Annotated in this window: 117 protein-coding genes, 1 tRNA gene and 1 pseudogene (1 of these 119 cut by a window edge); 65 read left to right on the top strand and 54 right to left on the bottom strand. The window is 62.2% G+C overall.

The window, feature by feature from the left end:
• Positions 1–122 carry the 3' portion of a DUF8015 family protein gene (locus KU306_RS01830; protein WP_258302697.1) on the top strand. It extends 97 nt beyond the left edge of the window, so 122 of the gene's 219 nt are visible here — the last part of the coding sequence; the start codon falls outside the window, past its left edge; its stop codon occupies positions 120–122.
• A gap of 64 nt (positions 123–186) precedes the next feature.
• Here KU306_RS01830 and KU306_RS01825 read toward each other — a convergent pair whose 3' ends face one another.
• The 3 genes and pseudogenes from KU306_RS01825 to KU306_RS01815 form a co-directional block, all read right to left on the bottom strand.
• Positions 187–909: a fumarylacetoacetate hydrolase family protein gene (locus tag KU306_RS01825; RefSeq protein WP_258302696.1), complete on the bottom strand. Its 723-nt coding sequence runs from the start codon at positions 907–909 to the stop codon at positions 187–189.
• Between the two features lie 111 nt (positions 910–1,020).
• The gene (locus tag KU306_RS01820; protein WP_007542565.1) at positions 1,021–1,233 is read right to left on the bottom strand and encodes a hypothetical protein; all 213 of its coding nucleotides are present in this window, start codon (positions 1,231–1,233) and stop codon (positions 1,021–1,023) included.
• 189 nt (positions 1,234–1,422) lie between these two features.
• Positions 1,423–2,264, bottom strand: a pseudogene (locus tag KU306_RS01815) (ion transporter).
• 366 nt (positions 2,265–2,630) lie between these two features.
• Between KU306_RS01815 and KU306_RS01810 the strand changes: the two are divergent.
• On the top strand, positions 2,631–5,039 hold the full coding sequence (locus tag KU306_RS01810; RefSeq protein ID WP_258302695.1) for a methyl-accepting chemotaxis protein: 2,409 nt from the start codon (positions 2,631–2,633) through the stop codon (positions 5,037–5,039).
• Positions 5,040–5,077: 38 nt separating this feature from the next.
• Here the strand turns inward: KU306_RS01810 and KU306_RS01805 are convergent, their stop codons facing one another.
• From KU306_RS01805 to KU306_RS01755, 11 genes are all read right to left on the bottom strand, one after another.
• Positions 5,078–5,908: a hypothetical protein gene (locus KU306_RS01805; protein WP_193788113.1), complete on the bottom strand. Its 831-nt coding sequence runs from the start codon at positions 5,906–5,908 to the stop codon at positions 5,078–5,080.
• Positions 5,909–6,147: 239 nt separating this feature from the next.
• A complete protein-coding gene (locus KU306_RS01800) occupies positions 6,148–6,711 on the bottom strand; it encodes a hypothetical protein (RefSeq protein WP_258302694.1) in 564 nt (187 codons plus the stop codon).
• Between the two features lie 629 nt (positions 6,712–7,340).
• Positions 7,341–8,006, bottom strand: coding sequence for an ABC transporter permease subunit (locus tag KU306_RS01795; RefSeq protein WP_258302693.1), 666 nt, complete (start codon positions 8,004–8,006; stop codon positions 7,341–7,343).
• A 944-nt stretch (positions 8,007–8,950) separates the two neighbouring features.
• Positions 8,951–10,051 carry a hypothetical protein gene (locus KU306_RS01790; RefSeq protein ID WP_258302692.1) on the bottom strand — a complete coding sequence of 367 codons (1,101 nt, stop codon included), beginning with the start codon at positions 10,049–10,051 and terminating at the stop codon, positions 8,951–8,953.
• A 132-nt stretch (positions 10,052–10,183) separates the two neighbouring features.
• The gene (locus KU306_RS01785; RefSeq protein WP_258302691.1) at positions 10,184–11,281 is read right to left on the bottom strand and encodes a deoxyhypusine synthase; all 1,098 of its coding nucleotides are present in this window, start codon (positions 11,279–11,281) and stop codon (positions 10,184–10,186) included.
• A 93-nt stretch (positions 11,282–11,374) separates the two neighbouring features.
• Positions 11,375–12,136 (bottom strand): Nif3-like dinuclear metal center hexameric protein, encoded by a 762-nt coding sequence (locus tag KU306_RS01780; RefSeq protein WP_258302690.1) that lies wholly within the window; start codon positions 12,134–12,136, stop codon positions 11,375–11,377.
• A 93-nt stretch (positions 12,137–12,229) separates the two neighbouring features.
• The gene (gene speB, locus KU306_RS01775) at positions 12,230–13,051 is read right to left on the bottom strand and encodes an agmatinase (RefSeq protein ID WP_258302689.1); all 822 of its coding nucleotides are present in this window, start codon (positions 13,049–13,051) and stop codon (positions 12,230–12,232) included.
• A gap of 15 nt (positions 13,052–13,066) precedes the next feature.
• Positions 13,067–13,441: a translation initiation factor IF-5A gene (locus tag KU306_RS01770; protein WP_007542595.1), complete on the bottom strand. Its 375-nt coding sequence runs from the start codon at positions 13,439–13,441 to the stop codon at positions 13,067–13,069.
• A gap of 143 nt (positions 13,442–13,584) precedes the next feature.
• Positions 13,585–14,016, bottom strand: coding sequence for a DUF5518 domain-containing protein (locus KU306_RS01765; RefSeq protein ID WP_007542597.1), 432 nt, complete (start codon positions 14,014–14,016; stop codon positions 13,585–13,587).
• 57 nt (positions 14,017–14,073) lie between these two features.
• Positions 14,074–15,750: an ABC1 kinase family protein gene (locus KU306_RS01760; RefSeq protein ID WP_258302688.1), complete on the bottom strand. Its 1,677-nt coding sequence runs from the start codon at positions 15,748–15,750 to the stop codon at positions 14,074–14,076.
• Positions 15,751–15,758: 8 nt separating this feature from the next.
• Complete coding sequence (locus tag KU306_RS01755) at positions 15,759–16,124, bottom strand: Hsp20/alpha crystallin family protein (protein ID WP_007542601.1); 366 nt, start codon at positions 16,122–16,124, stop codon at positions 15,759–15,761.
• Between the two features lie 133 nt (positions 16,125–16,257).
• Here KU306_RS01755 and KU306_RS01750 point away from each other — a divergent pair, with 133 nt between their 5' ends.
• The 4 genes from KU306_RS01750 to KU306_RS01735 all read left to right on the top strand — a co-directional run bounded on the left by KU306_RS01750 (position 16,258) and on the right by KU306_RS01735 (position 21,081).
• Positions 16,258–17,553, top strand: coding sequence for a molybdopterin molybdotransferase MoeA (locus KU306_RS01750; RefSeq protein ID WP_258302687.1), 1,296 nt, complete (start codon positions 16,258–16,260; stop codon positions 17,551–17,553).
• A complete protein-coding gene (locus KU306_RS01745; protein WP_258302686.1) occupies positions 17,550–19,439 on the top strand; it encodes a molybdopterin biosynthesis protein in 1,890 nt (629 codons plus the stop codon). Before KU306_RS01750 ends, KU306_RS01745 begins: the two co-directional genes overlap by 4 nt.
• Positions 19,440–19,540: 101 nt before the next feature.
• The gene (locus KU306_RS01740) at positions 19,541–20,293 is read left to right on the top strand and encodes a response regulator (protein WP_007542607.1); all 753 of its coding nucleotides are present in this window, start codon (positions 19,541–19,543) and stop codon (positions 20,291–20,293) included.
• Between the two features lie 122 nt (positions 20,294–20,415).
• Positions 20,416–21,081 carry a methyltransferase domain-containing protein gene (locus KU306_RS01735; protein WP_258302685.1) on the top strand — a complete coding sequence of 222 codons (666 nt, stop codon included), beginning with the start codon at positions 20,416–20,418 and terminating at the stop codon, positions 21,079–21,081.
• Here the strand turns inward: KU306_RS01735 and KU306_RS01730 are convergent.
• From KU306_RS01730 to KU306_RS01690, 9 genes are all read right to left on the bottom strand, one after another.
• Positions 21,039–21,707, bottom strand: a complete 669-nt coding sequence (locus tag KU306_RS01730; protein WP_007542611.1) for an HAD family hydrolase — start codon at positions 21,705–21,707, stop codon at positions 21,039–21,041. The two genes, KU306_RS01735 and KU306_RS01730, sit on opposite strands and share 43 nt — an antisense overlap.
• A 79-nt stretch (positions 21,708–21,786) precedes the next feature.
• Positions 21,787–22,161 (bottom strand): LWR-salt protein, encoded by a 375-nt coding sequence (lwrS, locus tag KU306_RS01725; protein WP_074794660.1) that lies wholly within the window; start codon positions 22,159–22,161, stop codon positions 21,787–21,789.
• Between the two features lie 10 nt (positions 22,162–22,171).
• A complete protein-coding gene (locus KU306_RS01720; protein WP_007542616.1) occupies positions 22,172–22,447 on the bottom strand; it encodes a 4a-hydroxytetrahydrobiopterin dehydratase in 276 nt (91 codons plus the stop codon).
• Between the two features lie 84 nt (positions 22,448–22,531).
• Positions 22,532–23,008: an E3 ubiquitin ligase family protein gene (locus KU306_RS01715; RefSeq protein ID WP_258302684.1), complete on the bottom strand. Its 477-nt coding sequence runs from the start codon at positions 23,006–23,008 to the stop codon at positions 22,532–22,534.
• 72 nt (positions 23,009–23,080) lie between these two features.
• Positions 23,081–24,478: a glutamyl-tRNA reductase gene (hemA, locus tag KU306_RS01710; RefSeq protein ID WP_258302683.1), complete on the bottom strand. Its 1,398-nt coding sequence runs from the start codon at positions 24,476–24,478 to the stop codon at positions 23,081–23,083.
• Positions 24,475–25,122: a precorrin-2 dehydrogenase/sirohydrochlorin ferrochelatase family protein gene (locus tag KU306_RS01705; protein ID WP_007542622.1), complete on the bottom strand. Its 648-nt coding sequence runs from the start codon at positions 25,120–25,122 to the stop codon at positions 24,475–24,477. Before KU306_RS01705 ends, hemA begins: the two co-directional genes overlap by 4 nt.
• Position 25,123: 1 nt before the next feature.
• Positions 25,124–26,185, bottom strand: a complete 1,062-nt coding sequence (gene ahbB, locus KU306_RS01700; RefSeq protein ID WP_258302682.1) for a siroheme decarboxylase subunit beta — start codon at positions 26,183–26,185, stop codon at positions 25,124–25,126.
• 93 nt (positions 26,186–26,278) lie between these two features.
• Positions 26,279–26,677 (bottom strand): DUF5778 family protein, encoded by a 399-nt coding sequence (locus KU306_RS01695; protein ID WP_007542626.1) that lies wholly within the window; start codon positions 26,675–26,677, stop codon positions 26,279–26,281.
• Between the two features lie 48 nt (positions 26,678–26,725).
• Entirely contained in the window at positions 26,726–27,664 is a 939-nt protein-coding gene (locus KU306_RS01690; RefSeq protein WP_258302681.1) for a response regulator, read from the bottom strand.
• Positions 27,665–27,766: 102 nt separating this feature from the next.
• On the opposite strand from KU306_RS01690, the gene uppS reads away from it, so the two are divergent.
• On the top strand, positions 27,767–28,711 hold the full coding sequence (uppS, locus tag KU306_RS01685; RefSeq protein WP_074794641.1) for a polyprenyl diphosphate synthase: 945 nt from the start codon (positions 27,767–27,769) through the stop codon (positions 28,709–28,711).
• A gap of 4 nt (positions 28,712–28,715) precedes the next feature.
• On the opposite strand, the gene KU306_RS01680 is transcribed toward uppS, so the two are convergent.
• Positions 28,716–30,074 (bottom strand): serpin family protein, encoded by a 1,359-nt coding sequence (locus tag KU306_RS01680; RefSeq protein WP_258302680.1) that lies wholly within the window; start codon positions 30,072–30,074, stop codon positions 28,716–28,718.
• Between the two features lie 634 nt (positions 30,075–30,708).
• Positions 30,709–31,317 carry an undecaprenyl diphosphate synthase family protein gene (locus KU306_RS01675; protein WP_258302679.1) on the bottom strand — a complete coding sequence of 203 codons (609 nt, stop codon included), beginning with the start codon at positions 31,315–31,317 and terminating at the stop codon, positions 30,709–30,711.
• Positions 31,318–31,428: 111 nt separating this feature from the next.
• On the opposite strand from KU306_RS01675, the gene KU306_RS01670 reads away from it, so the two are divergent.
• Together KU306_RS01670 and KU306_RS01665 are read left to right on the top strand one after the other, a co-directional pair.
• Positions 31,429–32,742: a DUF92 domain-containing protein gene (locus KU306_RS01670; RefSeq protein ID WP_258302678.1), complete on the top strand. Its 1,314-nt coding sequence runs from the start codon at positions 31,429–31,431 to the stop codon at positions 32,740–32,742.
• Between the two features lie 8 nt (positions 32,743–32,750).
• Positions 32,751–33,155: a GNAT family N-acetyltransferase gene (locus KU306_RS01665; protein WP_258302677.1), complete on the top strand. Its 405-nt coding sequence runs from the start codon at positions 32,751–32,753 to the stop codon at positions 33,153–33,155.
• A 6-nt stretch (positions 33,156–33,161) separates the two neighbouring features.
• Here the strand turns inward: KU306_RS01665 and dnaG are convergent, their stop codons facing one another.
• On the bottom strand, positions 33,162–34,589 hold the full coding sequence (dnaG, locus tag KU306_RS01660) for a DNA primase DnaG (protein ID WP_258302676.1): 1,428 nt from the start codon (positions 34,587–34,589) through the stop codon (positions 33,162–33,164).
• Positions 34,590–34,740: 151 nt separating this feature from the next.
• A complete protein-coding gene (locus tag KU306_RS01655; RefSeq protein ID WP_258302675.1) occupies positions 34,741–35,478 on the bottom strand; it encodes a sugar phosphate isomerase/epimerase family protein in 738 nt (245 codons plus the stop codon).
• Between the two features lie 157 nt (positions 35,479–35,635).
• Here KU306_RS01655 and KU306_RS01650 point away from each other — a divergent pair, with 157 nt between their 5' ends.
• The 11 genes from KU306_RS01650 to KU306_RS01600 all read left to right on the top strand — a co-directional run bounded on the left by KU306_RS01650 (position 35,636) and on the right by KU306_RS01600 (position 44,484).
• Positions 35,636–35,851, top strand: a complete 216-nt coding sequence (locus KU306_RS01650) for a DUF3311 domain-containing protein (protein ID WP_007542650.1) — start codon at positions 35,636–35,638, stop codon at positions 35,849–35,851.
• Positions 35,851–37,350 carry a sodium:solute symporter family protein gene (locus tag KU306_RS01645; RefSeq protein ID WP_258302674.1) on the top strand — a complete coding sequence of 500 codons (1,500 nt, stop codon included), beginning with the start codon at positions 35,851–35,853 and terminating at the stop codon, positions 37,348–37,350. The genes KU306_RS01650 and KU306_RS01645 overlap by 1 nt, the downstream gene beginning before the upstream one ends.
• Before the next feature lie 85 nt (positions 37,351–37,435).
• The gene (locus KU306_RS01640) at positions 37,436–37,720 is read left to right on the top strand and encodes an amphi-Trp domain-containing protein (RefSeq protein ID WP_007542654.1); all 285 of its coding nucleotides are present in this window, start codon (positions 37,436–37,438) and stop codon (positions 37,718–37,720) included.
• A 67-nt stretch (positions 37,721–37,787) separates the two neighbouring features.
• Positions 37,788–38,261 (top strand): GNAT family N-acetyltransferase, encoded by a 474-nt coding sequence (locus KU306_RS01635; protein ID WP_258302673.1) that lies wholly within the window; start codon positions 37,788–37,790, stop codon positions 38,259–38,261.
• An 88-nt stretch (positions 38,262–38,349) separates the two neighbouring features.
• Positions 38,350–39,147: a YqcI/YcgG family protein gene (locus KU306_RS01630; RefSeq protein ID WP_258302672.1), complete on the top strand. Its 798-nt coding sequence runs from the start codon at positions 38,350–38,352 to the stop codon at positions 39,145–39,147.
• Positions 39,147–39,737 carry a cysteine hydrolase family protein gene (locus KU306_RS01625; RefSeq protein WP_258302671.1) on the top strand — a complete coding sequence of 197 codons (591 nt, stop codon included), beginning with the start codon at positions 39,147–39,149 and terminating at the stop codon, positions 39,735–39,737. Before KU306_RS01630 ends, KU306_RS01625 begins: the two co-directional genes overlap by 1 nt.
• A gap of 64 nt (positions 39,738–39,801) precedes the next feature.
• Positions 39,802–40,188: a DUF7994 family protein gene (locus tag KU306_RS01620; protein ID WP_049918748.1), complete on the top strand. Its 387-nt coding sequence runs from the start codon at positions 39,802–39,804 to the stop codon at positions 40,186–40,188.
• 84 nt (positions 40,189–40,272) lie between these two features.
• Positions 40,273–41,397, top strand: coding sequence for a putative sulfate/molybdate transporter (locus KU306_RS01615; RefSeq protein ID WP_258302670.1), 1,125 nt, complete (start codon positions 40,273–40,275; stop codon positions 41,395–41,397).
• 171 nt (positions 41,398–41,568) lie between these two features.
• Positions 41,569–42,642: a DUF8203 domain-containing protein gene (locus KU306_RS01610; RefSeq protein WP_258302669.1), complete on the top strand. Its 1,074-nt coding sequence runs from the start codon at positions 41,569–41,571 to the stop codon at positions 42,640–42,642.
• A gap of 327 nt (positions 42,643–42,969) precedes the next feature.
• Positions 42,970–43,896 carry an HFX_2341 family transcriptional regulator gene (locus tag KU306_RS01605; RefSeq protein ID WP_007542667.1) on the top strand — a complete coding sequence of 309 codons (927 nt, stop codon included), beginning with the start codon at positions 42,970–42,972 and terminating at the stop codon, positions 43,894–43,896.
• Between the two features lie 165 nt (positions 43,897–44,061).
• On the top strand, positions 44,062–44,484 hold the full coding sequence (locus KU306_RS01600) for a DUF6789 family protein (RefSeq protein WP_007542668.1): 423 nt from the start codon (positions 44,062–44,064) through the stop codon (positions 44,482–44,484).
• A gap of 65 nt (positions 44,485–44,549) precedes the next feature.
• On the opposite strand, the gene KU306_RS01595 is transcribed toward KU306_RS01600, so the two are convergent.
• Positions 44,550–45,605: an enolase-like domain-containing protein gene (locus KU306_RS01595; protein WP_258302668.1), complete on the bottom strand. Its 1,056-nt coding sequence runs from the start codon at positions 45,603–45,605 to the stop codon at positions 44,550–44,552.
• Positions 45,606–45,739: 134 nt separating this feature from the next.
• Between KU306_RS01595 and KU306_RS01590 the strand changes: the two genes are divergently transcribed.
• Complete coding sequence (locus KU306_RS01590) at positions 45,740–46,417, top strand: IS6 family transposase (protein ID WP_258302667.1); 678 nt, start codon at positions 45,740–45,742, stop codon at positions 46,415–46,417.
• Here KU306_RS01590 and KU306_RS01585 read toward each other — a convergent pair.
• Positions 46,414–47,187: a DUF1405 domain-containing protein gene (locus KU306_RS01585; protein ID WP_258302666.1), complete on the bottom strand. Its 774-nt coding sequence runs from the start codon at positions 47,185–47,187 to the stop codon at positions 46,414–46,416. The genes KU306_RS01590 and KU306_RS01585 overlap by 4 nt on opposite strands.
• Positions 47,188–47,308: 121 nt before the next feature.
• On the opposite strand from KU306_RS01585, the gene pdxS reads away from it, so the two are divergent.
• Positions 47,309–48,217: a pyridoxal 5'-phosphate synthase lyase subunit PdxS gene (pdxS, locus tag KU306_RS01580; RefSeq protein WP_074794592.1), complete on the top strand. Its 909-nt coding sequence runs from the start codon at positions 47,309–47,311 to the stop codon at positions 48,215–48,217.
• A gap of 106 nt (positions 48,218–48,323) precedes the next feature.
• Here the strand turns inward: pdxS and KU306_RS01575 are convergent, their stop codons facing one another.
• From KU306_RS01575 to KU306_RS01565, 3 genes are all read right to left on the bottom strand, one after another.
• Complete coding sequence (locus KU306_RS01575; protein WP_007542674.1) at positions 48,324–48,815, bottom strand: universal stress protein; 492 nt, start codon at positions 48,813–48,815, stop codon at positions 48,324–48,326.
• A 133-nt stretch (positions 48,816–48,948) separates the two neighbouring features.
• Positions 48,949–49,830 carry a homoserine kinase gene (locus KU306_RS01570; RefSeq protein ID WP_007542677.1) on the bottom strand — a complete coding sequence of 294 codons (882 nt, stop codon included), beginning with the start codon at positions 49,828–49,830 and terminating at the stop codon, positions 48,949–48,951.
• Between the two features lie 61 nt (positions 49,831–49,891).
• On the bottom strand, positions 49,892–51,613 hold the full coding sequence (locus KU306_RS01565; RefSeq protein ID WP_258302665.1) for a sensor histidine kinase: 1,722 nt from the start codon (positions 51,611–51,613) through the stop codon (positions 49,892–49,894).
• A 98-nt stretch (positions 51,614–51,711) separates the two neighbouring features.
• Here KU306_RS01565 and KU306_RS01560 point away from each other — a divergent pair, with 98 nt between their 5' ends.
• The 3 genes from KU306_RS01560 to KU306_RS01550 all read left to right on the top strand — a co-directional run bounded on the left by KU306_RS01560 (position 51,712) and on the right by KU306_RS01550 (position 55,273).
• Positions 51,712–53,025 carry an NAD(P)/FAD-dependent oxidoreductase gene (locus KU306_RS01560; protein ID WP_258302664.1) on the top strand — a complete coding sequence of 438 codons (1,314 nt, stop codon included), beginning with the start codon at positions 51,712–51,714 and terminating at the stop codon, positions 53,023–53,025.
• A gap of 167 nt (positions 53,026–53,192) precedes the next feature.
• Complete coding sequence (locus tag KU306_RS01555) at positions 53,193–53,792, top strand: TetR/AcrR family transcriptional regulator (RefSeq protein WP_394327746.1); 600 nt, start codon at positions 53,193–53,195, stop codon at positions 53,790–53,792.
• Positions 53,789–55,273: an MATE family efflux transporter gene (locus tag KU306_RS01550; protein WP_258302663.1), complete on the top strand. Its 1,485-nt coding sequence runs from the start codon at positions 53,789–53,791 to the stop codon at positions 55,271–55,273. Before KU306_RS01555 ends, KU306_RS01550 begins: the two co-directional genes overlap by 4 nt.
• A gap of 15 nt (positions 55,274–55,288) precedes the next feature.
• Here the strand turns inward: KU306_RS01550 and KU306_RS01545 are convergent, their stop codons facing one another.
• Positions 55,289–55,891 (bottom strand): DUF6149 family protein, encoded by a 603-nt coding sequence (locus KU306_RS01545; protein ID WP_007542685.1) that lies wholly within the window; start codon positions 55,889–55,891, stop codon positions 55,289–55,291.
• 108 nt (positions 55,892–55,999) lie between these two features.
• On the opposite strand from KU306_RS01545, the gene KU306_RS01540 reads away from it, so the two are divergent.
• The 5 genes from KU306_RS01540 to KU306_RS01520 all read left to right on the top strand — a co-directional run bounded on the left by KU306_RS01540 (position 56,000) and on the right by KU306_RS01520 (position 59,748).
• Positions 56,000–56,908, top strand: a complete 909-nt coding sequence (locus KU306_RS01540; RefSeq protein WP_258302662.1) for a winged helix-turn-helix domain-containing protein — start codon at positions 56,000–56,002, stop codon at positions 56,906–56,908.
• 88 nt (positions 56,909–56,996) lie between these two features.
• Entirely contained in the window at positions 56,997–57,383 is a 387-nt protein-coding gene (locus KU306_RS01535; protein ID WP_258302661.1) for a hypothetical protein, read from the top strand.
• Positions 57,384–57,488: 105 nt separating this feature from the next.
• Positions 57,489–58,730 carry an NAD(P)/FAD-dependent oxidoreductase gene (locus KU306_RS01530; protein ID WP_007542688.1) on the top strand — a complete coding sequence of 414 codons (1,242 nt, stop codon included), beginning with the start codon at positions 57,489–57,491 and terminating at the stop codon, positions 58,728–58,730.
• Positions 58,731–58,962: 232 nt separating this feature from the next.
• A complete protein-coding gene (locus KU306_RS01525) occupies positions 58,963–59,202 on the top strand; it encodes a DUF7979 domain-containing protein (RefSeq protein ID WP_244509657.1) in 240 nt (79 codons plus the stop codon).
• 147 nt (positions 59,203–59,349) lie between these two features.
• Positions 59,350–59,748, top strand: a complete 399-nt coding sequence (locus KU306_RS01520) for a DUF7124 domain-containing protein (protein WP_193788120.1) — start codon at positions 59,350–59,352, stop codon at positions 59,746–59,748.
• Positions 59,749–59,848: 100 nt separating this feature from the next.
• Here KU306_RS01520 and KU306_RS01515 read toward each other — a convergent pair whose 3' ends face one another.
• Positions 59,849–60,175 carry a NifU family protein gene (locus KU306_RS01515; RefSeq protein WP_007542691.1) on the bottom strand — a complete coding sequence of 109 codons (327 nt, stop codon included), beginning with the start codon at positions 60,173–60,175 and terminating at the stop codon, positions 59,849–59,851.
• Between the two features lie 187 nt (positions 60,176–60,362).
• On the opposite strand from KU306_RS01515, the gene mptA reads away from it, so the two are divergent.
• On the top strand, positions 60,363–61,289 hold the full coding sequence (gene mptA, locus KU306_RS01510) for a GTP cyclohydrolase MptA (RefSeq protein WP_007542692.1): 927 nt from the start codon (positions 60,363–60,365) through the stop codon (positions 61,287–61,289).
• A 16-nt stretch (positions 61,290–61,305) separates the two neighbouring features.
• On the opposite strand, the gene KU306_RS01505 is transcribed toward mptA, so the two are convergent.
• Both KU306_RS01505 and KU306_RS01500 read right to left on the bottom strand, forming a co-directional pair.
• On the bottom strand, positions 61,306–62,109 hold the full coding sequence (locus KU306_RS01505; protein WP_007542693.1) for a TrmB family transcriptional regulator: 804 nt from the start codon (positions 62,107–62,109) through the stop codon (positions 61,306–61,308).
• Between the two features lie 74 nt (positions 62,110–62,183).
• Entirely contained in the window at positions 62,184–63,833 is a 1,650-nt protein-coding gene (locus tag KU306_RS01500; RefSeq protein ID WP_258302660.1) for a DUF255 domain-containing protein, read from the bottom strand.
• A 126-nt stretch (positions 63,834–63,959) separates the two neighbouring features.
• Here KU306_RS01500 and KU306_RS01495 point away from each other — a divergent pair, with 126 nt between their 5' ends.
• From KU306_RS01495 to KU306_RS01430, 14 genes are all read left to right on the top strand, one after another.
• Positions 63,960–64,457 (top strand): FxsA family protein, encoded by a 498-nt coding sequence (locus KU306_RS01495; RefSeq protein WP_193788114.1) that lies wholly within the window; start codon positions 63,960–63,962, stop codon positions 64,455–64,457.
• Between the two features lie 191 nt (positions 64,458–64,648).
• A tRNA-Ile gene (locus KU306_RS01490) sits at positions 64,649–64,722 on the top strand.
• Positions 64,723–64,893: 171 nt separating this feature from the next.
• Entirely contained in the window at positions 64,894–65,319 is a 426-nt protein-coding gene (locus KU306_RS01485) for a hypothetical protein (protein ID WP_258302659.1), read from the top strand.
• Positions 65,309–65,590, top strand: a complete 282-nt coding sequence (locus KU306_RS01480; protein ID WP_258302658.1) for an HNH endonuclease family protein — start codon at positions 65,309–65,311, stop codon at positions 65,588–65,590. Before KU306_RS01485 ends, KU306_RS01480 begins: the two co-directional genes overlap by 11 nt.
• Positions 65,583–67,508: a hypothetical protein gene (locus tag KU306_RS01475; protein WP_258302657.1), complete on the top strand. Its 1,926-nt coding sequence runs from the start codon at positions 65,583–65,585 to the stop codon at positions 67,506–67,508. Before KU306_RS01480 ends, KU306_RS01475 begins: the two co-directional genes overlap by 8 nt.
• 377 nt (positions 67,509–67,885) lie before the next feature.
• A complete protein-coding gene (locus KU306_RS01470; RefSeq protein WP_258302656.1) occupies positions 67,886–68,257 on the top strand; it encodes a hypothetical protein in 372 nt (123 codons plus the stop codon).
• On the top strand, positions 68,257–68,664 hold the full coding sequence (locus KU306_RS01465) for a DUF8023 family protein (protein WP_258302655.1): 408 nt from the start codon (positions 68,257–68,259) through the stop codon (positions 68,662–68,664). Before KU306_RS01470 ends, KU306_RS01465 begins: the two co-directional genes overlap by 1 nt.
• A gap of 111 nt (positions 68,665–68,775) precedes the next feature.
• A complete protein-coding gene (locus KU306_RS01460) occupies positions 68,776–70,269 on the top strand; it encodes an Env/VP5 family phage fusion protein (RefSeq protein ID WP_258302654.1) in 1,494 nt (497 codons plus the stop codon).
• A gap of 1 nt (position 70,270) precedes the next feature.
• A complete protein-coding gene (locus tag KU306_RS01455; protein WP_258302653.1) occupies positions 70,271–70,447 on the top strand; it encodes a hypothetical protein in 177 nt (58 codons plus the stop codon).
• Positions 70,448–70,475: 28 nt separating this feature from the next.
• Complete coding sequence (locus KU306_RS01450) at positions 70,476–71,033, top strand: DUF8063 family protein (RefSeq protein WP_258302652.1); 558 nt, start codon at positions 70,476–70,478, stop codon at positions 71,031–71,033.
• Positions 71,030–71,890, top strand: a complete 861-nt coding sequence (locus KU306_RS01445) for a DUF8125 domain-containing protein (RefSeq protein WP_258302651.1) — start codon at positions 71,030–71,032, stop codon at positions 71,888–71,890. Before KU306_RS01450 ends, KU306_RS01445 begins: the two co-directional genes overlap by 4 nt.
• Complete coding sequence (locus tag KU306_RS01440) at positions 71,887–72,090, top strand: hypothetical protein (protein WP_258302650.1); 204 nt, start codon at positions 71,887–71,889, stop codon at positions 72,088–72,090. The genes KU306_RS01445 and KU306_RS01440 overlap by 4 nt, the downstream gene beginning before the upstream one ends.
• The gene (locus KU306_RS01435) at positions 72,087–73,058 is read left to right on the top strand and encodes a hypothetical protein (RefSeq protein ID WP_258302649.1); all 972 of its coding nucleotides are present in this window, start codon (positions 72,087–72,089) and stop codon (positions 73,056–73,058) included. The genes KU306_RS01440 and KU306_RS01435 overlap by 4 nt, the downstream gene beginning before the upstream one ends.
• An 85-nt stretch (positions 73,059–73,143) precedes the next feature.
• Positions 73,144–74,049: a DUF4238 domain-containing protein gene (locus tag KU306_RS01430; protein WP_258302648.1), complete on the top strand. Its 906-nt coding sequence runs from the start codon at positions 73,144–73,146 to the stop codon at positions 74,047–74,049.
• A gap of 57 nt (positions 74,050–74,106) precedes the next feature.
• Here KU306_RS01430 and KU306_RS01425 read toward each other — a convergent pair whose 3' ends face one another.
• Positions 74,107–74,367: a MarR family transcriptional regulator gene (locus KU306_RS01425; RefSeq protein ID WP_258302647.1), complete on the bottom strand. Its 261-nt coding sequence runs from the start codon at positions 74,365–74,367 to the stop codon at positions 74,107–74,109.
• A 528-nt stretch (positions 74,368–74,895) separates the two neighbouring features.
• Between KU306_RS01425 and KU306_RS01420 the strand changes: the two genes are divergently transcribed.
• Complete coding sequence (locus KU306_RS01420; RefSeq protein ID WP_258302646.1) at positions 74,896–75,948, top strand: tyrosine-type recombinase/integrase; 1,053 nt, start codon at positions 74,896–74,898, stop codon at positions 75,946–75,948.
• Positions 75,949–76,265: 317 nt separating this feature from the next.
• Here the strand turns inward: KU306_RS01420 and KU306_RS01415 are convergent, their stop codons facing one another.
• Positions 76,266–77,216 (bottom strand): sensor histidine kinase, encoded by a 951-nt coding sequence (locus tag KU306_RS01415; RefSeq protein WP_258302645.1) that lies wholly within the window; start codon positions 77,214–77,216, stop codon positions 76,266–76,268.
• A gap of 418 nt (positions 77,217–77,634) precedes the next feature.
• On the opposite strand from KU306_RS01415, the gene KU306_RS01410 reads away from it, so the two are divergent.
• Positions 77,635–77,763, top strand: a complete 129-nt coding sequence (locus KU306_RS01410) for a hypothetical protein (protein ID WP_007542708.1) — start codon at positions 77,635–77,637, stop codon at positions 77,761–77,763.
• A gap of 182 nt (positions 77,764–77,945) precedes the next feature.
• Positions 77,946–79,631: a DUF3604 domain-containing protein gene (locus KU306_RS01405; protein ID WP_258302644.1), complete on the top strand. Its 1,686-nt coding sequence runs from the start codon at positions 77,946–77,948 to the stop codon at positions 79,629–79,631.
• Positions 79,632–79,692: 61 nt separating this feature from the next.
• On the opposite strand, the gene KU306_RS01400 is transcribed toward KU306_RS01405, so the two are convergent.
• A complete protein-coding gene (locus KU306_RS01400) occupies positions 79,693–80,715 on the bottom strand; it encodes a sodium:calcium antiporter (RefSeq protein ID WP_258302643.1) in 1,023 nt (340 codons plus the stop codon).
• A gap of 197 nt (positions 80,716–80,912) precedes the next feature.
• Here KU306_RS01400 and KU306_RS01395 point away from each other — a divergent pair, with 197 nt between their 5' ends.
• The 3 genes from KU306_RS01395 to KU306_RS01385 all read left to right on the top strand — a co-directional run bounded on the left by KU306_RS01395 (position 80,913) and on the right by KU306_RS01385 (position 82,103).
• Positions 80,913–81,143, top strand: a complete 231-nt coding sequence (locus tag KU306_RS01395) for a DUF7996 family protein (protein ID WP_007542714.1) — start codon at positions 80,913–80,915, stop codon at positions 81,141–81,143.
• Between the two features lie 106 nt (positions 81,144–81,249).
• Positions 81,250–81,501 carry a DUF8006 family protein gene (locus KU306_RS01390; protein ID WP_007542716.1) on the top strand — a complete coding sequence of 84 codons (252 nt, stop codon included), beginning with the start codon at positions 81,250–81,252 and terminating at the stop codon, positions 81,499–81,501.
• Positions 81,502–81,572: 71 nt separating this feature from the next.
• Positions 81,573–82,103, top strand: coding sequence for a DUF5815 family protein (locus KU306_RS01385; RefSeq protein ID WP_007542718.1), 531 nt, complete (start codon positions 81,573–81,575; stop codon positions 82,101–82,103).
• 27 nt (positions 82,104–82,130) lie between these two features.
• Here the strand turns inward: KU306_RS01385 and thiC are convergent, their stop codons facing one another.
• Together thiC and KU306_RS01375 are read right to left on the bottom strand one after the other, a co-directional pair.
• Entirely contained in the window at positions 82,131–83,528 is a 1,398-nt protein-coding gene (gene thiC / locus KU306_RS01380; protein WP_007542720.1) for a phosphomethylpyrimidine synthase ThiC, read from the bottom strand.
• Positions 83,529–83,717: 189 nt separating this feature from the next.
• Positions 83,718–84,740: a S66 family peptidase gene (locus tag KU306_RS01375; RefSeq protein ID WP_258302642.1), complete on the bottom strand. Its 1,023-nt coding sequence runs from the start codon at positions 84,738–84,740 to the stop codon at positions 83,718–83,720.
• Positions 84,741–84,884: 144 nt separating this feature from the next.
• Here KU306_RS01375 and carB point away from each other — a divergent pair, with 144 nt between their 5' ends.
• Positions 84,885–88,139: a carbamoyl-phosphate synthase large subunit gene (gene carB / locus KU306_RS01370; RefSeq protein ID WP_258302641.1), complete on the top strand. Its 3,255-nt coding sequence runs from the start codon at positions 84,885–84,887 to the stop codon at positions 88,137–88,139.
• A gap of 139 nt (positions 88,140–88,278) precedes the next feature.
• Positions 88,279–89,004: an SDR family oxidoreductase gene (locus tag KU306_RS01365; RefSeq protein WP_007542726.1), complete on the top strand. Its 726-nt coding sequence runs from the start codon at positions 88,279–88,281 to the stop codon at positions 89,002–89,004.
• A 75-nt stretch (positions 89,005–89,079) separates the two neighbouring features.
• Here KU306_RS01365 and KU306_RS01360 read toward each other — a convergent pair whose 3' ends face one another.
• Positions 89,080–89,901, bottom strand: a complete 822-nt coding sequence (locus tag KU306_RS01360) for an NAD(+)/NADH kinase (protein ID WP_258303413.1) — start codon at positions 89,899–89,901, stop codon at positions 89,080–89,082.
• Between the two features lie 141 nt (positions 89,902–90,042).
• Between KU306_RS01360 and KU306_RS01355 the strand changes: the two genes are divergently transcribed.
• The gene (locus tag KU306_RS01355; protein ID WP_258302640.1) at positions 90,043–91,299 is read left to right on the top strand and encodes a KaiC domain-containing protein; all 1,257 of its coding nucleotides are present in this window, start codon (positions 90,043–90,045) and stop codon (positions 91,297–91,299) included.
• Positions 91,300–91,337: 38 nt separating this feature from the next.
• Here the strand turns inward: KU306_RS01355 and KU306_RS01350 are convergent, their stop codons facing one another.
• Entirely contained in the window at positions 91,338–91,499 is a 162-nt protein-coding gene (locus KU306_RS01350) for a hypothetical protein (protein ID WP_160163438.1), read from the bottom strand.
• 58 nt (positions 91,500–91,557) lie between these two features.
• Positions 91,558–92,229, bottom strand: coding sequence for a nitroreductase family protein (locus KU306_RS01345; protein WP_007542733.1), 672 nt, complete (start codon positions 92,227–92,229; stop codon positions 91,558–91,560).
• 286 nt (positions 92,230–92,515) lie between these two features.
• Here KU306_RS01345 and KU306_RS01340 point away from each other — a divergent pair, with 286 nt between their 5' ends.
• Complete coding sequence (locus KU306_RS01340; RefSeq protein WP_258302639.1) at positions 92,516–94,054, top strand: pyridoxal phosphate-dependent decarboxylase family protein; 1,539 nt, start codon at positions 92,516–92,518, stop codon at positions 94,052–94,054.
• Positions 94,055–94,078: 24 nt separating this feature from the next.
• On the opposite strand, the gene KU306_RS01335 is transcribed toward KU306_RS01340, so the two are convergent.
• Together KU306_RS01335 and KU306_RS01330 are read right to left on the bottom strand one after the other, a co-directional pair.
• Complete coding sequence (locus KU306_RS01335; RefSeq protein ID WP_258302638.1) at positions 94,079–94,513, bottom strand: universal stress protein; 435 nt, start codon at positions 94,511–94,513, stop codon at positions 94,079–94,081.
• 83 nt (positions 94,514–94,596) lie between these two features.
• Positions 94,597–96,540 carry an ATP-binding protein gene (locus KU306_RS01330; protein ID WP_258302637.1) on the bottom strand — a complete coding sequence of 648 codons (1,944 nt, stop codon included), beginning with the start codon at positions 96,538–96,540 and terminating at the stop codon, positions 94,597–94,599.
• 134 nt (positions 96,541–96,674) lie between these two features.
• On the opposite strand from KU306_RS01330, the gene KU306_RS01325 reads away from it, so the two are divergent.
• The gene (locus KU306_RS01325; protein WP_007542737.1) at positions 96,675–97,025 is read left to right on the top strand and encodes a DUF7113 family protein; all 351 of its coding nucleotides are present in this window, start codon (positions 96,675–96,677) and stop codon (positions 97,023–97,025) included.
• On the opposite strand, the gene KU306_RS01320 is transcribed toward KU306_RS01325, so the two are convergent.
• Complete coding sequence (locus tag KU306_RS01320; protein WP_258302636.1) at positions 97,026–98,300, bottom strand: DNA double-strand break repair nuclease NurA; 1,275 nt, start codon at positions 98,298–98,300, stop codon at positions 97,026–97,028. It abuts the gene before it with no gap.
• A gap of 131 nt (positions 98,301–98,431) precedes the next feature.
• On the opposite strand from KU306_RS01320, the gene KU306_RS01315 reads away from it, so the two are divergent.
• On the top strand, positions 98,432–99,091 hold the full coding sequence (locus KU306_RS01315) for an HAD family hydrolase (RefSeq protein ID WP_007542739.1): 660 nt from the start codon (positions 98,432–98,434) through the stop codon (positions 99,089–99,091).
• 40 nt (positions 99,092–99,131) lie between these two features.
• On the opposite strand, the gene KU306_RS01310 is transcribed toward KU306_RS01315, so the two are convergent.
• The gene (locus KU306_RS01310) at positions 99,132–99,530 is read right to left on the bottom strand and encodes a DUF7993 family protein (protein ID WP_258302635.1); all 399 of its coding nucleotides are present in this window, start codon (positions 99,528–99,530) and stop codon (positions 99,132–99,134) included.
• Positions 99,531–99,596: 66 nt separating this feature from the next.
• Positions 99,597–100,043 carry a DUF2240 family protein gene (locus KU306_RS01305; RefSeq protein WP_007542741.1) on the bottom strand — a complete coding sequence of 149 codons (447 nt, stop codon included), beginning with the start codon at positions 100,041–100,043 and terminating at the stop codon, positions 99,597–99,599.
• A gap of 148 nt (positions 100,044–100,191) precedes the next feature.
• Here KU306_RS01305 and KU306_RS01300 point away from each other — a divergent pair, with 148 nt between their 5' ends.
• Positions 100,192–100,569, top strand: a complete 378-nt coding sequence (locus tag KU306_RS01300) for a 30S ribosomal protein S8e (protein ID WP_007542742.1) — start codon at positions 100,192–100,194, stop codon at positions 100,567–100,569.
• A gap of 180 nt (positions 100,570–100,749) precedes the next feature.
• On the opposite strand, the gene KU306_RS01295 is transcribed toward KU306_RS01300, so the two are convergent.
• On the bottom strand, positions 100,750–101,751 hold the full coding sequence (locus KU306_RS01295; protein WP_007542743.1) for a phosphate signaling complex PhoU family protein: 1,002 nt from the start codon (positions 101,749–101,751) through the stop codon (positions 100,750–100,752).
• A 344-nt stretch (positions 101,752–102,095) separates the two neighbouring features.
• On the opposite strand from KU306_RS01295, the gene KU306_RS01290 reads away from it, so the two are divergent.
• The 5 genes from KU306_RS01290 (at position 102,096) to phoU (ending at position 107,515) form a co-directional block, all read left to right on the top strand.
• Complete coding sequence (locus KU306_RS01290; protein WP_258302634.1) at positions 102,096–103,148, top strand: PstS family phosphate ABC transporter substrate-binding protein; 1,053 nt, start codon at positions 102,096–102,098, stop codon at positions 103,146–103,148.
• 62 nt (positions 103,149–103,210) lie between these two features.
• Positions 103,211–104,170: a phosphate ABC transporter permease subunit PstC gene (gene pstC, locus KU306_RS01285; protein ID WP_007542746.1), complete on the top strand. Its 960-nt coding sequence runs from the start codon at positions 103,211–103,213 to the stop codon at positions 104,168–104,170.
• Position 104,171: 1 nt separating this feature from the next.
• Positions 104,172–105,800, top strand: coding sequence for a phosphate ABC transporter permease PstA (pstA, locus tag KU306_RS01280; RefSeq protein WP_007542748.1), 1,629 nt, complete (start codon positions 104,172–104,174; stop codon positions 105,798–105,800).
• A 50-nt stretch (positions 105,801–105,850) separates the two neighbouring features.
• Entirely contained in the window at positions 105,851–106,699 is an 849-nt protein-coding gene (gene pstB, locus KU306_RS01275; protein ID WP_007542750.1) for a phosphate ABC transporter ATP-binding protein PstB, read from the top strand.
• Between the two features lie 135 nt (positions 106,700–106,834).
• Positions 106,835–107,515: a phosphate signaling complex protein PhoU gene (gene phoU, locus KU306_RS01270; protein ID WP_007542752.1), complete on the top strand. Its 681-nt coding sequence runs from the start codon at positions 106,835–106,837 to the stop codon at positions 107,513–107,515.
• A gap of 60 nt (positions 107,516–107,575) precedes the next feature.
• Here the strand turns inward: phoU and KU306_RS01265 are convergent, their stop codons facing one another.
• Positions 107,576–107,854, bottom strand: coding sequence for a hypothetical protein (locus KU306_RS01265; RefSeq protein ID WP_258302633.1), 279 nt, complete (start codon positions 107,852–107,854; stop codon positions 107,576–107,578).
• Between the two features lie 208 nt (positions 107,855–108,062).
• Here KU306_RS01265 and KU306_RS19020 point away from each other — a divergent pair, with 208 nt between their 5' ends.
• Together KU306_RS19020 and KU306_RS01260 are read left to right on the top strand one after the other, a co-directional pair.
• Positions 108,063–108,278, top strand: coding sequence for a DUF7534 family protein (locus KU306_RS19020; protein WP_425499531.1), 216 nt, complete (start codon positions 108,063–108,065; stop codon positions 108,276–108,278).
• A 248-nt stretch (positions 108,279–108,526) separates the two neighbouring features.
• Complete coding sequence (locus KU306_RS01260; protein WP_258302632.1) at positions 108,527–108,880, top strand: hypothetical protein; 354 nt, start codon at positions 108,527–108,529, stop codon at positions 108,878–108,880.
• A 149-nt stretch (positions 108,881–109,029) separates the two neighbouring features.
• Here KU306_RS01260 and KU306_RS01255 read toward each other — a convergent pair whose 3' ends face one another.
• The 3 genes from KU306_RS01255 to KU306_RS01245 form a co-directional block, all read right to left on the bottom strand.
• The gene (locus KU306_RS01255) at positions 109,030–110,124 is read right to left on the bottom strand and encodes a DUF418 domain-containing protein (protein WP_258302631.1); all 1,095 of its coding nucleotides are present in this window, start codon (positions 110,122–110,124) and stop codon (positions 109,030–109,032) included.
• A 252-nt stretch (positions 110,125–110,376) separates the two neighbouring features.
• Positions 110,377–110,904, bottom strand: a complete 528-nt coding sequence (locus KU306_RS01250) for a GNAT family N-acetyltransferase (RefSeq protein WP_258302629.1) — start codon at positions 110,902–110,904, stop codon at positions 110,377–110,379.
• A 283-nt stretch (positions 110,905–111,187) separates the two neighbouring features.
• Positions 111,188–111,394 carry a hypothetical protein gene (locus tag KU306_RS01245; RefSeq protein ID WP_152417760.1) on the bottom strand — a complete coding sequence of 69 codons (207 nt, stop codon included), beginning with the start codon at positions 111,392–111,394 and terminating at the stop codon, positions 111,188–111,190.
• Positions 111,395–111,425 lie beyond the last annotated feature (31 nt).

The following is a 111,425-nucleotide window of genomic DNA, read 5'->3' as shown; positions in this document are numbered from 1 at the left end:
CAACGGCGAGCATCGTCGGGTTTAGTTCCATCGCCGCCGTGTTGATGGGCCACGGCCTGTTTATCAACGGCCCCGTCGACGAACCGGCAGACCTCACAGACGAGGTCGAGACGCTCAACTGACGCTCGTTTCGCCGCTATTCTCTGGCGCAGTCGAATTCGCCACACCTCTGTGCAGTCGAATTCGCTACTTCTCCGATGCAACGACCGTATTCGTCAGCGTACCAACGCCCTCGTACCAGATTTCTACGTCGTCGCCGGGTTCGAGGAGCCCCGGGTTTGCCGGGCTTCCGAAGGAGACCACGTCGCCGGGGCGGAACGTGTAGCGCTCCGAGAGGAACGAGACGACTTCGGCGGGCGAAAAGAGCATCTGGTCGGTGTTCGCCTCCTGTCGCAACTCGCCGCTGACGTGGGTCGTCATGTCCATGTCGGACGGGTCGACGTCGGTCTCTATCCACGGCCCGAGCGGGCCGGACCCGTCGAAGGCCTTCCGAGCAGTTCGGCCGGGTTGGTCGAGTGCGTCGAGGTCGTTGAGGATCGTGTAGCCGCGAACCACGTCGGCAACCTCGGCTTCTGAGATATCGTGGCACTCGCGGTCGATGACGGCCGCCAACTCGCCTGCGTAGGTCAGTTCGTCTGTCCACGAGGGATACACGATGGATGCACCGGGGTTCAGAACCGACGCCGGTGGCTTGATGAACCAGTCCGGCTGGTCGGGAATCTCGTAGTCCATCTGGTCGACCGTGGCCGCATAGTTCCGCCCCACGCAGTAGACCGCCGATGGGTCACAGGGTGCGAGAAGGTCGGCGTCGACGCCGACTTCGAACTCGTCGCCATCGACTGTCACGAGACCATCCTGATAGTGCCCCGTCGCAACACCGTCGTCGGTTCGAATCCGTGCCAATCGCATCGCCCGCCACTGGGCGCGCCAGTCACTTGAAGCGATGTGTCGCCGCAAGGCGGGTACTTGAGCGAGAACGGGTGTGGAGACAGAACCGAACTGTGGTGATGGGTGGTTGACTCAGTCCATCCGCGGTAGCGACTGATTCTTCCGGTCGACGAGGTTGTGGAGTCGCTCGGTTCGGTTCGACTCGAACTGACGTTGACACTGTGCTATCCACGAGTCGGCGTCGGCAGTGTCGTTGGCGGCGGTGTCGGCGTCTGAAGTCGAGCGCGACGAGCGTCGGGTTGTTCGCAGTTGCGGTTCGTATGTCGGGCGTGTGTTTGTGCTCACGGTTGGGGTTCGGTTGTGGGTCGGTCGGACAGCGATACTGGGCGTCGAGGGAGTTACTGCTGTACGTGTACGACCGACATTGTGTACTCCGCTCTTCTGACCAATCTATAATAAATGTTCATGTTGTATACGTCCGGACTGTCTGATTCCCTCGATTTTAGCCGCGGGAGAAGGTCAATGGCCGACGTTTCACTCCCGTGAATCGTACTCCTGGTAGATGACGTGCCCGCAGGACTTGCAGTGGGAGGCGTCGCGGTCGTGGTACGCGAGTCCGCAGTTCTCGCAAACGACGTTGACCTGGTCTCTGTGGGCCCACTCTTTGACGATTTTACTCGCCTGCCACGGGATGAGGATGATACCCGCGAGAATCGCGGCGACGGTGACTGCTCGCCCCGCCTGCGTGACGGGGATGATATCACCGAATCCGACGGTCGTGAGTGCGACGACGACGAAGTAGAACGCGTCGGCGAACGTCGATACTTGCGGGTTCATCTCGTGTTCGAACGAGTAGAACATCCCCGCGGCGACGAAGAAAATCGTCAGCACGGTCAACAGCAACTTCATCACGCGAAGCGTCCCCACGGAGACGGTGCCGAAGAAGAACTCCTCGTCGCGGGTGAAGCGGTAGAATCGGAGGACGCGAACCACCCGAATCACACGAAGAAAGCCGATTTCGCTGCGAGCGCTGGGACCGGAAGCAGCCACACCGAGAGCGTCGGAACGATTGCTATCAGGTCGACGAGCGTGTACGGGTCGGTCAGTTCGCCGACGCGACTCCGCGCGCCATACACTCTGAGGACGTATTCGAGGAGGAAGACGAGTGCAATCACGACTTCGAATCGCCAGAGCGCTTCTTGGACGGCCGACGACAGCGGGTACGTTTCGAGTACGAACACCGCCACGAACACGAGGTTAAGGCCGAGAAGTCCGATGTCGATGGCCTTCCCGACGACCGTCTGGTGGTCCAGGAGATAAAACCGAATCACGTCCCGGAGGGTGTCCCCGCGGCGGGACGGAACGTGGCTTTCCATACTGGTCGTTGGCCGCTTGCGCACTTATAGCGTCGCCGTGTTCGCGTCAAGCTGTGGCTCCGTTTCCCCGATTCGATATTGGTATTGATAGATATATAGATTACAATTTTTAGAGCTTAGCGTGTCCGATATTTTCCTCGCAGAACTGATTGTCTCGGGTTGGATACGAAGGCCACACTCGGCAAAAATTGGCCCTATTTGGCCAAATTCACCGGTGTTACTCGCCAGTTTCAAAGGTGTATTTCAGTAGTCTCTCACCATGTGTTCATAGCATTCTAACCACTATATAGTAAGCCAATTTATCACAGGTGAAATCAAAATATCGATTCAATGCGAGAACGCTGGTCGAGTCTCTGGAGTGAGCCGATGCCCGACGCTATCCGAGCAGTCGGCGAGAGGATTAGACAGGCAGCTCCATCGTCGGTTGTACCGCGTGTCATCCGCCGGACGTACGCACGCAAGTTCTTCGCCGCGGTGCTCGTCGCCATGGTCGTCATGGCTGGCGTTGGCTTCGCCACCTACACACAGGTGCAGGGGACCCTCGACGACCAGGTCGAACAGCAACTCACCTCGACCGCGGAACTGCAGGCCGACGGAATCGAGGCGTGGGTCGAGAGCAAACGCACCGAGACGAAATCTATCTCCTCCGCGTGGCAGTTCCAACCCGGAAACGAGCAGGCTGCCAGTAGCTTCCTCTTCCAACGCAGTTCGGCGCTCGGCCAGCAAGATATCACCGCCATCCACTACGTCGATTACAGTACCGGCGAGATTCGAGAGAGTACGGCGAGTTCGTTAGAGGGTAAGACCGTCTCCGAGGTTGGGTTGCCGTGGGGTGACCTCTCGGAGAACATCAACCCAGAACCGGACAGAGTCTACGTCTCGTCGAAGACGTTCGCATCTCCCATCGACGACGAGGCGTCGTTCGTCCTCGCGAGCAAACCGCCCGAAAACGCCGAAGCGGCGGTCCTCGTCACGGTGAGCCTCCCCGACCGAATCGCTGCGACAGAGCAGACGATGGCCGGGAGCCAGACGACGCTCTACGGAGCAAGCGGGTCGCCTGTCGTCTCGACCGCTGAGAACGGAACCATCGCCGTACCGACCGAGTCGGTTACGAACGGTACGGTTCTCGACAAACCGGGCGACCACGTCGTTGCGTACACGCCGGTCGAAGGCGTCGAGTGGACGCTCTCGACCGCCGTCCCGGCGGCGACCGCGTACAGCGTCCGCGACAGCGTCGGCGGCGGGTTACTGCTGACGATTCTCGCTGCGATTGGCTCGCTCGGTGCCGTCGCCGTGTTCGTCGGCCGTCGTACGACACATCGACTCAGCGAATTGACACGGCGTGCAGAGGAGATGTCCGACGGGAACCTCGATGTCGACCTCGAAACGGAGTCTATCGACGAGTTCGGGACGCTCTACGACTCGTTCGACGAAATGCGAGGTTCGTTGAAGCAGACGCTCGACGAGACCGAGGCGCTGAACACGCACCTCGAAACGAAAGCCGAGGAGTACCGCCGCGTCATGGAGCAGTGCGCCGCGGGCGACATCGTCTGCCGGATGGACCCCGACTCCGAGAGCGAGGCGATGGCCGACATCGCGCGGACGTACAACGAAACGATGGACGAACTCGGGGGCGTCATCGCGGATGCACAGGCGTTCAGCGACTCCGTCGCCGAAGCCAGCGCGGAGACGAGTGCTAGCGTCGCCGACGTCACCGAAACCAGCGAAACCGTCTCCGAGTCGATGGCGACGATTCTCGACGACATCGTCGAACAGGACGACCACCTCGACGACGTGACCGAACGCATGAACGACTTCTCGGCGACTATTCAGGAGGTGACCGCGTCTGCGTCCGAAGTCGCCGACCGCGCAGCGGCGGCATCCGAGCGCGGTGAGTACAGCCGCGACGCCGCATCCGATGCAATCGCCGAACTCCGCGCCATCGAGTCGGCAACCGAGAACACAGTCGAGCAAGTCGAGGAACTTGAATCGGTCATCGAGGAAATCGAATCTGTCGTCGGCTTCATCGACCAGATTGCCAGCCAGACGCACATCCTCGCGCTCAACGCCTCTATCGAGGCGGCTCGCGCTGGCGAGGCGGGCGAGGGCTTCGCGGTCGTCGCGGACGAAGTGAAAGACCTCGCCGAGGAGACACAGGAGGCGACCGGTGAGATTGACTCGGCTATCGACCGCGTTCGCGAGCAGACCGACGAGACTGCCACAGACATCCGCCAGACGCGAACTCGCGTCGGCGAGGGCTCTGAGACCATCGAAGCGGCGATGGAGGCAATCGACACCATCGTCGACGACGTGGAGGAGACGGCCGACGGGATTCAGGAGATTCGCCGTGCCACCGAGCGCCAGGCACACGCGACCACCGAGGTCGTCTCGATGGTCGAAGACGTCTCCGAAATCAGCGAGCGAACGAGCGAGAGCGCACAGGACGTGACGGCCGCGACCGAAGCCCAGACGGCCTCGCTCGACGCGGTGTCCGAACGCGTCGACGACCTGTCGTCGCGTGCCAGCGACCTTCGGTCCGCACTCGACCGGTTCGACGTGGCGACAGGCGGCGACGCACAGGCCACCGACGCCCACTCGCTCGTCCCGGCCGACGAGATAGAGCCGTCGCTAAAGGGCCACGAGCACGCTACAGACGCAACTGACTCACAGTCGGGGGATACGCCAGCACAGACTGAGCAAGGCGGCTCCCCGGCACGGCCAGAACCACTCGCTAAACCTGACGGTGGCGATGGTGGCGTCGACTCCGATACGTAACACCGTCTACAGACTCTGTCGTCGCGAGTCGTCCGGATTTAGATAACGAGCGAGCCCTCGGGGAGCAACTCGCGCTCGGTTCGTTTTGCTTCTTTTCCTTCCGGAACCAGCACTGGTTCCTCTACTGGTTCGTCGAACCGGTCTGGGTCTGGCTCGACGCGTTCGAGGACCGACGAGAAGAGCGACCCCTTTCGGCCGCCGCCCGAGACGATACCGCCGAACTTCCGTTCGTCGAAGGACGCTTCGTCGGGGTCGGGGAACTCCTCGCGGATGACGTCCGCCCAGGCTCTAATCTTCGCTGCTGCCTCCTTTTGCTCGAACAGGCTCTCGTTGTAGTACCGGTCGAAGTACTCGTCTTCGACGTCCTCTTCGGAGTGTTCGGGCGACTCGTACACGACGGACTTGGTCGTCGCGTAGCCGCTCGCAAAGCGGATGTTCACGGTGAAGCTGTCGGGGTAGCGGATGATGATGGGGAAGAACATCATGTCCGCGACGGTGATGCGCTGTTGCATCCGCCACAGCCCCTCGTAGTAGTACGCCGCCAGCCGACTCACGCGGTCGTCTCGGTCCCCGTTGAAGTGAGCGAGCGCGACCGATTCGTAGTCATCGCCGGCGATGCTCTCCAGCCGCCGTTTGTAGCTCTCGGAGATTCCTTCGAGTTGTCGCTCGTAGGCTTCGAGCAGCGTGATATTGGGGTCTTCGAGCATGTCTGCCTTCTGCTCTTGGGCGTCTGCGACGTTCATCATGTTCTCGTAGAACATCCGCTCGGCGTCGATATCCGGTAATGGCGTCCGGACCGCCTGCCGATAGAGAACGCGTGTATCCCCATTGAACCGACTTCGGTGTCTCTCACCCCGTTGCTCGCTCATATACACCATCGGTTTGTAGGGGACCAAAATTAATTCGTTGGTGTTGAGACTCGCTCAGTGAGTATTTCTAGCCGTATCGAACGTTGAGAACGATTTTCTAGTGAAACAACGTTCTACGGAAACCCGGGTGTGTCGCTACGTGTGAGGTCCGACAGTGGCGTTCCCGTGTTCGGTTCGTCCATTTTTCTTCGCGTGCGACTCACGTGTGGTAAGCCAGTAAAGACCAGCTCGGTAGGTTGTCACGCGTCTGTCGTCCACGCGTCCCAGACGGGGCGGGCAGACCCATCGGGGCGTCGCAAGGTCATGTCGTCGAAAGCGGCCGTGTCACCGCCTTGGTCGTACATCCATAGCCAGACGAGCATCGCGACGTCGATTGGGTTCGTGAGGTCGGACAGACGTTCGACGAACGCGACCTGTTGGGCCTCCGTCCGCTCCCAGCCGATGTCTCTCGACGTTGCTGTCCAGCCGGTTTCAGTAATCGCAATCGGCTTTTCGACGCGGTCTGCCGCCTCGACGTAGTACTCGTCTGGGATGTCCGCCGGTCGCTCGAAGACGAGGTCGGGATAGCTCGTGAACGCGACGAGGTCGCTCTTCGGGAAGCGGTCGAGAAGGTCCCACTGCGTCTGACTGGCATCGTTTTCGCCACCGAACACACCGCCCCGAAGTCCGCGCATCCATTCGAGTTGGAACCCTGTGTACACCTGCGTGGACGGCGAGACGTCCTTGATTGCGTCGTAGGCGTCGGCGAAGAGCGAGACGAACGTCTCGAACTGCTCCGGTTCGTCCTCAGCATGGAGATTCACCTCGACGCCGATGCCGAAATAGGGTGGCTTCCACTCCGCGGCAAAGTCGCTGACTGTCTCGACGAACGCGGTCTGTCCCGCTTCGTCCAGTGGCCGAAATAGCTCGCCGTCGTCGACGGAGTAGACGCCCGTTTCGATAACTGGCTGGTATCCGTACTGCTCTGCGAGCGTACAGACGACGGCTGGTGCACCCTCGTCGGAAGCGAGGTCTTGCCAGTCTCCAGCCCAGCGAACCGCGAGGTCGGTTTCTCGAATGTGTTCGAAGAACGCCGTAACTCGTCGCCCGAATAGCTTCGTGGTGACAGTGAGACGCCGCGGAGCGGTGTCTCGCCTTCCGTCTCGGCTGCCGTCGGTTCGTCGGTTGCGACAGTCGCCGACTCGTCAGTCGTGGCAGCCGTCTGCTCGGCCGTCGCTGCTGTGGTCTCGGTGCCGCCTGTGTCGCTCTCACTGGACGCACACCCTCCGAGAAGCCCGAGTCCCGATGCTGCCAAGAACGCTCGTCGGTTCATGAACAGACAGACGTCTTCGTCGCGTGCGATAACTGTTCTGTCGGATGAGTCTCAGCAGTTCGGGCCAATTACAACTGTATCCCGACCCAGTGGTCCACGTCGCACCCATGGACAGCCGCGTCAGACATCTGCTGTCCGAAAGCGGAGGTACGCGACTACCAGCGGGACGAGTACCCAACCGGCGAGCACGGCGAGTGCAAACGACGGCTGATGATAGTACGGGACCGGCGGTTCGACGACCTCACCGAGGAAATGCGCGGACGCCAATTCGGGATAGAGACCGATTAGCGCAGACGTGAAGGCCCGAATAGGATTGAGTTGTTGGAAGACCACTCCCCACTCGGGCATCGTCTCCGGGGCAACCATCCCGTTTCGGACCAGTTCGACGACCGTCGGAACGAACCCCCAGAGCCGGAAGAGAAACACCGCGAGAACTACCAACGAGCCCGCAAAGGCGCGAGTCACCGACCGAGTCTGCAGCGAGAGACAGACTGCGAGACCAGTAACCACCATCGCCAACAGCAGCGTGATGGCGAAGAACGCCGCCAGTCGCTCGACTCCGAGGGGACCGCCAATCACGACTGACGTGAGTGCGACCACAGACACGTACAGCGCGACAGCGGTCGCAACGACCACATAGCGACCGACGAAGGTCCCGGCGACGATATCGAGGCGGTTGTACGGCAGTCCGAGCATCACGCGAAGCGTCCCACGACTCCGCTTTCGAGCGACGGCATCACTACTTGCGACCACCGCGAGAACGGGAACGACGCCGCTGAGAATCATAAACATCGCTCCCGTGATACCGACGGTTTCGATGAGTTCCGGACCTCTTTCGTACGCGTTGACGTTGGTGGTCTCCTTCGTTGGCCCAGCTGAAACACAGGGTTGGGACAGACGTGAAGGAATTCAACTAGGGATTGTCACTCGTAAAATAGTGACTGGGGCCTATGTGGCGCCTCAGAGTGTACTCTATTCGCCTGTTTATTACGACTGTCCTCTCTAAAGAGTGTCAGCGAAATCATGATAATAGATAAAATATTATATCTTGATTTCCAGAAAATTTAATACTTCCGAGTATCGTGGAGTAGTTGCATGGATGACATTATGCGGCAAACGTTATTAAGCCCATCAGGGTTAGTAATCTTCTTTGGAGTAGGCATATTTGTGATTGCAAGCTACATTTTACCGTCGATGAATTATACTGGGAGCACTAGTCTAAATATTCTAAAGATATTGGGGGTAGTTATCGTATTCGCGGGAATTGCAATCATGGTCTCTAGAAATTGAATGAACGCACGTACTCCCCGAATTGTCAACACTTGGAACCGCCAGATCTCATAAAATCATCTCGTTGTCTCGGGTAACTCACCTGAGTTACCCTTGGATGTGGCTTCACGTTGGTTTAGAGGTACTCACGAACAGCAATCTCATCCGAGGCAGTTGTGATCTCGTGTGTGTCGAGTTAAGTATTGGACACATTTTTTGGTCCAACATATAGTCTAGGTAAATCAACTATCTCTAGCGGGGGTGGCTGGGCTGTGATGTTTCTTAGCTAATTTCGAAAGCGTGCAAAGAGTTAGTTAATTAATCAAATACTCGGTGATAGTTCGGCCTCGGCACTCATAGGGTTCCTCATCGTCGGGTGCCGAGTCCGACTCAGAGCGGTGCCATCGTCATCGGCCACTCGCCTCTACACACGCGGGATAAAAACCGGCAGGGATTCCACCTCACGCCTTCTGGAGCGCCACCAAGTCCACCAGCGGAAGCGGACGCCCGAAGAACATCGAAGAGGTGCCAGCGACACGCCCCCACACCGTGACGCGCTCGTCGCCCAACAACCGAAAGCCGATATCGTCGTCGAAGAACTGCCCGGACGGCCAGCGACCGACGATGTCGCCTTTGGGCAGTCCGTTTGCGCCCTCGACGGCGATGACGGCGAAGCGCTCGTCGTCGCGTTCGGTAGTCTCGTCAATCGTTCCGGAGTAGGTTACTGCCGTTCCCTCGTATCCCTCGGGGTCGTCTCGGAGGTCGTCGTACGGGACGGCCGTCGCGTTGGTGGGGGTCGTCTGCGCCGAGGCGTTCGTGTCGGGCATCGATGGGTCGTCCCGAATGGGTTGCGGCGAGGGAACCGACCACTCGACCGTCGGCAGCGACACGTCCGGGAGGAACGACCCGACCCACGCGACGCGCTCGGCGATGGCAGCCCGGAGTTTCGGCGAGTTCTGAATCATATCGGAGATTCGCTCGACGACGAGATACGTCACGAGCCCGCCGGTGACGTACCCGCCGACTTTCTTCAGCGCTTCCCGGCGGGAAATCGCCTCGGGTTCGTCGTCATCGTCACCGTCGCCGTCGCCGTCGCCGTCGCCTTCTCTATCTTCTTCGTCGACTCGCTCACCCAGCCAATTCGTTTTGACGTGGGTTTCGTCACTCTCCGCGAGGTCGCGGACGAACGGTTCGATATCGGCCTCTCGAATCTCGACGGCGATACTCGACGCGTCGAGTTCGACGAGACCGGTTCGGTGCGCGTCGGGGTTCATTTTCCCACGCCCGATTGGAGCGATGTACGGTTCGACGTCCGACCGGTCGCACTTGCGGACGAACGCGCTCGTCATGTCGGCGGTGATTGTCCTGCTCGTCGTAATCCAGATTCGAACCTCGCGGTGTGCGCCCTCGGGCGTCTCGCCCTCGGCTTCGACGTGGACGTCGGGACCGCTGAACCGGACGCGCGTCTCGTAGCCTCTGGCTTCCCAGATGCGCTCGAAGACAGCGGCGAGTTCCACGTCGGAGCGCTCGTTGACGACCGACACGAGCGACGGCTCTCTCATTCCGTTCGCACTGTCTCGGCGCGGCGGTTAGATGTTTGCGCCCGATTTTCGAAAACGAGAATGGATTCCCGACACCGGAAGCGACCGTATGCTGTGACCGATTCGAACGGACCGGGCTGTTCGCCGAATTGATTATGCCAGTCGCTCGCGGGCCGACGCGACGAGCAGCGGGAGCATGATAGTCGCGTCGCCGAGAACCGTCGCGTTGCGGGCGTCTTTTTCGAGTTTGCCCCACGAACGCGCCTCGTCGAGCGTCGCGCCCGACAGCCCACCGGTCGCCTCGGGGTCCATCGTAATCTGGACGCCGTAATCGTACGCTCCCGGTGTGACGAGCATCGTCTGGAGGGTGAAGTTCTTCGGGACGCCGCCGCCGACGAGCAGGCAGCCTGCCGTCTCGGCGTCGTACGCGAGGTCCGTCAGCGGCGTCATGTCCGCCAGTGCGTCCAGCGTGAACGCCGAAGTCTGGGAGTACATCCACGCTTGCAGGCCGAGCACGGAGTCCTGCACGGCGGGGCAGTAGATGGGCACGTCGGACTCGTAGGCCGCCGCAGCGACACCTGCGTCCTCGTCGACGCCCTCGCGCTCGTTGACCTCGCTGTTCGCCCGGCCGAGTTCGCGGCAGAGTCGCTCGATACTGACTGCGCCTTCTTCTTCGAGCGCTGGGAACACCTCGTCGCGGAGGTGCGACTCGAAGAGCGCGAAGTGCTCTTGGGGGAGATAGACGTTGTAGATGCGGTCGACTTCCTCGTCGCGGAGCGTCTCGTCGTGTTCGCGGGGCGTCTTCCCGCAGTGATGCTCACTGCCGTGGTGATGCTTGCCGCCGATGGCCTCGATGGCGTCGTGGGTCAGGTTCGCGCCGGTCGTCACGAGCGCGTCCACGTGGCCGTCGCGGATGAGGTCTGAGACGATTTTCCGCATTCCGGTCGGGACCATCGCACCCGCCAGTGACATGAAAACTGTGCAGTCCTCGTCGGCCAGCATCTCGGCGTAGATGTCGGCGGCCTCGTGAACGTCGGCCGCGCCGATACCGGCGTGGCCGTACTGCTCGACGAGTTCGCCGACGGTCATGCCCGCGCTGACCTCGGCGTGGCCGAGTGGGTTGTGTTCGAACTCCTCGCGCTCGGGCATCTCGTAGCCGCCGTCGTGGTCGTGGGCGTCAGCCTCGTGGTCGTCGTCCGCGTGGCCGGCGTCCTCGTGACCCCCGTCGTGGGCGTCGTCGTGGTCGCTCATGGAAGCCACTGCGACGGCCGAGCGTTTGAACGCCCCGGTCCGGAGAAGCCGTGCGGGGAGTTGGCAGGCGAACCGAAACCAGAACGAGCGGAGTTACAGCCCGGTCGGATGGCTGATGTACTCGGTCTCGACACCCATTTCGTCGGCCAACGCGGCGAGGCTCCGGACGCCGAACGTCTCGGTGGCGTAGTGGCCAGCGAGGAACACCGTGAGACCGGCCTCGCGCGCTTCGTGGTACACCTTCTGTTTGCCTTCACCGGTGACGAGCGCGTCGACACCGGTCTCGACTGCCTCGTCCAGCCAGTCCACTCCAGAGCCGGTGACGATGGCGACGTCCGAAATCTCGTCGGGACCGAAGTCGATGACCTGCGTCCCTGCGCTTCCGTCGAGTTCGTCGAGCGCCTCGCGGACTTCCCCGGTCGTCTTGGGCGCGTCGAACACGCCGCGCTGACCGATGTGGACCGGACCCATGGAGCCGAACGGCTCCCGAACTCGGAGGTCGAGATGGTCCGCCACCCCGGCGGCGTTGCCGAGTTTCTGGTGGCCGTCGAGCGGGAGGTGCGAGACGTAGAGCGCGATATCCTCGCGAATCAGGGGTTCGACGCGGTCGAAGTTGCGGCCGGTCAGGCGGTCGAAGCCACCCCAGACGAGGCCGTGGTGGGTAACGAGCAGGTCCGCGTCGGCGTCGATTGCGGCGTCGATAGTCGCCTCGGCGGCGTCGACGGCGAAGACCGCCTTCTCGACGTCCGCGTCGTCGGGGCCGACTTGGAGACCGTTCGCGCTGGCGTCCACGTCCGCGAACTCGTCCGTGGCGAGCGTCTCGTCGAAGCGGGCGACGATGTCGGAGAGGTGCATACTCGCCAGTCGGCGTCCGGCGACTTGTAAGCCTGTGAAAGTAGTTCAGGCTCGGAACGAATCTTCTGGGTCAGGCTCGGAACGAACCTTCGATTAGTCCTGCGCGTCGGCGGCCGCGTGCGAGAAGACAAATTCGCGGAGCAACTTCGCCGCCAACGACGCCGATTGCCCGTCGTCTCGGTCGTTGACTTCGACCACGTCGAAGCCGTCTGCGGCGGGTGCAACACTGCGGACCACGTCGCGCATCTCGCGCGAGGTGAGGCCAAACGGCTCTTTCGTCCCGGTTCCGGGGGCGAACGCCGGGTCTGCGGCGTCGATATCGACGCTCAGATAGACAGTGTCGTCGTCGCCGAACTCCGGTTCCCAGTCGGGAACGTCCTCGGGTGCGACGACGGTCACGTCGTCGGCCTCGGCGCGCTCCCACTCCTCGGGCGACCCGGTGCGAGCGCCGAGGATGATAGCCTCGTCTACGTCGAGTTCGTCGAGGACGCGACGGGTGATGGTTGCGTGACTCCACTCGTTGCCGTCGTACTCGCGGCGGAGGTCGAGATGGGCGTCGAGACAGACGAACACGTCGGGTTCGACGCCGCCGACGCCAGCGGCGGTGATGGTGTGTTCGCCGCCGAGGAGGAGGGGAACGGCGTCGTCCCAGACGATATCGCGGACGCTCCCGGTGAGCCACTCGACGTACTCGGGTGCGTCGTCCCACGCACGGACGTCGTCCGCGTCGTGGACGTTCAGGTCGGTGAAAAAGTGGTCGGTGCGCCGGTCGTAGTCGTCGAACGACTCGGCGAACCGACGGATTCGATTCGGTCCGAAACGGGTCCCTGGTTGGAACGAAGTGGAGATGTCGAGCGGAGCGCCGAGCACGACGTAGTCTGCGTCGTCGCGGTCGGCTATCGCCCCGGGGAACATCTCTCTGTCCTCCGTTTAGACGACCTTGCGCTGGCCTTCGTATTCGAGGTACTCGATCTCGTCTTCGGGGTTGAGGTCCTCGTCTTCGGGGATGCGCATCGTGAACGTCTCGTAGGTTTCGAGGTCCATAATCTGGGCGTCCTCACCGGTGACGGAGACGACCTGACCCTGCTTTCGCTCGATGATGGGAACCCAAACCTTCGCGTCGACGGGCTGGGAGAGCGAGCGCTTCTTGTTGTCGAAGACGCCGCGGGCTTCGACGCGTGCCTTCGCGCTGCCGTGCTTCCCGGGCTTTGCGGTACTGTAGGCGTAGATTTTGCACGGCTTTTCTTCCATCATCACGTAGCTTCCTTCTTGGAGCTCGCGCACCTGCTTCTGCTCTTTCGCCATGTCCTCCCGTTATCGGAAGGAGGCTATAAACGGTTTGGAACGGCGCTCCCTCGGGAAGCCTTCTCGTAGCCAGTCAGACGCGCCGACGGGTCAGATTACAGGCGGGAGCGCAGCGTGAATTGCACGCCTCGGCCGCACCGCCACTACTGTGCGTCTTCGACCGCTTCGACTTCCGCCATCGCCGGGTCGAACCACGTTCCTTTCGCGTCGCGTCGGGCGAGACTCCCGAGCGACCCCGACACGACGTTCGGCATGGCGAGTGCGAGCATAATCGCGGTCGTAAGCTCACCGGGCGTCTCCAAGAACGGCATGATGTACTGGAAGGGAAAGAGAATCGGCGTCTGATTGAGGAACGTGAGGAGAATCGAGAGGGGCATGAGAATCGACCCCCAGACGACGCCCGCCATCATCCCGTGCCAGGCACCGTCTGCGGGGTCACAACCGATGAGATAGCCGGCGAGTGCACTCCCCGTGATACCGCCGACGAGCGTAAACTGCCCCGTCATCGCGTAGACGAGGGCCTCGGTACTCGCGGCGAGACAGACGCCTCCGAGTACCGGTCGCCACTCCGTCATGGCAGTCAGTAATTAGCTCGATGCGCATAAATTTACGCGTCTGATTCTCATCGCTGATTACTCTTCGCGGCGCTCTCTGAGGTTTTGTCGGGTGAACTGCGGCTTCGCCTTGATTCCCGAACGAGTACGGAAGGACCGCCACAGGAGGATTGCAACGGCGGCTGTCGGGAGGCCAGCAGCCCCGACCGCGACGAAGTTCTGTGGTTCTAGCGTGTAGACGATAATCGTGGAAACGAAGCCGAACGACAGGAAGATACCGTAGACGAGCCGTTTTGCGAGCTTGTCGAGAACGCCCCGACTGTCTTCGAGCCGGACGTTCACAGTCAGATTGTCGCGGTCGGCCCTGTCGAGGACGCGTTCGAGTTTCGGCGGGACGCGAATCAACGACTTGACCGTTTGCTGTCCCTGCTGGCCGGCGTTTTCGATGATTTTCTGGACGCTCTCCTCGCGGTACCCCTGTTCTGTGAGGTAGTCCGTCGCGACCGAGATGAAGTCGAAGTTGGGGTCGAGGGTGACACAGACGCCTTCGACGACTCCGGCCACGCGAAGTACGAGCGCGAGGTTTCGAGGGAGTCGAAGCGGGAACTCGTAGATGGTCGATTCGACCTGTTCGAGGATTTGGTTCACCCGGTACTGCTCGATGTCGTCGCCGCGGGCGTCGGCGATGGCCAGTTCCATCACGTCGCCCATCACCTGCCGGTCGACGTTGGGGCTGAGCGTCCCCATCTCGATGAGCGTGTCGAGGATGTCGTCGACGTCCTGGTTGGCGACGGCGATGTAGAACTCGACGATTTTCTCCTGGATGAACGGGTCGACCTCGCCGTGCATCCCGAAGTCGTAGAAGATGATGCGACCGTCGTCCATCACCGAGAGGTTCCCCGGGTGCGGGTCGGCGTGGAAGACGCCGTCTTCGACAATCATCTGGAGGTAGGTCCGCTGGAGGTTCGTCGCCAACTCGGTTCGGTCGATACCGAGTTCGTCGAGGGCGGCGACGTCGTTTATCTTCGTTCCCGGGAGGTACTCCATCGTCAGGACGCGGTCGTCGGAGCGCTCGGGTACCGGCTCGGGGATGACGATTGCGTCGTCGTCTTCGAAGTTCTGTTGAATCTCACGGAGCGTCTGTGCCTCCTCGTCGTAGTCCATCTCTTCGCGGATGGTCTTCGCGAACTCGTCGGCGAGGTTCTCCAGCGAGAACGCGCGAGACTGCCCGATAAAGCGCATGAGCAGCGGAAGCAACCACCGAATCGCGCGGAGGTCGGCTTCGACCAACGCTTCGATACCGGGGCGGCGAATCTTCACGGCGACCTTCTCGCCGCCGTACTCGGCGACGTAGACCTGTCCGAGGCTCGCCCCGCTAATCGGGTCGGTGTCGAACGAGTCGAACGCCTCGTCGACCGGGCCGAGTTCCTCTTCGAGGACGACCTTCGATTCGGACCACGGTGCCGGTGGGACGTCGTCTTGCAGACTCCCGAGAACGTCGATGTACTCCGGAGGCAAGATGTCGGGGCGCGTCGACAGGAGTTGCCCGAGTTTGATGAACGTCGGCCCGAGCGTCAGCAACGACTCGAGCAGTATCTCGGCGCGTTCGCTTCGCGTCTCCGAAGAGACGCGTCTGCGACCGCCGAAGAACACGTACTTCCGCCTGTCGCGGGTGTACGCGACGATGAGGGGGAAGAACTGGTAGATGACGACGAGGAACCGCCAATAGGCGCGGAGATTGACCAGCGTGACCACCCGCCTCGTCAGGACTCGTCGCCGGCGGTAATCGGAATCGTTCGCTCGGGAGCGGCCGCCCGCTTCGGGAGGCGAACTTCGAGGACGCCGCGTTCCATCGTCGCCTCGGCGTCGTCACCGACCGCATCCGGCGGCAGCGGGAGTTCGGCGTCGAGGAACAGCGGGCGCTCCTCGCGGACGTAGTCGAACTCCGCCGGGAGATGCTTGTCGCGTCGCGCTTCGACGACCAGTCGTCCCTTCTCTACGCGGAGTTCCGCGGTCTCTGCGGTCACTCCGGGGAGGTCGAGGACCAACAGGTACGCTGTTTCGGACTCCAACAGGTCGGCGAACACCGCGTCCGGCAGTTCGGACAGCGCGTCGCGCAGTGTTGACATGAACGGTCCTTAGGAGGGAGGGTCGAAAAACCCGACGGTCCCCCACATGCTCGCGGGGGAATGATGCGGCAAAACCGACCGCCACTGTCCGGGCGAGGCCGGTGCTTTTTGTCTCCGGCACCGAAGGAGAGCCATGGTTCACGACGACCGGCGCACGGCCGGGTTCAAGGAGCGAACGCGGCTCGCAGACGCTCGCGAGGCGCTCCTCGCGGCGGTCACGCCACACGAGCGGACAGAACGCGTCGAACTGGTCGATGCCGACGGTCGCGCACTCGCGGAACCGGCCGTCGCCCCCGCCGACGTCCCCGGATACGACCGCGCTGCCATGGACGGATACGCCGTCCGCGCCAGTGACACCTACGGAGCCAGCGGCCGCAGTCCGGAGATTCTCCACGTCGTCGAGGGGGCAGTCGACCCGGGAACAGCCGTTCGAGTCCACACCGGAAGCGACGTTCCAGACGGTGCCGACGCCGTCGTCAAGGTCGAAGACACCGAACGCGTCGGCGACGAACTGGAGGTCTTTCGGGCACTGGCCGAGGGGAAGAACGTCGGCGAGCGCGGCGAGGACGTCCGCGAAGGTGAGACGCTCTTCGACGCCGGACACGAACTGCGCCCCTCCGACCTCGGGTTGCTTCGGTCTGTCGGCGTCGAGGACGCCGCCGTCTACGAACGCCCGCGCGTCTCGGTCATCCCGACCGGTGAGGAACTCGTCGAATCCGACCCCGCGCCGGGTGAAGTCATCGAGACGAACGGGCTGACCGTCTCGCGACTGGTCGAACGCTGGGGCGGCGACGCGAGCTATCGAGATATCGTCGTCGACGACGCCGACCGCCTGCGCGAGGCCATCCAGTCGGACCTCGACCACGATGTGGTCGTCACGACCGGCGGGTCGTCTGTCGGCGAGCGTGACCTCGTCCCCGACGTGGTCGCCGAACTCGGCGAGGTACTGGTCCACGGCGTCGCCCTCAAACCCGGCCACCCCGTCGCACTCGGGGTCGTCGAGGACACGCCCGTCGTGATGCTTCCGGGCTATCCGGTCGCCTGCATCGTCAACGCCTTCCAGTTCCTTCGCCCGGTGCTGAAACACGTCGGCGGGCTCACCGACCACCCCGTGCCGACCGTCGAAGCCACGCTCACCCGGAAGATACCGAGTTCACCCGGCACGCGGACGTTCGCACGGGTCCGACTCGACCACGCAGGCGGTGGTGGTTCTCGAAGCGGTGGCGATTCCCGAGGCGATGACGACACCCGAGGCGATGACGACGCTGCGGCCGGCGACACGCACACTGCGGAGCCGACCCGAACGAGCGGGTCGGGAATCCTCTCCAGCGTCGCGCGCTCTGATGGATGGGTCGTCGTCCCCGAGGGCTTGGAGGGATACGACGAAGGCGAAACCGTAACTGTCGAGGGATGGGAGTGGTCCGCATGAGAAAGCAGTTCCGCGACCTCGCCGCGCCGGAGGAAGCGCGCGAGACCATCGCGTCGCTCGAACTGACGCCCGACGCGGAGACCGTTCCACTGGCGGAGGCTCGCGGGCGCGTCCTCGCCGAGCGAATCGACGCCGGGATGGACGTTCCCGGATTCGACCGCGCGAGCATGGACGGGTACGCCGTCCGCGCTCGCGACACCTTCGGCGCGGACGAGGCAGACCCAGTCGAACTCGAACTCACCGGGGAGGTCCACGCGGGAACCGAACCCGACGTGGAGGTCGAACCCGGGACCGCGGTCGAGATTTCGACCGGGGCGGTGATGCCCCCCGGAGCCGACGCCGTCGTCATCGTCGAGCGAACCGAGGAACGAGACGACACGCTCGTGACCTACACCGCCGTCGCGCCCGGGGATAGTGTGATGCCCGCCGGGACTGACATCGCCGCCGGTGCTCGCGCACTCGGCCCCGGGACGCGTATCACGCCCCGCGAAATCGGCCTCCTTTCGGCGCTCGGACTGGACGAGATTCCGGTTCGCGGCAAACCGGTCGTCGGCATCATCTCGACCGGTGACGAACTCGTCCGTCCGGGCGACGAACTCCACTCCGAGCGGGGCGAAATCTACGACGTGAACTCCTACACTATCGCCGCGGGCGTCGAGGAAGCCGGTGGCGTCCCGAAGTTCTACCCCCACGCTGGCGACGACTACGAGGAGATGGAGCGCCTACTCCGACAGGCCGCCGAGGAGTGCGACCTCGTCCTCTCGTCGGGTTCGACCTCGGCGAGCGCCGTAGACGTTATCTACCGGGTCGTCGAGGAACGCGGCGACTTGCTCCTCCACGGTGTCGCGGTCAAGCCCGGCAAACCAATGCTCGTCGGCACGCTCGGTGAGGGAAGCGCCTACATCGGCCTTCCGGGGTACCCCGTCTCCGCGCTCACTATCTTCCGGACGTTCGTCGCGCCCGCCATCCGCGACGCTGCCGGACTCCCGGAACCGCGGACTGCGACTATCGAGGGGTCGATGGCCGTCCGCGAGCGCTACGCCGAAGGCCGGATGCGACTCATGCCCGTCGGCCTCGTGACCGATGGCGACGGCGAGACCCTCGTCTACCCGGTGGACAAAGGCTCCGGGGCGACGACGAGCCTCGTCGAAGCCGACGGCGTCGTCGAAGTCCCACCGGACGTGGAGTACCTCGCCGCGGGCGAGTCGGTCGACGTCCAACTCTTCTCGCCGGATGTTCGCCCCCCGGAACTCCTCGGTGTCGGCGAGGACGACCCCGCGCTCTCGCGCCTCCTCGACCGGGTCCCATCGCCGCGCTACCTCGCTGTCGGGACCCGAGAAGGCCTGCGGCGACTCCGAGACGGTGTCCCCGATGTGGCGGTCGTCGCTGGCGACATGGACCGTGAGATCGATGCCGTCGAACTCGGGTCGTGGACGCGCGAGTGGGGCCTCGTCGTCCCCGCGGGGAACCCCGCGGACGTGTCCGGCCTCGGTGACCTCGTCGATTCGGACCTTCGGTTCGTCAACCGCGATACGAACTCCGGACTGCGCACCGCGCTGGGGAACGCCGTGGCTGACCTCGCAGACGAACGTGGTACGACCCGCCACGAACTCGTCGAGGCCATCGCGGGATTCGACCGAGCGACGAAAGCGTTCGAGAGCCCCGCTCGGGCCGTCCGGGCGGGTCGTGCGGACGTTGGTCTCGGACTCGCGGCGACCGCCGACTCGCTCGGGATGGGCTTCGTCTCGCTCGGCGTCCAACCGGTTCGCGTCCTCGCCGACAGCTCCCGTGTAAAAAAGCCGAGCGTACAACTCCTCAAACGGGCCATTAAGAGCGGAAGCGACGTAATCGATTCGCTCGACGGATACGAGTTATCGGGTATATAATTATAAGAAATAGTATAATTCTCGGCAACTGAATAATTCTACCATCTGTGAAATATAAAAAATGTGTAACGTTTTTATCCTTCTGGATGGTATTGACTACCATGCAATCTCAGTTGACGGTCCTCCACGCAGACGACGACCCGGGGATGCTCGCCCTCTCGAGGGCGGCGTTTCGGGAAGTCGAGACCGTCACCCTACTCACCGCCGAATCCGCGTCTGAGGCCATCGATATCGTCTCGTCTCCGTCGACACCGGTCGATTGCGTCGTGAGCGACTCACTCGTCTTACCGAACGGCGTCTCACTCGTCGAAGCAGTTCGCGAGGAGAACGAGGAGATGCCTATCTTCCTGTTCACCGCGAAGGACTGGGGCGAAGTCGAACAGGTCGCGACCGCTGCGGGCGTCACAGAGTACGTTCAGAAAGCGGGACCGGGCGACCTCTCGACGGTTCTCCAGCGGGTGCGAAGTATCGTCGAAACGGACGACGAGGACGTCGATTCAGCACTCGACATGGGCTCTTCGGCCGTCGGTGCCGCCCTGACGGAACACGAGACTGCCGCTTCGACCGCGACACTCAGCCTCGCAGAGGACTGGGAACTCATCGGGCAGTGGCTCGGAGACGAAGAACTCGGTTTGGTCATCGTCGAGGCAGTGGAGTCGTACGCCGGCCTGTCGGCTATCAAAGACCCGCTTTTCGAGTCTATCGACACCGACGCGCTCGAATCGCTGATTCGCCCGCTCGTCGAGAACACGGAGCGCCCGGGTATCGAAGTGCGCTTCCCCTACGGAGAATTTCAACTCGCAGTGACGAGTTCCGGCGACATTCTCGCACGCCCGCTCGACGACGCGACGTGACGCCCGCACCGTCCTCCGGGACAGGGGCAGGAAGATAGACGACGGTGGAGACGGACCAACGAACAGTGACTGACGCCGACCGTGGCCGCAGGCTTTACGACTGGTGGAGTCGCCACCAGGGCGTGTTTCGATTCTTCTCTCGACTCTTTCTCCCGGGACAAACACACCTTCGTGAGCGAGCACGTGCAGCCCTCGACCTAGATTCGGGAGACGTCGTCCTCGATGTCGGCTGTGGCCCCGGCGTCAACTTCGACGCGCTGCGTGCTGCTGTCGGGGACGAAGGGACGGTTCTCGGCCTCGATTACAGCGACGGGATGACAGTCGCCGCACGAGAGCGAATCGAGCGCGACGACTGGGCGAACGTCCACGTCGCCCGCGCTGACGCCGCTCGGCTTCCGTTGTGTACGTCGTTCGACGCCGCTTACGCGACGCTCTCGTTGAGTGCGATGGCGAATCCAAAGCAGGTTATCGACAGTGTCTACGGCGCGCTCGCTCCCGGTGGTCGGTTCGTCGTCTTCGACGCGCGCCCGTTCCCGCGACTCCCGCTTTCACTCCTCAATCCGCTTTTCAACCCGCTCTCGAAAGCGGCGACGAACTGGCATCCAGAACACGACCTCTGTTCGCTGCTCGACGCTCGGTTCGACTCGGTTCGGTTCACGGACGCGAACGCCGGGACGTTGTTCGTGGCTGTCGCGACCAAACACGACGCAGACGGCCGGTCACACCGCTCTTCGGTACCGGTTTCTCACCAGGACCGCGCGAGTTCGTCGAACGTCTCCACCCGGTAGTCGCCGAGCACACAGCGCCCGCGGAAGTCGGGACCGTGGCGTTCGATGTGAATCCCATCTAACGAGGCGTTCCACGCCGCGCCGATGTCGCTTTCACCGTCGCCGGCGAGGACGCCCGTAGTCCCGCCGTCGGTCCGGAGACCGTCGTCGACTCCGAGTTGCGAGACGGCCTGTTTCACCGGGGCTGCATCCGGTTTCCAGCCGGTTTCTTCGGTACAGCAAACCACCGTATCGAACCAATCGCGGATGTCGAGGTGGTCCAAGACGGGGTCGGTGAGGAACTGCTGGCAGTGTGTGACGATTCCCACGGGACGGCCCGCGTCGTGGATGTCGTCGATGATTCGGGCGGCGTCCTCGTGGAGATACGTGGCTTCGGCCCGCTTCATCGGGTCTTCTTCGCGGTGAAACGCCGGCCAGAACTCCTTGGGGTCGATACCCCACTCGCGGAGCGTCGGGTCTCGCGCACCGCCGAGGCCGTGCCAGATAACTTCCGCTTGTCGGTCGGTGAACTCGTAGCCGAGGCGGTCGCCGACGCGGTCGAACACGTCGCGCGTGTACGCCCAATCGGCATCCACGAGCGTGCCGTCGAGGTCGAACAGCCAAAAGTCGTAGGTGGAGGGGCTCATTCGGACTACGAGTTAGGTCACGTCCAAATAAAGGTATTCCGCCGCTGAACATCACCCCTGTCCCCCTCGATTGAGTCTCTCAGTCGTCTGCTTCGACGTGAATCGCGCTCCCGAAGTACTTGTGCAGCGCGTCGCGCACCGAGTCGGCGTTGAACTCGTCGAGGTGCTCGCCGACGGCAGCCCTGAGTTCGTCCAACGACGCTTCGTCGGTTCGCAACTCCGCGAAGGTACAGGACTCGACGGGGGCGTCGACCCACGACGAGGCGAGTTTCCGGGCGTAGACGGGGTCGTTGACCTCGCCGCGCCAGAGTACGTCGCGGAACAGCATCCAGCCTTCCTCACCGGGCGGTGGCGGAGTCACACGGACTGTCGTCTCGAACGACGCCGGCTCCGTCTCGACTGTCGGCATCGTTTCGAGGCGGAACGTCACCCGAAACACGTACGTGAGTGTCATCACCCGCGTGTCAGAACTCGTCGTCGAACAGGTCGGCGAGTCGGAGGTCTTTCTCGGTGATACCTCCTTCTTCGTGGCTCGTGAGTCGGACTTCGACCGCTTCGTACCGAATCGTAATCTCGGGGTGATGGAACTCTTCTTCGGCGACTTCCCCGACGCTGGCGGCAAACGCGACTCCGTCGAGGTAGTCGTCGAACTCGTAGACGCGCACGATTTCGTCGCCGTCGCGTTCCCAGTCTGCCCCGAGTTGGCGGTCGACTTCGTCTGGAGAGAGAACCTCAGCCATAGCGGATATGTCGCGTGGCAGACCGATAAGGATTCTGCCGACTCGGCGGACGTGGGTGTTGATTCGCTGGCGACGCCTGCGGGTTCACCGCTTTCGCAGGACGAATCCCGGGCCAGTCAGTGTCCACCGACCGTCGCGACGCCGGACGACCTGTCCGGTGACAGAGAGTCGGTCGCCGCATTCGACGGTCGTCTCCGCTGACGCACCGCGTTCGCCTACGACGGCACCGGCGGGCGGGATTCGAACGTGAACCGCCCCAGTGGGGTCTTCGAGGACGAACGGACGGGTGGCTCGGCCACTGGCTACTCCGGCGGGTCCGGCGTTCGCGTCGGTCGTCCACGCTTCGAGTGCCGGGCCAACGCCCACGACCTCCGCAACTGTCCCGACGACCGTCGCTCGGGCGACGTCGTCGAGGTCGGCCACGCGTCGCCGCGGTGCCGAGGCGACGAGTCGGCGACGCCGCCACGCACGAACGCGGGCAGCGATTCTGCGGCCGAACCGGTGGCGACGAGCACTCGAAGAAGACTGGAAAGGCGACCTGTCTGTGGGCGAAACGAACATCGAGACGGTCTGGACTCGGATTCGGATAAAAAGGTTCGCAGCCCCACCCACCGCGACTGCGGCGCTCGCGTCTCAGTCGTCAGAGAGCTGTTCGAGGACGCGTCGCGGCAGTTCGTCGTCCGACTCCGCCCGGTCGCTGTTCCGGTCGGGGCGCGACCCCGATGCGCCGAACGAGGGACGCTTCGATTCGGCCTGTTCGTCGGGTCTTCGCGTCGGAATGTCGTCGAATCCGGGGTCGAACAGGCGCATCGCGGTCTGGATGGTCGTCCAGTCGTCGTCGCCCGCGGCGTCGCGGAGGCTCTTGGTCGGGGCGGCGAGAATCTGGCCGACGAGCGCGTCCGCGAGCGACTCCACGGTCTCGCGTTGCTCGTCGTTGAGGTCGCCTTGCGCTTCTAACTTCGAGAGCGCGGTCGAAACCTCGCGACGCTTGACGTACTCGGCCGCCTCGTACATCGAACTGATGGCCTCGTCGGCCCGCTTTCGCTTGTAGGCGGCCAAGAGCCGGTCGAACTCCTCGTCTATCATGACTTCGACCTGCTGTGCGGCGCGTTCGCGCTGGACCTCGGTCTGGTCGGTCACGGTTTCGAGGTCGTCGATGTCGTGGACGACTACGTCCGTGAGGTCGCCGACTGCCGGGTCGACGTCCCGCGGTTGGGCGATGTCGATGAGCATCGTCTCGCCCGCGTCGGCGAGCGTCGCCGCCTCGACGACGTAGTCGGGGCTGCTGGTCGCGGTGATGACGAGGTCGGCCGCGGCGATAGCCGACTCGATGCTATCGAGGCCCGTCGCCTCGGTCGCCCCCGAAAGGTCTTCGACGAGACTTTCGGCGCGGCCGACCGTGCGGTTTGCGACGACCAACTCGGCCACGTCCGCGGACGAGAGAGCCTGCGCCGCGAGGGTGCCCATCTCGCCCGCCCCGACGACGAGGGTCTGGGCCGTCTCTATCGGGTCGTCGAGTTCCGAGCGTGCAAGTCGGACGGCCGCGCTGCCGAGCGAGACTGCTCCTTCGTTGATTGCCGTCTCACTGCGTGCGCGCTCGCCGACGTGGACCGCTTTCAACAGCGCGTCTTCGAGCATCGGACCGATACCGCCGACATCGCGAGACGCCTCGATGGCGGCTTTCACCTGCCCGATAATCTGGTCTTCGCCGAGGACCAACGATTCGAGCCCCGCCGAGACGCGCATGAGGTGGCGAAGGCTCTCTTCGTGGTCCATGTGTCTGACGCCCCCATCGCGAACCTCGGGGGCGAAATCGTCCAGCGCGCGGCGGCCGTCGGCGGCGTCCTCGGTGACGACGTACGCCTCGGCGCGGTTACACGTCTGCAGCGAAAACGCCTCGGTGACGCCCTCCTGCGCGAGGAGGTAATCGACGACGGTCTGTACGTCGTCTTCGGAAGCGCACTCTATCTCTTGGACGCTCGCCCGGTCGTGGGCGACGCTGACGCCGGAGATGACACCTGCGCTCCTCATAACTCACCTCGCTGTGTATCCCTAATCACGCGCGCTGCCTCTCGCCGGGGATTTGCATCCCCACTACGTAAAGCCTTCCAAACCGACGGGTCCCGAACCACGGCGCGAACCGCATCACGGCGCTCTGTCGGGGATATGTCGGACGACTTGAGGTCGGCCCGAATCTCGGCAGTCAACTCGGCCATCGCGCCTGCACCGTCGAGTTCTGCTTCGATGCGTTCCCGGAGGTGCTTCGACAACGCCGGACTCGCCCCGCCCGTCGTAATCGCCACCGACACGTCGCCATCGTCGACTGTGGCGGGTACGACGACGCTTCCAGCATCCCGCTCACCGCTCCGGTCGGCACGGTTGACAAGTGCTCCAGCGTCACGGGCGGCGGCGACGATAGCGTCGTTTACGTCGGTGTCGCTCGTCGCAGCGACGACCAGTGCGGGTTCGAAACGGGCGACCCACTCAGTCACGTCGTCCGGGTCTGGTGCCGCTCGGACGAGTTCTGCGTCGCCGAAGTCGCGGTCGGCGAAGTCGGGACTGACGACGACAGTTCGCGTCTCGCGGGCGAACCGGCGGGCCTTGCGGGCACCGACCGGACCGCCGCCAAACACGAGGATGGTCTCACCGCCGAAGTCGTGCACCAGTGGAATCATCTCACTCCGTGTTCGCTGCTGCTCTTTCGTCCAGTCTGATTCCGGTCTTCTTGAGGATTCGCGTCGAAAAGAGGGTGTCCCAGTCGTCGTCTCCAACCTCCCAGTACTCCCCCATGACCTCACGAACGCGTTCGATTCGCTCTTCGCTTTCTGCTTCGGACCGGCCGTGGGTCATCGCGAAGAAGTTGTACGGCCAGACGCCCTCATGGCGGGGGCGGCGGTAACAGTGAGTGACGAAGTCGAGCGCGGCGATTTCGGGGCCGACTTCCATCACGAGGTCGTCCGGGACGTTCCAGACGGTCATGCCGTTTTCCGAGTATCCAAGCGCGTAGTGGTTCGGAATGACGCCGACGCGGCGCACCTTCCCCTCCAGATTGAAGCGCTTGATAGTCTCGACGACCCACTCGGTGTCCTGCCCGAGCGCGTCGGCGACGTCGGCGTACGGCGTCTCCGTAATCGGGAGACCACCCTGAATCTCTAAGACGAGGTCGCGCTCGTCGGGCGTGATGGTTCGCTCGTCGGTCGGTTCGACGTCGGGACCGAGGTGCGAGAGGTCGAGGTCGCCGTCGGAGACGGGACCGTCGAGGAGGAACTTCGCGCCGACGTGGAACTCGTGGCGCTTCGGCATGTTGTAGGTCGTTTGCCCGGTCTCGTCTTCTATCTCGCCGAGTACCTCGTCGACGCGGGCTTCGTCGGCGACGGAGACGACGAACCACATGTTCAGATGTGGGTGCTCGCGCTCGTAGTTGTGTGCGACTTCGCGGTGTGCGTTTACCTGTTCGGCCACCTCGTCGAATCGCTCCGGCGGCGCGTGCATGGCGACGAGGGTCGCCGTCCCGCCGATTTCCTCGGCGTTGACGAGTGCGCCGAACCGCGAGAGGACGCCGTCTTCGTCGAGTGTTCGAACGCGCTCACAGAGGTCCGTTGCACTCACGTCAACTCCCCGCTCGCGAAGCGCTGCGGCGGCGGGTTCGAAGGGGCGTTCGACGACGGGGAAGCCACCCTGGAAGGCGTTGACGATGGCGCGGTCGAGAGGAGAAAGTTCCGCGTCCGCCTGTTTCATAGAGATGTCTCGGGATGCGAGGGGAATAAACGCCTCGCTTGTTCTCAGAATGGAGAGACCGCCGCGAGAGTCGGACAGTCCCGAAAAACCGGCTCAGGGAACGGGTGTGACGCGGTCGACGTGGTCGAGGTCGGCGAGGTCCTCGACGATGGCGTCGTGGTCGGCAGTCGCCTCGTAGTAGAACACGAGGTCGAAAGTCCCGTTGCGGAGGAGTTGCTGGCACTCCCAGACGAACTCGTCGTCGTCGACCGAGAGGCCCTGAAACTGGTTCGACGAGAAGTCCGTGTCGTCGTTTCCGGCGTAAATCCACGCCTCGCCTTTGTCAGCGTGTCCGGAGATGACCTCGTTGATGGAGACGGTCAACTCCTGCATTTCGAGGTCCTCCTGTCCAGCGAGGTCGGTGTGGATGATAGCGCCCACAAGTTCGATGTCGCCCGGTTCGAGGAGTGCAAGCGTGCGCTTGTAGAGGTCCTCGTCGATGGTCTCACTCATGATTGTCTCTTCTCGGGGAGGTACAAACGGGTGGCGATTCGCCCCGATTTAGACGACTGTCTCGATTCGCCGTGCGAGGCGTGCGTAGCCTTCGTCGCCCATCGACTTGGGGACGTAATCTGTCACGCCCGCTCCGATAGCGTCGGCCGCGATGGTCTCGCTCCCACGGCCGGTGTAGAGGATAAACGGCAGGCTGGCATCGCGGTCGCGAACGCGGCGAAGCAACTCTAACCCGTTCATTTCGGGCATCGAGTAGTCGCTGACGAAGCAGTCCACGTCGTTGTGCTGGGTCGCTTCGAGCGCCTTTGTCGGGTCGTCGTACGCGACGTAGTCGTATCCGTCGGCGAGCGCCGAGAGACGATGGCAGACCAACTCCGCGAGGTTCGGTTCGTCGTCGACGACGACGACAGTCGGTCTGTGCGTCGATTCGAGTTCCACAGACGGCGTCGTCTGCAGGTGCCTGACGAACAGATTTCGGTGTCGGGTCTGCTCGAACGCGACCGCTATCGACCCCGAGTCAGCACCGAGCACGACCGCCTGCTCGTCGCGGCTAATCCGGGTGATACTCTCGTACCGGAGGCGGACAGTCCGACCATCGCAGTCGACCGCGACCCCCTCTCGCGTAACCGCCAGCGACCCAGACTTGCAGGTCTCGCCGACCGTGACGACACAGGAGGCATCCGCGAGCAGAGCCTTCGCGAAGAGCACTCGGAACCGGTCGATAGTGTCCTCGTCACCGCCGATTGAGACGATTTTCTGCTGGTCGTCCTGGGTCGTTCCGACGACGAGTTCACGCTCCGTCTCGCCCTCGTCGGGGATGCGAACGACGAAGTCGAAGACGACCGACAGCGGAATCGACACGCTCTGCCCGTCGGGTGCCCTCACGACGAGCGCATCGGGCGTGAGCGTGACGACCGCGGATTGTGCACGCTCAAGCGATGGGCCCGCCACTGTCGCCTCGAACTGGGCGAGCGTGGAGTCCGCCATAACGTTTGTATATTCACGAATTTGGACAAGAATCTGTCGGGCAGCACACTGAGTGCGTTCGAACCCACAAGAAACATACGTCACGCAGGTTACTCATCGAATATGCTCGGGTGGGTTCGACGTGGTTTTCAGCGCGCGTACGAGCGCGTTCTCCGGCGTGAAATCGGAGACGGACCAACCCACGTCGCGATAATTCAGGACGGCAATCGTCGCTACGCCAGAAAGCACGGCGACGACGCTTCAGATGGCCATCGGGCGGGTGCCGAGACGACAGAGCAGGTGCTCGAATGGTGTGAAGAACTCGGTATCGAAGAACTCACGCTCTACACGTTTTCGACCGAGAACTTCGACCGCCCGCCCGAACAACAGGAAGCGCTCTTCGACCTCATCGAACAGAAGTTGTACGACTTCGCCGACGCGGACCGCGTTCACGAGCGGGAAGTCTCGGTCCGCGCGATTGGCGAGGTTCACATGCTCCCCGACCGCGTCCGCGAGGCCGTTGAGTACGCCGAGTCGCGAACTGCCGCCTACGACGGCTTCACGCTTAACATCGCGCTCGCCTACGGCGGCCGGGCCGAACTCCTCAGCGCGGCGCGAGACGTGTGTCGCGCGGTCGAATCCGGAACCCTCGACCCAAGTGACGTGGATGTGGAGGCAGTCGACGAACGCCTCTCGCGCAAACCCGTCCGCGACGTGGACCTCATCATCCGCACCGGCGGCGACGAACGAACCTCGAACTTCCTGCCGTGGCACGCCAACGGGAACGAAGCGGCCGTCTACTTCTGTGCGCCCTTCTGGCCGGAGTTCTCGAAAATCGACTTCCTCCGCGGGATTCGAACCTACGAGTCGCGGGAGAAGTCGTGGCAGCGAACCCGGACCGAACGCGCCGTGGCGCTGGTCCGCGCCGTCGCCGAAGTGGAGTTAGCAGACGCGCGTGCCGTCTCCGGGCGACTGCGCGGGCAACTCCCTTCCTCGGGGGCAGACGAGGTCTCCGCCGAATTGGAGCGGCGGACACAAGAATCTCGAACCGAGCAGTCTGCTGACTGACAGCTTACTCGCTTCCCTGCGCCTCCCCGGCGTCGACGACTCGACCGAGAAAGAGCACCGCGTCTGTCGGTCGGTCGCGAATCGCGAAGAGGAACGGCCGGTCGAATCGGAGTTCGCCCCACGACGGCGGCAGCGACTCCTCGACGAGCACGCCAGTCGCGGCGGCGGCCTCGGTCCCTTCTTCGTCCACCGACACGAACGACTTGTGGAACACCTCGTCGATGTGGAGTCCGCCGTCGCCTCCCGCGACCATACCGCTGAAGTCCGCGCCTGCGCCGAACGGAGCGGGCATCCCGAGGTCCGAAAGCGCCTTCGAGAGTTGCACCTCGGTCTCGAACTCGAATTTGGGGAAGACGAGGTCTCCGATGCTGGTGCGTAGTTCCTCGAAGACGCCGAACAGCCGACTCGCGTCGAGGTTCTGCTCGTACTCCTCGAAGGTTCCTTCGTCGGGGAGGATGAGAACCATCGACACCTCCTCGCCGACGTAGGGCAACTCGACGGCCTGCGCACCGGGGAGGTCCGCGTACTGGGTCTTCAACTCCTGTCGCATCAGGGGGACAGTCGATTCGGAGCCATCCAGCGCGGTGAACGTCCCATCGGCGGTCTTCTCGGGGTCGAACTCGTGGAACCACCCCGCCATGAAGTAGATAGCGTTGGTCAACACGAGCACCGTCTGCGGCGAGATGGAATCCCGTGGCAGAAGGTCCTGAATCCGGTCTTCGGTCTGGTCGGCGACCCAGTCGTTGATGCGCGTTCGTTCACCTTCTGGGTCGCCGGTGAAGTCTGCCCGGCGGAGTCCTGCACCGTAGTGCTCCTCCAGTCGGGCGAGATACTCCTCGGAGAAGGGGTAGCCCTCTCGACCCCACAGCGTGTTCGCCACGGCCAGTTGGAAAGCGTCCACTTCGGACCCATCGACGGGGTCGGTGGCTGTCTCTCGTTTTCCGAGGGAACGCTGGAGGTCGGAGAAGGCGGGGTGGATGTCTTCTCCCAGCGTGTAGTGGAGCACGTCTTCCATCTGCTCGCGCGTGTCCCCCCGAGCGCCAGCGTAGGTCATCGCCAGTGCAACTGAGATGCTGTAGGGTGACAGGAACTGGTTCCCACCCTGCTCGCTGGCGAGGTGCGCGTGTAAATCGAGGGCGAATTCGGCGTTCCCGGACGCGAGTGCGGCTAATCGATCGTCGTCCACGCTTGGCTCGCCGTTTGGTGGTTCTTCGGTCGGTGTTTCGGTCATCTCTGTCGGCGTCGCTGTCGTGGTTTCCGTGTCGGTCTGCGTCGTCGGGTCCGCCTGCCCACTGCCGGTACATCCCGACAGGGTCGCGGCGGCGAGGGCTCCCGAGAGCGCGAGGAGTTTGCGCCGATTCATAGTACAACTGTCAGCTACCTAACGATGTGCTTTCTGTAAACTCAGATAGGCGTTTGTGTTATCCAGTTGCAGACGTTTGAGGATTCGATTGCAGACTATCGAGGATGGTCTCGCTGTGTCTGCGTGGAGCGAATACGCCGTCTGTAGGTTCTCCAGCCGGACATGCCAAGCATCCCGACGCTCACTCCTCCGACTAGGGAAATAACGACGCGCTCGTATTGCTGGCCGAACAAGAGTATCGTCGCACAAAAAACCACAGATGGGAGCCACGACCGCCAGTCATCGAATTGGAATTCGGCGTACAGCCACGGAAGCACGAGAATTGCACCGACAACGACCCACCCCCACTGTATCGGTTCTAGTGGGCTATCGCGCCAGAGTGTGAAGAGGAGCGCGAGTGAAAACAGGCCGGTGCTGCCTTCCGCCCACTCGGTTGGGTGCTCAGTTTGGAGGGCATCCATACCGACAACAATCAACTAAGTAACAAATAGGTGAGTCTCTCGGTTTACTTACGAAGGCGTTTGGATGGCACGCTTCCGCAGACCGCCCAAACTACCTCGTCAACAGAGTTGACGCGTCATTCGGCCTACCGCCCGAATTCCCGTCGCTCACGCTGCTCGCAACGACATTCGGCCTACCGCCCGAATCTCCGCTGTCTGTCCTGATAATCCCGCAACGCCCGCAGGTAGTCTCGCTTCCGGAAGTCCCGCCAGTTCACGTCGGTGAAGTACAGTTCCGCGTACACCGACTGCCAAATCATGAAATCCGAGAGACGCTCTGCGCCGGTCTTGACGACCAAATCGGGTTCGTCGGGGAACACCAGACGCTCTTCGACCTCGTCGGCGTCGATGTCGTCGGGGTCCAACTCGCCGGAATCGACTTCCTCGGCCAACGACCGAACGACGTTTGCGAACTCGCGTTTGCCGCCGAGACCGATGTTCACCTGTACGGGTTCGTCGACGGGTTCGGTGTCGCCGGGTTCGCGGACGGCGATGGGGTAGGGACTCTCGATGTCGCGGAGTTCGCGCGAGAGGGTCGGAATCACTGCTTCGTCGAGGACGCTCACGGAGACGGTGACGCGCTCGGTGCCGTGCTCGAACGCCCAGTCGAGGAAGTTGGCGAGCGTGTCGTAGGCACCCTGTTCTAACAGGTCGCGTTCGGTGATGACGACCGCGACGTGGTCCGGGGTGTCGGCACTGTCGAATCGAAACCGGAGGGCGAGGTAGTAGTCGTACAGTCCCACACGATGTCGTCGCGCCGCGGACGCCCCTAACGCTTCGGGTTCGCCGTGGGTGCCGTCCCCGAAGTCACCGATGTCGGGAGGGTTAAGTGCGCGTCGGGGAAACCGAACGATGTGACTTCCACACTACGGCGAGCGGGTGGATTCGCGGTTGTCGGGACGTTGGCCCTCGCGGCCCCCAGTCTCGGCTCGGCCGCGTTTGCACCGTTCGCCGCAGTCGCGCTCTTGGCGGCTTTCGTCATCGACGACGGGCCGCTGTTCGAGCTGTTCGCGCGACCGGGAGACCGCGAGGACGGCCGTCTCAACGGACTGGCTGGCTTCGCACTGGCCGCGACCGGGCTGGCACTTCTCGCGACGGTCCCCCGGGTCAAGATGCCACTCACGGCGTTCGTCGCTGCCGTGTTGGTACTCGCCTACGGGAACCTCGGAGGGCGACTGGCTGACGCCCGCCTCGACGACGAGTTCTTGCAGACCGCCGGATTCGTCGGTACGGGACTCGCGGCCGCGACTGTCGGCCAAGTGGCCGTCGCCAACGTGACGGGAGCACCAGCGCCGCTCGCTCGGTTTACGTTCGTCGCAGCACTGGGCGCGCTCGTCGCCGCACTCCTCCGGACGGCCTTCTACGAGCGCGACGACCCCCTTGTCATGATTACCGTCGGGTTCGTCCTGTGGGGAGTCGAAGTCCTTGCAGGCCCCGTCTCACCCACCCAGACTGGTATCTCCATCGCGCTGACGGTCGCACTCGGCTACGCCGCCTACGCGCTCGGAACCGCGTCGCTCGCCGGGATGCTCACGGGCGTCCTCCTCCTCTTTGTCGCCATCGGCCTCGGCGGGTTCGGCTGGGCTATCGTCCTCGTTTCGTTCTTCTCTATCGGCGGCCTCGCCACCAAGTTCCGCTACGACCACAAGGCGGAACGCGGCGTCGCAGAGAAAAACGAGGGTGCTCGCGGGACGGGCAACGTCCTCGGCAACTCCGCGGTGTCGCTCGTCGCGGTCGTCGGCTACGCCGCCACACAGACCATCGGCCACAGTCTCGGGAGCGACCTCTTCATCCTCGCGTTCGGCGGCTCCGTCGCCGCCGCGATGAGTGACACGCTCTCCAGCGAAATCGGCGGCCTGTTCGACAACCCGCGGCTCATCACGACGTTCAAGCCTGTGCCACCGGGAACCGACGGCGGCGTCACGTGGCAGGGCGAAGTCGCCGGTATCGTCGGCTCTGCGCTCGTCGCCGCGCTCGCGTACGTCCTGCTGCCGCTTTCGACCGAGGCTGCTGCGCTCGCGGTGCTCGTCGGCGGCGTTGCGGGAATGACAGTCGATAGCCTCCTCGGCGCAACCGTCGAAGGTTCCGGTCTCGGCAATCAGGCGGTCAACTTCCTCGCGACGCTCGCCGGCGCGCTGGCAGCCGTCGTTGCGTGGCTTCCGCTGTAACTGTGTCTGTGAGACCTGCTCGTCCGGGCGACCGCGCGGCTGTCTCGTCGCTCCAGCAACTCATCTCAGAGCCGTCGCCCGAACTTCTCGACGCGTGGCCAGCGGTCGGGACGCTTCTCGTCTCCGTCGATACTGCTGACCGTCCGGTCGGGTATCTTCTCGCCACCGGCGACCACGTTGCCGAACTCGCAGTCTCGCCCGAGGCACGGCGCGAGGGGCGTGCCACCGCACTGGTCGATGCACTTCGCGCCCGTCGAGGGGACGCGTCGCTCACCGTGTTGGTGCATCCCGACAACGAGGCTGCCCGAGCGTGTTACGAGGCTCTCGGATTCCGCCGCGATGGACGCGTCGCCGACGCGTTCGAGGACGCCGACGCGATTCGGCTCGTGTCCGACCCGTCCGACCAGCGGTGAGTCGCCTCAGGCGAGCAGCTGGTCAGCCGTTCTGACGCGGACGCTAACGGGCTTTTTGACGAACTCTCCGATAGAGCGCCCGACGACGTGTTCGACGCCGCGCTGGGCCGCGATATCGACGAGCTTCTGACTCGTTTCGCCGTCGACCACGACGAGCAACGGCACCGACTCGGTGTCTTCGAGTGCGTCGTACACCGTTTCGACCGCGACTTCTTCGAGGAGGTCGAGTTCGTCGTCGAGGAAGCGGGCACGGCCACTCTCTTCGGTGACGACTTCGCGCACGTGGTCGGCGAGCGACTTCGATTCCGGCGCTTGCTCGTCGGCGACGGGGTCGGCTGTGTCGGCTGTGTCGGCTGTGTCGGCCGGTTCCGGCGGTGCGCCGGCGAGGACTTCTGGTTCCGGAATCGGTTCGTCCGCTGTAGCGTTCGGCGGCTCGCTCGTCGTTTCGACGGTTATCGTTCCGCTGTTGTCCGACTCCGTCTCGGAAGACGCGTCGGCGGTTGGGGTGGCGGATGCGTCGGCAGTCGAGGCGGCCGACGTGTCGTCAGGTGCCGGTGCCTCCGGGCGGGAGTCCGAATGCACTCCCGAAGTGTCGCCAGCGGCGGCGACAGCCGCCCGCAAGTCGCCGTCGTCCGGCAGCGCCGAGAAGGCAATCTTGTTCCGGAGGGACCGGAGTACGTCGCTCCGGTCGAGGTCTTCGACCGACTGCCCGTCTGGCGCGAACGCGACGTAGTCCACGTCACCGACTTGAGCGAGTTCCCGAAGGATGAGTTCGCCGCCGCGGTCGCCATCGAGGAACGCGGTGACTGTCCGGTCTTGGGTGAGCGACGCGACCGCGTCGGGGACGTTCGTCCCCTCGACTGCAACGGCGTTCTTGATGCCGAAGCGGAGGAGCGTCAGCACGTCGGCACGGCCTTCGACCACGATGATGGCGTCGGAGTCGGTGACTCGTGGTCCGGCCGGAAGCCCGTGGTACTCGGAGATGTCTTCGACGCGGACGCTCTCTTTGACCTCTTCGAGAATCTCGGTCGACGACATGACGGTGTCGTCGAACGATTCGGTGAGGAGTTCCTTCGCCCGCTCGACGACCTTGCGGCGTTTCGCCTCGCGAACGTCTTCGATACTCGTGACCTCGATGGCCGCCTGACAGGGGCCGACGCGGGTGAGCGTCTCCAGCGAGGCTGCGAGGATGGCCGTCTCGACCTTGTCGAGACTGCTCGCGATGGTCATCTGGCCGAACGAGTGGCCGTTTTCGGAGTCTATCTGTACGTCTATACGTCCGACTTTGGAGGACTGCTGGAGGTCGCGGAGGTCGAGTTCGTCGCCGAGCAACCCTTCGGTCTGCCCGAAGACGGCGCCGACCACGTCGCTCCGTTCGACAACTCCATCGGCGGAGATTGAAGCGTGAATGAGGTATTTTGCGGTGTCGTCCATTGGTGAAACACCCCTGCAGGGGGTGGTGTGATGATGATGGTGATGATGCTGTTGCAGGTCGCTCCTGCGAACGTCGTTATATAAATCGTGCTGCAGGGAAATATCTATCGCGGCCGATGTGTCGGCTCGGCAATTGCCTTCGTGACAGCCTCTATCGGTAGGTAGCGAACGCCTCGCCGGCGTCCCGACAGAACGCTGCTGGGTCGTCCGGGTCGTCGTGTTCCGCGATGACCCACTCGACGAACTCGGCGTCGGCTGCGGCGGCCAGACAGTTGTCGATGTCCAGGTCTCCCGCGCCGAGTGAGACGGGGCGCCCCCCGCGTTCGGCCGCGGAATCGACGACCACGTCTTTGAGGTGGACAATCGGTGTTCGGTCGGCGTACGTCGTCAGATAGCTGACTGGGTCGTAGCCCGCGGCCAGAATCCACGCGAGGTCGAGTTCGAAGCCGACACCCGAGTTGTCGGCCAGTCTGTCCAAGGCGGGTTCGCCGTCGACCGACCGGAGTTCGTGCTCGTGGTTGTGATAGAGGAGTCTGATTCCCCGGTCGTCGCATCGGGCAGTCAGGTCGTCGAGGCGGCGCGCCGTCTCGTCTACCGAGTCGGCGTCGGCGAAGTCTTCCGGGGGAAGATACGGGACGACGAGCGTCTCGACACCGAGCGCCCCGTACTGTTCGCACACCGCGTCGAGGTCGGACTCCAACTCCTCGATTGGGACGTGGGCGGCGGGCGCGTCGAGCCCCGTCTCAGAAAGACGCTCTCGAATCGCGCCGGTGTCGTCGAGTCCCGCGAACTCGACCCCGTCGAACCCGGCGTCGGCAGCGCGCTCGACCAGTTCGGCCGTCGATTCCCCGAGATTCCGGAGCGAGTAGAGTTGAATCCCGAATTCCATACGGGTTCCTCGACGCGCACCGAGGAAATTGTTTCCACCTCACTGAGCGAGCAGGGAAATTCGACGCAGACTATTGAAGAAAATTCTTCTTCAGAGTCTCTCGACGTAGGAGAATAGAGTAACATTTACGTCCGGTTATCAACTATCGTTTCCAGTAATGACGAGAACGCGCACCGATTACCTCTGGGTTGCGACCTTCGCGGTCCTCGTGGCGCTCGCCGTCCCGTGGTTTCTGTGGGGCGACAGCCGGGTGTTCGCCGGCCTCCCGCTGTGGCTCTGGTGGCACATCGGCTGGATGGTACTGACTGCTGCGGTCTTCCACCTGTTCACGCGCCGGGCGTGGGACCGCGGGATGGGCGAGGTGACCAACTGATGGTGTCCGCGCTCGGCATCCAACTCGGCGTCGTCGGCGTGTACCTGGTAGTCGCACTCGCCATCGGACTGCTCGCCTACCGACTGACCAGCAGCGACGCCGAGGATTACTACCTCGCAGGCCGCTCTATCGGGACTGTCGTCCTGCTGTTTACGACGTTTGCGACGCTCCTGTCGGCCTTCACGTTCTTCGGCGGGCCGGACCTCGCGTTCCGTGCCGGACCGGAGTGGATTCTGGTTATGGGCGTCATGGACGGCGTGCTCTTCGCCATCCTCTGGTACGTCGTCGGCTACAAGCAGTGGCTCGTCGGCAAGGCCCACGGGTACGTCACGCTCGGCGAGATGCTCGGCGACCGCTTCGGGTCCAAGCGCCTCCGCGCGCTCGTCGCCGGAATCAGTCTCTTTTGGCTCTTCCCGTACGTGATGCTCCAGCAGATGGGTGCCGGTGAGGCTATCGTCGGCCTCACGAACGGCGCGATTCCCTACTGGGCGGGTGCCGCCGGAATCACGGTGTTCATGATTGCTTACGTCGTCATCGCGGGACTCCGCGGCGTCGCGTGGACCGACACGCTCCAAGGGCTGTTCATGCTCGGCGTCGTCTGGCTCGCTGTCGGGTGGGTCGCAACCGCGGCGGGCGGGCCAACCGCGCTCTCGAACGCGCTCGCGACCAACAAACCCGAGTTCCTCGCACTCGGCGGCGGTCTGTACTCGCCGCAGTTCATCATCTCCACCGCCGTCACTATCGCCTTCGGCGTGGCGATGTTCCCGCAGATAAACCAGCGCTTCTTCGTCGCCAAGTCCGGCAAAGTTCTCAAGCGCTCGTTCGCACTCTGGCCCGTGCTCGTCGTCTTGCTGTTCGTGCCGGCGTTCCTCCTCGGGACGTGGGCCGCCGGACTCGGTATCTCGGTCCCCGAAGGCGCGAACGTCTTGCCGGTCCTGCTCAACGAGTACACGCCGGTCTGGTTCGCGGCGCTCGTCGTCGCCGGCGCGATGGCCGCCATGATGTCCTCGTCGGATTCGATGCTCCTCTCGGGGTCGTCGTACTTCACCCGCGACCTCTACCGGCCGTTCGTGAATCCGAGTGCGAGCGACGCCCGCGAAGCGTGGCTCGCCCGTATCGGCGTCGCCGTGTTCGCGACGCTGACCTTCGTCGCCAGTCTGTTCCGCCCCGGAACGCTCGTCGAAGTCGGCGACACCGCATTCGGCGGGTTCGCACAGATGGCGCTTCCCGTCATCGTCGCACTCTACTGGCCGAAGACGACGCGCTCGGGGATGTTCGCCGGTATCGTCGGGAGTCAGGCGTTCTACCTCGCGCACGTGTTCGTCCCGCCTGTGGACCTTGCCGGTGCGACACTCTTCGGCGCGACGTACCTCACGTGGGACTTCGCCCTCTGGGGCATGCTCCTCTCGGCGCTCTTGACCGTCGGCGTCTCCGCGCTCACCGTCGCTGCCCCCGAAGAGAACCAACAGCGGTTCTCCGAGGGGCTTCGCGCCGACTGAGGTCGGCGACCCCAAACCCCCCTCGCGTTCCTCCGAATTGAGAGCGGGGCGAGGATTAATCTCCTCGGACGCCGTTTGTCGTTCTATGCCTGAAGAAGTCCTCTTCGAATCCGAGAGCAAGCAGTCGCGCGCGGACATCGCATCGTACCTCCGAACCGTCGCCGACAAACTCGACGCTGGCGAGTCGATTACGCTGACCGCCGGCGACCAGTCCGTGACGCTCGACCCGCCCACTTCGCCGACCTTCGAGGTGAAAGCAGAACGCGAAGGCCCTGTTGGAAGCCCCGGCGAACTGAGCATCGAGTTCGAACTTGAGTGGGACGAAGACGGCGGCGACGGCGGCGAGTCCGGCGGTCTCGAAATCGAATAAGCGGACCGTCACCGGTTATCGGAAGAAACAATAGATTTTTGACACGCAACTGAGTGGTCGAAGACCAATGGACGTCCGGCCCCTTCGACCCGACGAGGTCCCCACGTTCGTCGACGACCTCTGGCTTCCGTTCGCCACCGAGATGGGCAACCTCGACGAACACGACGCCCTCGCCGGTGACGAGTACGTCCGAGTTAATGCCCTCGCGTACCGGCAGGCGCAGCTTGCGGACAAGGACGTACAGACGTTCGTTGCCGAAGCCGACGGGTCGCAGACGGGGTACACGACTGTCTCGTACTCGGAGTCGCCGCCAGTGTTCGCCCGCGGAGCGACGGCGAAGGTGACAGAGTTGTACGTCGAACCGGACGCTCGCGGCAGTGGGCTGGGGACGGCACTTCTCGAACGGGCACACGAGTGGGGCGAGAGACGTGGCTGCGAACACGCGGCGCTGTCTGTCCACGCCCGCAACGAGACGGCACAGGCGTGTTACGAAGCAGCGGGCTACGAGACGCGCTACCTGAAAATGGACCGACAGCTCTGAGTCGGCGTCGACAAACACCCGTCGTTTCGAGGGGGTGATTCGGGTAGTAAACCCGAACCCTCAAATCGTCACACGCCAACTCCCGCGCATGAACGAGTCGGGACTGCAAGTGCTCATGGAACAGGACGTGCTTCGCCGCCGCATCGACGATGGCGACCTCCCCGAGTGGGCGGTGAAGCATTACGAGACGTTCCGAGAGACGATGCTCGGCGAGCGCGACGGTGCACCATTCCCGTGTTACTTCGGCGTCGAATCCGAGCGCAATGGCGACGCGCTCTACACGTTCGTCGAGTCCTCGACGGACAAAGACGCCCTGCTGGCGCTTCGCGACAACCTGCTCGAATATCTCGACGTGTATCGAGACTACTCGGAAGCGTGCTCGCTCGTCACGTTCTTCAAGCCGCCCGAGGAGGACCTGACGGAAGCCGACTATCACGAGCGTCTGTGGCACATCCTGCAGTTCCTCCACGTCAACGACCCCGAACCGTGGCCCGAAGACATTCCCACCGACCCCGACACCCCGACGTGGGAGTTCTGCTTCGGCGGCGAGCCTATCTTCCCGACGACGCGAGCGCCCTTCTACGACGAGCGACTGAGTCGCTACTGTCCGTGGGGCCTCGAAATCACGTTCCAGCCCCGACCGCTCTTCGATGGCATCACCGCCGACACCGAGGCCGGACAGAAGGCCCGTGAGGTTATTCAGAACCGCATCGAGGACTACGACGGCGTCTGTCCGCACGCCGACCTCGGCGACTGGGGTGTCGACGGCGACCGCGAGTGGCCGCAGTACATGTTCTCCTCGGACGAGTCGCAGGCCCCCGACGAGTGTCCGATTCGCATCACCCGCGAGCACCCGAAGGTGCCGATGGCACCGGCGGACGACTGATGACTGACGACGACACGACACCGACACCGAGACTCGAACTCCCTACCGACGCCGTGCTCGTCTGCATCGACATGCAGGTCGGCTTCGACGCACCGGGCTGGGGCGACAGAAACAATCCCGAGATGGAAGCCCGCGTCGCCGACCTGCTGGCGGCATGGCGCGACGTGGACGCACCCGTGGTGCACGTCCGCCACGACTCCACAGAACCGGACTCGCCACTCCGAAGCGACGGCGACGGATTCGACTGGAAGCCCGAAGCCGAACCCGTCGAGGACGAACCCGTGTTCACGAAACACGTCAACAGCGGCTTTATCGGCACCGACCTCAAGGGATGGCTTCGCGACCGCGACTACGACACGCTCGTCCTCTGCGGCCTGACGACCGACCACTGCGTCTCGACGACGACTCGGATGGCCGAGAATCTCGGGTTCGAGGTGTATCTCCCGGCCGACGCGACCGCGACGTTCGACCGTGAGGGCCCGGACGGCGAATCCTACTCGGCCGACGAGATGCACCGAACCGCGTTAGCGCATTTGAACGGCGAGTTCGCGGCAGTGGTACCGACGGAAGCACTGTTGCAGGCGCGGTAGGTCGAAATCACACGCTCTGACTACTGTCGGTGGATTTACACCGTCCTTGGACGAGGTCTCTCGTGTGAAACGACGATTTCTCTTCGGACTCGGCGTGTTCGACATGGTCGTTCTCGCGTTCCCGATAGCACTCTTTGGACGACCTGAACACCTCCACCAGTGGGTCTGGGTGGGCGGGTTCGCCATGGCCGGACTGCTCTTGATTGCCGCCGGGCTACGCGACTCGGTCGGCGTCGGAGCAGTATCGCTCGACTGGCACGTCGCCGCGGGTCTCGGATACCTCTGTTTCGGTATCGGGATGGTCGCAAACACTGCGCCGACGCTCGGCGGAACGCGCGAGGACGTCTTCTTCGGCGCGCTGACCATCGTCACAATCGTCCCTCTGATGGTCTTCATGGGAATCGACTTCATCCGAGGCGGCGTCCACCTCGACATCTCGAAGTGGGAGTAACCGGATTCAGTTTCGATTCACTCCGTCTGCGAACACCTATCGTTACGCAAACATATTTAGTGGAATCGACGGTACTGTGCCTGGATGGCCGTCTCGCTGCCGTACCGTGACGAACTCGCCGTCGATTTCGCGTGGAACGAGTTCACCGGTGCGGTCGGTGATTCGGTTACGGTCCTCCCCATCGTGGTCGCCGTCGCACGGCTGACCGATCTCTCGCTGACGCTCGTCCTCATCTGGTTCGGCGTCTTTCAAATCGTCTGGGGGCTGTACTACGCGGCCCCGCTTTCGGTCGAACCGATGAAGGCGCTCGTGGCCCTCCTCCTCGCTGAAACGATTACCACTGGCGAGGCACTCGTCGCTGGTGTGCTCCTCGGCGTCGTCCTCCTCGCTATCGGTCGGACGCACTCACTCGGCCGACTGAGCCAATACATCGGCGCGCCCGTCGTTCGCGGCGTCCAGTTCGGCGTCGCGCTCGTCCTTCTCTGGACTGGCATCGAACTGGGTATCGGCGACCCGCTTTTGGCCGGCGTCGCGGTCGGTGTCGCGGCTCTCGCGGCCCTCGCCCGGCGCTGGAATCTAAGCGCCCTCGCCGTCCTGGCGGTCGGTGCCGCAATCGCCGCGTCCGACGTGGGACTGCTCGGACTCACGATCCCGTCGCTCGGCGACACCGCGCTGTTCGCGCCTGCAACGTTCACCCCCGCGACTGTCACCCTCCCGGCGTTCGAAGCCGCGGCCGCCCAGTTGGCGATGACCGTCGGCAACGCCGCCCTCGCAACGTCGGTCCTCCTCTCGGATTACTTCGGCCGCGACGTGTCGGCCGACGAAATCGCCTCCAGCATGGGCGTGATGAACCTCGTTTCCGTCCCCTTTGGCGGCCTCCCGATGTGCCACGGCAGCGGCGGAGTTGCCGGAAAATACGCCTTCGGTGCCCGGACTGCGGGCGCGAACGTGGTGCTGGGGATTGGCTACGTGCTCGTCGCCCTGTTCGCCGTGGACGTTGCGGCCGCGTATCCCGTTTCGATGCTCGGCGTCGTACTGGCGATTATCGGCGTGCAGTTAGGTCGGACGAGTCTTCGGGAGGTTGGGGGCGGGGCGTACCCGTTTGTGGTCGCTGTTGGGGTCGTTGGCGTGGTAGCAAATCTGGGGGTGGCGTTCGTTGGTGGGGTTGGGATTTGGGTGGTGTGGGAGTGGTTGAATAATGATTTGTAGATTCAGTAGCCAGTCCTCTGGGACACGGTGTGACGTTTAGGTGGATTCACCAGCGCCCACCACGAACGCCACAGAAAGCCTCTCACGGTAGCGGGGCTGAGTCTCAGAAGTAAACTGGAAAACCTATTCAGTTGGCGTAAATTAATTATATTCAGAATTGAAAATCTGATTATGGAAGATAATGGCTGGGTTGCGTCAGATTCTCTCGTAGTCAGATTTGATAGTAAAAGACCAGGCGGTGCGAGCTTACTATCTGTTGCAGTTGCAGTTGATGATATTGATGATTTTGACAATTCATATTTCGAACTTATGGATGATATGAAAGACAAGTACAGAATTAGAACACCCTCAACAGTTGTTAAGAACAAAGACATTAATCGGTGGGTTGCCGACTGGAAGGTCGAGGATGCGAGAGTTGATATCGCCACATCATTGTTGGACATTCCATCTGTAGAGACTATCCAAATCACAGAAACATATTTCGAGCCGATGTGGGTTGATATCTACAAGGATGATGATCACTCTCATGAACGGATTAACGCACAGGATCTCTTAACTGGAAAACTAGCCTCGTACTATAATCTTGTATCAATTTGGAAGTATGTGAATAAGAGTGGTCGTAGGCCAACGGATACAAGAAAAAACATATTGACAGATGATTTTACTGGAAAATATAATCGTATGTGGTCAGAACTTGGTGAGGCATCAAACCATCTGAATATTGTTCCAAATGGTGACCAAACTTATCCATTGCTATCAGCCGCAGACATATTGATGGGCTACTTGGAGCAAGAAGTATATCCCCTATTTGAGAAGAATATCTATGAGCATTTGAGAGAGTACTATAATGAACAAAGTGATTCGGATGCTTGGATTGATTCGGATAGTGTTAATGCAGGTTCTGATTACGAATTTGAGCGAATGATACCACTCCGAGATGAAGGTATCCGCCGGGCACAACACTATCCTAAGCCTACTATCTACATTGATAGGGGGAATGTCGGACGAAAGGAGTTAGAGTCCCTTGATGTAATGAAATATGCATGTCAATACGCACAAGAAAATAGGGGCTGTGTGAAAGCCTTTGATCAGACTGAAGACAAATATTTCATCTCTGAAGGAGATATAATTGTTCTACTGGAGGGTGCAGACCCAGAATTAAAACGGTACTCAGAACTAAACCACTCAGTAGATCTCGTACAAAATAGTGGGGCAGTAGACTACTTCGTCAGTAAACTAGAGTAGCCACTATTTGATTTGTTTCATCAAATCAATCCCCGGTGGGGGACTGAGAATACGTCTTCTCTCGAGGACGCGTAACTAGTGTTTGATCACAATTGCATATAAATCTTCCCAACTTTATTTTTCCATGACAGTTTGATATGATTGCTTCTTGTATCTATTTGATCGGTGATGATCACGGGAATTCACATAAGCACATCCTGGACAATCTACGTTATATTGTGAAATTCTATCAATTGGGATGGACTCGTCGGATACAGAACTCACCGCACACACCTCTCCACCCGACAGTCTGGCCATTTTTATAACTCCCACGCCGACGTACCACGTATGCAGACGCACATCGTTCCCGTCGGGTTCGACTACGACCGACTCATCGCGCCGCTCATTCGCGACCAGTTGGACGTCGACCGCGTCATCCTCCTCGAAGGAGCCGTCGGGAGCGAGGCGAACGTCGAGTACTCGAAGGACCTCTCTGGAAAGCTCGAAAAGGACTTCCAGAACCTCCTCGGCGCGGAGACCCACCGGGTCGTCGTCGACGACGTGTACGACTACGACGCCGCCTTCGAGCAGGCGTACGACCTCATCAACGCGGAACTCGACGCCGACGACGAACTCCGGGGCGACGACGACGAACCGGGCGAAGTCTGGGTCAACGTGAGCGCCATGCCGCGGCCGGTCTCGTTCGCCTTCGCAACCGCCGCACACTCGATTATGGTCGAACGGCAGGCCGACCGCGAGCGCATCCACACCTACTACACGGCCCCGGAGAAGTATCTCGAAAGCGAACTCGCCGAGGAGTTGCGCACGGGCCGTGACCTCCTCGAAGACATCCTCGAATCCGGCGAGATAGACGACGAGCGACTCCGCGAGCGAATCGAGAGTTCGTCGGACCTCTTGGCGGAGTTCGACGAGCGCGGAACCACGATTGGCGCGAAGCAAATCGACGACCGACACATCGTCGAACTTCCGGTCGCGTCCTTCTCGAACGTCAAACCCTTCGAGGAGGTCATCCTGTTCAAACTCGGCGAACACGGCGAATTCGGGTCCGTCTCCGAACTCGCGGAGGCGCTCGCCCGCGAGATGAACGAGGAGTACACCGACTCCTTCCGGTCGAAGGTCATCTACAACGTCGACCGCCTCGGCCCCGGTGGCAAGGGCTACATCGAACAGCAAGAACGCGGGAAATCCTACCGGACGCGACTCTCCCGCATCGGCGAGTTGTGGGTGCGCGCCCACGCCGACAGCGACGAGTAAGCCGCGTGAACCAACCCATGGGCGGACCGATGTGCAAGACGGGACGGGGCTGTGCGTTCTGGTCACTATCGAGTATATGAATCTAGGGCCGCGGTGCATCCGGCAAACCGTGCCGCATCGTGCTTAATCGGCCGCCTCCCCCACTTTTAGTCGGGTGAACAACACGTGGCGTCGATACTCGCAGGCCTCGTCGGTGGGCTGCTCGCGACCGTAGTCATGACCGCCTTGATGATGACGATAGGAGACGATTCTCCGCCGCCGACTGCGGCCTTCTGGTCGAAGTACGTCGGCGACGACCCCCCGGCGGAGTACATGATGCAGGGCATGGTCCTGCACTTCCTGTACGGTACCGTCGCGGGCATCGTCTTCGTGCTGGTCGTCCCACTGGTACTGAGCGTCTCGACGCTCACTGCGGGCATCATCGCTGGCCTTGCCTACGCAATCGTCCTGTTCGTCGTCGCCGCCGTGTTCTGGATGCGACTCGTGCTCGGCATGGAGCCGGAGCTGCAACAGGTAGTCGGCTTCCTCGCGTTCCACCTCGCGTACGGGCTGGTACTCGGGGGCGTCGTCGGCCTCAACGTCCTCTAAGTCGGCACCGACGCACGTCGTTCACCCGTCCTGTACACCTTCCCCCATCGCCTCATTTTTTGTCCTCAGAAGTCGAGCCCCGCTGGACCCTTACTCGGCGAGAGCGGACTCTGTGGCAACCCTTCCGGTGGCTCCGGGAGATTGAACTCTCGGGGTGCAACGTCGTTTGGCCCGTCGGGATAGAACACCGACGCGAGCAACTGGATGTGGTCGCGGCCGACGTCGAGTTCGAACTGACCGCCGCCGTAGAGTGACATCCCCCGCTTTTCGGCGTACTCGATGGTTTCGAGGAGCGATTCGACCGTCCCGAACCGCGAGGGCTTGATGTTCAACCACGAAGGCTCGAACGGGAGTGTTTCGACCGATTCGACGCCCGTAATCGGTGCGTCCCACGAGACACGGTCTTCGTCGTCGTCGAACAGCGGACGCGTCTCGTCGGTAAAGGCCGGGTCTTCGAGAACGGCCTCGGGGAACCCGGTGACGACTCGCTCGTACAGTTCCGGGTCGGGTTCTTGGTCGACGTCCGTGCCTTCGTACTGGCCTTTCAGGTCGAGGATACGGACGCACTCCTTCCCCGAGAGCGACTCCACGAGGTCGGCGTTCCAGTCGCTCGTCGGGTCGAGTTTGAACTCACACTCGGGGTCGCGTTCGAGGAGCATCTCGACGCGGTCTGCCGAGGGTGGGTCGCCGAGGCGCGTGCTCACGACGAACCGGACCGGGTCGCGTTCGCGGTCGAGCGCGCTCGCGAGGTCCGTGTCGTTCTGCCGGAGCGAGAGGTCGAGCCCGGCCGATTCGAGCGCCCACCGCCGGTAGTGGAGCGACGGTTCGCGCTCGGGGACTTTCGTGGGAAAGAGGTCAGTTCCGTCGAGTGCGGCCGAGAAGTTGACGAACGAGTCGTACGACCCCACGATGTCGAACACGTTCCCGGGTGTCTTGGCCAGCGCGTCGTGGTCCTCCACGTCGTAGGTCACGTCTTCGCCTCGCCCGGTCTCGCCCTCGCCGGAGAGCTCGAAGACGGTCGTCTTGCGGTGAAAGCCACTCGACGTGTCGCTCTCGAATTGCTCGCGCGAGACGGACTCGATGGTGAGTGGTAGGTCGGCCACTCGGTCGAAGAGAGTCATCGCGCGGCGGTTCGCACGCGACGAGCAAAAGGCTAGTCCGGGGTCGTATCGAATCCCAGATGAATTAGGCGAGACGGCACTGTCTAGTTAAGCCAGTTTGAGGAACGAGCAGGTCGTTGAGTTAGTTGGTCAAGATGCTCGCAGACCTGCTCAGCGAGTGCTTTGCGACGGATTTAGAAGAAACTTGGGAGCGTGAGCGGACGGCAACGCCCGTCAGGGCGTTCGCCGTCCAGCTCCACGCGACCGGTTGTTCACTTAGAGAGACAAAAGAAATTCTTCGATTACTCGGCGTTGAACGCTCCCACCAAGCGGTTTGGCAATGGGTACATCGGCTGGCCGACAGCGGTCACAACCCGCCTGAGGCGAAGCCGAAGCGGGTTGCGGTCGACGAGACCGCTGTCAAAATCAATGGTGAGTGGTCTTGGCTGTACGCTGCAATAGACACCGAGACAAAGCTGATTCTTGACGTCGAATTGTTTGGACGACATGGTACCGACCCGGCTGCTGCGTTTCTCCATCGACTTTCCGAGAAACACGATCTCTCAGACACTGTGTTTCTCGTTGATGGCTACGGCTATCAGACTGCCCTCTCTCGATTAGGATTGAGCGGTCGGCTTGACTACGTCGAGCGAAACCTCATCGAAAAATGGTTTCACACCCTCGAAATGCGAGTCGACCGCTTCCATAATTCGTGGGTGGGCAGTCACGGAAGCGTCCGCGAGTGCTTCATACAATTTGTGCAATACTACAATTTTCAGAGACCGCATCAAGCGCTCGATGGGCGAACACCGGTTGAGGAGGTCACTAACTAGACAGTGCCGGCGAGACCGCCGAGTTCGAGCTTTTTCACGCGCGTTGCGAGCGCGAGGAACGTCGCAAAGAGCGTCAGGAACACTGCGCCGGCGGCCGCGACCTGAAGCACCGTCGTCCCGTAGGCGGCCGCGGAATCGGCGACCGGGAGCGCCGTGTGGTGCGGGTCGCCGACGAGTGGGACGAAGTAATCGACGAGGTCGTTGAAGCCGTACCACGCGACGGCGACGGCGACGGCGCGAATCGGGAACGCCGAGTAGCGCTGGATGAGGAAGGCCTGGACCACCATGGCGAGGTGGCTGAAGAACAAAAACAGGTACATCGGGAACCACGTAACTGCGAGGAACGAGTCGGCGAAGGCCGCGAGGACGAACGGCGTCCACAGGCCGAGCTTCCAGCAGCCGAAGAACGCGAGCGCGTTTACGTACTCGTTCGACCGGCCGAGTTTCCAGAGCGCGAGCGAGAGGGCGATAAAGAGCGTCGCCACCGGGCTGTCGGGGACGAACGGCCACATCACGAGAGGTTCGGTGGCGAACTGGAGTTGGACGACAGGGTCGGAAAACGGGTGGATGCCGTAGTACCAAAAGCCGAACGCGGTGCCGACGAGGTTGATGGCGACGACCAGCCACGCGACGTTGAGGCCGAAGTTCTCAAGCCACTTCGGAAGCGGCGCGAGCCACCACGGCAAGTTCGTGTTCGGCGGGAGGTCGTCGTCGCCGAAGAGGCGTCTCGGGTCGTCGAGTATGCGGCGCAGTCGCGTCGCCTCGTCCATAACCGGCCGAAAGCGTGGCCGAGTAAAAGCGGTGCCGGTCTTCCCCATGCGGCCGCCGCCCGTGGGAGTGACTGACGACCGGAAGCGACTCCTTAAGTGTACCCAGTCGCAAGCCAGAAACATGGCAGAGGAGACCGACCTGGAGGAACTCCGGCGCGGGACGGAACTCGTCAAGCGCGGGTTCGCCCAGATGCAGAAGGGCGGCGTCATCATGGACGTCGTCGACGCTGAACAGGCGAAGATTGCCGAGGAAGCTGGCGCGGTTGCCGTCATGGCCCTCGAAGCCGTTCCGGCCGACATCCGCAAACGCGGCGGCGTCTCTCGCATGGCCGACCCAGAGAAGGTCAAAGAAATCATCGACGCCGTCTCCATCCCGGTGATGGGGAAGGCCCGAATTGGCCACTACACCGAAGCGCAGATTCTCGAATCCATCGGCGTGGACATGGTCGACGAGAGCGAAGTTCTCACCCCCGCCGACAACGACTACCACATCGACAAGCGCGAGTTCACCGCTCCGTTCGTCTGCGGTGCTCGCAACCTCCCCGAAGCGCTCCGCCGCATCCACGAGGGTGCTGCGATGATTCGCACGAAGGGCGAAGCCGGCACGGGCGACGTGAACCAGGCTGTCACCCACCAGCGCACTATCAAGAACCAGATTCGCACGCTGACGGGTCTGAACCACGACGAGCGCGAGAAGTGGGCCCGCGAACACGAAGCCCCAGCCGAACTCGTCCACGAGACGGCCGAGATGGGTCGCCTGCCGGTCGTCAACTTCGCCGCCGGTGGCATCGCGACGCCCGCCGACGCCGCGCTCATGATGTACCACGAGTGTGACGGTATCTTCGTCGGCTCCGGTATCTTCGGCGCAGAGGACCCAGAGACGATGGGCAAGGCAGTCGTCGAGGCGGTCAACAACTGGGACGACCCAGACAAACTCGCCGACATCGCCTCCGGCATCGGCAAGGGCATGAAGGGCGAAGCGAACGTCGACATGCCCGAAGAGAAGAAGCTGCAGGGCCGCGGCGTCTAAGCCGAGTTCTTCACTTTCTATTCGTTCGACACGCCACAGAGCGAAGCCGCCCGCAATCGAGCAGTCGCTCCGAGGTGGTTGAGAAAAGAGAACGCAGTCGCCCGTCTCAGGCGAACAGCTCGCGGTCTTCTTCCGTCTCAGCTTCGTCTTCTTCGCCAAGGAGGACGGTGACCGGCCCGTCGAACTGCAGCATCAGCGTCTGCGTCAGGTCGCGTGAGATGAGCTTTCCGGCTGGCGAGCGGCGGCGACCCGAGATGAACAGATGGTCGCACGCTTCCCACTGCGCCGTCTCCAGCACGGAGTCGACTTCGGGGCCGATGTCGGCAACGACGCGGTAGTCAACGTCGAGTCCTTCGAGGGCTTCGCGAGCGACGCGGTCCGCACGGCGACGCGCGGACTCGGTCGCTTGGTCGATACCGTAGACGACGTCCGACGAACCAACGTCCGCGAGTGCCGAGCGTGTCCGCTCGAACTCCTCGCTGGGTGTGACGGTGAGGACGACGAGTTCTGCTCCACTGCCGGCGGCGAATTCACCGGCTTCTCGGAGGATGCGCTTCGACCGCTCGTTCGGCGAGACGACGACGAGTGCTCGTTTCATACCTCCAACGTCTCGTGTTAATGAGAAAAGTCTTCTCGGAATCGTGCTAGCAAGACCCACGTCAATTCGTTCCAGTAGCTCACAGCGCTGAATACAGGACGATAGACGGAGCGAGCGTCTATCTAAACACTACTCAGAATTCGAATATTTCTGCGCCACTGCCGACACGAGTCTTGTAGGCCTGGGCGGACACGTCGACGTCGTCGAAGGCTTCGAGCATCGCGGCGGCGACGCGGGTTCGGTCGTTCGCGCCACAGACAGCGAGAATCGACGGGCCTGCGCCGGACACAGTCACGCCGTCTGCTCCGGCGGCGAGTGCGGCGCTCCGGACTTCGTCGTAGCCGGTGATGAGTTCCGCACGCGCTGGCGTGACGACTCGGTCGTCCATTCCGGCACCGACGAGTCTCGGGTCGCGGCGGCACATTCCCACAGAGAGCGTCGCCGCGCGTCCGACGGTGTGGACGAGGTCGTCGATGCTCGCCTGCTTCGGCACGACTCGGCGCGCGTCCCGCGTCGAGACGACGATTTCGGGCAGGCACGCGACGAGCGGAATGTCCGCATCGATGGTGGTGACGCCTTCGTCGGTCGCGACGGTAAAGCCACCGAGGAGCGCGGGTGCGACGTTGTCGGCGTGTGCTTCGCCGGAGACGACCGCCTCGCCCTCGGCGGCGATTGGGACGAGTTCCTCACGCGAGAGGCCGCGGTCGTACAGTTCGTTCAGTGCGAGGGCGGCGGCGGCGGAACTCGCGGCCGACGACCCGAGCCCGGAGGAAGGACGGACGCCCTTGTCGATGCGGATGTGCGCCGGGGCGTCGAGCGCCTCGGCGACAGCGCCAACGACGTTGCGATTCGGGTCGGTCGGGATGTATTGGCTGCCGACGCCAGTCACTTCGATTGTTGTGCGGTCCGCTCGCTCGACGTGAACCACGTCGGCGGGACGGTCGAGTGCCACACCGAAAACGTCGAACCCGCTGCCGAGATTTGCGCTCGTTGCGGGTGCGCGGACCGTAACCATGCCCCGCTGTTGCCGTATCGCAGATAAAAATGTGGCGAACGTCGCAACTGCGGCGGATATCTCAATCCGTAGTGATTTCGGGCGTCGCGGTGTCTTGGACGTCTTCGACACCGCGGAACCCGAACCGGGCACCGCCGGTCTCACCCGTGGTCAGGTCGACGCTCCAGCCGTGTGCTTCTGCCACCGAGTGGACGATTGGCAGTCCGAGTCCGGTCCCGTCGTCGTGGGTCGTATAGCCCCGTTCGAAGACCTGCTCGCGGTCTGCTTCGGGAATGCCGGGGCCGTCGTCTTCGACGTAAAACCCGTCGTCGAGCGTGTCGACGACGACGGTGACTGACGACCCCCCGTCGGTGACGCCGTGTTCGGCTGAGTTGCGAAAGAGGTTCTCGAACAGTTGCCTGAGCCGCCCCCGGTCGGCCATGATGGTCCGGTCGACTGCCACGTCGACGGTCACGTTCTCCGCGGCCACACCGTCCCAGGCCTCGCGCGCGACGGTTGCGATATCGACCGGCGAGAGGTCAGAGAGCGTCTCGCCCCGTCTGGCGAGGGTCAGAAGGTCCTCGATAATCGCTTCCATTCTGTCGTGAGACTCCTCGATACGCTCGAAGTGAGCGTCCTCGCCCGTCTCGTGTGCTAATTCGAGGTAGCCGCGTGCGACCGTGAGCGGGTTTCTGAGGTCGTGTGAGACGACCGATGCGAACTCGTCGAGGCGTTCGTTCTGGCGTTCGAGTTGTCGCTCTCGCTCTTTGTGGTCGGTGATGTCGCGGACGAGCAGGAGTCTCCCCGCGGCGACTGCGTCCTCGCCGAGCGCATTCGTCTCGACCAGCACGTCTTTCGTGTCGCCGTCGCAGGTGAGAGCCACCTCCGAATCGGTTTCGTCGCCGAGTGTCGCAACGAGCGTGTCAGGGAGGACGGCCGACGCGGGGCGGCCGTAGGCGTCGTCGAGGTCGACCCGAAGGCACGTTTCGCCCGCCGAGTTCGCAGCGAGTATCGTGTCGTTCGCGTCGAGGACGAACGCTGCGACGTCCATCGATTCGACGGCAGACTCCCACGCCACCGGGACGAGCGTGAACAGTCGATGTCGGAAGACGCTCCACGCGACGGTGCCCGAAGCGAAAGAAAACGCGAGCGTCGGAAGGTTGAGTCCGGTGACTGGGCTCGCACCGAGGACGTAGACGACACCCGCGACTGCGGGGACCGTCCCACCGACGAGCAACCCGGCGGTCTGTTTTCGGTAGATGCCCTCGGCCCGGACGAGTTCGCGGACGAGGACCGCGAGACCGATGGCGATGAGGACGTACGCGTAGACGATGTACCCCAAGAACGCGATTCCGTGGTCGTTGACGAGGATAGCGTACCCGCTGTCCATGGATATCCAGAGGTGACGCCAGATGAGATTGTGCCAGTCGTTGGTCAACACGAGGCCGATGACGACGACCGGAACGGTCCCGAGTGCGGCCCAGATCGACCGCGGGAGGTCGGCGATGTCGGTGTGGCGCATCACGTACGCGAACCACAGGAGCGGAATGGGGGCGATACCGACGTAGCCGAGTTGGTTCAAAAGCACCTTCGTCGCGAAGTCGGTCCGAGAGAGTTCGAGGGCGTACATCCCCATCCACAACCCGGACGCGAAAAGCAGGAGCGCTCCGAGTACCGTCCCCGGGACGAGTCGCTGTTCCGTACGGCGTCGAAGCAGGTACACACCGAGTGCTACGAAGACTCCTGCACCAACCCCGAGCGGGAGCGTATAGGGCGTAGCCTGCCAGTGAGACACGCCGTTCATGCTCGTTGAGTTGTTTGAGGTGGGATAAATCCCTCGTACTTCCCACACGGGAGCGGTCAACCAGAAAGGCCTTTCGTGCCCCCGGCAAACTCCGGCGCATGATAGGTATCGTCGGCGGCGGCATCGCGGGTCTCGCCGCGGCGTATCGACTCCGAAAACGGGGTCACGACGTGCGAGTCTTCGAGGCGAGCGATTCGCTCGGCGGACTCGCAGCGACGTACGAGACGAACGGCGACGACATCGAACGGTACTACCACCACCTCTCGAAGTCCGAAGAGACCATCGTCGAACTCGCCGACGAACTCGGTCTCGGCGACGACCTCGAGTGGCGCATCGGCAAGAACGCCTACTACGTCGACGGCGTGGTCCATCCGCTGGACACGGCGTGGCAAATCGCCGCCTACCCGCACATGAGCCTCTACGACAAGTTCCGCCTCGGCATGCTCACGCTCGGCATCGACGTGCGCGGTGGCGTCCCCGACTTCGACGCCTACGAGGAACTCGCCGAGTACGAACACACACCAATCGAGGACTTCGTGGTCGAACACACCACCCGAGGCGTCTACGACAACTTCGTGGACCCGCTTCTCGACGGCAAGTTCGGCGAGCGCAAACACGACGTGTCGGCGGCGTGGTTCCTCGGCCGCGTCCGCTTCCGCGGCGAGCGCGACCTCCTTCGCGGCGAACTGCTCGGCTACTTCGACGGCGGGTTCGCCCCGCTTATCGATGCGCTCATCGAGGCCGTCGGCCGCGAGAACATCCAGACCGGGTCGCGAGTGACCGAACTCGACACCGAGGGCGACGAAGTCGACACCATCACCGTCGAAACGGCAGACGAGACCGAGGTCCACGAGGTGGACTCGGTGGTCGTCGCGGCGATGCCCAACGTCCTCGAAGACCTCACCGGGTTCGAGTGCGAAATCGACTTCCAAGGGGCTGTCTGCGGGCTTGCGACCATGTCCGAGTCGCTGATGGACACCTACTGGCTCAACATCGCCCACGACGCACCCTTCGGCTCGCTCATCGAGCACACGAACTTCGTCCCCCGCGAGCGGTACGGCGGCGACCACCTGCTGTACGTCGCAAGCTACGTTCAGGGACCGCACGAAGACCTCTGGCAGATGACCGACGAGGAAGTCGAAGACGCGTGGTTCGACGAAATCGAGGACATGTTCCCCGACTTCGACCGCTCGGCCGTCGAGGAGTTCAAAGTCTCGCGAAACCCCCGTGCTGGCCCGGTCTACGAACGCGGCTACCTCGACCTCGTCGTCCCGTACGACCTCGCCGACGACGTCGCCGAGGGCGTCTACTACGCGGGGATGGCCTCGGAAGCCCAGTATCCCGAGCGCTCCCTGAACGGCGGTATCGTCGCGGGCTACGAAGTCGCCGACAGAATCGACAAGCGGCTGTAGCTCGTTTTCACCCCCCAGTCTCACTCGGTACGACACTCCGAGCCACGCTTACCGGCAATCTGTTTCGGATTCGGAACCCCTTTTCACGCCGCTGACTGACTAGTCAGTTAGTGACTACGGACGCCACCTCGGACCGGTCGGTCCCCGACGAGGTCCACGAGACGTTGATGGAGGCGACCTATCGGGCGTTGTGCGCCCACGGGTACGCCGAGTTGACGATGCAGCGAATCGCCGACGAGGCTGGAAAGAGTAAGTCCCTCCTCCATTACCACTACGGGACGAAACGCGAACTGCTCGTCGCGTTCCTCGATTTCCTCCTTGAACACTTCGAACAGCGAGTCGAAGAGACCGAAGGCGACGCGCCCGACGAGCGACTTCGCTTCCTCCTCGACAAGATGGTTCCCGACGAGGACGACGACGGCGAGTACGACCGCTTCGGTCTCGCCCTCGCCGAAATTCGGACCCAAGCCCCCTACGTCGAGGCGTACCGCGAGCAAATCGCCCAAAACGAGGCGGCGATTCGAGGGCGCTTTGCGGACGTCATCCGCGACGGTATCGAGCAGGGTGTCTTCCGCGACGTCGACCCTGACCGGACGGCCACACTGCTGTTCGCCGCACTCGACGGGGCACGCCTGCAACGAGTCTCCGTCTCGGAACCGGATGCAGAGAGCGAACGGACACCAGCGACTGCGGCACCGCACGAGGTTCGGGCGGCGCTCGAAGCGTTCGTCGTCTCGGACCTCCTCCGCGAGGAGGGGTCGCAGTGAGCGCGAAGCCGAAAGACGTCAACCTCGTCGACGGCGAGCTCGTCAAGCCGATGTTGGTGCTGTCGCTCCCCATCGTCCTCTCGCAGATGATGCAGGTGGCGTACAACCTCGCGGACACCTTCTGGGTCGGCCGCGTCGGCGCGAACGCGGTCTCTGCGCTGTCGTTCTCGTGGCCGCTCGTCTTCCTCATGATTTCGTTCGGCGGCGGTTTCACCGTCGCCGGGACGGTGCTCGTCGCCCAGAACAAAGGCGCGGGCAACCACGACGAAGTCGACCACGTCGCCGGACAGACGCTCGGCTTCGTCATCCTGCTGTCTGCCGGATTCGCCGTACTCGGCTATCTCCTGACGCCGGTGTTGCTGCCGCTTATCGGAACGACGCCCGGAACGGAGGTCCACCAGCTGTCTGTCGATTACACCCGCACTATCTTCCTCGGTGTCGCGTTCATGTTCGGCTTCTTCATCTTTCAGGCCCTGCTGCGCGGGTGGGGCGACACCAAGACACCGATGTATCTGATGGCGTTTGGCGTGGTGCTCAACGTCGTCCTCGACCCCTTCCTCATCCTCGGCTTCGACGCGAATCCGGTGTTTTCGGCCCTCGGTCTCGACGGCCTGCGCCAGTCGCTTTTCGTCGCGACCGGATTCTCCGGGTTCGGCGTCCAAGGAGCAGCTATCGCGACGGTGTTCTCTCGCGGTGTCGGCGCGCTCGTCGGCTTCTGGCTCCTGCTGTCCGGTCGCGTCGGTATCAGCCTCTCGCCGCGGGACCTCGTCCCCGAGCGCGAGACGGTCGAGAAAATCGTCCGTATCGGCGCGCCATCGAGCATCGAGCAATCGACGCGCGCACTCGGGGTCACGGCGCTGACGGCGCTCGTGGCCTACGCCGCAGTGAACGCGGGCGGTGTCGACACCGAAACCGCGGTCGCGGCGTTCGGTATCGGCAACCGTCTCAACTCGCTCGTGTTCCTCCCCGCAATCGGACTCGCGCAGGGGACCTCGACGGTCGTCGGGCAGAACCTCGGCGCGGACCAACCCGACCGGGCGGAGCGCGCCGTCTTCTGGGCGGTCGGCATCATCGTCGGCGCGCTCGTGTTCGTCTCCACGATAGCGTACTTCTTCGCCGAACCCATCGTCGCGGTGTTCATCCCCGGCGAGGAGACGGTCATCTCGGTCGGCGTCGACTACCTCCGCATCATCGGCCCGACGTTCCTCTTCCTCGGGGCGTTCAACGTCGTCAACGGCGGCTTCCGCGGCAGCGGGTCGACCCGAACGGCGATGATATTCTCGCTCATCTCGCTGTGGGTGCTCCGAATTCCGACGTCGTTCGTCCTCGTCGAGTTCTTCTCGATGGGGCCGACGGGAGTCTGGTACGGTATCGCCTTCTCGAACGTCGCCGCGGCGTTTCTCGCGCTGGCGTGGTTCACGCGCGGAACGTGGAAAGAAAGCGTCGTCGACACCGGACCACCGGTTCCGAGCGACGACTGACTGGGGAACTGTGATTTAGGCCGCTTCTTCGTCGACGTCGTCGACCTCTTGCATGCCGGGTGCGACGCTCACGTCGACGTCTTCTGGCTCTTCGGTACCGCCGGCGGCGACCTCACCGCTGGCGTCTTCGACGTACACGTCGTCGGCGAAACCGCCTTCGGCGTGGGGATGTTCGGGGTTCTCCAGATTCTCCAGCGTCGCGGGCGCATCCGGGATGTCGATGGTGCGGAACTCGCCCAGCGGGTTGGCGATGTCGATGTCGTAGCGCTCGAAGAACTGCTGGTAGCGCTCGTAGTGGGCTTCGAGTTCGTCGGCCGGGAACTCCATCATCTCGGTCCAGCCGTGGTTGTAGAAGTCGAAGTTGGCCTGGATGTGCGTAATCTCCCGAGCTTCAGCCTCCGGGAATCCCTCGTCCAGTGCCGCCAGATAGGTGTCGAAAGTGCACTCGAAGAACGCCGCCATGTGCGGTTCGCGCTCCTCTCGGTGGTCGGGGTCCGCGCGCTCGCCGAAGACGCGAACGTGAAGGTCCACCATCTTCTCGGTGGCGATGTCGCCGATGACGGGCATGGTGAGCGCCTTCTTCGTCGCGAAGTGGCGGATGTTCTGACGAATCTTCATTTCGTCGCCCGCTAAGGGTCGGATGCACGTAAAGACCACGTGTATCGCGGGGGACAAAAGAAAATTACACGACCTGTTTTATTGTCGCTCGTCCTCGATGAGTACGATATGAGCGATTCCGCCCCCACACACGAGGACACGCTCCTCGGCTGTGAGGACTGCATCTCCCCGGCCGAAGCGTTCGCCATCGTGGCCGACGAGACGCGATTGAACATCCTCGAAGCACTCTGGGAGTCACCCGACAGACCGGTTCCGTTCTCGGAACTCCGGCGACGTGTCGGCGTCGACGACAGCGCCCGGTTCAACTACCATCTCGGCAAGCTCCGCGGGCAGTTCGTCCGCAAGACCGACGATGGCTACGACTTCCGGCACGCCGGCGAAAAAGTCGTTCGTGCCGTGCTCGCGGGCACGTTCAACGAAGACCCGGTGTTGCCGGCGTTTCCCGCACCGGGGACGTGTGTCGACTGTGATGGCGCACTCGAAGCGACCTACGCGGACGAGAAACTCACCATCGCGTGCGCAGACTGCGGGCGCGTCCACGCACACGAGGAGTTCCCTCCGGGGGGAATCGACGGGCGCTCGCCAGAGGCGCTCCTCAGCGCGTTCGACCAGCGCGTTCGACATCTCCACTGTCTCGCCGCCGACGGAGTCTGCCCGGAGTGCGGCGGGACGACCGAGACGGTTCTCACCCCCGAATCGGACCTGTACGACCTCGACGTGGTCGTGAGTCACCGATGCGGACAGTGCGCCTACGAAGCCGTCTCCCCGGTCGGCCTCGTGCTTCTCGACGAGACGACCGTCCTCGGCTTCCTCTCGTCGCGGAACACCGACTTCTGTGCGACCCACTTCTGGCGCTTCCCGTGGGTCGTCGGCAACGAGGCACTCACCGTCGTCGACACCGACCCGTGGCGACTCCGCGTTCGCGTCGAAGACGGCGACGAAGCGCTCGTCGTCGAACTCGACGAGACGCTCACGTGCGTCGATTCGCACACGGAACGTGTCGAGCAAATTGCATAAGACAGCTACGGTAAGGGAGCTTACAAAACTATCATTCTGCTTACCCTTTTGGTCGTGTGGGCCGTCTATCCACGTGAGGAACACGACCATGGGACACGACACTACTCGCGGACTTCCCGACTCGCTCGACCGCGCCCCACAGGGCGTCGAAACGCTCGTAGACACGTTGTTTGTCGCCACCGTCGCCGTCGTTGGCATCACTGCGGCGACCCTTCTGGCGGCAGTTCTCGCACCACTCGGTGCCGGGGTCGCTCTCGTCGCGTTGTTTGTCGGTTGGCCACTGGGGTTCGTCGGCGCTGGCATCGTACTCCGCGCTGGCGTACGTGCCCTCGTCGACAGCGGTGTTCTCGCCGACATCCGGCGCGCACTTTGGCGCGTTCGCGCCGGAATTCGACGGGTTCGAACTGGTGCATCGCCGGTCGTCACCGACGGCGCCGGGACCGGCGACTGTGACACTGCCAACGAGTGCCACTAGCCCGTCATATTTTGGGATTGTCGACTCTCGCTTCGGTTTTCGGCCGCCTCATGAATAATGAGGGAGATAGCAATCCACATTAACCCCGAATACAAACGTCGGGTTATGAGTCAATCGTACGTGATCGTCGGCGACGGTATCGCGGGTGCCTCCGCCGCGGAGACGCTCCGCGAGGAGGACCCCGAGGCCGACATCACAATCCTCACCGACGAGGGTGAAGCACTGTACAATCGCATTCTGATCAAAGAATTCGCCAAGGGCAAACTCCCCGAAGCGCCCATCTCTATCCACGACGAATCGTGGTACGACGACCGCGACGTCGACCTCGAACTGAACACCCTCGTCACGAACATCGACCCCGACGCGCACACGGTCACCGCCCACGACGGGACCGAGTACGAATACGACAAACTCCTTCTCGCTATCGGTGGGACGCCGACGCAACTCCCCGTCGAGAACTCCGACGCCGAAGGCATCCACCACTTCTGGACGTTCCAGGACGCTCGCAACATCAAAGAGCACATGGAACAGGCCGAGAACTCGGTCGTCATCGGTGCGGGCCTCCTCGGTATCGACCTCGCGGCCATCACCGCCGCCCAGGACGTCGAAGGCAAGTACCTGATGCGCGGCAAGGCGTGGTGGCGCTACGCGCTCTCGCAGGACGGCGCAGAGATTATCCACAACGCGCTCCGCGAGCGCAACGTCGAGCCCGTCTTCGACTCCGGCGTCGACCACTTCGAGGTCGACGACGAGGACCGCGTCACGACGGCTGTCGACCCCAACGGCGACCACTATGACGCCGACTTCGTCGGCATCGCCATCGGTCTCAACTTCAACACCGAGATTCTCCAGGGCACCGACATCGAGTACGACAACGGCGTCTACGTGGACGAGTACATGCGGACGAACCACGACGACATCTTCGCCGCCGGTGACATCACCGAGTTCCACGACCTCATCCTCGGCGAGCGCGCCCAGAACGGCGCGTGGGGCTCCGCCAAGGAACAGGGCACTATCGCCGCGAAGAACATGGTCGACTACGGCACCGAAGAGTTCCGCTGGGTCTCGTCGTACTCCATCACGCACTTCGACTTCCCGTTCCTCTCGTTCGGTCACCCGACCCTCGGCGACGACCACGTCGAAGCCAAGTACTCCGACACCGAGTGGCGGCGTCTCGCCATCAAGGACGGCAAAATCGTCGGCGGCGTCCTCATCGGCGACCTCTCGCCGCAGACGAAGTACAAGAAGCTGATGCGCGAACAGGTCGACATCAGCGGTCAGAAGGACACCCTCGTCAAGCAGGACTTCGAACTCGAAGACCTCGAAGGCGCGGCCGCCGAGCAGTAAGACCGCGTCTCACGACGTTCTTCTGGACGGACCGCTGGATACTATCGTTCGTTCAGTTTCTCTCATCTCCCCCTCTCCATCTCTCATCTCCTCCTCTCCGACTCTCATCTCCTCCTCTCCGACTCTCATCTATCCCTCTCCGACTCTCCCGGTAACCGTGTCACTCATTCATGGATTGTGGTACGTTGATATGTCACAAACACTTATGGTATCCAAAGCCATGTGTTACCATATGTCATCGAAGGATGGACAGCCGGCATCGGCGTCAGCGTTCAAAGCTGCTCCTGCCGTCGTGCCAATCACGGACGTTCCCCCGGGTGCTCGGGTTCGACACTTCGACGAACTGAGCGACCGGACGCAACAGGCTCTCACGACTGCGCTCCCCTCGGGTCACCTCGACATCGACCCGGAATCCACGAATCTCTCGCGTGGAGACGTCGTCGTGTTTACCGAGTACGTCCGCATCCACTAGCCGTCCCGCTGCATCGTTCGCTCACGACGACTTTCCTGGCGTCTCGTCACCCACGAGCCGTGCTGCCGAGCGACGGCGAGGACCGAAGTGGTTTTCCACGCTTCGCCGCTATCGCAGGACATGGCAGCAGGCGGCGGCCAAGGGACGATGACGCTCGCGTTCGAACTGGAGGCGCTCAAGCGCCTCGCCGACCCCAATGCGGCGTTTAGCGACGCGCGCCGCTGGTCGAAGTACGTCGGCGTGGTAAGCGAGAAGCCGACCTACGTCGTGACCAACTTCACCCGGAAGGAGCGAATCCGTCAGGACTTCTTCTCCGGGCCGCGCGGCGTCGAAGAGAGCCTCGAAAACGTGATGCGTCAGTTCGACACGGACAGACACGTCTTCGTCGGCACGACCGACGACGACCGCAGTATCGCCGAAGAAGCCGGCTGGGAGTTCCTCCCCGTCGAGGAGGCGGCCGACGCCGCCGAATGGCCTCTCGCCGGCGACGACGACCCGGTCGAAGACCCCTTCGAAGACGACGACGGCCGCGACGACTGGCCGTAGTCAGCGAGTCCGGGTCTCGGGTCGGGCCGGTGCAACCGCTCGATAGCGACACAGCCCACAGTCGAGACGCTCGAACGAAAAACGTCGGACTACCGACCGCTCAGAACGGCGGCGAGTAGTCTTCGTACTCGTCCATCTCTTCCATCTCTTCGGTCTTCGTCGGCATGACTGCGGCTCGCGGTCCACCCGCACGAACCACGTTCACTTTCGAGATGTCGTCGAGTTCTTCGGGGAGACGGTGACGTATCGCTTTCATCGTCATCGGTGCGATACCACAACCGGAACACGCTCCACCGATAGCGACTGTCACTTCTCCCGCGTCCTCATCTACGTCCTGAATCTCGAAGAACCCGCCGTGTTCCTGAATCTGCGGGACGTTGTTGCTGAGATAACTCCGCGTCTGTCGTTCGAGGCCTTCGGCACTCATGGTATGCCATACGTCAACAGTGTCCAAATAGGTTGTCCCGCTACCACGAGCGCGAACACGAATTGGCTGAACGAACCACAATCGTCCGTTTTCCTTCCACGAGTCGTCGCCGTACGTCACTGCGAGTCGAATCGATTCGGGTCCCCTACCGAAAGCCCTAATCACGGACAGTCCTTTTGCTTCCCCGATGAGTCACCAGTTGCCTGACGTACAGGCCTCTCAGCCCGACGTAACGGTCGGATTGAGTCAGGTCGGCGTCACAGGCGTCGAGAAGCTCGTCAAGATCGCCCGTGACGACAAGCGGCCGCTCATCTTGATGGCTGAGTTCGAGGTATTCGTCGACCTGCCCGGCGGACGCAAGGGTATCGACATGAGCCGTAATATGCAGGTTATCGACGAGGTTCTCGAAGCTGCGGTCTCCGAACCCGCCTATCGCGTCGAAGACATGTGCGGCGACGCTGCCGAACGATTGCTCGCAAAACACGACTACACGACGACTGCCGAGGTCAAGATGACCGCCGAACTCGTTATGCGGGAAGACACCCCCGCAAGCGGATTGGCGACCCAGAGCACCGCGAAAATCATCGCCGGTGCGACGGCGACCGAGGAGGGAACTCGCGAAGAAATCGGTGCCGAAGTCGTCGGAATGACCGTCTGTCCCTGCTCGCAGGGGATGTCGGCATCCCGCGCCCGCGACGTCCTCCAGGACCTCGCGGTCGACGACGACACCATCGAGGAGTTCCTCGACCAAGTCCCGCAGCCGGGTCACTCCCAGCGCGGTCACGCCACGCTCACCGTCGAGACCGAGGGGTCGCCGGATGTCGACCTCATCGACCTCGTCGACATGGCCCGTGATTCGATGTCGGCGCGCATCTACAACCTCGCGAAGCGCCCGGACGAAGACCACATGACGTACCACGCACACGCGAACGCGAAGTTCGTCGAAGACTGCGTCCGGTCGATGGCCGAGATGGCCGTCGAGAGCTTCGACCACCTCGCAGACGACGCCGTCATTCACATGAAGCAGTCGAACGACGAATCGATTCACCAGCACAACGCCCACGCAGAGCGAGAAGTAACGCTGGGACAGCTTCGCGACGAACTCGCGCGCTAACCCAACCCGACGCTCCTTACAGCGCCAGTGGGACCGCCCGCTCCCACCGCGGCTCGAACGTTTCTCGAAGGTCCGCCGCGAAGTCCGGGTCTTTCAGGTCGATCATCGCGAAGGCCTGCCCGGGGTCCAGCGGATTCGGCACCTCGATACAGACTTCGACGTCGTCGATGAGGTTGAACACGCCCGTCAGATTCTCCGCGGTCCGAACGTGGAACTGCGGGTGGTCAGAGAGCTGGTCCATGTAGCGCCGCCCGACACTCTCCGGGAGCGAATCGACCATATCTGGAGACATGAGGACCGACACCTCGACGCCGCGTTCGAGCGCCGCCTCGATTTCTTCGACGACGAGGTCGCCGACAGCTCCGAGGTCGAACTGGGGCGAGGGCGTCCCGGCGACCATCACGAGGCTCTCGTCGGCCGCCGACAGTCGCTCGATGAGCAGGTCGACCGTTTCGTCGTCGCCGACCGCGGCCGTCCAGAACTGGTCGTGAACCGGCTCAGCAGCGTCGAGTTCGGTCGTCAACTCGTCGACGACTTCTTGGTACTGCTGGGCTTTCTCGTCTAACTCCTGGCGCTTGCTTTCGAGCAGTCGGTCGAGCGCCGTGTCAGGTTCGACGGCGACGTACTTCTTCGGCCGGCTCGCCGCCTGACTCCGAATGAGGTGGTACTGTTCGAGGCTGTTCAACACGTCGTAGATTCGGCCCATCGGAACGTCACTCGCCCGTGAGAGCTCTTTGGCCGTCGTTGCTCCCGTCCGAAGGAGCGCGCGGTACGCCCGCGCTTCGTATTCCGATAATCCGAGATCGCGAAGACTTGCCATGCTCCGTCTGTCTCGTTTCTTCGTTATAAACAAACCGGATGTTTACACCAACATCCGGTTGGAAAATCGCCGACTTAGGCGTCGGGTGTGACTGAAGACACCGCTCGCATCAACTCGTCTGGAGTGGTTGCCTCTCGGTTTGTATCTCCGAGGCTGACACGTGCAGTCCCGTCTTCGACGTCCGCGTCGGGGACGACGAGGGCCTCGTGGTCGGCGACTCTGAGTGCCGCCCGATGCAGGTCCGTCCCGACGTCACCGCCGATTTCGACCACGAGCGGGTCGCGGAGGAGGCGGGCGGCGACGGCCCCGTACTCGGCGACCTGGACGCCGATTCGGTCCCACGCACCGGCGAATGCGGCCATGGTCTCTTCGGCAACGTCGCGGAACCGGTCCTCGCCGGTCAGAATCGCGAGATCGACGAGCGCGTTCGCCATCTCGACGTTTCCATCGAGCGGGCGAAGAGGATGCGACAGGAGGCCGTCGCCAGTCGCTGGCCCGTCGCGGAACGACCCATCGTCGAAGAGTTCGTCGATGGCGGCATCCGCGACGGACGTCGCGAAGTCGAGGTACGACTCGCCAGCGACACCGTCGGTTCCCAAGACTTGTCGGGCGCGACAGGCGGCCGCGACCACGCGAGCGTGGTCTTCGAGAAGAAGTGATTCGCCCGACTCGCCGCCCGACTGGAAGTGTGTCACGACCCCGTCGTCGACGAGGTCTTCACCGATTCGATGGAGCGCTCGGTCGGCGTACTTGCGGGCGGTCTCGTCGTCGGTCAGCCCAGCGAGAACGAGGAGTGCGTCGACCGCGAGGGCGTTGCCACCGGCGTAGACGGTGAAGTCGGTTCGCGGGCCGGGCGACTCCTCGCGCCCCTCGGAACCGAGGAGGTAGTAGTCGGTTCCCGCGGCCGGGCCCATGCTCCCGCCGAATCCGGTCCCCGACCACAGCGACTCGACGAGGAAGTGCGCCGTCTCGACTGCCGGGTCGCGATAGGCGCTATCGCCGGTGTACCGATACCCGTTTGCGAACGCTCGCACCAGGGCGGCGTTCGATTCGAGCGTCTTCTCGCGGTGCGGATTCGTCCACGAGCGGTCGTCGGCGTAGCGGAAGAACCCGCCCTCGACAGGGTCGAAAAGGCCGTCTCGAACCGCATCCAGACTTCGGAGCGCGCGCTGTTGGTCGCGCTTGAGTGCGAACTCGATGGTGCGCGGGAGCGGGAACTTCTGGGCGTCGCCCCAACCACCGTGTTTCTCGTCGAAGGTGACCTCCAGTTGCCCCGCGAGGTGTTCTTCGATTCGGTCCGATAGCTCGCCACCCGGCGGCAGGTCGCCAGCGAGCGCGCGAGGCATTCGACCGGCGTCGGACCCCTTCTTTTCCCACACCTCTCGGACGCGCTCTATGACTTGTCGCATCCCGTCCGGACGGACGAACGTCGTCCCGGTCATGGGCCGCCCGTCGGGTGTGAGGAAGACTGTCGACGGGAAGCCACCCATGTTGTACCGCTCTCGAATCCGTGGGTGTCGGTCCACGTCGACCCGAATCGGGACGAAGTCGTCGTTGATGTTCGCGGCGATGCGCGGTTCTGCGTACGTTTCGGCGTCCATCTCGTGGCAGTCCGAACACCACGTCGCTGTCAACGACAACAGAATCGGCTCGTCGGCCGACTGCGCCTCGGCGAACGCGTCAGCACCCCACGCTCGCCACTCGACGCGCGTCTCGTCGGTCATGTCAGTTCATGCGCGGTGGATGCGGGTAAGCGCTTCGAGGTGGCAAGGCACACGGCGAGGTGTCGATGTCCCCCGCGCCACTCCGGTGACAAAAGGGCTATGGGCCGCGACCCGGTAGAGGCGACCATGCGAACGCGCACGCTCATGGCGCTCTTGCTCCTCATCCCTCTCTCCGACGCCTTGCTCCTCGTGGTCGTCGCGCAGTACATCGACCTCGTGCCCACTGTCGCGCTCGTGGTCCTGACCGGCTTGGTCGGGATGCTCATCGTCCGCGCGGAGGGCCGACACACGCTTCGGAATCTCCAATCGAAGTTCGCGACGGGTGACCTGCCCACGAACGAACTCATGGACGGCGGCCTGCTCATCGCGGCGGGCGCGTTCCTCCTGACGCCCGGCCTCGTCACCGACACCATCGGCTTCCTCATCTCCATCCCGGTGACGCGCTATCCCATCCGCGAGGTGCTCAAGCGGTTCGTCGTCAAGCCGTACCTCGACAAGCGCGCCGACGGGTTCGTCTCCGGCACGGTGTGGACCGCCGGCTTCCCGCAGGGCGACTCCAACGGCGATGGCGTCTACGACGCCGACCCCAACTCCTACCGGTTCGGCGGCGACGACTCCGAGTAACGCGCTGATTCTCCCGTTCGTTCTTTCGTCCTGCGGTTCTCTGGGGCTTTCACACCGTTAGCCGTGTGAACAGCGACTGCTCAGAACCGCGGAACCGCCCGACGACGCCGACATTCACTAACACGCACCAACGCTGGTTCGAAAAGAAAGTCTTAAAATCAACAGCGCACAACGAGTGAATGCGCTTACCTGGGCCAATAGCTCAGTCAGGTTGAGCGCTCGGCTGATAACCGGGAGGCCCGCGGTTCAAATCCGCGTTGGCCCATCCAAAATTTAGTCGGACTCTGTCCGAACTAAATTGGGTCTTATGGCTCCCCAGCCACCAAGATTCTGCGGTTCCGCTAAATCAAGAGCGGCCAGTATTACATCAGTCCATAATCCGACCTAACGAGGGTCACCGCTATCTATCGGTCTTAGTAGCCGGAGGTGGTCTCTAATGTCCCAGACTCGTCGAGAGACGAATCTGTGGCGGCACGTCCGGTACCACTGCCGGAGCTGCAACGCTTCGTGTCTCGTCGACCACGACGAACGCGCGGCCAAGATGCGCGAGTGCAAGGACTGCGCGCGCATCCCTGCCATCGAGGACGAGATACGGGACCACCGTCTCACCTCGCTCCTGTGGGCGCATCTTGCTGCTTCAGAAACCACCGCAAGGCCCGGAGAGGACGGGCAGGTTCTCGGCGGGCGCGCGGTGCTAACGCGCGACCGCCCTGACCGTCCTGCTGGAAGCGAGGGCTTGTCCCTCGACCCGGAAGCCGGGCCGCAAGAGGCCGACGGCCGTCGGCCGAAAACGAGTGGCGGTAAGGCCCAGTGCCGTCTGAACGATTTCCTCTGTACAGACGGAGGCGAGCGTGGCCGATGATGCTGCTCTAACCCTCCACCACACTGGCGAGGGTTACGAGTACGTTAGATGCCGGAGCGGTGGCGACGACGCCACGGTCTACATCCACCGGCTGGTCTTCGTCGCGGAACACGGCCTCGACGCGCTGCCGGTCGGGTGGCACGTTCACCACGAGATTTCAATCCCGTGGCTGAACACGCCGTCTAACCTCGTCGCTGTCGAACCTGTTGCCCACAGTCGCCACCACCTCCAGGGCGAACCTCTCTCTGCTGACGGGGGCGCACGTGAGTAGTCCAGGTGCCCCGACACCCGGCGCTCACGACTCGCCAACCAAGAGTGGTGACTCTCGGCCTTCCAAGGAGACTAACTCTGTAGAGGCGTCTACCGCCGGTTCTCCAGCAGAGGACAATTTCGAGGAACGGGTCCACGAACGCGTACTGGAATTCATCGAGAAGTACCCCGAACTGGCCGAGACACCAATCTGCGAGACGCACGAGCGGAAGCTCCGGCGCATCGTGACCGAAGCAGATTGGCGAGACACGTTTGTCGAACCGGAAGACCCGATGGAAAAGGGCTTCTACGTCACGGAGTTGGAGAAACGACACGCTGCGACGTGGGCTGACGCACTGAGTGCGTTCCTCACCGCGCACGTGGGCTACAAAGGCCTGACCGCCCGGTTCGCCAACGACGATGGCGACGAGTTCGAGCTACCGCTGACCGACGCGTGGGGCGAGACGTACTCGAAGAAACAGTATGCGCGTGCGCTCGGCCTCCAACGACAGATGGGCGGCGGTGAACGACCGTCCGGCGGTGAGGCAGTCGCGGCGTGGGACGCGCCCGCGACCGCGATGCTCACCTTCACCGCGTCGTCAGTGCCGAACGGTGACCGACTGCCGCCGGTCGAACACACCGATGCGCTCCACGACGCCTTTTCGTACGACGGAGTGCGCGACACGCTTCGGAACACGATGGAATATCATCTCGGCCTCGACGCTGACCAGTGGGGCTACTGGCTACAGGCAGAGCCGCACGGCATGGGCGGCGACGGTACCGGGATGAACGCGTGCTACACGCACCTCCACGTGGGCGTCTACTTCGACGCGTTCGAACTTGACCTGGAAGCTGTCGGCCCCGAGTTCGAACGGGTGATAGACAAACACGTCGCTGAATGTGAATACGCCTCTTTCAGTGCTCACGACTACCGAGACACCGATTACCTCAACGACTCGGACGGCTGTATTTCGCTGAACGCTGGTGTGGAGAACATGGGTTCGTACCTCGCGGCGTACATGGGCGGCTACACCGAGGAACTGCTGGATAAGCCGGTCGAATACCTCGCGTGGGGTGCAATCTACTGGTCCGCTGCTCGACGGCGGACCTCTCGCTCGAAAATTGTCACAGAAGCAATCGCTGCGGACGCGTGCGAGCAACGTGCCGAATCGGAGCAGTCCACCCAGACCGACCCGCACGGTGAACAGGTCGAATGGAATGACGGCCGTGGTCCAGACGTTGTCTGTGAGTGCTGCGGTTCTGGATGGGCTATCGACCAAACGCGCCTCGACGAGCCAGTTTCAGACAACGTCCTCTCTGAGGCACTTGCTGATGGAGGGGACACCCCCGACGACTCGACTGGAGAACTGTCTCTTGCTGAACGCTGGCCGACCGCGACCTCGGCGGCGAGGTTTGGTGAATCGACTACGAAAACTCGGATACGGAAGCGTGTTGAGGCTGAACTCAAGTACAGCGATGAGGACCTCACTTTTGAGCAGGTAGTTGGCAGGAACATCAGCGAAATCCCGAAGAAATACTGGGACTTTGTTAAGTCAATACTGAACGGCGAAGATACATCTCAACTAGAGTCGTTCGTCCGTGCCTCGCTCAAGTCGGAGTGGCGACTGGAAGCAATCATCGACCGTGACGGTGAGGAACACCTACCCGGCGGTGGTGGCGTCGATATGGCTCCGCTGAAGATGCCTGTTCAACGGGTGCTGCAAGAGACGCGACTACAGTACGACCTCAAGAAGGGCGAGATGTGGCGCTGTTCAGAGTGTAACGTCGGAAGTTACCAGACAAAATGGATGGCTCGCCATTTGGTTGAAATACACGGTCTCGACCAACCGGAGAGTGCCGACCACGTGCTGCACGTTGAGGACTACTTTGAGAAGGACCGCGAGTGTATGCGGCATCCTGCAAAACAGATTCATGGTTAAATTCATACCAATCCCCACATGAAATCGGAGTGACTAATGAAGTTAGAAAAAGAACACTACACAGATGGTTACCAAGCACTACTTACGGGTCTCTTCGTGGCTATGATTATTAATGCTCCAGACCCGTCGTTCGGGCCGCTTGTGAACAATATTATTGTTGCAACTACAATTCTCGCAAGTGTTTTTATTTTGCCATTAGGTATGTGGTTTTTCGACCGGATTGGTGAGATGATTAAACGATGAGAGTCTGCTTGAGGCCCTCACAGAGGATTAAGAGATTCGAATAAACGTATTGGTTCTTATCCGACTAGTTTTTTGTTTCACTTTCACTTGGGTGCCCGTGCTAGCTAGTATCAACTAGACTGACATACAGTTGTATGGCATCTGAACCGATGTCGTTCGACGACTTCGAAGAAACAGAAGTTGAGGACGACTACGACGACGGAGTAGAGGAAATTAAATTCGAAGTGGGCGAGCCGGTGGTCGGCGTCATCGTCGACATCGACCGCGACGTGGGTCCGAACGAAAACGACGTGATTCACCTCGCTCGTGGCGGCGACCTCGCCGACCGGGTGAAGTTCTGGTCGAACGGCCAGATTCGGCGCACTATCGAACAGAAAGGCCTCGGAAACGGGAGCTGGCTCGCGGTCAAGAAGACCGACAAGACGCGCACCTACGAGTACGAAACCGACGACGGCGAGACGGAAGAACGCGAGTACCACGTCTTCGACGTTCGGGGTGAGAAGTGATGGCGTCGCGGTACCAGAAGGGACTGGCTGGCTTCGCGTCGGACTACGCGATGCTGCGGACGATTCCGGCGCTGCTGTCGGTCGTATTCGTTGCGACCGGCCTGTACGCCTTCGGCGGCATCTCGGACATCACGCTGACGTGGCTATCGAACTACACGCTGACGACCCAACACGCGGTCATCGGAAGCCTCGCAGTGTACGCTATCGCGTTCATGAGTTCCGAGACGAAGAACCTCGAACACTACGAGTACTGGGAGATGGGGTTCATCCTCGCCACGCCCGCGGTCATCCTCGGCTGGGAGTACACGACTGAGATACCAGACCTGCTGCTCGGTCTGGGCGACCCACTCGGCGCACAACTCGCGTTCCTGATTACGGTCGCAGGATGGGCAGTCGCAGTGAGGTGACAGAGCCATGAAACACACTTTTGGCATGACTCGACTCCAAGCAGCGGCCTCGTTAGGCTACCTGCTGCTGGTCTTCGCTGTGGCGTCGGTCATCGTCTTGGGAGGCCTCTGATGAGCTTCGCACGACGAGGACTGGCGGTGCTGTTCGTGGTGCTGTTGGTGACGACCTCGGCGGCAACCCCGGTGGCTGCACAGACAGTCTCGGGTGACTGTTCTCCCTCGGGATTCCTCCGCGACTTCATCGGGTTCTTCATCGGCGTCGATGACCCCCACGGGACCTGCGAGGTTCACACGACGAACACCATCGAGGAGATGAAAGAAATCGACGCGAACCAGACAGAGGTCGATATCTATTCGGGGGCAGTCGGTTCCAAGGCCGGTCACGAGGCGTGGGTTGCTCCGGTTGACAACTACCTCAACGACTCCGAGTCGGTCGCGTGGATGAAAGCACAGGTCGCTATCGCTGAAGCCTACCAGAACGGTGCAACGAAGTTAGAGGCACAAGTCGCTGCACGGCAGGCGATTGCTGACTACTACGCTATCAAGCAGAGGAACGTCCTTGAGGCGACTTCGCAACACGCCAGCGAAATGGCGTACCTCGCCAGTGTCGCCCGCAACGAGTCGGGAGTGTCTAAGCGGTTCCTGTACGCTCACGGCGACCACTCAGACGGAAGTTCCTACGATGGTGAGTTCTGGATTACCGGACGGTCGAATGCGACGTACACGCTTGTCAACGGCAACACGACGACGTACACGACGCTGACGGTCAAGAATCACCAGTTAGGGTTCGGTACGACCGGCGACGAAGAGACGTGGAGCCTGTCGAATCTGGAACCCCACAACAACAAGAAGACCACGTTGAAAGGGGCGCTGAAGGTCAAAGCACCAAACAGCAACTACGACCAACAGGAGGTTTTCGACTACGAGTGGTACAAGACTCGCCTTCAGGTAATCCAGTCGAAGAACTCGAACCTTCAGGACGAAGCCGAGAACTTCGTCAACGCGACGTGGGAGGACTACGATAGCGGCCAAATCAACGCCTCAGACGTAATTTCGGCCAACACCGCCATGTTCGAGTACGGCACTCAGACGGGTGATGAGTCCTCGTTGTACTCGTCGACGGCGGCGCTCGCGCTGATGGGATTCGATACGCCGGACCTCAACTCGTCCGGTCTGATGAACGTCACCTACCAGAACACGACCTATCAGGGTCTCGTGCTGGCTCGCAGCGCGCCCGGTGGCGCGTGGCAGGCCAACACGACGTACAACGCCTCGAACATCTCCGGTCCAGTGTTCTTAGCGACCGCAGACGGTCGGAAAGTGGACCTCACTGATGAGTTCACTGTCACCGAGATGACGGCGAAAGACGGCACCAACATCCAGACCCAGAACACGACGACCTACGTCTACAAGACCGCCAACACCAGCCAGCTGCTCGAGATGCAAGAGCAGCTCACCGAACTTCGTATGGAAATCGAAGAACGAGAGCAGGCTGTCGGCGGCGATGGTGGCTCTGGAAGTGGCCTCAACACGCAACTCGTCGGCGCTGCCGTTATCGTCGGCGCTGTCGCCGTGCTGCTCATCCAACGGGAGGGAAGACAGTGAAATGATTCCACTCCTGTTTCGGTTCCTCCCGGTCGGCACACTCGTCGGCCTCGTCGTACTCGGCGGCGCGTTACAACTCGCCGGAATCGACGTGCTCGGGATGGCGACCAACGCAGTCCGCGACCTCGTTGGAATCCCCGACTGGACGGGGCTGTTCGACGTTGGCTCGCTCTGGTAGCACCTTCTGAACACACTTCTTTGCGCCCATGAAACACAGCACACTCACACTCGTCAGTTGTATCGCCCTGCTGCTCGTCGCGACCGGGACGGCCGTCGCTGCGAACAACACCACAGCGACCGCGACCTCGACGCCAGCGAACGCCTCGAAGACACCGTACTTCGGGGATGTGGCTGGCGACCCAGCCGTTCGAATCGTCTCCGCCGAGTACACGGATGGGACGGTCGTACTCGAACTCGAATCCGACCTGCCCAGAACGGTGACGGTGACGGCCCCGACAGGCTCCGATTCGGTCGGTGCCGCCTCGGGGAACCTCGCCTCTCGTTCAATCCCTCCAGGACGAACGACGATTCGAATTGCCTCCCCGGAACCTCGCGTGACGCTCGTCACGTCGTACTCCATCGAGAACGGGAAGTACACTGAAATCCGGCTCACGTCCGGGTCGTCGCTTATCTCCGGTCCGTTCACCGGCAAGGACGTGCGAGACGCGACGATAGGCGGGGCGCTCGGCACCGGCTTCGGTGCGCTCCTGATAATCGTGCGGCGACGGTTCGGCCTCCACAGAGGCATGGAGCGTGTCGCATGACCGACGAAACCCCTGAAAGCGGAGCTGCGCCTGAGCGCGACACTCCCGAAGAACCGGACATGTCGGCGGCCTCGACGACGGTCGCACCGGACCCAGAAGCCGGGCGACTGGTCACGGTGTTCGTGTGGGTGATGCGCTACGGCGTTCACCTCGCGGTCGCTGGCGGCCTGCTGCTCGTCGGCCTCGTACTCCTGTTCGAGATTCGCATCCCTCGCTCCGTGCAAATCATCGGCCTCACTGGTGGCCTCTCTGCCGTCCTTGCTGGCCGCTGGGTCGGCTCGCAGGCTGTGAACCTGATGGGCGGCCCCCAAATGATGTGGCTCGTAGACCTCGACCTGCTGGACCGTGACGGCGCGGGCGTGTACGCCTGCCCGACTCCACGCTGGTCTGAATGGACAGTCGTCGACGGCCAACTGTGGTGGGCGACGCCGAACCTCGCGTTCGGTCGTGGCGTTGACCTCGACGCTCGGGAAGTCGCCGGGACGTGGGTCGGCTCGACGCCGGACCCAGTGCTGGCGCGGGCGCTCGAATACCTCCGCTACAACCGGAACCAACTCGAACCGAAGGCTCGGAAGGGCGAAGCTCTCGAAATCAACGCCTTCGCAATCGTCCGCGCGGCGGCAGTGCGTACCGTGAAGCACGTGATTCGAACGTTCGAGAAGGGGTCGCTCCCGGACGATGGCGAGGCGCTTCACGCGGAAATCGACGCAGTGCTGGAAGATTTCGACCTCGACAAATCGGATTCCATCTTCGATGAGGACCCGACTGAATGGTCTCCGGGGCAGGACGAACCCGCGCCGGACCCACTGGCAAAGCTCGCAGAACAACGGCAGGCAGCAAACGGAGAGACAGAATGAAACTCGACAGTGGAGGTGACACACTCAGGCTTGACCGCTCCGACGGCGGCGGAGATGGGCGCGACTGCGCTCACGACCTCGACGACGGTGAGGCCCGAAACGAGTGGGGAAATTCAGACGAACTCAGGCCTGACCGCTCCGACGGCGACGGAGACGGGCGCGACTGCGCTCACGACCTCGACGGCGGTGAGTCCGAATGACTGACGAACGGTTGCTGACGGCGGCGAAACTGTACGAACAGGTGCGTGGGCGCATCGACGGCGACCACCGCCTGCTGGACCACGCCGGGCTGCCGGTCTCGAAGGGCGACCACGCGAACCTGTCGTTCCTGAACTCGCTCGACCTCGTAGACGACGACGGTCTGGCCGACACGTTCGCCGAAACCTCGCTCGGTCGGCTCGTCGATTCGTCGCTGCGGACGGAAGCCGCAACCCGTGCGGTGCAATCGTCGCACGCGACCGCGCTTTCGTACCTCGTCGGAGTGACCCAACAGGACCTCGACGCCAGTTCGCTGACGCTCCCGCTTCGCCTAATCGACGAACTCGAAAACAACGGTGGCCTCACTACGATAACCGGCGCTGGGAACCCGAATACGGGCAAGACGAACACGATGTTCCTCTTGAATGGCGACCTCGCCCGCGCCCACTGGGGCGATGACCTGCTGGTTATCTCGAACGTCGGGACGTGGGACGGCGCGGACATCGTGGTGCGGTCGATGTACGACCTGATGGACGTGCTACTGACCCACCGCGAGCGCCCGAAGACAGTGACAATCGACGAAGGCTCGACGCACTTCGACGCCCGGACCTACCGGCGCGAAGTGGCCTCGCAGTGGACACCAGCGATTAAGCGATTCTCGAAGCTCGGCGTCGAGTCCGTCGGCGTGGTGAGTCACACCGGGAAAGACGTACACCCCGAACAGAAACGACTCTCGACGTTGTCGTTCTACAAAGAGAAACAGGACGAAGTGACGTTCTACCGCGACTGGGACGCCGATTCAGACTCGCCTGATGGCGAGTTGTTCGGCGGCTCGCTGGTTAATTTGGAACCAACGTTAGAGAAGTACGACCCGGACGACGCCGCGCCGTGGGCGTGGAACCTGCCGAGTGACCTCTTTCAGGAGCAGTTCGAGGACTGGGCAGAGTTTCACGAGTTACTCTTGTCATGATGGACTAAGTAGTGGTCCCCACCACCACACAGTTGGGTCTCGGGGCGCCGATAGCTATTATGTCTAATCCCTACTGTATTCTTCTGTGAGAGAGGAATATATTGCCCAACATCTGGTGCACGCGTATCATTTGTCGATGTTTAGTATATCAGAGGATACTGACCATGTCCATGCGTTCGATAAGGTTTCTGAGAGTACATTTAAGGCGTCTGTATCCAATGTCGCTGTTGCTGACTGGTACTACGATGGGAAAGAGGAAGACCCTGAGACTGAGCTTTGGCTTCAAAAAATTGAGTCCGACGTTGTTGGTCAGACCGGCGCATACAATAAATTCAGGATTCTGAAGGACCTGTCAAATACACAGATAACCCGCGAAGATGTCTGTGCGATGGCGAAATACATTGCCTTACATGATGAAAGGACTGCTACTGTTCGGAAATCGCTCAAGAAGATTCCAGAACATATACTGAATGCCTATGACGGAAATATGACTGACGATTTCCGTGAAGAACTTGAGAGATCCATGGAAACAGATTCTCTTAGAGACACACATGTGAATGTGATGAAGTCAGTAGTTTCTTCGGCTCAAGTATTGGTTGATGAATTCTATTGGGCTATTCTCGAAAATGACACAGATATCCCTCTCTGGACTTCTGATAATCCTGTTGCTAAGACCAATGAATATGATTTGAGCCCGTACGGTTCACTAGGTTTACATTCTCCTGGTATACAGATCTACTTTCCATTATCGCCAGATTCTGTTCTGGCTCTCTTTGACCCTGACCAATATTATTTAGCTAGTTCAGAGATCACAAATCCGGCAGAGATCAAGAAGTTAAACCGGATTCAGGTTGAGTGTTGTGATCGGCAAGTTTACTCTTCAACATGTGATTTCTCAGATGCGAAAGAACTCATCTCACAATATCCTGAAATTGCAGATGAGGATTATACAAGACAAAGCTTCAGTACTGGTCTTCCAGATAGCCTGTGATAATTAACACCCACCCATCCACCGCCCCCTTTACGGGTAAGGGTGGTGGGTGCTCCCTTACTCGCTGTTCTCTAACTCGGCGGCGTTGATCTCCCCGGAGAGATAGGCGCGACCGTTCGAAGAAATCCGGTAGTACCCGCGCTCAACCTCCTCAAGTAAGCCTGCCTTGCTGAGTTTACTTATTCGTCTGGAAACCCAGTTCCGAGTGTAATCGAGATTCATCGCAACAACAGCAGGGCTGAGAATCAGGTCGGATTCGTCTAAAAGTTCCAGTACCCGGTCGTCAGTCTGATTCATCCACTCGACGCGCGGGCGCATACTCTTCTGTCACGCTACGGCCTATAACTCGTACCGGTTGATTCACTTCCAAACATCGAATGTTGATTGGTAGAACACGAATCACTGGGTTAGAATTAAGTCGAATGGCTGTATCTATCCAACCAACGGAAGCTACAGACGGCTCTGAGCGGTTCGAGTTCGTCAGAAGCGGACCCAGCGCAGGCACGCTGGCCCGCAATGGCTCCCGTAACGGAGGTACGGAAGCATGTTTACCTACACCGCTTGGGGTATTCAACCCCTACGAACGGTCGGTTGTACAGTCAGACTGAGTGACATTACTTTCACTCAAACCTACACTTTCACTCCGCATTCATGGCTCAGTGCTTTATCAGAACAGGCCGAACCTCTCACCCGGCTGACGGTCCCCTTCGAGGGCGCTCAACCTACCAGAGCCAGCGCCCCCGTACCGGACCGTGGCCTCCCAAAGGACGCCATGATTGCATTAGCGAACCCCACCTGTAAGGGTAGCGGATGGACCGGAAGTGATGGGAGTTCGGAGGTGGTTCGATGACGAACGACCTCGACCCAATTACGCCCGAGTCGGCGCTGTCGTACTACCTCGACGCTCGCCAGTACGACCTCTCGGACGACACCCTGCGGTCCCACCGCTATCGAATCGAGTCGTTCATCCGCTGGCTCCAGTCGCCAGAGTACGGTGACGGGGAAGTGCTGAACATGAACGACGTGGACCTGCGGACGGTTCACGCCTACCGCGTGTTCAAGCGCGAGGAGAATTTCGAGGGTGACGAACCCTGCAACGCGGTGACGATGCAGGGGCAGGTCTCGACGCTCCGCGTGTTCTTCCAGTACATCGCAGACATCGACGCGGTCCCAGAGGAGCTGGCAGACCGGATTCGACTCCCTCGCCTACAGCACGGCGAAGACGTGTCCGAAAGCGTGCTCGACTCCGAGCGGGCGAACGCGATTCTCGACTACCTCCACAAGTGGGAGTACGCAAGCTCGGAACACGTCGCGTTTCTCATCTTGTGGCGCACGTCCTGCCGTCTCGGCGGGCTGCGCGCGCTCGACGTCTCGGACTTCGACCGGGAGGAGCGGGCGTTGTGCTTCCGCCACCGTCCGAAGACTGACACCGGTCTGAAGAACGGGGCGCGTGGCGAGCGCGACGTGTCTCTGAAGCCGCGGGTCGCTGCGGTCATCGAGGACTACATCGACGGACCACATCGGCACAGGGTGACTGACGAGTTCGGACGCTCGCCGCTGGTGACGACGGTGAAGGGCCGGCCGTCACCGACGACGATTCGCCTCTGGTGTTACAAGTGGTCTCGTCCGTGCGCGATTGGCGAGGTCTGCCCGGATGGGCGCGACCTCGACGAGTGCGAGGCGACGAGTCACAACGCTGCGAGCAAGTGCCCGTTCTCGGTTTCGTCACACCCAGTTCGCGCTGGTTCTATCACGGCGTTTCGTGATGCGGGCGCACCTCGGGAGGTGGTCAGCGACCGGGGCGACGTGAGCGAGAAGATTCTGGAGAAGCACTACGACCGTGCTTCGTCTCGCCAGCGGATGCGTCGCCGCCAAGAGTTCATCCCCGACAATCTGTGAAGATGAGGGGAAACACCGATTTCGGAGGTCTGAGGGCATCGAGGGGCCTGATTATGCATACCGCGTTGGCCCACTCCCATCGGTAACGATTCGTTGCCGATGAGAGTTAGGGGCTCAAACTCCCCGGCCACCCAACTTCTACGGAAACCTACACCCGATAGAGAGTGTTCTCTGGCGGTCGTGCAACCAACAGCGATTACGGCAGTCGACACTGTGTAGCGAGCCGTATCGACGCTGTCTGGCGAGTGGGATAGCCGAGGGTCTGTCAGACATTCCGAACACGACCTTCGAGAACTCCGTCCAGAAGCCGGCTAGCATCACCCCTCGGCACCCTGCAGCACAAACACCACGTGTCCGCCCGAACCGGACGACTGAAACCGAAGTGCCCCACCAGATTGCCGAAGCACCCAGTTCATCATCCACATACCCAACCCAGAGCCGTGCGTGAGCGACGTTTTCGGACCGGGTTCTAACGCCTCGTATTCGATATCCGGAATCCCCGGCCCGTCGTCGACGACGTGAAGCACCACGTTCCCGCGGGTTCGCTCGGCTGTCACCTCGACCTGCGGTGAGTTGCCCCCAGCGTGTTGGTGAGCGTTCGAAATCGCTTCTTCGAGAGCGGTTTCGAGTTGTGGATGTCCTCGGACAGTCACGTCGGCGGGAACGTCAGTGGTGATGTCGGCGTCGGGGTACTGGGCTCGGATTTCGGTGACGGTGGTGTCGACGAGTTCCGGGAGGTCGATGGCGACGTGATTTTCGTCGTCGACCATCGTCGTCTCGTCTATCGTCGACGCGTGTTCGCACAGCCTGACCACGCGGTCACTCTGTCGGAGAATACGGTCGATATCCTGGTTGGTGTCCGGGTTTGGAAGGTCCCGAGCAAGGTTAGTTGCCGAGCCTTGGACAATGTTCATGCTGTTCCGAAGGTTGTGCCGGAACACGCGATGGAGAACGGTGCGTTCTTCTTTCAGTTTCCGGAGTGACGCGTTCTTCTGTTGCAGAGAGCGGCGACTCCGCTTCGTCAAGACGTAGATGAAACCGGCGGTGAGAAGTACTTCGAGACCTCCCTTGGCGGCTTGCAACTGGGCGAGCAAGGCCGCCGATTCGACCCACTGGACCAACAGCACGTCCGAGAAAAAGAGAGACCCCGTCCCGAGAACCAGATAGAGCAACGAGATTCGAAGCGGCGTCAATTCCCACTGGAAGATGGTTTTCAGCCACTGTTCGATGGAAAACCCGCGCTGTTGATGGATGGATGGGATGGACATGATTGGACGCAACTCCACTGATTATTCGTCTATAATATCATTTTCAGATTACAAGTTAGCTCTTCCCCCGAAGGAATGAAATAGATATCCGAATAATATATGAGGATTAGGCTGGCGACACGCTGGGATAGTCGAGTCAAAAATCGAGTCAAAGTTGGTGTCGCACCCACCCGTCGACGACGAAAACTGTCGAGGGTCGCAAAAATAACCACGTCAGGTGGCCGAGCGATTACTAGCGAAAATAAACGAAATCAGACATATGGCAGACCCTCAAAGTCACCATTTCGGACCCCCGAACCAGGCGAGAAATGCCGAGCAGTCGCCCGATTTCTCGATACCAGACACTCACCACCTGACCAAATTTACTCAGTTCTGTATCCCAGTAGTATTAAAACCATACACGACATATGAACTGGTGATGCCTACCATTGACGTTTCCGAACACCTGTACCGACAGCTCCAGTCCGCTGCCGACGGCGAAGACCTGAACGCAGCGATGTGGAAGATGGTCGGTCGCTACCAGCGCGGCAACACCCCGGGCGACTAAGCAGGTTCGGAACCCTCCGACCCCGGCCGCCCTTGCGGTCAATATCAACCTCGCTCGCCGCGACAGTCCCCTTCTCGCGGCGAGTTAGTTTTTTCCGCGGTGAGCGACTGCGCTCGCGAATTGGACGTTGACTCGCTGTCTTTGCCACCTGATTCTTACTTTCTCCAGCCCTAACTCTCGCCGTGTTCGACGACACGCTCACGAAATTTGCGGAGACTGCCCGTATCTTCGCCGAGCGACGGCCGTCGATTCGAGACCTGTGGGCCAGTCGAACCGGGTCGTTCGACCGCGTGCACGCCATCTTGCCTTCGACGGCCGTAGTGGGCGAATCGCTCGACTTGACGGTTCAGGTGTGGGACGAGTACGAGCGACTCCACGACGTGTACGACGGCGACCTGCACGTCTCGGCGACCGACGACAACGCCGACCATCCATCGCGCGTCTCGTTCGCGGGTCGGGACGAGGGGTACGTCACGCACCCCGGCGCAGTCTCCTTCGAGACGCCCGGCATCCACTATCTCACGTTCTCCCGTCCAGGCGTCGACGAGCGGTACGTCTCGAATCCGGTGTCTGTGACGGCCGAAGCGCCAGCCGAACGCGTCTACTGGGGGGATATCCACCTCCACTCGCGCCTCTCGGATGGGACCGGGAACCCCACCCGTGGCTATCGGTTCGGCCGCGACGTGATGGCGCTCGACGTCGTCGCCTACACCGACCACGACACGATGGGATTTTTCATCCCGCCGACGCTCCAGCGCGCGCTGATGCACAACTGGTACTTCGACCGACTGCGGCGGGTTGCAGACCGCTTCGACGACCCCGGTAAGTTCGTCACGCTGTTCGGCTACGAGTGGACCAAGCAACCCAACTGCGGTGGCCACATCAACGTCTACTTCGAAGACAGCGACGACGCCGTCCTCTTCGACTCGCGGACCGGCACGACGAACACCTACGAGAAGCTCTGGGACCGCCTCCGCGAGTTCGAACAGACGCACAACTCGCGCGTCGTGACGATACCTCACCACCCGACCGAGGCGATGTATCCCTTCGATTTCTCCGCCGTCGACTACGACGACGAACTCGCGCCGCTGGTCGAAGTGTACTCACAGTGGGGGTCCGGCGAGCGCCCTGGGGCCGACGGGAACCCGTTCCCGTTGGCGATGGGTCGCGGCGAGATTCCCGACCCGGGGCACTCCGTCCGCGACGCGCTTGCGATGGGCAACCGAATCGGTATGATTGCCGGAGCAGATTACCACGGCCCGCACCCCGGTCACTCACTCATCCACGCCGACCCGCATCTCCCGTCGACCATCGAGTGGCTCAGAGACGGCGTCGGTTGGGCGAGCATCTGGCGCATCTGGAACGAGCGTAGCTACCCCGGCGGTCTCACGGCGTTCCGCGCTCCTGACTTGACCCGAGCGTCAATCTTCGAGTCGCTCCGGTCGCGCCGAGTGTACGGAACTTCTCAACCACACCGCATCCTCGCCGATATTTCGGTCGCGGGGGTCTCGCCCGGCGAGAACGACAGCACGGTCCGACTCGACGCCCGCGACGAGGCCCGAAAAGTCGCCGTCGAAGTGGCTGGCACCGCTCCGCTCGAACGCGCGGAAGTCGTCAAGAACGGCGACGTGTGGCGAACACAGGCGCTCACAGCCGACCCCGATGCCCCGCTTTCGACGTACACGACGAACGTCTCGTGGACCGACGACGACCCCGTCGAGGGGATGGTGTGGGACGAGAAGCGACGGTCCGAGGTCGACGTGTACTACCTTCGCGTGACGCAGGTGCCGCGACACTGCGAGTTCCCCGGGTCTGCGTGGGTGGGTCCGGTCTGGGTTGAGCCACCGAGTGAGTGGATGAGTAGGTGAGTAAGTGGGTGACTGAGTAAGTGAGTGAGTGGGTCGCTGGCTCTCTGCGTTCCTTGACTGGTCAGCCAAGGAGCCGAATGACTCCGAAGCTCTCTGCGACCAGCCACGCGAGGAACACGCCGTAGGTTCCGAGGAGGACGAACGACTCTCCGCGCGTCAGTGCCATCTCGGTTCGGAGGACGGCGAAGAAGACGATGGACGCGCCGGTCAGAAAGCCCATCATGGGCACGACTTCTTCGAAGGCGATGACCGCGCCACCTGCCACGAGAATCCCCACCGGGAGTGCAACGAGGAGCGCGAAGACGTTGCTTCCGAAGACGTTCGCGAGGCTCATGGTCGCGTTACCCTGTCGGGCGGCCGTGACACTGACGAACGTGTCCGGAAGGCTCGTCCCGGCGGCGACGACGGTCAACCCCCAGAGGAACGTCGAGGTGCCGAACAGTTCGCCGAAGCCGACCGCGGCACGCACGAGTAGTTCGGCTCCGACCAGAATCACGACCAGCGAGACGACGAGCGCAACCCACTGCCGGAGCGGGTCGATGTCGTTTACCACCTGCGTCAGCATCGCGCGATGGTCCAGCGTGTCGTGGTACTGCATGAAGAGATAGAGGCCGTACAACGCGAGCGGAATCGTCGCCAGCGCGGGCGTGACGACCCCGTCCAACTGCTCGGGGCCGTTTGCCGGACGGTAGATAACCGCCAGCGAGAACGTCAACACGAGGACGGCGAGCGAGAGCAGATAGAACTGCGCTTCCTTGTACACGAGGTCTCGATTCGACGCGAGACGCTGGTTCTCCCCCGCCAGCGCCGACACCGCCGGAATCACGAGGATGTTGAAGACCGCCGAGCCGACGATAGCGCCGATGCCGATGTCGAACGCGCCGTACCGGAGCGTCGCGATGATGATGCTCGACAGTTCGGGAAAGCTCGACCCGACGGCGGCGATGACTGCCCCCTGAACGATAGCTGGGAGGCCGTAGTACGCGCCGAGACGGTCAGACGCTCTGACGAGCAGGTCGCCGCCTTTCCACGCGAGGGCGGACCCGACGACTGCGAACACGACGAGGACCGGAAGTGATGCCACGGCGACCATTCGGACCCTGACGACAAAAAAGCGTACCGAACGAGCGCCTGAGCGATGGCTCCGATGCGTCGGCGTCCAATATATGGATTAGGTAACGTGTATAGGGTTCCTGTGCCGCAGTCGGGTGATTTCGACGACCTCACCGTGCTGTCGGACGAACCGTGCCATTCACGTCGTCGCGCCCCCGACGCGAAGACATGAACGAGACACAGGGGTCGTGGTTCACCCGCGGTCGACTCCTCCTCATCGCGGTCGTGACGGCCGGCATCGTCGTACCGGGCGTCTTGCGCCGACTACTCGGGGAAGCGGGATACAACGACCTCGGGATGGTCGTGTTCGTCCTCGGCTACGCCGCGATGATTTTGGTCGTCTGGTACGGGTGGATTCGCCCGCTCGAAATTAACGGGCCCGGCGACCAGCAGCACTGAGAGCACTCGGAGGCGACACCCCACCATATCGGGGGGCTGTAGGCCCTAAACGGAACGGCAATAACGGAACTTTGATAGTCGAATCGAACCGACCGAGAAAACAAGAATGCTTCCCCTTCAGCTCATCGACAGCTTTCTGCTCAATTACAACATTGGGCAGGCGCTGCTGCTCGTGTTCATCCTGTCAACCGTAGGGGCACTGCCGCTGAAGTCCCGGCGTATCCTCGGCATCAACACCATCGTCTTCGGGCTCATCTTCCTGTTGACCCCGGTGGCAATCGCCAAGCCCCACTACCTGTTCCTGGGCATCGCGCTGCTCATCGTCGGCCCCATCGTCTTCGTTTCGGGCCGTCGCTGACCACACTTCTTCTCTCTGGGGTAACACCCCAGAACGCGACTTTTAAACACCGAGGACCGTAATCCCTCGGTATGTCTGAACCGCGCGTCCCCGGCGGACGCGGGGCGGTCCTCGACCTCCCCTGCGGCGAACAGAAGCGCGTCCGGGAACTCGACCTCGGGAAGCGAGAGTTCGACTGTCCCTGTGGCGACGCCCACGCCGTCGTCATGGACGTCCACCCTGCCGACCGATTCCTCCCCGAATTCCTCGTCGAGGTACTGCAAGGGACCATCGAAACGACGAGCGAGGACATGCCGGAGTTCGGCACGGCCCACCTCATGGGCATCGTCCTCGAAGAGTTCCCCAAGGCGGTCGTCTCCGAGGACGTGTCCGACGACGGCGAAGTCGGGGCCGGCATCGTCTGGGTGACTGACTTCGACTCCCGCCGACTCCACGAGATCATCGTCGAACTGGTCGTCGAACTCATGGAACACGCCGTGAGCCACGCGTCCGACGACAGCGCAATCACCGAGTTCGAAGAGAAGATGCTCCAGTTCGACGTGAGCGAGTTCGTCGAGCAGTACCGCGCCCAGCGCGACCTCGACCCGGGCCCGTACGCCTAACGACGAAGCGCCAGCGGGGAGTCCGGCTTAGTCGTCCGCGTGTGGCGACTCCGGCGTGAAGGTGACGCCGTCGATTTCGATTTTCTCGGGGACGCGACTCGTGTCGTGCGTCCCGACCGGCGGGAGGTTCGTCTCCGCCGCGAGCGACTCACTCAGGTCGGTCTCGTCTTCGATGGCAGACATCTCGCCGTCGGCGTCGCGCGCGTCTTGGTCGATTCGCATCGAACAGAACTCGACACCGCACATCGAGCAGAAGCGCGCTTCTTTGTAGTTGTCACCGGGGAGCGTCTGGTCGTGATAACTCTGCGCGCGCTCGGGGTCGAGCGCGAGGTCGAACTGTCGTCGCCAGTCGAACTGATAGCGCGCTTCCGAGAGCGCGTCGTCCCAGTCGCGCGCGCCGGGCAGGTCGTTCGCAACGTCGGCGGCGTGGGCGGCGATTCGATACGCGGCCAACCCTTCTCGAACGTCTTCTTTCTCGGGCAGGCCGAGGTGTTCTTTCGGCGTGACGTAGCACAGCATCGCGGCACCGGCGCGTCCCGCCTCGGTCGCGCCGATGGCGCTCGTGATGTGGTCGTAGCCGGGCGCGACATCGGTGACGAGCGGGCCGAGGACGTAGAAGGGTGCGCCGTCACAGAGTTCCTGTTGTTTCTCGACGTTCTCCGCGACTTGGTCCATCGGGACGTGACCGGGGCCTTCGACCATCACCTGGACGCCGTGGTCCCACGCGGTCCGGGTGAGTTCGCCGAGTGTCTCTAGTTCGGCGTACTGCGCCTCGTCGCCCGCGTCGGCGACACACCCGGGCCGGAGTCCGTCACCGAGTGAGAAGGTCACGTCGTGTTCGGCGAATATCTCACAGATTTCCTCGAACGCCACGTACAGTGGGTTCTGCATGCTGTTTTCTTCCATCCACTGGGCGAGAATCGACCCGCCGCGCGAGACGATGCCCGTCTTTCGCCCGTCCGTGAGCGGCAGGTGTTCCATCAGCACGCCGGCGTGAATCGTCATGTAATCGACGCCCTGCTCGGCTTGCTTCTCGATGACGTCCACGAGGAGGTCGCGGGTGATGTCTTCCGGACTCGCTGCTTGCTTGACTGCCTCGTAAATCGGGACAGTTCCGACGGGCACGGGCGAGTGGGCGACGTTCGCCTCGCGAATCTCGTCGAGGTTCGACCCGGTCGAGAGGTCCATCACCGTGTCCGCGCCGTAGTGGACCGCCGTGTGGAGTTTTTCGAGTTCGCCTTCCAGACTGCTCGTCTCTTCGCTGTTCCCGATGTTCGCGTTGACCTTCGTGGAGAACTCCCGGCCGATAATCATCGGGTCCAGCGACTCGTGGTTGTGGTTGCTCGGGATGACCGCCTGCCCGGATGCGACCTGCTCGCGAACGAACTCCGGCGTTCGGTTCTCGCGGTCGGCGATGCGTTCCATCGCCGGGGTAATGGTACCCTCGCGTGCGTGTTGGAGCTGTGTCTGCGCCATATGACCTAGTAATATCACTAAGTAATAGATTTTCTGATGGCACGCTGCTGATACGCTGCGGTCACACTGCGATTTCGCTCTCGGACTCGTTGAATACTGGCGATAGAGCGCGCAGAAAACGAGTGACGATGGTGACGTCTACTCGAACCGAACTCGCCCGACGGCGGGGTCGAGCGTCGCCTTCGCTCCGAGTGGGAGCGGGACGTTCGGGTCGGCGTGCCCGAATTCGACGTCGAAGACGGCCGTCGCATCGGGGTTGTACTCGTCGAGGACAGACAGGACCTCTTCTCGGAGTTGCTCGCCGTAGTCGGCCGGTGGCTCCCACTCCAAGTCCGGTGAGAACGTCTGGGGGCGACCCATCATCAGGCCGTCGAACCGTTCGAGAAGGCCGCGCTCACCCATGGTACGCAAGGTGTACCGAACCTCGCGGGGAAGGGGCACGTCTTCGGACGTTTCGAGCGCGAGAATCGTCCCGTCGAGCTCCGTGGGGGCCGGGAGATAACGGTCCGTCTGCAGGTGCCACTCGACGATGGCGAACGTCCCACCCCAGAGGCGGCCTGTCACCCGGTTTTCACCGTGCCACGTCCGGCCGGTGTTTTCGTGCCACTCGCGCGGCTCTCCGGAGTCGAAGTCGAACCACTCGTCGGTCCACTCGGGGGCCGGTTCGACGACGCCGAGAGACGACTGGAAGAACGCGCGTCGGAGGTACCGTTCGAGGTAGGGGTGAATCGCCGGGTCGACGGTGAGCGTCGGGTGAAGTGTCGCACCGTAGCTCACGATACCGTGATTCCAGAGGAACAGCCGGAGGTTGTCGTTGTCGCTGTAGCCGTAGAACCGTGTCGGCGACGCGGTCAGTCGGTCCGGGTCGAGGTGCTTCAGCAGGCGAATCTGGTCGTCGCCGCCGGTGGCTGCGATAACACCGCGAATCGTGGGGTCCTCGAACGCGTCCATGATTTCTTCCGCGCGCGCCTGCGGGTTGTCCCGAAGCCACTCCCAGTCCTTGCGCGCCGACTCGAAGACGACTGGTTCGAGGTCGAACGTCTCCCGCAACCGCTCGCACGCGCGGTCCAGCATGGACTCGTCGATTGGACGCGAGGGGGCGGCGACGGCGATTCGACTCCCCGGTTCGAGCGGCGGGGGAGTCGTGAACACGTTAGGCATGCGTAGCGTGTTCTCGCAACCTCCTCAAAAGCCTTCCCCGGGCGGTCTGTCGGCGCTCGGCGTGATTTTCGAAATTCGCAATCGAGTTTCGGACCTCGTAATTTTTCGCCGGACTTATTACGATGTGCGGATTGGATTGCGACGATGACTGACGAGGACACCCCGGCCGGGACTCAGACAGGAACCGAGGACCGGACGATTCTGCTCATCGGAAGTGGCCCAATCCAGATCGGACAGGCGGCGGAATTCGACTATTCCGGCGCGCAGGCTTGCCGCGCGCTTCAGGAAGAGGGTGCACGAGTTGTCCTCGTCAACTCCAACCCGGCGACGATTATGACCGACCCGGAGATGGCGGACAAGGTCTACATCGAACCTATCACGACCGACGCCATCGCCGAGATTATTCGGAAGGAACGCCCCGACGGCGTCATCGCCGGACTGGGCGGCCAGACGGGACTGAACGTCACCGCAGAGTTGGCCGAGGAAGGCGTCCTCGACGAGTTCGACGTCGACATCATGGGGACGCCGCTGGACACGATTTACGCGACCGAGGACCGCGACCTGTTCCGCCAGCGGATGGAGAAAATCGGACAGCCCGTTCCCCGTTCGACCACCATCTCGCTGGAAGACGGCGAGAAAGTGTCGAACATCACCGAAGACGACCTCGAGGGGCGCGTCGAGGACGCCGTCGACGAAGTCGGCGGTCTCCCCGTCATCGCCCGCACGACCTACACGCTCGGCGGCTCCGGGTCCGGCGTCGTCCACGAGATGGACGAACTCGTCGCCCGCGTTCGCAAGGGACTGCGCCTCTCGCGCAACAGCGAGGTGCTCATCACCGAATCCATCTCCGGGTGGGTGGAACTCGAATACGAAGTGATGCGCGACGCCGACGACTCCTGTATCATCATCTGTAACATGGAGAACATCGACCCGATGGGTATCCACACCGGCGAGTCGATGGTCGTCACACCGTCGCAGGTCATCCCCGACGAGGGACACCAAGAGATGCGCGACGCCGCGCTCGAAGTCATTCGCGAACTCGGGATTCAGGGTGGCTGTAACATCCAGTTCGCGTGGCACGACGACGGCACCCCCGGCGGCGAGTACCGCGTCGTCGAGGTGAACCCCCGCGTCTCTCGCTCCTCCGCGCTCGCCTCGAAGGCGACTGGCTACCCAATCGCCCGCGTGACCGCGAAGGTCGCACTCGGCAAGCGCCTCCACGAGATTACCAACGAGATTACCGGCGAGACCACCGCCGCGTTCGAACCCGCAATCGACTACGTGGTGACGAAGATTCCGCGGTGGCCCAAGGACAAGTTCGGCGACGTCGACTTCACGCTCTCGACGGCGATGAAGTCCACGGGCGAGGCGATGGCAATCGGCCGCACCTTCGAGGAGTCCTTCCTCAAGGCGCTTCGCTCCACCGAGTACGAACCCGCGCCCGACTGGGACGAAATCCCGGACGACGAACTCGAAGCCGAGTTCCTCGAACAGCCGTCGCCCGACCGCCCCTACGCTATCTTCGAGGCGTTCGAACGCGGCTACACGGTCGAGGACGTCGTCGAGATGACCGGCATGAAAGAGTGGTACGTCGAGCGCTTCAGTCGCGTCGTCGAGGCGGTCGAAGCGGCCGCCGAGGGCGACTTCACCGAGGCGGCGACCGTCGGCCACACGAACGCCAGCATCGCGGCGACGACCGGCGCGACCGTCGACGAGGTCGAACAGGAAGTCCCCGGCCGCTCGTACAAACAGGTCGACACCTGTGCCGGCGAATTCGCCGCACAGACGCCGTACTACTACTCCTCGCGTAAACCGGAGTTCTTCAGTGGCCCGCTCAAGGGCGCGGCCGCCGGTGAAGAACTGCAAGTCGACCGCGACCTCGAAAGCATCGTCGTCGTCGGCGGCGGCCCGATTCGCATCGGACAGGGTGTCGAGTTCGACTACTGTTCGGTCCACGCGGTGCAGGCGCTCCGCGAGATGGGTATCGACGCGCACGTCGTCAACAACAACCCCGAGACGGTTTCGACCGACTACGACACCTCCGACGGCCTGTTCTTCGAACCCATCACGGCCGAGGAAGTCGCAGACGTTATCGAGGCCATCGACGCCGACGGCGTCATGGTCCAGTTCGGCGGTCAGACCTCGGTCAACATCGGCCACCCGCTCGAATCCGAACTCCAGCGTCGCGGACTCGACTGTGAAGTGCTCGGCACCACCGTCGACGCGATGGACCTCGCCGAGGACCGCGACCGCTTCAACCGCCTGATGGACGACCTCGGCATCCTCCAGCCGGAAGGTGGCTCCGCGACGAGCGAGGAAGAGGCGCTCGAACTCGCAAACGACATCGGCTACCCCGTCCTCGTCCGCCCGTCGTACGTCCTCGGCGGCCGCGCGATGGACGTGGTCCACTCCGACGACGAACTCTGTGAGTACATCGAGGAAGCAGTTCGCGTCTCGCCCGACAAGCCAATCCTCATCGACGAGTTCCTCGCCGACGGCGTCGAACTCGACGTGGACGCCGTCTCCGACGGCGAAAACGTCCTCATCGGTGGCGTGATGGAACACGTCGAGGCCGCCGGCGTCCACTCCGGCGACTCCGCGTGTATGATTCCGCCGCGCTCGCTCGACGAAGAGACGCTGGCGCGCGTCCGCGAGGTCACAGAGGACATCGCAACGGCGCTCGACACGGTCGGGCTGATGAACGTCCAACTGGCCGTCAAAGAGAACGAAGACGGCTCGAACGACGTGTACGTCCTCGAAGCCAACCCGCGCTCCTCGCGCACCGTCCCGTTCGTCTCGAAGGCGACCGGCGTTCCGATTGCCAAACTCGCCGCGAAGGTCATGGCGGGCCAGACGCTCGACGAACTCGACGCGGCCGAGCAGATTCCCGAGCAAGTTTCGGTCAAGGAAGTCGTCCTTCCGTTCGACCGCCTGCCGGGTTCGGACCCGCGTCTCGGCCCGGAGATGAAGTCCACGGGCGAGGTCATGGGCACCGCGACCACGTTCGGCAAGGCTTACGAGAAGGCTCAGGCCGCCGCGGGCGACGCCGTCCCCGACGCCGGTACTGCCCTCATCGACCTCTCTGACTCCGAGTTCCCGGACGCCGACAGCGAGGCCGGACAGGAACTCCTCGACGACTTCGCCGAGTTCTACGATGTCGTCACGCCCGACGACTTCGAGGGTGACGCCATGCTCGCCGCACTTCGCGAGGGCGAACTCGACTTCGTCGTCTCGCGGAACCGCGAACTGCTCATCGACTGCGTCGAAGAAGACGTGAGCTACTTCTCGACGCTCGCTTCGGCGAAAGCCGCGGTCGAAGCGCGCGCCTCGGCCGACGAGGACATCGACGTCCACCCAGTCTCCGAGCGTCCGCGCGTCGTCGCCAACTGGGGGCAGTAAGGCACGCTGACGGGCACTCGACGGCACACTGCGACCTGCTTTCGTACGCCGCGAACTGCTTTTCGACCACCCCCCTTTTGGGATACCCGACTTTTGACGCGTCCACGAAGGTTATTGACCCTCGCCGCTACGTGTGGATATGACACGGACCGACGGACGCGTGCTCGTGGCAGGGGCGACGGGAAAGACCGGCCAGCACGTCGTCGAGGCGCTGTCTGAGACGCCGTTCGTCGTGCGGGCGGTTACTCGCGATACGGACGCGGCGGATTCGCTCCGGGAACAGGGCGTCGACGAAGTCGTCGTTGGCGACCTTCTGGACCCTGACGACGCGGCGCGTGCAGTGGCTGACGTCGATGCGGTCGTCTCGGCAGCCGGGGCCGCGTTTCGCCTCGAAGATATCCGCGGCGACCTCGTTGATGGCGCGGGCCTCGTCAACCTCATCGACGCGGCGGCCGACGCGGACGTCAAGCGCTTCGTTCTCACGTCCTCCATCGGCGTCGGCGACTCCAAGGGTGGACTTCCGCTCTCTATTCGCGCGATTCTCACCGCTGGCGGGGTGCTCTCGGCCAAAGAACGCAGCGAGGAGCGACTGAAAGAGACCTCGATGGACTACACTATCGTCCGCCCGGGTGCGCTGACCGACTCACCCGCGACAGGCGACGTGCTCGTTGGCGAGGGTGGTGACTCGGTCCGCGGGAGTATCCCCCGCGCCGACGTTGCAAACGTGCTCGTTCACGCGCTCTTTACGCCGGAGACGGAGAACCGAACGTTCGAAATCGTCTCACAGCCCGGACTCCGCGACCCACCGAACACACTTGTCGATGTCGAGTGGGGTCAGATTCCGCGAGCAGAACCAGCCGAGTGAGCGGGTGTCGAAGAGTGAGGGAGTGAGAGAGTAAGAGAGTGAATGAGTGAGTGGCCGTCGAACGACGACGGAGTCCTAATCGAGTTTTCCGAGGGCTTCGAAGAAATCCGAGGTCGGTCCGGCGAGTCGGACCGGAGAGTCTGACCGCTCGATAGTGACCTCGATTGGGGGTTCGACGGTGCGTCGGGTCCGACCGTCGCCGACGACGACGGCTTCCTCGGCGTCTGTGACCGTCACCGTCACTGTGGCGTCCAGTGGGACGACGAGCGAGGGCATTCCCTCGCTGGCGGCCATCTCCGTGACGACGAGTCCTTCGACGCCGGGGTGGACGAGCGGGCCGCTCTCGCTGAGGTTGTATGCCGTACTCCCTGCGGGCGTCGAGACGAGGACGCCGTCGGCGTGCCCGCCGGAGTACAGCGACCCATCGACACGAACCTCGATGCCTGCGCCACCGCCGTGGCCTCGGCGGGGACCGTGGACGACGACTTCGTTCATCGCGGGGTCGAGTTCCCAGTCGTCGCCGCGGGCGACGATGCGCGGGACTTCGCGAATCGCCGGTTCGTCGGCGCGGATTTGTTCGACGACGTCGAGGACGGCGTCGATGGCGTCGTCGGGTGAGACGGCGTTGAGAAAGCCGACTTCGCCGAGGTTGACGCCGAGAATCGGAACGCCTTCGCCCCCGCGGGCGGCGTAGAGGAACGTGCCGTCACCGCCGATACTCACCACGAGGTCGCAGTCGGCGAACTCCTCGACCGGGAGGCCGTCGATACCGAGTTGTTCGGCCGTCGCGTCGTCGACCAGTGCCTCGGCATCGACGGCCGCGAGTGCCTCGCGCATGTCTGCCGCGAGATACGCGGCTCGACTGTTACCCTTCTGCGCGACGATGCCGACGTTCATAGCCCGCGGTTCGATGGCCCCGGTCAAAAGCCCACCGTCACAGCCGGGCCAGATACGGGAAACGTTCATCACGTCCGCTGCCAACGTTGTGGTGATGGCAGCGACGGAAGTCGTCCAGTTGGGCTCCCGCTGGTGGTTCCCGTGAGCGACGACGACTGGTTCGAACGGGCCCTCCAGGAGGCCGACGAACAAGCTGACTCCGACGAAGAAGTCGGTGACGACGAAGCCGGGAGCGACGCGGAAATGGAGTCTCAAGCCGACGAGACGGCATCGGATTCCCCAGCCGACGACGCGGAACCAGAGTCCTCAGCCGACGAGCCGGCATCGGCGGACGACGAGGCGACACCGGCGGCCGACGCAGAGACGCCTGTCGAGACAGACGACGACACGACATCTGCGTCGGACTTGGACGCCGGTTTCGACGCCGAAGGCGATATCTCGATACCAGATTCTGACGCCGGTTTCGACGCCGAAGGCGACGCATCGATGCCCGAGACGTCCACGGACGAGTCTGACGACAACCCCTTCGGGACCGACTTCGCGACCGCGTTCGAGAATGCCCCGTCCCCGGACGCCATGGGTGGCGCACCCGGTGAGGGTGGGTCGGGAGACCCCGGTGCTGGGTTCGGATTCGGCGGTGGCGGCGGTGCCCCCGGCGGGCAAGAACCCCTATCGTTCGACGACGAGGACTTCGAATCCGATATCGACCGTATCGACGTCGGAATCAGTGGCCTCGACGAGATGATTCTCGGCGGGGTTCCGAAGCGTTCGCTCATGGTCGCTATCGGGAGCGCCGGGACCGGGAAGACGACGTTCGGACTCCAGTTCCTCCACGAAGCGCTCGAGAACGGTGGCAGCGGGGTCTACATCACCCTCGAAGAGAGTCGCGAACGCATCCTCGATACGGCCGACGAGAAGGGATGGGACTTCACGGGGTACGAAGACGACGGCCACCTGTCGGTCGTCGCCATGGACCCCGTGGAGATGGCGAACAGCCTCACGAGCATCCGAAACGACCTCCCGCGTCTCGTCGAGGAGTTCGGGGCCGACAGGCTCGTCCTCGACTCGGTGTCGCTCCTCGAAATGATGTACGACCACCCGTCGAAGCGCCGCAGCGAGGTGTTCGACTTCGCCCGGTCGCTCAAGGACGCCGGCGTGACGACGATGCTCACGTCCGAAGCGGACCGGGACAATCCGCACACGTCGCGTCACGGCCTCGTCGAATATCTCGCCGACGCCGTGTTCGTCCTCCAGTACGTCCGTCCCGACGACTTCCGAGAGACGCGACTGGCAATCGAGATTCAGAAGATTCGCGATGCGAACCACTCCCGGGAGACGAAACCGTACGAACTCACCGACGAAGGTATCAGCGTCTACCGACAGGCGAACATCTTCTGACTGCGAGAAACGGGCGGCCTTCTATCGGTCTATTCGCGTCACTCGATGTCTTCGAGCGAGTCGAAGCCGCTCCAGCACTCACACTCTAAGTCGTCGATAGAGGTCACCTCGTCGGGAAGGTCGGAAATCGACATTCCGGCGCCGACGTCCTCGCAATCGTCGGCATGTATCGAGAAGTCATCACTCGACATGATAGGCATACTCGCACGTACCGACTCATCTGTGATAAAGCTATGAATTATCGCTCGGGACGGCTGGTTAGTCGTCTGCCGGGGCGGGTTCGGCAGACTGCTCCGGGTTGAACTCCTCGTAGTGGACGACTTCGTCTACCGGGCGGCGATACTTGCGCTCGGCGTCCAGTTCACCGGCGTCGTCGGCGGGGATGCCCATCGTCAGCAGCATGACGGGTTCGTACTGGTCGCCGTCGACGTCGAACGCATCGAGGACGGCGTCGGGGTCAAAGCCGCCGATTGGGCAGGTAGCGACGCCTTCGTTCCACGCGGCGTACATGAGCGACATCGCGACGAGCGAGGTCGAACGGACGGTCCAGACCCGGCGTTCCTGTTCGGGGAGGTCGGCCATGCCAGCGACGTTTTCGAGAATCCCATCGCGAACCTCCTCGTTCGGCAGGTAGCCCTTTTCGAGCATGTCGTCGGCGACGGTCTCGGCGTGCGCTTCGGGGTCCTTGTTGCCGAGGATGACGACCGAGGCGGCGGCACCAGTGACGTGCTCTTGGTCGTAGGCGGCTTCACGGAGGGCTTCCTGCGTTTCGTCTTCGCGCAGGACGACGAACTCCCACGGCTGGAGGTTGTAGCTCGACGGTGCCTGAGTCGCGTTCTCGAATATCGTTTCGAGCGTCTCGTCGTCGAGCGGTTCGTCGGCGTACTCGTGGAGCGAACGGCGGGTCGTGGCGACCTCTTCGAAATCCATCATATGCCGAAATGGACCCCGTCATAATAGGGCGTAGGGATGCGGCCTAAACCACCGATTTCGGTGTGCTCGCACCACTCGTTGTCCGGTTACCACCTAATAACATTCGTGTAACTACGATTGACACCCTAGTGATGGTTTCAGGGCTACTCGTGTTTCAAAGATTCGAGGCAGGATTCCACGGGTCACCCGACCCGTGGTTGTTGACTGTCTCGTCGCTCGCCCGTGAGTTGTCAGACTTCGTGTGAATTGTGAGTTCTATGGTGCATGCTAGCATACGTTTACTATGGCTTCGTCGGACGAGTTCGACACGTTCGACCCCGCCCCGGACGACTTTCGGGAGTTGGGGTATCGGACAGTCGATATGATTGCATCGTATCTGGAAGACATAGACAACCGTCCGGTCTTCCCCGGAAAACCACAGACCGAAGTCGAGGCGGTTTTCGACGACCCACTCCCCGAGACTGGACAGGACCCCGCTGCCGTCCTCGACGAGTGGCCCGACCGAGTGCTGCCCAACGCGACTGCCGTGGGGTCGCCGCGGTACTTCGGGTTCGTGATGGGGTCTGGAACGCCGATGAGCGTCTTCGCCGAGGCGCTGGCGGCGTCGGTCAATATGAACGCTGGCGGGTGGAAGGCTGCACCGGCCGCGACCGAAATCGAGCGACAGACTATCGAGTGGCTTGCCGAGATGATTGGCTACCCAACCGACTGCGGTGGTCTCTTCACCAGCGGCGGGACGATGGCGAACTTCACGGGCATCCTCACCGCGCTTCGAGCCAACGCCGAGTACGACACGAAATCCCGCGGCCTCCAGTCACCCGAGCGCCCCGGACAGTTCAGGCTCTACATGGCCGACCACGAGGGCCACTCGTCGGTCTATCGCGTCGCAGAACTCCTCGGACTCGGTAGCGACGCGGTTCGACTCGTCCCCAGCAACGACGACTTCACCATGGACGTCGACGCCCTCGAAGCGCGACTCGACCGAGACGAGGCCGACGGTGACGTCCCGTTCTGTGTCGTCGCGCAAGTCGGCTCTATCAACGCTGGCGCTATCGACCCGCTTGCGGACATCGCGGATGTCTGTGCGGACCACGACGTCTGGTTCCACGCCGATGGTGCCTGCGGCGCTGTTGGGGCGATTCTCCCGGAGAAACGACCGCAGTACGCTGGACTCGAACGGGCTGATTCGGTCACCTTAGACCCGCACAAGTGGCTGTATATCCCCTACGAGTGTGGGTGTATTCTCGTCGAGGACGTGTCTCAGATGGCCGAGTCGTTCGCGATGCACGCCTCCTATCTGGAGGGGACGAGACGAACCCCCTACGAAGGCCCAGATTACTACGAAATCGGCCCGCAGATGTCGCGGCGGTTCCGGGCGCTGAAAGTCTGGATGAACCTGAAACACATCGGCGTGGAGGGCTACCGAACGCTCCTCTCACAGAACGTCCGGTGTGCGGAACACCTCGATTCGCGCGTCCGCGACGCTGACGACTTCGTCTCCCTCCACGAACCGAACCTCTACATTTACTCGTTCCAGTACGCGCCGCCAGACCTCCGGGCGGCGGCAACCGAGGGGAGAAAAGACCCCGATGCAATCGACGAGTACCTCGACGAACTGAACCAGCGAATCGCAGACGAGATTCAACTCACCGGCGTCGCGTTCGTCATGACGACCGCGGTTCACGACCGAACCGTCCTACGACTCTCCATCTGTAGCCACCGCACGACGCCCGACGACATCGACCGAACCTTCGAGACGCTCCGCGAAATCGGCGAACGAGAGGACGACACGCTGCGCCGAACACTCGATTTGGAGGTGTGACCCGTCGCACGTCACTAACGCGCCCTACCTGACGATAGTCACAGGAACGGGCGCGTGTCGAACGACCGCTTCCGCGACGCTCCCGAGGACGATGCGCGAGACACCCGTGCGGCCGTGGCTGCCCATCACGACGTGGTCGAAGTCCGCGTCGTCGGCTTCCAGTACGTCCACGATGGTTCCGGCAGGGCTCCCGACCGCGATTTGCTCGTCGACCTCGCGCTCGTCGTCGACCAGTCCGACCTCGGCTTTCGCCTCCGCGAACGTCTCTCGTGCCTCGCGTTTTTCTTCTTGGTACCACTCTTGGGTTCCGCTGAGCGCCCGTTCTCTGTAGTCGGCGTTGGAGGGGTTGATGATGTGAAGCAGCGTCAGGCGCGCGTCGGGCCACTCCGAAGTGGCAAACCGGAGCGCAGCGATGGACTGCGGCGACCCGTCGACAGGAACGAGTACGTGTTCGGCCATGCAACGCCCTAATCGGTGCGAGGACAAAAATCCGGGCGACGAGAGCGGGGGTGGTGCAGTGATTCAGCCGGTGGCGACTCCAGTCAGTCGCCGTGGCGCGTCACACACGTCGAGAGGCCTTTCAGTTCGACCGGTTCGGAGTTGTCCGGCGAGTAGACGACCATCTGGCCTTTCTCCATGTACGGGACCTTGTCTTCGAGGTTCGGCGGGATGTTGACGCTCTTGATAGCGTCCTCGTCGCCGAGGTTGAGGACGACTTTCGTGTTCACCTGTTTGAACACCGGGTCGGCGATATCCTGTGGGTCCTGCGTGATGAGGAACAGGCCGAGTCGCTCTTTGCGACCCTGCTTGGCCGCCTCGGTGAACTTCTGGATGACCTTTTGTGCCTGCACGGTGTCGGCGTCGGTCAGGAAGTTGTGCGCCTCGTCCATCCCCAGCACCAGCGGTGTCTCTTTGATGCGCTCGCTGTCGGGGTCGTTCGAGAGTTTGTCGTCGATGAGGAGCGACGAGACGGCGAGGACGAACAGCTCTTTGGCGCGACTCGACGGCAAGTGATAGGTCGGAACGACGGTCAGCCCACCAGGTCGGACGAGTTCGTGGTCGAGGTCCGTGATTGGCCGCGCATCTTGGTCGAACACGCCGCTCGGAACGCCTCGCACCCGGCGCTTGACCGCGTCGAACGTCGCTTCGTGGACGCGCCCGGACTCGTGGAGTTCCTCTTTGAGCGCCGGGTCGTCGAGGAACGTCAGGAACTCGTCGTAGGTCCCTTGGTCGCCGTAGTTGCGGAAGAACCGATTCAACAGTTCGAGGAGCGCCGGATACTGGTTGTCGTTGAGGTTGCTACCGGCGACCAGCCACGGGAGGTCCCGCGCCATCGAGAAGGGGATGGTGAACTCCAACTGCTCGGCGCGGTGGTTCGACCCCGGATACGACGACCCGGCCATCTTGGGGACGAGTGCGACGGTGTCGTCGTGGCCGCCGTACGCGATACCCTCACGCTCGTACCGCTGGGCGGTCTCGGCGTCCATATCCGGGTTGTCGTCGTGCATCTGGGCGTACTCGTCCTGCGGGTCGAACTGGACGACTGCGGTCTGTACGTCCCGACCGTCGTCCATCTCGTAGGTTCGCTCGGGAGAGAGGTACTGCCGGAGGATGTTCTTCGACCCGTGGGTCTTACCTGACCCGGTCCCGCCCGCGACGAGGGTGTGCCGGAAGACAAGCGGGTCGCCGTCAGTGTAGTCGTCTTTCAGTCGATAGTCGATGGTCGGCGGTTGCGCCGCGGTTCGGACCTTCTCGCCGCCGACCGAGAGATGGCCGAGGAAGACGCCCTCCTCGGGAATCTTCATTCCGGTCTTGATTTGCGTCGCGTCGTCGGCCTCGCCGACTGTCGCCCCCGGCTTGGGAACGCGGTCGACCATCCGACGCTTCAGGTCGCCGCGGTCCGAAAACAGCACCGCGATGGGGTCGAGTTCGGCGACGAACTTGTAGTCGCGCTCGGCGAACTCCTCGGCCGACCGGCGCATCGCCCGGCGGGCGTGAATCTCGGTCGCGTCGTCGGCCTGGAACTCCTGGGCGTACTCCAGGCCGACGATGCGGCAGAACAGCAGCTCGTCGCCCGGATAGGGGACGATGAGATACTTTCCGAGACGGACGTGCTCGCGGTTGCCCGCGGTGACGAACGCCCGCAGCGTCGTTCGGTCTTGGTCCTCAGAGACGCGAAGCCCCTGCGAGACAGAGAGCGCACCGATACCCTGTTCAGTGCCGATGGGGTCCGCATCGTACCGTTCGAAAGAGACGCTGTCGTCTGCTGTCGTCTCCGCCGCAACGTCGGCGCGCTCGACACCAGTCTCGCCGCCGTCAGAGTCGTGTCCTGTGACGGCGTCTTCAGCCTCGCTGTCGCCCGACTGGTCGCGTGGTTCGGACGTAGACTCACGTTCGGACGCGGACTCGGATACGGACTCAGACTCGGCGGCCGTGTCGTCGTCCTCGTCGCCGACGAAGTCGTTGAAGTCCCCCAGGTCAGTCATGTCCGAAGGCTCTCGGGCGACGAGTAAAAAGTCTCACCACCGGCCGTGGTGGGGACGCTCGCGGCCACCGAATCGAATCTCTCGGCCGCTCTCGTTCTCGCACGCCTTTTCAGTGTCGCCACCTTAGGATAGCTATGCTCTTGGTCCGCGGTCACGGCGGCGGAACGGCCCTCACTGGCACCATCTTCGAACGGGGTGAAGAAGCGCCCAGCTACCGGGGTGCGCCCGACGAGGATGCGCCCTACGTCTGGGTTTGCGACGAGTTTTACGAAGTCGAAAGCGGCGGCACCGAAACGACCATCGACGGGCAGAAGATTCGGGTCGCGTTCGACACGCCGCTTCCCCGTGGCTTCGACACTCGCGAGCAAGCGATTACGGCGGCAAAAGAACACATTCGGACGCAGTTCGCGCGCGTCGGCGTCGCCAGCACCGACGTTCGAATCGAAGTCATCAGGCCGGAAGACGAAGGCGACGCTGCGGCCTGACTACTCGCCTTCGCCTTCGTGCCACCGCACGTCGTCGTAGGTGCGCATCGACCCCGACGACAACGTCTCTTCTAGCTTCCGGCGAAGCGCGGCTTTTTCGACGCCGCTCACCCGCGCGAGTTCGTCGGCTTTCGCGATTGCCTTCGGTGGACCGCGCTCGGCCGCCACGTCCCGAACGAGGTGGTGCATCAGGTTCTCCCGGACGTCGGGGTCCTTCGTGAACGCGTAGGGCGCTTCGACTCGGTAGCAGACGTCGGTCCGCGGGTCGTACAGGACGAAGAACGTGACTGTGTACGCCTCCGGGTCGAGTTCTCGGTCGATACCGAAGGCGTCGCCGTCGGCACTCAGTTGGCGGTCGGCCCCGCCGCGCGAGACGAACCAGTTCGTGAACGTGAGCGCGTTCGTCTCTCTGCCCTCGTGGTCGACTCCGTCGCCGCGTTCGAGCAGGTGGACGAAAAACGAGGTGTCGTCGATCCACGGTACGTCGCCGCCGCCGGTCTCCCGGAAGTGCTTCTGGACAGTCTTGACGACGTTCTTCGCGGCGGGATTCTTGACGAACCCGGCCAGTGGCACGTCTCGCTCGACGAAGTGCTCGACGAGACGGACGTAGTTCTCGACGACCTGTTTCGGCTTGGCCTCTCGCGCGAGGTCGCGGAGTTCGGCGTCGCGGTCCTGCCAACTCAGCAGTTCCTTGGGGTACAGCGGGCCGTCGAGAAGGAGCAGGTCGTCGACCTTCTCGGCGTGTTCGAGCGCGTGCGAACTCTCTGCGAGGTAGAGTGAGAGCGCGTGAACGACGCCCTCTGCGTACTTACTGACCCGCGGCGCGCGGAGGACCCGGCGACGACCGTATCCCTCGTCAGACCGGTACCACTCGTCGTCGAAGTGGGCAGTTCGGTCGCGCGTGTGAACCGTCATGACGATGCTGCGGTGGCGGTGGAGGTCGAGGTTCGAGGGGTCCGACGCCATCGCCGCGTGTGCGACGTCGAGAACGAGGCCGTTCTTGAACGTCGTCGGGTTAATCGTCCCCGAGTCGAGGCCGTGGACGGTCGGAAACGGCGAGTCCGCGAGCGCGACGTCGTCGATTGCGGCCGCGTACAGCTGTTGGTCGCCCAGCGCCTCGACGACGGGCAAGCCGCCATCGGTTGAGCGAAGCGGGTCGAGCCACTGTTCCCACACCGTCCGCGCGATGTCGTCGTGGTCGGCGTCGTCGACCGACGTGGCGATAGCGCCCGCCATCGACGCGATGTCGTCGACGTGGACGGGGTCGAGCGTCATACCTCGGCGTCGTCGCGGACAGTAAAAAACCCGCCTCTCCATCGGAGGCGGCTCCCGCGCCCAAACGGCAGTTGATACACTGCCGGTTCCCGGCACGCTCATATCACTTGCTGTCCAAGGCTCCGACGACGATGTCTGTCACCGCAGTCGGGTTCGACCTCGACTACACGCTCGCCGTCCCGACGCGGGACCGCGAGACTATCCTCGAAGAAGCTGCGGCTGCGGCGGGCGCACCGCAACTGTCGCGAGAGGCGTATCTGGAGGCACACCAACAAAACCTCACGAACCGCACTCGGACGCCGATTTTCGAGTCGCTGCTCGACGAGCACGACTCGGCGGTGGACCCGAAGCACGTGGCGACGGCCTACCGCGAGCGCATCACCGAGGCCGTCGTCCCCGTCGAGGGCGTCGCGGCGATGTTGGCGGGGCTCAGAACGACGTACCGCGTCGGCCTCCTCACCAACGGCCCGGTCGTCGCACAGGAGGCGAAACTCGACAAACTGGACTGGAACGACTACTTCGACGCCGCCCTCGTAACCGGCGCGCTCCCGGCCGGCAAACCGGACGGGCGGGCGTTCGACGCGCTCCTCGACGCGCTCGACGTCGAGCCCGACGAACTAGTCTACGTCGGCGACAGCGTCCACCACGATATCGCCGGTGCGCACGACGTCGGTATTCGGCCCGTTCAGGTTCTCGGCGAGGGCTGTGACGACCCGGACCCACGGGCCATCGCACACATCCCCCGCGCCGAACTTCCGACGCGACTCCCCGAACTGCTGGCGGACCTCTGAGACTGCTCGCCGACCTCTGATTATATCCTCGCGTCCACTCTCAGTTCGATTCGTCCGCGTCAGCTTCGAGCGCTGCGACCAGTGCGCGGAACGCCGGAAGCGTCCACTTCACCTGCGCACCGTCTTCGACGAACACCAGCGTCCGCGGCGGCCGGACTGCCTTTGGGCGAACTCGAAGCCCCTCTTCGTCTGCCGCCTCGGCGGTTACGTCGGGGTGGGCGATGAATTCGATTCTGGTTCGGTCGGGCTGGACGTACACTTCGGCGACGCGTTCGTCGTCGGCCGCGACGGCGTAGGCGAGCGCCCCGTCGTCGGTCGGCTCGACGTCGGCGTCGGAATCGACGATGGAGAGAATCGAGAACGTGTCTTCGTGCCCGGTCAGTTCGGACGCGAGAAGCTGTGCGATGCGCTTCCCGTCCGAGAGTCTATCGACGACCATACCCGACGTTCGCGGGGCGACGGTTTTGGGGTGTCGCTTCGGCGTCGCACCGTGTCAAGCCGGGCGCTACTCCGCTAACCCCGATTTGGCCTTCGCAGCCGCGTCACCTACCTCGACACCATTCGAGCGGGCGAAGAGCACGGCGGCGGCCTCGGCGGTCACGCCAAGTTTCGACTGTCGCTCGTTGATACCGGCGACGGCGGCCTGTTTCTCGATACCAGCAGCGACGCAGGCGTCGAGAATCTGTTCGAACGCGGACTGCTCGCGGAGGACCGATGCGTCTGGTTCGAACTCCTCGGGAACCTGCACGTCGGCGGGGTCGAACGTCGCGACGATTTCGGTGCCGTCGCGCTCGACGAGTCCGCGACCTGCGGCGAGGTCGATGAGGCGCTTTGCCTGGTCGGGGGAGAACCAGTCGCGGTCGAGAGACAGGGCGACGACGAACTCGCCCTCGCCGAGGCGGGTCGACCCGTGCTGACGGAACGGGACGGCGACGGTGACGTCGAGACTCATTGGTTCGGAGGCGGCGGTGGGCGACCAAAATGGTTTGTGTTCGCCTCGGTGCGTCCCTCCACACGCCGGGTACCTCGCCACACATATGCGAACGCCTCACAAGAGCCGATTCGAGCGATTCAAGTAGTCACCGAGGTTTTTACCCCGTATGAAGGACCAAGGACGCTCCAAGCGGAAGCGAACCGGTGGGCGGCTCAAGCCGTCTTCGAACAAGAAGCGCTACCAGCTGGGTCGCGAACCCGCCGCCACGACGGTCGGCGAGCCCCGATTCCAGACTATCGACTCCCGCGGTAACAACGAGAAGCTCCGCACGCTCTCGACGAACGTCGCGCAGGTCGCCGACGGTGCAGAGGTCACGCAGGCCGACATCGAAGGCGTCATCGACAACCCGTCGAACGTCAACTACGCCCGCCGTAACATCATCACGAAGGGCTCTATCATCGACACGAGCGCCGGTCGCGCCCGCGTTACCTCCCGCCCCGGTCAGGACGGTCAGGTCAACGCCGTCGTCGTCGACGAGGAATAACGTTCTCTCTGCCGCGTCGTTCCTGACGCGGCACCGACTGTCTTTTCGCTGAGAGCCAGAGCCATGGCATTCGTCTCACCGAGCGGTGACACCGTGGCTCGAACCGCCACAGTAAACTAAAATAAACTAAATAGATTTGGAAGAGACGCCTCCGGCTCTCTGGTGGTCGAAAGAGAGCAGTTAGGGCGTCGGTGCGGCCTTCTGAAGCGCCGTCTCGGCGATGTTGCCGCCGTAGTCGGCACTCCGGGAGACGGAGTCGACGATGAGGCCGAGCAGTTGCGCACGGGCCGGGTCGAGACCGCGGAGGAGTTCGTCGATTTTCCGGGCTCGCTCGTCGATGGCCTGGACGGCCTCACGCGACTCGTTTGCCAGCCGCGTCGCCTCGTTGCTGTCTTCGGCGAACAGGGCGTCCATCCCGCCGTTGACGACCTTCTTCGCCTCTTCGAAGAGGTCCTCGATGGCGACGACGATTTCCTCGTCGACGGGCTCTTCGAAGTTCAGCGTCAGGTGGGCAATCTTGGTCGCGTGGTCGCCGATGCGTTCGAGCTGCCGTGCAGCGGATTGGTAGTCGAAACACGCCTCACGGGGCAGGCCGAGTTCCTCGGCTGCCTTCGGAGTACGGAGGGTGGCGCGGAAGATTCGGGAGACGACCATCCAGAGACGGTCGACGTCGTCGTCGCGCTGGATGACGTCGCGGGCCATGTCCGTGTCCAGTTCGGCGAGGGCCGCGATGGCGTCTTCGAGCATCGACAGCGAGATGAGTCGCATGCGCGTGACCGCGTTGTGAATCGAGAGCTCGGACGAGTCCAGCAAGTCGCGGATAACCACGCGGTCGCGCGTCTCTTCGAGCACTTCCAGTCCGACGAGGCTCTGGGTCGCTTCGCGGATGGTCCGCCGCTGGTCGGTCGTGATGCGCGAACTCTCCAGCGCGATGATGTCGAACCCGCTCACGTACATCGTCATGACCGCACGCGTGAGTTCGTCGCCTTCGAGGTTCGTGATGTCGAGAGTACCCTCGGTTCGCTCCTCTTCGGAGCGCGGAGTCAAGAATAAGGAGTCGCCTTCGGGGTAGAATTCGACTTCGCTTCCGGCGGAGACGCCGTTTTCCGTCGCCCAGTCTTTGGGGATGGAGACGGTGTAGGTGGAACCGCCTGTCACCTGCACCTTTCGGGTTTCGACCATACGCGAGCATGGTCGTTTACGCACAATAAAACTGTCTATCTCTATATAATGATTGGTGAAATTACCCTGCTGGGAGGAATCTCGGGTCGGTTGGGGATGGTACGGGTGCCAATATCCATCTCTTGGTGGTAAGTAATGTCAGACTACAACCACCATTCGGGAGTGCCGGGTAGTTGAGCGCTTCGGGAGATATTCACACGCCTCACTGCTATCCGAAGGACGGCTCACTGCCCCGGCGATTCGCATCGAGCGTTCTGTCAGTCCCCATGACCCACATACCAGAACGTACCTCTATATATTTGTCATAGCAGCGTATTTACCCACAAATCCGATTCATAGCGATAATGACGCGCAAGACGGACGACATCCTGTCGCGACGCAAATTCCTGATTGCCTCTGGCGCGGCTGGACTCACCGGGCTCGCTGGCTGTACGGAAAACAACAGTAACTCCGAATCCGAACCCACCGAAGCGTCCGGTGGCTCGGGCGACTCTGAGGACTCCGGTTCGGGGTCTGAGTCCGAAGGACTCTCGGGTGACATCAACGTCGCCGGCTCTTCGACCGTCTTCCCGCTCGCCACCGCGATGGCCGAGCGCTTCCAGAAGGAACACTCGGAAGTCAACGTCAACATCCAGTCCACTGGCTCCGGTGGCGGCTTCGCCAACTACTTCTGTACCGGACAGACGGACTTCAACAACGCCTCGCGCCCCATCAAGGGCGAAGAGCAGGACCAGTGTTCTAACAACGACATCAACCCTGTCGAACTCAAGGTCGCAACCGACGCGCTGACGGTCATCGTCAACAACGACAACGACTTCATCGGCGAGGGCCTCACCGTCGAGCAGCTCAAGACCATCTTCTCGGCCGAAGAGAAGCCGACGATGTGGTCCGACGTCAACTCCGAGTGGCCCGAGGAAGAAATCGAAATCTTCGGTCCCACCGACGCCTCCGGTACCTACGACTACTTCATCGAGGCCATCCTCGGCGAGGAAGGACCGGGTCACCGCCAGGACTACTCCGCGACCGAACAGGACCGCACCATCATTCAGGGTGTCAAGGGTTCGAAGTTCGCTATCGGCTACATGGGCTTCGCGTACTACAGCGAAAACACAGACGCCGTCCAGGCAGTCGCTGTCGACAACGGCGACGGCTACGTCGAGCCGTCCCTCGACACGGCGCTCTCCGGCGACTACACGCCGCTTTCGCGCCCGCTGTTTACGTATCCCGCCAAGGAGTCGCTCGCGAAGGACCACGTCGCCGAGTTCGCCCGCTACTGGATGGAAAACTCCACCAGCAAGGAAATCGTCGCCGACGAAGTCGGCTACGTGCCGCTCGGTGAAGACGAGAAACAGGAGATGCTCGATAAGCTCAACTCGGCCATCGAAGAGGCTAACTGAGCGTCTACTGCCAGAATAGGGTAACGAAGCGCTTTTTCATACACCACGATTCATACAATCCAATGAGTACAGATGACCTCGAAGCAGACCTCACGCGGAACACGGAGAACGCTCCGCGTGAGTTGCTGACGCGGTCGTTCTTCTTCCTGTGCGCGGCGCTTTCCGTCGTCACAACCATCAGCATCGTTGGACTCCTCATCACAGAGGCGTCCAAGTTCTTCAGCCTCACCGCACCGCTGATGGGTGTCGCAGGAGAGACGGCGAACCTCGTCGACTTCCTCACGGGAACGACCTGGCAAATACATAGCAAAGAGTTCGGCGTGATGGCCCTCATCTCGGCCACGCTGATGGTGACTATCGGGTCCGCCATCATCGCACTCCCACTCGGAGTGGCGACGGCCATCTACCTGAGCGAGTACGCGAGTCCGCAGGCTCGGTCCATCCTCAAGCCTGCGCTCGAAATCCTCGCTGGCGTTCCGACCGTCGTCTACGGGTTCTTCGCGCTCATCTACATCACGCCCGCGCTGCGGGTCGTCTTCCCCAACATCGGGACGTTCAACATGCTTTCGGCGAGCATCGTCGTCGGTATCATGATTATCCCGATGGTCGCGTCCATCAGCGAAGACGCGATGTCGGCCGTGCCGGACGAACTGCGACAGGCCGGATACGGCATGGGTGCGACGAAGTTCGACGTTTCGACGGGCATCGTCGTCCCCGCCGCGCTCTCCGGTATCTTCTCGTCGTTCATCCTCGCGCTCTCGCGCGCAATCGGCGAGACGATGGCTGTCACCGTCGCCGCCGGTGCGCAGGCGAAGTTCCTCAACCCGCTGAACCCGGCATCGTACCTCGAAGGTGCGCTGCCGATGACGGCCGCGATGGTCCAGCTTCTGACCGGTGACATCACCGGTGGCGGCCTCGCCTACCGCAGTCTGTTCGCAATCGGGCTGGTCCTGTTCGTCATCACGCTCATCATGAACATCATCAGCGACTTCGTCGCACGACGCTACCGGGAGGTCTACTGAGATGGCAACCGAGCAAGACTCCAGTTACGCACAAGGATTCGGACAGGTCAGCCGGACTGCCGGTCTCGTCTTCCGGTACCTGCTCTTGGCCGCGACGATGTTCGGTATCGTCACGCTGGCGGTGCTTCTCGTCTACGTCGCCAACGACGCTATTCAGCCCCTCACGGCCGACGCCGGATGGCACCTGACGTTCTTCTTGACGCTCGTCCTTCCGACGATACTCGTCGGCGGCGCACTCTATCGCCGGAACCGCGAAGCGCTCAAACTCGGTGGGATGGTCGTCGGCGCACTGCTCGTCTCACTGCTGTTCAGCGGTGGCGTCGCAATCGTCTTCGTCGATATCATCCCGCCGCTGACCGGGTTCTCCTACGCTGTTGGTCTCGCCGTCGCCGTGGCTGGGACCGTCCTGCTGACGAAGTACGAAACGCAGATTCCCTTTACCGCACGCGTGGCCGCCACGGGGCTGTTGTTCTTCCTCTCGCTGTTCGGTGTTCCGGGCTACTTCCACAGCATCCCGGAACTCGTCCAGCAGGCCCCGGTCGTTCCCACTGACTGGATTATCCTGACGCTGGTCCTCGGCGGTCTCACTGCACTCGTCGTCGGTCAGTACATCGCTCGGGTCCGCGAAGACACCAAAGCCGGAGTGGCCGCCGGTGCAAGCGCGCTCGTTCTCACGGCTCTCGGTGCTATCGTCGGTCCGTTCGTCGGTATCGATGCCAACGCGCTCGTCGTCGTGACCGCAGTTTCGTTCGTTCCCACTGCGGCGTACGCTGGCGGTTCCGTCATCACTCGCGAAGAGTTGAAACCCGGGCTCGTCTTCGCGGCCACCGTCATCGTCGGTGCACTCGTCGGTGCTGTCGCCGTCGACGCGCTCGGGTTCGCCGGACCGCAGGCGTGGACCGACTGGCAGTTCCTCACCAGTTCGCACAGCGGGAGCGCCGAGAACGCGGGTCTCTACCCCGCCATCGGTGGTTCTATCCTCCTGATGGTGACGGTCGCCGCACTCTCGTTCCCACTCGGTGTCGGTGCCGCGGTGTATCTCGAAGAGTACGCCCCGGACAACCGATTCACCCGATTTATCGACGTCAACATCTCGAACCTCGCTGGCGTCCCCTCTGTCGTCTACGGACTGCTTGGCCTAGGTGTGTTCGTCACGTACCTCGGGCAGGCGACCGGGACGGTTCTCATCGGCGGTGCGACGCTCGCACTGCTCATCCTGCCAATCGTCATCATCTCCTCTCGTGAGGCGATTCGCTCCGTTCCGAACGACATGCGACAGGCATCGTACGGAATGGGCGCGACACGCTGGCAGACGGTTCGGAACGTCGTCCTCCCCGAAGCGTTCCCGGGTATCCTCACCGGGACTATCCTCGCGCTCGGCCGCGCAATCGGTGAGACCGCACCGCTCATCATGATTGGTGCTCCGAACGTGGTTTTCAACCTCCCGACGGAACTCTCGTCGAAGGTGAGCGCGATGCCGCTGCAGGTGTACGCGTGGTCGAGTCTGTTCGCCAGTGAGGACTTCTACACCAAGGCCGTGCCCGCTGGTGTCGTCGTTCTGCTCGCGGTGCTCCTCGCGATGAACTCCATCGCCATCGTCCTCCGGAACAAGTACGAAAGCGAAACCTAATACAGCCAATGAGCCAAAGAGACAAAGAGACTGAGGTTGAATCATCAGCAATGACCGGGACAAACGACCCGACGAACGACGAGATGCTCGTCGAGACCGACGTGAGTGATGGTCTCTCGGCGGCCGAGAGTTCGGTCACAGACGACGCTGAAACCGTCATCGAATCCAAAGACATCAACGTCTGGTACGGCGACGACCACGCGCTCACGGATATCTCGATGGAGATTCCGGAGAACAGCGTCACCGCGATGATTGGCCCATCGGGGTGTGGGAAATCGACGTTCCTCCGGTGTATCAACCGGATGAACGACCTCATCGACGTCGCACGCGTCGAGGGGGACCTGACGCTTCGCGGCAAGAACGTCTACGACGACGACGTCGACCCCGTTGCACTCCGCCGGCGCGTCGGGATGGTCTTCCAGAAGCCGAACCCCTTCCCGAAGAGCATCTACGACAACGTCGTCTACGGCCTGAAGATTCAGGGTATCGACGGCGACTACGACCAAATCGTCGAGGATTCGCTGAAGCGCGCCGCCCTCTGGGACGAGGTCAAAGACCGCCTCCACGAATCCGGTCTCGACCTCTCCGGCGGGCAACAACAGCGTCTCTGTATCGCTCGTGCGATTGCGACCGACCCCGAAGTCCTCCTGATGGACGAGCCGGCGTCCGCGCTCGACCCCGTCGCAACCTCGCAAATCGAGGACCTCGTCGAGGAACTCGCCGAAGACTACACCGTCGTCATCGTCACGCACAACATGCAGCAGGCGGCGCGTATCTCCGACAAGACCGCCGTGTTCCTCACCGGCGGTGAACTCGTCGAGTTCGACGACACCCAGAAAATCTTCGAAAACCCCGAGAGTCAGCGCGTCGAAGACTACATTACCGGGAAGTTCGGGTAGTCGACCACACGGGGCAGTTGCGCCCACGTGCGGTGTTCCGGTCTCTCCCTTTTCTCACCTGGTTTTTGCTTGTCACATGCTATCGTCACCAGTGGCATCACAAGGAATTTCACCACGCCTAACGCAACGCCACGTATGGCCCGCAACAGTTACCAAACGCTGCTCAACGAACTCGAAGAGGATGTCTTATACCTCAGCGAGCTCGTCGCCGAGCGCGTCCGCTTCGCACTCGATGCGCTCGAAGACAAAGACGAGCGCAAAGCCGAGGAAGTCATCGAAGGCGACCACGAAATCAATCGCATCTACCTCGACCTCGAACAGGACTGTATCGACCTGCTCGCGCTCCAACAGCCCGTCGCGAGCGACCTTCGGTTCATCACGGCGTCGTTCAAGATTATCACCGACCTCGAACGTATCGGTGACCTCGCGACTAACCTCGCACAGTACGCCATCGACGCCGAAAACGACGTGTACACGGAAGTCGATATCCGGCGTATCGGCGATGCCGCCCTCGACATGGTCGACCAGGCTATGGACGCCTACGAGAGCGAAGACACGGAACTGTGTCACTCCGTGGCAGAGCGCGACGACAACATCGACACGATGTGTAACGAAGCCTCCCAGACTATCGTGCGCGACCTGATGTCTGGAAGCGACTTCGAAGGCGACGGCGAACTCGACCCCGAAGAGTTCCTCGTCGACGTTCGCCGCCTCCTGCTTACGGTGCGTGACCTCGAACGCATCGGCGACCACGCGGTCAACGTGGCGGCGCGGACGCTCTACATGATTGACAACGACGACTCGCTTCTGTTCTAAGGTTCCCCGCGGTTTCGTTTTGTTCGGTGCAAACAGACTCCCCAGAGGCGGGACAGTCGGTCAGGCCTGCGTCTGGGCGAACAGATAGCCGAACGTCGAAACTGCACTCCCGACAGTCAACACTCCATACAGGAGTACGTACTTCCACGAGTACGTCGACGCGTTCCAGACGGAAACGGCGGTTGCAACCGCCGCAAGTCCCAAGAAGCCATAGACGACGGGCATGCCTTCCAGCGAGAGTCGATGTGCGAGTATCTCTTCTGCGACGAGCGGAGCGAGGACGCCACAACAGATGGCGAGGAGTCCGGCGGTGAACCGGCGGTCAGCGTGGAGGGCCATACATTGAATTGACAGGATGAGTTGGTATTTTTTCTGCTATTGGTGTGGGATTGATACGGAGATTTCCAGCTCTGTTGAAATTATCTGTTGTTGATATTTTGTCGGAGCCGTGCTGAATAGAGGGCGCGAGTCGGTCAGGCGAGATTGATTACAGACGAACCTGTTGGATGGTTCGATGCAGGTACGTTGATAATCCGATTAACTGTATATGTGTAATATGCTTGAATCGTCATTTGCTCGTTTTGTGGCGACCGTTCTGGGTGTCCTATTCTTTGCACAATTGATAGACGGGCTGTTCATCCCGCCAGACCCGTTCTCACAGTTGCTCTTCATCGGCCCAGTGATGATTGTGGCTCTCCCGGTTGCGTACTACCTGAGTTACCGAGGCGGGTACGAGCGACTGGCAACACGTGTGGATTGGTGAATTTTCCACATTCGACATTGGGTGAGTAAGCTGAACCAACGTGAATACAACAGCAGGAGGTTGCTGAACGCACCCTCTGTATGTTGCACGCGACTTCTGACAGGGTTCAGTGAGGTTTCTGCGGTCATGCTGAATAGAGGACCCGAGTCGGTCGCTGGCGAACGTATTAAATACCTGACTAGTATTTGTTCACATACGCGTTGCAGCAAAACTGATTGCCCGCTGCTATTCAGATTCTCTCCCTTTCGATGACTGACATTGACGATGCGTTCGGCGGTGTGTGGGCTGGCGTGAGTACGATGCTAGTCGCAGTGCTCGCTATCGGCGTCTTCGTATTCTGGACAAACCCTGTCAACATGGGTGGCGTCGTCGCGGGACTGGTTCTCGCTCTCGTCGGTCTTGTGCAGGTTCTCGCCCCTCGCGTCTCACCGTGGGTCGAGACCCTCAGCAACCACTGGATTGGCCTGGGTTGGATACTCGTCGGTGGCGGAGTAGTGGCTCTCGGAGTGCTTGCTTCCGCAACAACCGGGGGGCTCGTTGGTGGGCTTGTCCTCGGAGCATCGTTCATGCTCTATGGAGGCTTCGTCGTAGTTAGTCGATAGATTCTCTGTCTGTGTCACGCTGTTTCTGGTTGCCCTCGTGACGTACAGTAGGTTTTGGGTGGAGTTTCTGTATCTGTCTTAAGCGGAAAGTGCGACCCGTGAAACAGCAACAGCAAACGTCTGCCAGCGATTCACCACCGCCTTCGTTTTCACCGCCAGAGTGTTCTATCTGTCACCGTGCGCATGACCTGTTCGAGTGGCCCGCGTGAGTATCGTTGCAGCCACAGATACGAGAAGACGATACCGAGTGCGGAGAACGTGAGCGCGCTGGCCATCGCAAAGGGTGGCGACTGGTTTTCGAGACGACCAACCATCTCCAGCGCGCCCATTCCGAGCAAGACGTGTGCGACGTAGAGGCTCAACGCCATCTGTCCGGTCGAAACGAATGGCTCCAGCAGGTCCTCGTTGGAGACGTACTCGCAGAGTTCGAGACAGCCAGTGATAACGACAGTCGCGGTGCCAGCCCCCGCGAGAATGTAGAGCGGCATCGGTGGCATCGGTTGCGTCCCGAACAAGGACACGATATCGGACTGCGGCACCGATGAGAGGCTACTGGCAAGTGTCTCGGTGAGCATCCACGACGCGGATTCTGCGACGGCAACGACTGCGAGTGCACCGGCCAGCACCCGTCGTCGAAGCGTGACGTTTTGCAGATTCATCCGGCCGAGGAGCATCCCGTACAGCAGAAACGCCACCCACGGGAACACCGGGTGGAAGCCGTTGTACAGTAGGTGTCGAACCATTCCACGGACGGTCCAGAAGTTCGTGTAGGTGAGCGTCGCGAAATCCCAGCCGCGCTCGTAGTCGATGGCGAACAGGAGCACCACGAAGCCGAGCACGAACCCACTCGTGAGCATCCACAGTCGCCGTCTGGATGCGGTCACGGCGAGCGCACCGATGGTGAGATACAATCCATAGAAGTGCAGGATATCTGCCGGCCAGATTGGGACGTACAGTAACCCAACCACGAAGAGGAACACCGCACGTCTGAACAGCGTGTCCCGCTTTTTTCGGAGTGATTCGACGTCTCCCGCCAGTCGTGCTCTGTTCGTGTACAGCGTTATTCCCACGCCCGCCAGCACGACGAACAAGGCGGCTGCGCGGCCGTGAAACAACTGTGAGAGAGACAACACCCAGTGTGGGCCGTTCGAATCGGCCCCCATCACAATCTCGAAATTCACGATGACCATTCCGACGACGGCGAACGACCGTGCCACGTCGTAGCCGATGATTCGGTCACTCATGGCCTACAACCAGTAGCTTTGGATGCAGTGTCGAGACCGATTCCTGAGAATATATTCACCGCGTTCGAAAGGAGCACAACAACGTGTCTCTCCACTCCCTCATCTACTTTCCTGTCAGTGGCCCCTCGATTGCTTCGTCGGGGTTGCCAACGAGAGCGAGTTAGAGGGCGCATCTCGTGCACAGAGTGCAAGAGGTGACTTCGTCACCTCGTCAACTCTCCAGCACCTCGCTCGGTCCGTCCCATTCCGAAGCTAGTACCCATACCGTTCGACATCCACGTAGTCCCCGTTCGCAAACTGTGATTGACGAGCAGTCCCTTCGTGTACGAACCCGAGACGTTCGCAAAGAGACTTCGAATCCTCGTTCGGGGCCATCACAGTCGCAGAGAGACGGTGTAATCTGAGTTCTTGGAATCCGTATGCAAGCAGGTGTGCGCTAGCTTCGAGGGCGTATCCTTCTCCCCACGCCTTCGGATGGAACCACACGCCAAAGTTCGCGTATCCATCGGTGTGGTTAACGGGGGCGAGTTGCACTGACCCAATTGGTTCCCCCGAGAAATCGCCGTCGGTCGGAACGGCGAGTAGAGAGACGGTGTCTTCGTCGTGTTCTCTCGGCCAAAGCTCGTCTCGGTAGCGCTCTTCGGTGTACGGCGTTCTGAACACACTGATGTATCGTCGGACTTTCGGGTGGTTCACTCCCTCTCTGAGGAACTTGATGTCGTCTTCTTCAGGGGGCTTGAGTTCGAGACGGTCGCATTCGATAAACGTTGGTCGTGACATGATGTATCTGTGGCTGCGGGTGGCTAACGAGCAATACAGCAGCACGCGAAGCTGACGACACCCTCGATTGGAGACGGAGGCGACAGTCAGCTCAGAAGCAGGAAGAAACGGTTATCGGTCAGCTCTATCATCAAATATTCTAATGTGTTGATAAAAATGTACTGGTCAGTGCTCTCAGCAGTGACTCACTCACGGGGTACACTCTGTATTGTGTTACACCAGTCCTGACAGACCAAATGGGTGTTCTGCGGTCGTGCTGAATTCGGGTTGGGGCCGTCCAAAACTACTCGTGAACTCGTGGACTGGTCTCGCTGTGATGGACGTAGTAATTGACGAGCAGCAAGATAACCAGACCGAGGAGGAGGGCGACGTTGACTGTTTTTATTCCGTTGATGATTGGAAAGGCGTCACCTCCACCTGCTGCTTGAACCAATAACACAGCGAGAGTGTAACCAACAGAAAGATAGCGCACAAGTCGTTTTCTATCCATTATCTTCTGTTCGGAACAGACTCACAAAATG

This window comes from Haloferax larsenii (assembly GCF_024730625.1).
Taxonomy (GTDB): domain Archaea; phylum Halobacteriota; class Halobacteria; order Halobacteriales; family Haloferacaceae; genus Haloferax; species Haloferax larsenii.
The sequence above is the reverse complement of the archived record's forward strand: the minus strand, read 5'-3'. Positions and strand labels throughout refer to the sequence as shown.

Coding starts and splice junctions, on each gene's coding strand:
- KU306_RS01825 (WP_258302696.1), bottom strand. CDS start 909: ATGCGATTGGCACGGATTCGAACCGACGACGGTGTTGCGACGGGGCAC.
- KU306_RS01810 (WP_258302695.1), top strand. CDS start 2,631: ATGCCCGACGCTATCCGAGCAGTCGGCGAGAGGATTAGACAGGCAGCT.
- KU306_RS01805 (WP_193788113.1), bottom strand. CDS start 5,908: ATGAGCGAGCAACGGGGTGAGAGACACCGAAGTCGGTTCAATGGGGAT.
- KU306_RS01795 (WP_258302693.1), bottom strand. CDS start 8,006: ATGATTCTCAGCGGCGTCGTTCCCGTTCTCGCGGTGGTCGCAAGTAGT.
- KU306_RS01790 (WP_258302692.1), bottom strand. CDS start 10,051: ATGAGAGAGCCGTCGCTCGTGTCGGTCGTCAACGAGCGCTCCGACGTG.
- KU306_RS01785 (WP_258302691.1), bottom strand. CDS start 11,281: ATGAGCGACCACGACGACGCCCACGACGGGGGTCACGAGGACGCCGGC.
- KU306_RS01780 (WP_258302690.1), bottom strand. CDS start 12,136: ATGCACCTCTCCGACATCGTCGCCCGCTTCGACGAGACGCTCGCCACG.
- speB (WP_258302689.1), bottom strand. CDS start 13,051: ATGTTCCCCGGGGCGATAGCCGACCGCGACGACGCAGACTACGTCGTG.
- KU306_RS01770 (WP_007542595.1), bottom strand. CDS start 13,441: ATGGCGAAAGAGCAGAAGCAGGTGCGCGAGCTCCAAGAAGGAAGCTAC.
- KU306_RS01765 (WP_007542597.1), bottom strand. CDS start 14,016: ATGACGGAGTGGCGACCGGTACTCGGAGGCGTCTGTCTCGCCGCGAGT.
- KU306_RS01755 (WP_007542601.1), bottom strand. CDS start 16,124: ATGTCAACACTGCGCGACGCGCTGTCCGAACTGCCGGACGCGGTGTTC.
- KU306_RS01750 (WP_258302687.1), top strand. CDS start 16,258: ATGGTTCACGACGACCGGCGCACGGCCGGGTTCAAGGAGCGAACGCGG.
- KU306_RS01745 (WP_258302686.1), top strand. CDS start 17,550: ATGAGAAAGCAGTTCCGCGACCTCGCCGCGCCGGAGGAAGCGCGCGAG.
- KU306_RS01740 (WP_007542607.1), top strand. CDS start 19,541: ATGCAATCTCAGTTGACGGTCCTCCACGCAGACGACGACCCGGGGATG.
- KU306_RS01730 (WP_007542611.1), bottom strand. CDS start 21,707: ATGAGCCCCTCCACCTACGACTTTTGGCTGTTCGACCTCGACGGCACG.
- lwrS (WP_074794660.1), bottom strand. CDS start 22,161: ATGACACTCACGTACGTGTTTCGGGTGACGTTCCGCCTCGAAACGATG.
- KU306_RS01720 (WP_007542616.1), bottom strand. CDS start 22,447: ATGGCTGAGGTTCTCTCTCCAGACGAAGTCGACCGCCAACTCGGGGCA.
- KU306_RS01715 (WP_258302684.1), bottom strand. CDS start 23,008: ATGTTCGTTTCGCCCACAGACAGGTCGCCTTTCCAGTCTTCTTCGAGT.
- hemA (WP_258302683.1), bottom strand. CDS start 24,478: ATGAGGAGCGCAGGTGTCATCTCCGGCGTCAGCGTCGCCCACGACCGG.
- KU306_RS01705 (WP_007542622.1), bottom strand. CDS start 25,122: ATGATTCCACTGGTGCACGACTTCGGCGGTGAGACCATCCTCGTGTTT.
- ahbB (WP_258302682.1), bottom strand. CDS start 26,185: ATGAAACAGGCGGACGCGGAACTTTCTCCTCTCGACCGCGCCATCGTC.
- KU306_RS01695 (WP_007542626.1), bottom strand. CDS start 26,677: ATGAGTGAGACCATCGACGAGGACCTCTACAAGCGCACGCTTGCACTC.
- KU306_RS01690 (WP_258302681.1), bottom strand. CDS start 27,664: ATGGCGGACTCCACGCTCGCCCAGTTCGAGGCGACAGTGGCGGGCCCA.
- uppS (WP_074794641.1), top strand. CDS start 27,767: ATGCTCGGGTGGGTTCGACGTGGTTTTCAGCGCGCGTACGAGCGCGTT.
- KU306_RS01680 (WP_258302680.1), bottom strand. CDS start 30,074: ATGAATCGGCGCAAACTCCTCGCGCTCTCGGGAGCCCTCGCCGCCGCG.
- dnaG (WP_258302676.1), bottom strand. CDS start 34,589: ATGGACGACACCGCAAAATACCTCATTCACGCTTCAATCTCCGCCGAT.
- KU306_RS01655 (WP_258302675.1), bottom strand. CDS start 35,478: ATGGAATTCGGGATTCAACTCTACTCGCTCCGGAATCTCGGGGAATCG.
- KU306_RS01650 (WP_007542650.1), top strand. CDS start 35,636: ATGACGAGAACGCGCACCGATTACCTCTGGGTTGCGACCTTCGCGGTC.
- KU306_RS01645 (WP_258302674.1), top strand. CDS start 35,851: ATGGTGTCCGCGCTCGGCATCCAACTCGGCGTCGTCGGCGTGTACCTG.
- KU306_RS01640 (WP_007542654.1), top strand. CDS start 37,436: ATGCCTGAAGAAGTCCTCTTCGAATCCGAGAGCAAGCAGTCGCGCGCG.
- KU306_RS01635 (WP_258302673.1), top strand. CDS start 37,788: ATGGACGTCCGGCCCCTTCGACCCGACGAGGTCCCCACGTTCGTCGAC.
- KU306_RS01630 (WP_258302672.1), top strand. CDS start 38,350: ATGAACGAGTCGGGACTGCAAGTGCTCATGGAACAGGACGTGCTTCGC.
- KU306_RS01625 (WP_258302671.1), top strand. CDS start 39,147: ATGACTGACGACGACACGACACCGACACCGAGACTCGAACTCCCTACC.
- KU306_RS01615 (WP_258302670.1), top strand. CDS start 40,273: ATGGCCGTCTCGCTGCCGTACCGTGACGAACTCGCCGTCGATTTCGCG.
- KU306_RS01610 (WP_258302669.1), top strand. CDS start 41,569: ATGGAAGATAATGGCTGGGTTGCGTCAGATTCTCTCGTAGTCAGATTT.
- KU306_RS01605 (WP_007542667.1), top strand. CDS start 42,970: ATGCAGACGCACATCGTTCCCGTCGGGTTCGACTACGACCGACTCATC.
- KU306_RS01595 (WP_258302668.1), bottom strand. CDS start 45,605: ATGACTCTCTTCGACCGAGTGGCCGACCTACCACTCACCATCGAGTCC.
- KU306_RS01590 (WP_258302667.1), top strand. CDS start 45,740: ATGCTCGCAGACCTGCTCAGCGAGTGCTTTGCGACGGATTTAGAAGAA.
- KU306_RS01585 (WP_258302666.1), bottom strand. CDS start 47,187: ATGGACGAGGCGACGCGACTGCGCCGCATACTCGACGACCCGAGACGC.
- pdxS (WP_074794592.1), top strand. CDS start 47,309: ATGGCAGAGGAGACCGACCTGGAGGAACTCCGGCGCGGGACGGAACTC.
- KU306_RS01575 (WP_007542674.1), bottom strand. CDS start 48,815: ATGAAACGAGCACTCGTCGTCGTCTCGCCGAACGAGCGGTCGAAGCGC.
- KU306_RS01570 (WP_007542677.1), bottom strand. CDS start 49,830: ATGGTTACGGTCCGCGCACCCGCAACGAGCGCAAATCTCGGCAGCGGG.
- KU306_RS01565 (WP_258302665.1), bottom strand. CDS start 51,613: ATGAACGGCGTGTCTCACTGGCAGGCTACGCCCTATACGCTCCCGCTC.
- KU306_RS01560 (WP_258302664.1), top strand. CDS start 51,712: ATGATAGGTATCGTCGGCGGCGGCATCGCGGGTCTCGCCGCGGCGTAT.
- KU306_RS01555 (WP_394327746.1), top strand. CDS start 53,193: ATGGAGGCGACCTATCGGGCGTTGTGCGCCCACGGGTACGCCGAGTTG.
- KU306_RS01545 (WP_007542685.1), bottom strand. CDS start 55,891: ATGAAGATTCGTCAGAACATCCGCCACTTCGCGACGAAGAAGGCGCTC.
- KU306_RS01540 (WP_258302662.1), top strand. CDS start 56,000: ATGAGCGATTCCGCCCCCACACACGAGGACACGCTCCTCGGCTGTGAG.
- KU306_RS01535 (WP_258302661.1), top strand. CDS start 56,997: ATGGGACACGACACTACTCGCGGACTTCCCGACTCGCTCGACCGCGCC.
- KU306_RS01530 (WP_007542688.1), top strand. CDS start 57,489: ATGAGTCAATCGTACGTGATCGTCGGCGACGGTATCGCGGGTGCCTCC.
- KU306_RS01525 (WP_244509657.1), top strand. CDS start 58,963: ATGTCATCGAAGGATGGACAGCCGGCATCGGCGTCAGCGTTCAAAGCT.
- KU306_RS01520 (WP_193788120.1), top strand. CDS start 59,350: ATGACGCTCGCGTTCGAACTGGAGGCGCTCAAGCGCCTCGCCGACCCC.
- KU306_RS01515 (WP_007542691.1), bottom strand. CDS start 60,175: ATGAGTGCCGAAGGCCTCGAACGACAGACGCGGAGTTATCTCAGCAAC.
- mptA (WP_007542692.1), top strand. CDS start 60,363: ATGAGTCACCAGTTGCCTGACGTACAGGCCTCTCAGCCCGACGTAACG.
- KU306_RS01505 (WP_007542693.1), bottom strand. CDS start 62,109: ATGGCAAGTCTTCGCGATCTCGGATTATCGGAATACGAAGCGCGGGCG.
- KU306_RS01500 (WP_258302660.1), bottom strand. CDS start 63,833: ATGACCGACGAGACGCGCGTCGAGTGGCGAGCGTGGGGTGCTGACGCG.
- KU306_RS01495 (WP_193788114.1), top strand. CDS start 63,960: ATGCGAACGCGCACGCTCATGGCGCTCTTGCTCCTCATCCCTCTCTCC.
- KU306_RS01485 (WP_258302659.1), top strand. CDS start 64,894: ATGTCCCAGACTCGTCGAGAGACGAATCTGTGGCGGCACGTCCGGTAC.
- KU306_RS01470 (WP_258302656.1), top strand. CDS start 67,886: ATGGCATCTGAACCGATGTCGTTCGACGACTTCGAAGAAACAGAAGTT.
- KU306_RS01465 (WP_258302655.1), top strand. CDS start 68,257: ATGGCGTCGCGGTACCAGAAGGGACTGGCTGGCTTCGCGTCGGACTAC.
- KU306_RS01460 (WP_258302654.1), top strand. CDS start 68,776: ATGAGCTTCGCACGACGAGGACTGGCGGTGCTGTTCGTGGTGCTGTTG.
- KU306_RS01455 (WP_258302653.1), top strand. CDS start 70,271: ATGATTCCACTCCTGTTTCGGTTCCTCCCGGTCGGCACACTCGTCGGC.
- KU306_RS01450 (WP_258302652.1), top strand. CDS start 70,476: ATGAAACACAGCACACTCACACTCGTCAGTTGTATCGCCCTGCTGCTC.
- KU306_RS01445 (WP_258302651.1), top strand. CDS start 71,030: ATGACCGACGAAACCCCTGAAAGCGGAGCTGCGCCTGAGCGCGACACT.
- KU306_RS01440 (WP_258302650.1), top strand. CDS start 71,887: ATGAAACTCGACAGTGGAGGTGACACACTCAGGCTTGACCGCTCCGAC.
- KU306_RS01435 (WP_258302649.1), top strand. CDS start 72,087: ATGACTGACGAACGGTTGCTGACGGCGGCGAAACTGTACGAACAGGTG.
- KU306_RS01425 (WP_258302647.1), bottom strand. CDS start 74,367: ATGCGCCCGCGCGTCGAGTGGATGAATCAGACTGACGACCGGGTACTG.
- KU306_RS01420 (WP_258302646.1), top strand. CDS start 74,896: ATGACGAACGACCTCGACCCAATTACGCCCGAGTCGGCGCTGTCGTAC.
- KU306_RS01415 (WP_258302645.1), bottom strand. CDS start 77,216: ATGTCCATCCCATCCATCCATCAACAGCGCGGGTTTTCCATCGAACAG.
- KU306_RS01410 (WP_007542708.1), top strand. CDS start 77,635: ATGCCTACCATTGACGTTTCCGAACACCTGTACCGACAGCTCCAGTCC.
- KU306_RS01395 (WP_007542714.1), top strand. CDS start 80,913: ATGAACGAGACACAGGGGTCGTGGTTCACCCGCGGTCGACTCCTCCTC.
- KU306_RS01390 (WP_007542716.1), top strand. CDS start 81,250: ATGCTTCCCCTTCAGCTCATCGACAGCTTTCTGCTCAATTACAACATT.
- KU306_RS01385 (WP_007542718.1), top strand. CDS start 81,573: ATGTCTGAACCGCGCGTCCCCGGCGGACGCGGGGCGGTCCTCGACCTC.
- thiC (WP_007542720.1), bottom strand. CDS start 83,528: ATGGAACGCATCGCCGACCGCGAGAACCGAACGCCGGAGTTCGTTCGC.
- KU306_RS01375 (WP_258302642.1), bottom strand. CDS start 84,740: ATGCCTAACGTGTTCACGACTCCCCCGCCGCTCGAACCGGGGAGTCGA.
- carB (WP_258302641.1), top strand. CDS start 84,885: ATGACTGACGAGGACACCCCGGCCGGGACTCAGACAGGAACCGAGGAC.
- KU306_RS01365 (WP_007542726.1), top strand. CDS start 88,279: ATGACACGGACCGACGGACGCGTGCTCGTGGCAGGGGCGACGGGAAAG.
- KU306_RS01360 (WP_258303413.1), bottom strand. CDS start 89,901: ATGAACGTCGGCATCGTCGCGCAGAAGGGTAACAGTCGAGCCGCGTAT.
- KU306_RS01350 (WP_160163438.1), bottom strand. CDS start 91,499: ATGCCTATCATGTCGAGTGATGACTTCTCGATACATGCCGACGATTGC.
- KU306_RS01345 (WP_007542733.1), bottom strand. CDS start 92,229: ATGGATTTCGAAGAGGTCGCCACGACCCGCCGTTCGCTCCACGAGTAC.
- KU306_RS01340 (WP_258302639.1), top strand. CDS start 92,516: ATGGCTTCGTCGGACGAGTTCGACACGTTCGACCCCGCCCCGGACGAC.
- KU306_RS01335 (WP_258302638.1), bottom strand. CDS start 94,513: ATGGCCGAACACGTACTCGTTCCTGTCGACGGGTCGCCGCAGTCCATC.
- KU306_RS01330 (WP_258302637.1), bottom strand. CDS start 96,540: ATGACTGACCTGGGGGACTTCAACGACTTCGTCGGCGACGAGGACGAC.
- KU306_RS01325 (WP_007542737.1), top strand. CDS start 96,675: ATGCTCTTGGTCCGCGGTCACGGCGGCGGAACGGCCCTCACTGGCACC.
- KU306_RS01320 (WP_258302636.1), bottom strand. CDS start 98,300: ATGACGCTCGACCCCGTCCACGTCGACGACATCGCGTCGATGGCGGGC.
- KU306_RS01315 (WP_007542739.1), top strand. CDS start 98,432: ATGTCTGTCACCGCAGTCGGGTTCGACCTCGACTACACGCTCGCCGTC.
- KU306_RS01310 (WP_258302635.1), bottom strand. CDS start 99,530: ATGGTCGTCGATAGACTCTCGGACGGGAAGCGCATCGCACAGCTTCTC.
- KU306_RS01305 (WP_007542741.1), bottom strand. CDS start 100,043: ATGAGTCTCGACGTCACCGTCGCCGTCCCGTTCCGTCAGCACGGGTCG.
- KU306_RS01300 (WP_007542742.1), top strand. CDS start 100,192: ATGAAGGACCAAGGACGCTCCAAGCGGAAGCGAACCGGTGGGCGGCTC.
- KU306_RS01295 (WP_007542743.1), bottom strand. CDS start 101,751: ATGGTCGAAACCCGAAAGGTGCAGGTGACAGGCGGTTCCACCTACACC.
- KU306_RS01290 (WP_258302634.1), top strand. CDS start 102,096: ATGACGCGCAAGACGGACGACATCCTGTCGCGACGCAAATTCCTGATT.
- pstC (WP_007542746.1), top strand. CDS start 103,211: ATGAGTACAGATGACCTCGAAGCAGACCTCACGCGGAACACGGAGAAC.
- pstA (WP_007542748.1), top strand. CDS start 104,172: ATGGCAACCGAGCAAGACTCCAGTTACGCACAAGGATTCGGACAGGTC.
- pstB (WP_007542750.1), top strand. CDS start 105,851: ATGACCGGGACAAACGACCCGACGAACGACGAGATGCTCGTCGAGACC.
- phoU (WP_007542752.1), top strand. CDS start 106,835: ATGGCCCGCAACAGTTACCAAACGCTGCTCAACGAACTCGAAGAGGAT.
- KU306_RS01265 (WP_258302633.1), bottom strand. CDS start 107,854: ATGGCCCTCCACGCTGACCGCCGGTTCACCGCCGGACTCCTCGCCATC.
- KU306_RS19020 (WP_425499531.1), top strand. CDS start 108,063: ATGTGTAATATGCTTGAATCGTCATTTGCTCGTTTTGTGGCGACCGTT.
- KU306_RS01260 (WP_258302632.1), top strand. CDS start 108,527: ATGACTGACATTGACGATGCGTTCGGCGGTGTGTGGGCTGGCGTGAGT.
- KU306_RS01255 (WP_258302631.1), bottom strand. CDS start 110,124: ATGAGTGACCGAATCATCGGCTACGACGTGGCACGGTCGTTCGCCGTC.
- KU306_RS01250 (WP_258302629.1), bottom strand. CDS start 110,904: ATGTCACGACCAACGTTTATCGAATGCGACCGTCTCGAACTCAAGCCC.
- KU306_RS01245 (WP_152417760.1), bottom strand. CDS start 111,394: ATGGATAGAAAACGACTTGTGCGCTATCTTTCTGTTGGTTACACTCTC.